66 protein-coding genes, 1 tRNA gene and 1 CRISPR repeat array (1 of these 68 only partly in view) are annotated in these 84,757 nt (G+C 56.9%); of the genes, 14 read left to right on the top strand and 53 right to left on the bottom strand.

The window, feature by feature from the left end:
* Positions 1-119: 119 nt before the first annotated feature.
* Positions 120-10,481 (bottom strand): S-layer homology domain-containing protein, encoded by a 10,362-nt coding sequence (locus ACTQY5_RS09985; RefSeq protein ID WP_441369155.1) that lies wholly within the window; start codon positions 10,479-10,481, stop codon positions 120-122.
* A gap of 781 nt (positions 10,482-11,262) precedes the next feature.
* Between ACTQY5_RS09985 and ACTQY5_RS09980 the strand changes: the two genes are divergently transcribed.
* Positions 11,263-11,454 (top strand): ferredoxin, encoded by a 192-nt coding sequence (locus ACTQY5_RS09980; RefSeq protein WP_154487323.1) that lies wholly within the window; start codon positions 11,263-11,265, stop codon positions 11,452-11,454.
* A gap of 279 nt (positions 11,455-11,733) precedes the next feature.
* On the opposite strand, the gene ACTQY5_RS09975 is transcribed toward ACTQY5_RS09980, so the two are convergent.
* The 5 genes from ACTQY5_RS09975 to hydE all read right to left on the bottom strand — a co-directional run bounded on the left by ACTQY5_RS09975 (position 11,734) and on the right by hydE (position 15,912).
* On the bottom strand, positions 11,734-13,167 hold the full coding sequence (locus ACTQY5_RS09975) for an amidohydrolase (protein ID WP_154487324.1): 1,434 nt from the start codon (positions 13,165-13,167) through the stop codon (positions 11,734-11,736).
* A gap of 78 nt (positions 13,168-13,245) precedes the next feature.
* Entirely contained in the window at positions 13,246-13,806 is a 561-nt protein-coding gene (locus ACTQY5_RS09970) for a hemerythrin domain-containing protein (protein ID WP_022488167.1), read from the bottom strand.
* Positions 13,807-13,819: 13 nt separating this feature from the next.
* Positions 13,820-14,428: a hypothetical protein gene (locus ACTQY5_RS09965; RefSeq protein WP_022488168.1), complete on the bottom strand. Its 609-nt coding sequence runs from the start codon at positions 14,426-14,428 to the stop codon at positions 13,820-13,822.
* A gap of 14 nt (positions 14,429-14,442) precedes the next feature.
* Complete coding sequence (locus ACTQY5_RS09960) at positions 14,443-14,655, bottom strand: DUF1858 domain-containing protein (RefSeq protein ID WP_022488169.1); 213 nt, start codon at positions 14,653-14,655, stop codon at positions 14,443-14,445.
* 147 nt (positions 14,656-14,802) lie between these two features.
* A complete protein-coding gene (hydE, locus tag ACTQY5_RS09955) occupies positions 14,803-15,912 on the bottom strand; it encodes a [FeFe] hydrogenase H-cluster radical SAM maturase HydE (protein WP_022488170.1) in 1,110 nt (369 codons plus the stop codon).
* A gap of 115 nt (positions 15,913-16,027) precedes the next feature.
* On the opposite strand from hydE, the gene ACTQY5_RS09950 reads away from it, so the two are divergent.
* Positions 16,028-16,116: transfer RNA gene (locus ACTQY5_RS09950), tRNA-Ser, on the top strand.
* Between the two features lie 1,037 nt (positions 16,117-17,153).
* Here the strand turns inward: ACTQY5_RS09950 and ACTQY5_RS09945 are convergent.
* The 11 genes from ACTQY5_RS09945 to ACTQY5_RS09895 form a co-directional block, all read right to left on the bottom strand.
* On the bottom strand, positions 17,154-17,546 hold the full coding sequence (locus ACTQY5_RS09945) for a multidrug transporter (RefSeq protein ID WP_441369154.1): 393 nt from the start codon (positions 17,544-17,546) through the stop codon (positions 17,154-17,156).
* Positions 17,547-17,954: 408 nt separating this feature from the next.
* Positions 17,955-18,215 carry a YkgJ family cysteine cluster protein gene (locus ACTQY5_RS09940; protein WP_154487325.1) on the bottom strand — a complete coding sequence of 87 codons (261 nt, stop codon included), beginning with the start codon at positions 18,213-18,215 and terminating at the stop codon, positions 17,955-17,957.
* Entirely contained in the window at positions 18,199-19,197 is a 999-nt protein-coding gene (locus ACTQY5_RS09935; RefSeq protein ID WP_154487326.1) for a hypothetical protein, read from the bottom strand. The genes ACTQY5_RS09940 and ACTQY5_RS09935 overlap by 17 nt, the downstream gene beginning before the upstream one ends.
* 13 nt (positions 19,198-19,210) lie before the next feature.
* The gene (locus tag ACTQY5_RS09930) at positions 19,211-20,626 is read right to left on the bottom strand and encodes a hypothetical protein (RefSeq protein WP_022488175.1); all 1,416 of its coding nucleotides are present in this window, start codon (positions 20,624-20,626) and stop codon (positions 19,211-19,213) included.
* 202 nt (positions 20,627-20,828) lie between these two features.
* On the bottom strand, positions 20,829-21,305 hold the full coding sequence (locus tag ACTQY5_RS09925) for an LURP-one-related/scramblase family protein (RefSeq protein ID WP_022488176.1): 477 nt from the start codon (positions 21,303-21,305) through the stop codon (positions 20,829-20,831).
* 89 nt (positions 21,306-21,394) lie between these two features.
* Positions 21,395-22,594 carry a bifunctional phosphopantothenoylcysteine decarboxylase/phosphopantothenate--cysteine ligase CoaBC gene (gene coaBC, locus ACTQY5_RS09920; protein ID WP_022488177.1) on the bottom strand — a complete coding sequence of 400 codons (1,200 nt, stop codon included), beginning with the start codon at positions 22,592-22,594 and terminating at the stop codon, positions 21,395-21,397.
* Positions 22,595-22,607: 13 nt separating this feature from the next.
* Positions 22,608-22,829: a DNA-directed RNA polymerase subunit omega gene (gene rpoZ / locus ACTQY5_RS09915; RefSeq protein WP_022488178.1), complete on the bottom strand. Its 222-nt coding sequence runs from the start codon at positions 22,827-22,829 to the stop codon at positions 22,608-22,610.
* A gap of 14 nt (positions 22,830-22,843) precedes the next feature.
* Positions 22,844-23,491, bottom strand: coding sequence for a guanylate kinase (gene gmk, locus ACTQY5_RS09910; RefSeq protein ID WP_022488179.1), 648 nt, complete (start codon positions 23,489-23,491; stop codon positions 22,844-22,846).
* Positions 23,484-23,774: an extracellular matrix/biofilm regulator RemA gene (gene remA / locus ACTQY5_RS09905; RefSeq protein ID WP_022488180.1), complete on the bottom strand. Its 291-nt coding sequence runs from the start codon at positions 23,772-23,774 to the stop codon at positions 23,484-23,486. The genes gmk and remA overlap by 8 nt, the downstream gene beginning before the upstream one ends.
* Positions 23,775-23,794: 20 nt before the next feature.
* Positions 23,795-24,691, bottom strand: a complete 897-nt coding sequence (locus ACTQY5_RS09900) for a YicC/YloC family endoribonuclease (protein WP_195839586.1) — start codon at positions 24,689-24,691, stop codon at positions 23,795-23,797.
* Between the two features lie 12 nt (positions 24,692-24,703).
* Complete coding sequence (locus ACTQY5_RS09895; RefSeq protein WP_022488182.1) at positions 24,704-25,327, bottom strand: hypothetical protein; 624 nt, start codon at positions 25,325-25,327, stop codon at positions 24,704-24,706.
* A 103-nt stretch (positions 25,328-25,430) separates the two neighbouring features.
* Between ACTQY5_RS09895 and ACTQY5_RS09890 the strand changes: the two genes are divergently transcribed.
* Both ACTQY5_RS09890 and ilvD read left to right on the top strand, forming a co-directional pair.
* On the top strand, positions 25,431-27,170 hold the full coding sequence (locus ACTQY5_RS09890) for an Rqc2 family fibronectin-binding protein (protein WP_022488183.1): 1,740 nt from the start codon (positions 25,431-25,433) through the stop codon (positions 27,168-27,170).
* A 93-nt stretch (positions 27,171-27,263) separates the two neighbouring features.
* Positions 27,264-28,931 (top strand): dihydroxy-acid dehydratase, encoded by a 1,668-nt coding sequence (gene ilvD, locus ACTQY5_RS09885; RefSeq protein ID WP_154487334.1) that lies wholly within the window; start codon positions 27,264-27,266, stop codon positions 28,929-28,931.
* A gap of 64 nt (positions 28,932-28,995) precedes the next feature.
* Here the strand turns inward: ilvD and ACTQY5_RS09880 are convergent, their stop codons facing one another.
* From ACTQY5_RS09880 to ispE, 25 genes are all read right to left on the bottom strand, one after another.
* Positions 28,996-30,342: an MATE family efflux transporter gene (locus ACTQY5_RS09880; protein WP_441369153.1), complete on the bottom strand. Its 1,347-nt coding sequence runs from the start codon at positions 30,340-30,342 to the stop codon at positions 28,996-28,998.
* Positions 30,343-30,397: 55 nt separating this feature from the next.
* Entirely contained in the window at positions 30,398-32,386 is a 1,989-nt protein-coding gene (gene lysS / locus ACTQY5_RS09875) for a lysine--tRNA ligase (protein WP_441369152.1), read from the bottom strand.
* A 26-nt stretch (positions 32,387-32,412) separates the two neighbouring features.
* The gene (gene greA / locus ACTQY5_RS09870) at positions 32,413-32,931 is read right to left on the bottom strand and encodes a transcription elongation factor GreA (RefSeq protein WP_022488187.1); all 519 of its coding nucleotides are present in this window, start codon (positions 32,929-32,931) and stop codon (positions 32,413-32,415) included.
* 203 nt (positions 32,932-33,134) lie between these two features.
* On the bottom strand, positions 33,135-34,259 hold the full coding sequence (locus ACTQY5_RS09865) for an SLC13 family permease (RefSeq protein ID WP_441369151.1): 1,125 nt from the start codon (positions 34,257-34,259) through the stop codon (positions 33,135-33,137).
* 733 nt (positions 34,260-34,992) lie between these two features.
* Positions 34,993-35,502: a thiol peroxidase gene (tpx, locus tag ACTQY5_RS09860; RefSeq protein WP_441369150.1), complete on the bottom strand. Its 510-nt coding sequence runs from the start codon at positions 35,500-35,502 to the stop codon at positions 34,993-34,995.
* A gap of 643 nt (positions 35,503-36,145) precedes the next feature.
* A complete protein-coding gene (groL, locus tag ACTQY5_RS09855) occupies positions 36,146-37,777 on the bottom strand; it encodes a chaperonin GroEL (protein WP_279127476.1) in 1,632 nt (543 codons plus the stop codon).
* Between the two features lie 73 nt (positions 37,778-37,850).
* The gene (gene groES, locus ACTQY5_RS09850; protein ID WP_441369149.1) at positions 37,851-38,141 is read right to left on the bottom strand and encodes a co-chaperone GroES; all 291 of its coding nucleotides are present in this window, start codon (positions 38,139-38,141) and stop codon (positions 37,851-37,853) included.
* Between the two features lie 125 nt (positions 38,142-38,266).
* Positions 38,267-38,527, bottom strand: coding sequence for a cysteine-rich small domain-containing protein (locus tag ACTQY5_RS09845; protein WP_022487045.1), 261 nt, complete (start codon positions 38,525-38,527; stop codon positions 38,267-38,269).
* Entirely contained in the window at positions 38,524-39,378 is an 855-nt protein-coding gene (gene rsmA / locus ACTQY5_RS09840) for a 16S rRNA (adenine(1518)-N(6)/adenine(1519)-N(6))-dimethyltransferase RsmA (RefSeq protein ID WP_022487046.1), read from the bottom strand. The genes ACTQY5_RS09845 and rsmA overlap by 4 nt, the downstream gene beginning before the upstream one ends.
* Position 39,379: 1 nt before the next feature.
* Positions 39,380-39,925 (bottom strand): ribonuclease M5, encoded by a 546-nt coding sequence (gene rnmV / locus ACTQY5_RS09835; RefSeq protein ID WP_022487047.1) that lies wholly within the window; start codon positions 39,923-39,925, stop codon positions 39,380-39,382.
* Between the two features lie 16 nt (positions 39,926-39,941).
* Positions 39,942-40,931: a G5 domain-containing protein gene (locus ACTQY5_RS09830; protein ID WP_022487048.1), complete on the bottom strand. Its 990-nt coding sequence runs from the start codon at positions 40,929-40,931 to the stop codon at positions 39,942-39,944.
* A gap of 135 nt (positions 40,932-41,066) precedes the next feature.
* Positions 41,067-41,852, bottom strand: coding sequence for a TatD family hydrolase (locus tag ACTQY5_RS09825; protein WP_022487049.1), 786 nt, complete (start codon positions 41,850-41,852; stop codon positions 41,067-41,069).
* 1 nt (position 41,853) lies between these two features.
* Entirely contained in the window at positions 41,854-43,806 is a 1,953-nt protein-coding gene (gene metG / locus ACTQY5_RS09820) for a methionine--tRNA ligase (protein WP_022487050.1), read from the bottom strand.
* A gap of 389 nt (positions 43,807-44,195) precedes the next feature.
* The gene (locus ACTQY5_RS09815) at positions 44,196-45,998 is read right to left on the bottom strand and encodes a DUF2357 domain-containing protein (RefSeq protein WP_441369148.1); all 1,803 of its coding nucleotides are present in this window, start codon (positions 45,996-45,998) and stop codon (positions 44,196-44,198) included.
* A gap of 7 nt (positions 45,999-46,005) precedes the next feature.
* Positions 46,006-49,284 carry a hypothetical protein gene (locus ACTQY5_RS09810; RefSeq protein WP_441369147.1) on the bottom strand — a complete coding sequence of 1,093 codons (3,279 nt, stop codon included), beginning with the start codon at positions 49,282-49,284 and terminating at the stop codon, positions 46,006-46,008.
* A gap of 208 nt (positions 49,285-49,492) precedes the next feature.
* Entirely contained in the window at positions 49,493-50,791 is a 1,299-nt protein-coding gene (locus ACTQY5_RS09805) for a diguanylate cyclase domain-containing protein (RefSeq protein ID WP_441369146.1), read from the bottom strand.
* A gap of 528 nt (positions 50,792-51,319) precedes the next feature.
* A complete protein-coding gene (locus tag ACTQY5_RS09800; protein ID WP_303225381.1) occupies positions 51,320-51,922 on the bottom strand; it encodes a nitroreductase family protein in 603 nt (200 codons plus the stop codon).
* A gap of 65 nt (positions 51,923-51,987) precedes the next feature.
* Positions 51,988-52,869, bottom strand: a complete 882-nt coding sequence (galU, locus tag ACTQY5_RS09795; RefSeq protein WP_302574898.1) for a UTP--glucose-1-phosphate uridylyltransferase GalU — start codon at positions 52,867-52,869, stop codon at positions 51,988-51,990.
* Positions 52,866-53,480: an aminoacyl-tRNA hydrolase gene (pth, locus tag ACTQY5_RS09790; RefSeq protein WP_441369145.1), complete on the bottom strand. Its 615-nt coding sequence runs from the start codon at positions 53,478-53,480 to the stop codon at positions 52,866-52,868. Before pth ends, galU begins: the two co-directional genes overlap by 4 nt.
* A gap of 54 nt (positions 53,481-53,534) precedes the next feature.
* Positions 53,535-54,500 carry a ribose-phosphate diphosphokinase gene (locus ACTQY5_RS09785; protein WP_022486598.1) on the bottom strand — a complete coding sequence of 322 codons (966 nt, stop codon included), beginning with the start codon at positions 54,498-54,500 and terminating at the stop codon, positions 53,535-53,537.
* Between the two features lie 142 nt (positions 54,501-54,642).
* Positions 54,643-56,016, bottom strand: a complete 1,374-nt coding sequence (gene glmU / locus ACTQY5_RS09780; protein WP_441369144.1) for a bifunctional UDP-N-acetylglucosamine diphosphorylase/glucosamine-1-phosphate N-acetyltransferase GlmU — start codon at positions 56,014-56,016, stop codon at positions 54,643-54,645.
* A gap of 20 nt (positions 56,017-56,036) precedes the next feature.
* Entirely contained in the window at positions 56,037-57,251 is a 1,215-nt protein-coding gene (ilvA, locus tag ACTQY5_RS09775) for a threonine ammonia-lyase (RefSeq protein ID WP_279127465.1), read from the bottom strand.
* Between the two features lie 51 nt (positions 57,252-57,302).
* Positions 57,303-58,115 (bottom strand): pur operon repressor, encoded by an 813-nt coding sequence (gene purR / locus ACTQY5_RS09770; RefSeq protein ID WP_022486601.1) that lies wholly within the window; start codon positions 58,113-58,115, stop codon positions 57,303-57,305.
* Entirely contained in the window at positions 58,115-58,840 is a 726-nt protein-coding gene (locus ACTQY5_RS09765; RefSeq protein ID WP_441369143.1) for a GntR family transcriptional regulator, read from the bottom strand. The genes purR and ACTQY5_RS09765 overlap by 1 nt, the downstream gene beginning before the upstream one ends.
* Before the next feature lie 6 nt (positions 58,841-58,846).
* Positions 58,847-59,704: a 4-(cytidine 5'-diphospho)-2-C-methyl-D-erythritol kinase gene (ispE, locus tag ACTQY5_RS09760; protein WP_370832816.1), complete on the bottom strand. Its 858-nt coding sequence runs from the start codon at positions 59,702-59,704 to the stop codon at positions 58,847-58,849.
* A 596-nt stretch (positions 59,705-60,300) separates the two neighbouring features.
* On the opposite strand from ispE, the gene ACTQY5_RS09755 reads away from it, so the two are divergent.
* The gene (locus ACTQY5_RS09755; protein WP_154487364.1) at positions 60,301-61,173 is read left to right on the top strand and encodes a YitT family protein; all 873 of its coding nucleotides are present in this window, start codon (positions 60,301-60,303) and stop codon (positions 61,171-61,173) included.
* Positions 61,174-61,531: 358 nt separating this feature from the next.
* On the opposite strand, the gene ACTQY5_RS09750 is transcribed toward ACTQY5_RS09755, so the two are convergent.
* The gene (locus tag ACTQY5_RS09750; RefSeq protein ID WP_022487232.1) at positions 61,532-62,470 is read right to left on the bottom strand and encodes a LysR family transcriptional regulator; all 939 of its coding nucleotides are present in this window, start codon (positions 62,468-62,470) and stop codon (positions 61,532-61,534) included.
* A gap of 122 nt (positions 62,471-62,592) precedes the next feature.
* Between ACTQY5_RS09750 and ACTQY5_RS09745 the strand changes: the two genes are divergently transcribed.
* Complete coding sequence (locus tag ACTQY5_RS09745; RefSeq protein WP_441369142.1) at positions 62,593-63,879, top strand: Na+/H+ antiporter NhaC family protein; 1,287 nt, start codon at positions 62,593-62,595, stop codon at positions 63,877-63,879.
* 408 nt (positions 63,880-64,287) lie between these two features.
* Here the strand turns inward: ACTQY5_RS09745 and gltS are convergent, their stop codons facing one another.
* The 3 genes from gltS to ACTQY5_RS09730 are packed head-to-tail and all read right to left on the bottom strand — an operon-like array spanning position 64,288 to position 67,213.
* Positions 64,288-65,487, bottom strand: coding sequence for a sodium/glutamate symporter (gene gltS / locus ACTQY5_RS09740; protein WP_154487368.1), 1,200 nt, complete (start codon positions 65,485-65,487; stop codon positions 64,288-64,290).
* Positions 65,488-65,503: 16 nt separating this feature from the next.
* On the bottom strand, positions 65,504-66,574 hold the full coding sequence (gene holA, locus ACTQY5_RS09735) for a DNA polymerase III subunit delta (protein WP_022487229.1): 1,071 nt from the start codon (positions 66,572-66,574) through the stop codon (positions 65,504-65,506).
* 12 nt (positions 66,575-66,586) lie between these two features.
* Positions 66,587-67,213 carry a ComEC/Rec2 family competence protein gene (locus ACTQY5_RS09730; protein WP_441369141.1) on the bottom strand — a complete coding sequence of 209 codons (627 nt, stop codon included), beginning with the start codon at positions 67,211-67,213 and terminating at the stop codon, positions 66,587-66,589.
* A 105-nt stretch (positions 67,214-67,318) separates the two neighbouring features.
* Positions 67,319-69,091: direct repeats of the CRISPR family, unit length 36 nt; unit sequence ATCTACAACAGTAGAAATTCATATGGTCCTTTAGAC.
* 128 nt (positions 69,092-69,219) lie between these two features.
* On the opposite strand from ACTQY5_RS09730, the gene ACTQY5_RS09725 reads away from it, so the two are divergent.
* The 8 genes from ACTQY5_RS09725 (at position 69,220) to ACTQY5_RS09690 (ending at position 76,641) form a co-directional block, all read left to right on the top strand.
* Positions 69,220-70,890, top strand: a complete 1,671-nt coding sequence (locus tag ACTQY5_RS09725; RefSeq protein ID WP_441369140.1) for a tyrosine-type recombinase/integrase — start codon at positions 69,220-69,222, stop codon at positions 70,888-70,890.
* 5 nt (positions 70,891-70,895) lie between these two features.
* Positions 70,896-72,719 (top strand): tyrosine-type recombinase/integrase, encoded by a 1,824-nt coding sequence (locus ACTQY5_RS09720; RefSeq protein WP_441369139.1) that lies wholly within the window; start codon positions 70,896-70,898, stop codon positions 72,717-72,719.
* On the top strand, positions 72,712-73,113 hold the full coding sequence (locus tag ACTQY5_RS09715; RefSeq protein ID WP_441369138.1) for a DUF6262 family protein: 402 nt from the start codon (positions 72,712-72,714) through the stop codon (positions 73,111-73,113). The genes ACTQY5_RS09720 and ACTQY5_RS09715 overlap by 8 nt, the downstream gene beginning before the upstream one ends.
* A 409-nt stretch (positions 73,114-73,522) precedes the next feature.
* A complete protein-coding gene (locus ACTQY5_RS09710; protein WP_441369137.1) occupies positions 73,523-74,074 on the top strand; it encodes a peptidoglycan recognition protein family protein in 552 nt (183 codons plus the stop codon).
* Positions 74,075-74,184: 110 nt separating this feature from the next.
* Positions 74,185-74,412: a DUF1659 domain-containing protein gene (locus tag ACTQY5_RS09705; RefSeq protein ID WP_154487877.1), complete on the top strand. Its 228-nt coding sequence runs from the start codon at positions 74,185-74,187 to the stop codon at positions 74,410-74,412.
* A gap of 15 nt (positions 74,413-74,427) precedes the next feature.
* On the top strand, positions 74,428-74,673 hold the full coding sequence (locus tag ACTQY5_RS09700; protein WP_022486651.1) for a DUF2922 domain-containing protein: 246 nt from the start codon (positions 74,428-74,430) through the stop codon (positions 74,671-74,673).
* Between the two features lie 3 nt (positions 74,674-74,676).
* The gene (locus ACTQY5_RS09695) at positions 74,677-74,826 is read left to right on the top strand and encodes a YvrJ family protein (RefSeq protein ID WP_022486652.1); all 150 of its coding nucleotides are present in this window, start codon (positions 74,677-74,679) and stop codon (positions 74,824-74,826) included.
* Between the two features lie 471 nt (positions 74,827-75,297).
* On the top strand, positions 75,298-76,641 hold the full coding sequence (locus ACTQY5_RS09690; protein WP_441369136.1) for an MATE family efflux transporter: 1,344 nt from the start codon (positions 75,298-75,300) through the stop codon (positions 76,639-76,641).
* Between the two features lie 389 nt (positions 76,642-77,030).
* Here the strand turns inward: ACTQY5_RS09690 and ACTQY5_RS09685 are convergent, their stop codons facing one another.
* The 7 genes from ACTQY5_RS09685 to ACTQY5_RS09655 all read right to left on the bottom strand — a co-directional run.
* Positions 77,031-77,486 carry a cupin domain-containing protein gene (locus tag ACTQY5_RS09685; RefSeq protein ID WP_347567389.1) on the bottom strand — a complete coding sequence of 152 codons (456 nt, stop codon included), beginning with the start codon at positions 77,484-77,486 and terminating at the stop codon, positions 77,031-77,033.
* Positions 77,487-77,945: 459 nt separating this feature from the next.
* Positions 77,946-79,319, bottom strand: a complete 1,374-nt coding sequence (locus tag ACTQY5_RS09680) for an aminopeptidase (RefSeq protein WP_441369135.1) — start codon at positions 79,317-79,319, stop codon at positions 77,946-77,948.
* A 57-nt stretch (positions 79,320-79,376) separates the two neighbouring features.
* Positions 79,377-80,486 carry a glycoside hydrolase family 3 protein gene (locus ACTQY5_RS09675; protein WP_441369134.1) on the bottom strand — a complete coding sequence of 370 codons (1,110 nt, stop codon included), beginning with the start codon at positions 80,484-80,486 and terminating at the stop codon, positions 79,377-79,379.
* Positions 80,487-80,586: 100 nt separating this feature from the next.
* Complete coding sequence (locus tag ACTQY5_RS09670; RefSeq protein WP_022487220.1) at positions 80,587-81,375, bottom strand: enoyl-CoA hydratase-related protein; 789 nt, start codon at positions 81,373-81,375, stop codon at positions 80,587-80,589.
* Positions 81,376-81,396: 21 nt separating this feature from the next.
* Positions 81,397-82,254, bottom strand: a complete 858-nt coding sequence (locus tag ACTQY5_RS09665) for a 3-hydroxybutyryl-CoA dehydrogenase (RefSeq protein ID WP_022487219.1) — start codon at positions 82,252-82,254, stop codon at positions 81,397-81,399.
* A 134-nt stretch (positions 82,255-82,388) separates the two neighbouring features.
* Complete coding sequence (locus ACTQY5_RS09660) at positions 82,389-83,540, bottom strand: acyl-CoA dehydrogenase (RefSeq protein WP_022487218.1); 1,152 nt, start codon at positions 83,538-83,540, stop codon at positions 82,389-82,391.
* Positions 83,541-83,618: 78 nt separating this feature from the next.
* Positions 83,619-84,757, bottom strand: the 3' portion of a protein-coding gene (locus ACTQY5_RS09655; protein ID WP_022487217.1) for an acetyl-CoA C-acetyltransferase. It continues 43 nt past the right edge of the window; the window shows 1,139 of its 1,182 coding nt (coding positions 44-1,182); its start codon lies beyond the right edge, outside the window; its stop codon occupies positions 83,619-83,621.

The following is an 84,757-nucleotide window of genomic DNA, read 5'->3' as shown; positions in this document are numbered from 1 at the left end:
AAAATTTGCATGCAAATTTAACATTCGGCTCCAGACTTCAGACTCCAGACTTGAGCCCCTACCCCGCTCTACAGCAACGGGGGGGGGGGGGGGGGGGGGCGGCACCCCCCCCCTCTTTTTTACTTCCCATGATGCTTTTCACTGTCTTCCACGGTCCGCACCCTTTCGATGGTGGGCTTTCCGTGTCTGTCTTTTTCGATCACGTCGATGCGGATGTATTTCAGTTCTCCGTCGAATTCCTTCACCAGTTTCCCCAGGGTCCCATCCTGGTCCAGGGCCGGGTTGGAACCAGCTCCGGCCATAATGGCCCGGTAGATCACCGCGGCGAATTCGTACCGGGTCATCATCCGGTTCCCTTTGAATTCTCCGTCTTCGTACCCTTCCACAATGCCTGCTTTGGCCAGTTTGGTCACGTAGTCATAGGCCCAGTGGTTTTCAGGGATATCCGGGAACAGGGCATCCTTGTCCACCTTCATCACGGTCCGGCCGGCCATCTGGTTCATCAGGGTCTTCAGCTGCTGCATCTCCCCTTCCTGCTTGGCCACCAGTTCCTTCAGGCCCCGGATTTCCTTGGCCATGGCCACCCGGCTGTTGGATACGTGGTTGTGCTGGCCCAGCTTGAAGGTGGCGCCAATGTTCACCATGTTTTCACCGCCGCCGGTGCTGCCCCCCAGGCTGAACATCACGTCCTCGTTGGGCCGGTAGAAGGCCCCCAGGGCCACCGCATTGGCGCCGCTGTAGCTGCCGGCCCCCACGGCAAAGTCCAGTTTGTCGTCAGGATCGAAGTCCAGGGGATGGAGGGCGGCCAGGGCTGCGGAGTTGGCCCCTACCCGGTCCACCCGGGCACCCAGTTTATTCACACTGTTGCCCAGCTGGTTGATGGCCCGGCCGGTCTGCTGGAGCTGGCTCACGTTCACCGCATCGGTCGGTGCCGTCCCCGGTGCCACATTGTGGATCTGGTTGCCGCCCATGTCCACCTTGCCGTCCTGGACAGTGATGGTCCGGTTGGCATCCCCGGTCTTCACGATCAGCCCGCTGTTGTTGATGGTGGTGCTGCCGGTGGTGACGCTGTTGAGGCCGGTCAGGTCTTTGGCCAGGCGTACATTGAGGGTATTATCGTCCCCTCTCACGATACCGATGTTTTTGGCATCGCTGACGTCTGCGGCACCGCCTTTGATGTTCAAAGTCTTGCCCAGGTCCACGGTCACATCTTTGCCGTCATCACCCTGGAACTTGCGGCCGCTGTTCACCTTGTCGCTGACCGTCTTCAGCTGATCTTCCGTAGCGGCCCGGCCGTTCTGGATGTGTTCTCCATCCCATTTCCGGTTGTCCAGACCGTTCAGGTAGTTCCCGTCTGCCGGATTGCTGTCTCCCGCTGTATTGGACTGCTTGCCCAGAGTCATGGTGCTGTCACCGGACCCGATGACTACCTGGCCGTTGGAGCCCTTGATGGCAACCTGCTTATTGGGATCATTGCCCAGGATGATATCATCATTCAGGTTCACCGTATGGTCATCCTTCACGGTGATATTCTTGCCGCTCTTGGCTTCCGAAGCCTTTGCTTCATTCTTGGCCAGCTGCTTCACATCCCCGATGCTGGCCGCATTGTTGTCGCCGGCATCGGCATACTGCTTGCCGTCAATGCCGCTGGCAATGTTGGTAATCTGCTTGGCCCCGCCGTTGATGCCGTCTTTGGTGATGGTGATGTCACCGACTTTGACTTCGTTAGTCTTCACCCCATCTTTATTGATGGTCGTTTCGCCAGCCTTGATGCTGCCGTCTTTAGTCAGGTCGACATCTTTATTCAGTTCAACTTTGATGGCTCCATTGTCTATGGAAGTCTTGATGTTGCCAGCTTTTTCCACAGTGCCATCAGCCTTGTAGGTCGTGTCACCTTTAATCTGGATAGCCTTGCCCAAATCCTGCTTGACAATCTTGTCAGCGCCTTTTTCATCAGACGTCAGGGCAAAACCACCGCCCTGGTTCTGATTGGTGATGGAGCCGACAATATCGCGGAGCTGCCCTTCCGTAGCGGCCCGGTTTTCCGTCACATGGTCCTTGTCCCACTTGGTGTTGTTCAGACCAGTGATGTAGTTACCGTTGGCCGGATTCTTGGTGTCGGAATTGGTCTGTCCGCCGATGGTGATTTTGTTGTCACCGCCCACCATGACCTTGGTGAAGTCCGGCGTATCGGTCATGACGATTTCCAGTCCGTCGCCACTCTTGCGGACGCCCAGGTTCTTGCTGGATGCCTTGGCTACAGCGTCTTTATCCAAGCCGCCTTTGATGGACAGGGTCTCATTCAGCTTCCGGGTGACTTCCTGGCCGTCGTTGCCCACGAATTTCAGCCCGTCGTCCAGGGTGGCCACGGTCTGGGCATTCTGGCCATCCTTATCGGTATAGACAATGCGGGTGATGTCCGTGCCGCTAAGATTTTCCTTGCCGGTCTTGCCATCTTTTCCTGCCTGTCCCTTTTCCGTCTTGATGATGGTAGTACTGTACCTCTGTTTACCGTCGGTCCCCGGGAGACCATCTTTGCCGGTGAGGCCAATGGAGCCTTCCTGACCGTCCGCACCGTCTTTGCCCAGGGCCAGATTGTCGTTGAGCTTGATGTTGTAGGTCATGAGGCCATCGCTGTCTCTTTCAGCAGCAATCATCAGGTTGCCGTTCTTTTTGTCATATTCCCCATAGGTATTGGTCCCCGGATCAGCGGTTGCCGGATCAGACTTGTCGTTGACCGTGACCACGGTACGCTTGCCGGCAGCTGTGGTGGCATTAGTGATGGCTTCACTGACTTTGGCCAGCTGATCTTCGGTGGCAGCCCGGCCACTGACATAATCCGGGGCCGTTACACTCCAGTCCTTATTGGACAGACCAATCGTATAACTGCCATCAACCGGATGGTTGCCCTTGTTGGTGGTCAGTTCCGTGTTGGTGAAGTGGCCAATCGTAGCATCACCGGCCTGCAGGGTGCCATCATCCAGATTTACATGTTTGGCCAGCCGGATGTAGAGCTTGCCATTATCATCTTTTGTCACACCGATATTGGCGTCCGTCAGGTCACCCTGGGCTTTGCCCACGATATCCAGCCGTTTATTGAGCTTCTTGTTGATGACTTTTGTATCATCATTCTGGCCGTCATCGCCGGCGAACTTCAGGCCGTCATCGAGCGTAGCTACGGTCTGGGGGTTCTGCCCATTTTTGTCCGTATAGACGATACGGGTGATGTCCGTGCCGTCCACGCCAGGTTTGCCATTCTTGCCGTCAGCACCGGGCTGTCCTTTTTCCGTACGGATTATGGTGGTGGTGATGCCATCAGCGCCGTCTTTCCCGTTGATGCCGATGTACCCATCCTTGCCGTCATTCCCGGCTTTGCCTTCCTGGCCTACCACCACGCTGTCCGCAGAGATGTTCTTGTCCATGAGTACATGGATGGTGGTGTTGCCATCCGCATCCTGTTCCACGGAAGTCAGCAGATTCTGACCGGAGTATTTGTCCAGTTCTTTCGTGCCGGCCCCCTTGATGTTGATGGTGCTGTTCAGTTTATTGCCCACCGGATTGGCTGTCTTGCCGGCCACCGGCATATTGGCCCCGAATTTCAGGCCGTCATCCAGGGTGGACACGGTATGGGTCGTAGTGCCGGCTTCACCGTCCTGATAGACAATGCGGGTGATGCCGTCGGTGCCGTTGACACCAGGCGTACCATTCTTGCCATCGGTGCCATTCTTGCCGATGGTCTTGATGATGGTGGTCACTGTGCCGTCAGCGCCGTCCTTGCCGGTGATGCCGATCTGGCCGTCTTTGCCATCCTTGCCGCTGACTGTCACCGTGTTAGCCGTCAGGTCCTTGTCCATCTTGATGGTGATATTGCCGTCGGCATCGACTTCGGTGGTCAGGTTATCTTCGCTGTAGTCATGGCCTGTCTTGAGATCACTGCCCTTAATGGTCACTTTGCCGCCCAGTTTGGCATTATAAGCCGTGCCGGAGTTGGCCGCGAAATTGAGTCCTTTATCCACTTCTTCCTTGGAAGCCAGGCCGGAGAGCGTGATGGTCTGCTTCGTTGCTTCTGTACCATTGGCATCCTGCACAGTGATCGTCAAATCACCATTATTATCAACGGTGTACTTGCCGTCCTTGCTGGCAGGGTTCTTCACCAGGCGCATATCCGACTGCATGACTTTATCAAGGCTTACATTGAAGGTAGTGCCGTCATTCTTGGTCATGATCAAAGTCTTGCCATCATTCGACACTTCGCCCCTGGTGACATAGTAATCGTGAAGATTGGAAATCGTGCCCTCGAGGCCATTGGTGCCGGTAAGAGCCGCCGAGCCTTTGCCGGATTCATCATAGGTAGCATTGCCGCCGGTGATGTATTTATCGCCGTCTACCGTGCCATGCTTGATATCTTCGGCAACCTGTTTGAGCTGATCTTCCGTAGCCGCCCGGCCGCTCTGGATCTGACTGCTGTTCCAACTCGTATTTTCTAATCCAGTGATATAGTAGCCCGGGCCGGGGTTGGCGCTATTGCCGCCGGACTGCTTGCCGATGGTGATGCCGCCGGTGTAGCTGCCTGAAGCATCCTTATCGCCTGTTACGTTAATCGTCGTAAAGCGCACCGTATCATCCGTTCTCACAGTAACATCGTCGCCGCTGCCGGAGATGATGATGTTCTGTCCCTGCTTGAAGTTGACCTTCCTGCTGGTAGGCGTCACATCTTTCTGCTTGCCGTCGTTGACATCCAGTTCCCAGCCGGCATTGACCGTGTCAGATACCGTCTTGAGCTGGTCTTCCGTAGCCGCCCGGCCGCTGACGATACCGTTGGCATCGGGGTTCCAGGTCGTGTTGGTCAGGCCCGTGACAAAGGTGCCGTCTTCCGTCTTGGCCTTGTCGCCATCCTTCTTAGTGGTGGCAACGCCGGTCTGACTGCCGATGGTCACGCCACCGATGCTGCCCTTGCCAGTACTGCCATCAAAGCTGACTTTATCACCAACCGTAATAGTGCCCTTCGTACCGTCGATGGTAACTTTCTTACCGTCATCGCTGCCCAGCGTGATGCTGTCGTTGAGCTTGACCGTGTTCTTGCCGCCGGCAGCCGCATCATTGTAGGTGACGGTGATATTCGAGTCGCCAGTGAGCTTGGCTGCATCCGTGGTGCTGCCCGCGATATTCTTGACATCGCCGATATTGGCGCCGTTGGTGTCCGTGTTGTAGGTCGGTTTTCCATCAGCCGTGCCGTCGGAGCCGCTTCCCATGTTGTTAACCTGGTTGCCGCCAAAGGAAATCTGGTCGCCGTTGATGATGACGTTCTTGGTCTCATCGCCTGCATTGTTGGTAATCTTGATGCCGCTGTCGTTCTGGACGGTCTTGCCGGTGGTGACGGAGTTCAGGTCCTTGAGGTCCTTGGCCAGTTTCACGGTCAGGGTGTCGGTGCCGTTGGAGACCACGCCGATGTTGTTATCGGTCAGTTTATCCTTTTCCGTCACGCCGCCGTTGATGGTGGTCTTCTGGTTCATGGTCCGGGCAAAGCCGGTGTTGTCCAGTGTGCCATCGGTCTTGATATCGCCGGCGTAGATCTGGCCGTCATCCATGGTGGCGACTTCATACGTATGGCCCTGGTCATCCTTATAGTGGAGGCGAGTGGCCTGGGTGTCATTACCGGCGGAGGTGATGTTCTGGCTGTCCGTCAAGGTCTTGGTACCGTAGGCGGCATTGGTATCCGCCTTGGCCGCCTTGCCGTCCTTGTCCGTCAGGTCCGGATTGCCGGCAAAAATCACATCGCTGGTGGTAACCGACGTAAAGGCCGGATTCTCGTCCATGAGGATGGAGATATCCCCGTTTTCCGCAATCCGGGTGGTCAGGTTGGCGGTACTGTAGCTGTGGTTAGCCGCTTCGTCGCTGGCCTTGATGGAAATCGTATCTCCCAGTTTCCGGCTGACCACCTTGTAGCCCTTGTAGTTGTCCGTGGTGTTGGAAGCATCTTTGGTGTTTGTGGTGAAGCTCAGGCCCGCCCCTTTCAGCTGGGCCACGTTCACCGCATCTGTATCCAGGGACCCGGCTGCCACACCGGTGATCTGGCGGGTCAGCAGGCTGCCTTCCGTGTCGTTGCCGATAGCAAGGGCGTTGGCATTGGAAACCCAAGCCGCGGAAGTATTTGTGCTGGCAGTTCCTGTCAGCACATCATAGCCCTTGGATCCGCTGGCACGGTTGGCCAGAGCCCCGCTGCCCAGAGCCACGCTGTCCGCCAGGGTTGCCTTGGCGCCGCTCCCGATGGCGGCCGCGTTAGTTGCAGCGTCTGTTGTGGTAGCGCCGAGGGCCGCCAAAGAATTCTTGCCGGCGGCGATGGAATTCTCACCAAAGGCGGTGGAGTTCTCACCGGAAGCAAGCGTCTTGTAGCCGAAAGCCGTGGCACCTGCCGCAGCGGCCTTGGTGTCGTTGCCGAAGGCCGTGGCGTAGTCGCCAGAAGCCTCGGTGGAATAGCCGAAGGCCGTGGCATCTTTATAGCCGTCGATGTTGTAGCCGTTCGTTCCTTCATGGGCTTTCGTCAGCACATTGTCCGGCGTAATGGCGACTTCTGTACCATTAATCGTAGTTTTGGCTGAAGAGGTCTTCTTCTGGCCATTGTAGACTTTACCGTTCGTACCTGCCGACGTATCAATGGTAACATTTCCATTGGCATCGACATTGACCTTCCAGAGACTGCCCTGATAATCACGGACGTAGGTGTTGCCATCCTTGCCGGCCAGAACCACATAATCGTGGAGTTCGCTGCCGCTGTCGATTGGCATCTGCTTGATGCCGGCAGTATGAACTTTATTATCAGCAGCAGATGTGTACGTGTAGGCAAGATTGCCATGGACATCCATCTGTTCTGTCTTATTCGTGTCATCTTCCGTGTATTTGTTGGTCACAGCACCATTCTCGTCGAGTTTGGCACCAGCGATGGTATCCGTGCCCCAGGCCGTTGATTCTTCATCGGCGGCGACAGTGGCGTTACCCCAGGCTGTGGAATACTGTGCCAGAGCACGGGTACGGTTGCCAAAGGCCGTGGCGCCCGTGGAAGAAGCGCGGGTATCGTTGCCGAAAGCGACGGAGTCATTGTACTTGGCAATGGTCTTCTCGCCAAAGGCCAGGGAACGGCCGCCGAGAGCCTGCGTGTCTTCGCCGAAAGCCACGGACTGCTGGCCACTGCCGTCATCTGCACCTGCCACCGTATTATGGCCAAAAGCCAGAGAAGCAGCACCTTTAGCCTGAGCACCCTGGCCAAAGGCCGTGGAAGATGCACCGCTGGCCGTATTGATAATATTGACAATATTTCCTTTTTTATCAGTGGTTTCCAGCCCGCCAAAGGCCGTGGCATACTGGCCCGTAGCCTTGGCATTCTTGCCGATGACCGTGGCACCCTTTCCCTCTGCCTGAGCGCCATTGCCGATGGCTACAGCAGAGTCGCCCGTCGCCTTGGCGCTGACACCGGCTGCCATGGAATTTTTAGCCACAGCACCTTCGTTGGTATAGTTGGTATCTGTTTCCGTATCGGGAGACCAGACGCTGTAGTCATGGACATTGACCTTCTGGGTGGCCGCTTTCAGCTGGGCCACGTTGACGGCATCCGTATCCAGAGTACCAGCAGCCAGATTGTTCAGCTGGCGGGTAATGGCAGTGGCAGTGATTTTGCCATCCCCATCCCGTTCTTCTGCCCGGCCGATGGAAACAGCTTCGTCCGTGGACTGCCAGGTTGAGGTATCATCCACAGAAGCCATGCCGGTCCGCGGGTCATAGCCTTCGATATTTTTATCCGCCCCGGATTTGGAATTTTTCCCCAGGACAATGGAGTTGGCCCGCCAGGCATTGGTCCCTTCGCCGATGGCAATGGCGTTTTCACCCCAGGCCCCACTGTTCTGTCCCAAGGCAATGCCATGAGCCGTGGTCCCGGCTCCGGATCCCAGGGCAATGCTGTAATTCCCCCAGGCTCCTCCGCCACCCAAAGAAACAGCATTTTGTCCCGTAGCATTGGAACCAGCCCCTACGGCAGCGGACTGGTATCCGGAAGACTGAGCATTATAGCCTACAGCCGTACCTGTATTGGAGGCTTTGGTTCCAGAGCCTATACCTGTACTTGCATAGGATACATTGGAATTGTAGCCCAAAGCCACGCCATAATTCTGATTTGTCGTAGCATTGGAACCGATGGCCGTAGAATAATTTGCATCTCCGCCAACATGGGCACCGCCAATGGCTGTTGCGTCCGTAACCGAATCATCATAATAGCCATTACCTTCCACGGTGGAACTCTTGCCGATAGCCGTCACATTCTTTCCTCTGGCACTGGCTCCGCCAACGGCCGTAGAATTTTCCCCTCTTGCTGAACTCATGTTCCCCAGGGCCGTAGAATAATTACCTTGTGCATTTGTTCCATACCCTGCCGCTGTAGCCGAAGAGCCGGAAGCCGCAGCACTCAAGCCCACTGCTGTAGAATTGCTTCCACCAGCAGCCGACTGAAAACCGACGGCCGTACTCTGGCCGCCGGAAGCGGTTGAACCACGTCCTACGGCAGTTGCATTATCGGAAGCCACACCGCCTACAGAAACGGCATTATCGCCCGAGGCTGTACCACCCACGGTAACGGCATGACTGCCACTGACTGCAGAATAAGCCCCAATGGCTGTACTCTGTTGACCCGTTGCTGAAGAGCCGCTGCCTACGGCCGTTGCCTGTGAATTTCCAGCTACACCGCCGATAGAAACTGCATGATCCGATGTGGCAGAACCGCCAACAGTGATGGCATACGGGCCGCTGGTGGATGACCCGGAACCAATGGCAACATTGTAATCACTGTTGGTATACCCGCCAATAGCAATAGAACTGCTACCGGCAGCACTAACCCGATTGCTGCGATAATCTGAACCGATGGCAATAGAATTACTTCCAATCGCATGTCCACCGATAGCCACAGCTCCTTCCTGCTGGGCACTGGTCCCGGAACCGATGGATACGCTGTCTTTCCCCATGGCTGCAGCCCGGTATCCGTAAGCAGAGGCATCTTCTCCCGACGCATAGGTCTGGGTACCCACAGCCGTGGCATTGTTCCCCTTGGCCACAGCGCTGACCCCGGCGGCCAGGGCATTGTCGCCGGTGGCGCCATCGTTGAGGTAGTTGTTGTTCCCGGCTGCATCCGTATCTGCTGTGGTCTTCACGCTGTAGTAATGGGTCATGGCGTTTTTCAGCTGAGCCAGGTTGACGGCATCACTGTCTTCACTGCCGGCGGCTACGCCGGTGATTTGGCGGCTGACGCTGCCGCTGCCTACGGAAAGGGCGCCTTCTGTGGATTTCCAGGCCAGGCCGCTCTGGGTGGACGTGGTGCCGGTCTTGGGGTCCCAGCCGGTAATGCCGCCGGAGCGGTCTGCTTTCGAATCTTTACCCAGAGCAATGGAGCCTTCCACGCTGGCATTAGTATTTTTGCCGATGGATACGGCATTTTCACTGGCCACAGCCGTATCCCCCACTGCTACGGCGGAATTGTCCGCAGTGGAATTGTACCCTACTGCCACGGCGTTGTTCCCGTTGGCGGTCACACTGGACCCGGCGGCGATGGAATTGCTGGCGGCCTGGTAGAGGGTGACGGAATAGAGTTTATCCAGGTTGTCGGATTTCTGGTAGTTGTATACCGGCTTGCCGTCTTTCTGGTCGGCCTTTGCGGCATCACTGGTGATTTCGGTTTTGGTGGTTTCTACCCCGGTATCCGGATCTTTGACCGTATAAGTATGGACGTACTGGGGCACAGTAGTGGTGTTGCCGTCGGCGTCCCGGAACACCTGGGGCACCTGGGTGGGATTGCCGCTGCTGTCCTTGTACCAGGCGGCATTGTCGGTAGATGTAGTCTTGTTGCCGTCTTTGTCGGCGTAATAGGTTATGGGTTTGTTGGTGATTTTTGCCGTGTTGCCGATGGCGGTGGAATTGTCCCCTTCAGCCTTGTTATTGTAACCTACAGCTGTGGAGCCGCCGGATTCAGTGGAGGTGTCCAGTTTATGGGCTGCCCCTTCCCCGTCTACCAACTTGGTATTGGCTGCATCCATGGGCTGGCCGTTTTTGGTGGTATCCCCTTCCGTTACGTTGCGGAGGGTATCGCTTTGGGTACCAATGGCAGTGTTATTTTCACCTTTTTTGTCAGTGCTTTGGCCTTGAACTACTTTCCCTACAGTCAGATTGCCCTTGTTATCGTAAGCCGCGGCGCCCCCATTGCCCAGATCAACCGTTTTATCCGCCGCCCATGCTCCTGAGGGCCAGGTGAGGCCCAGAGCCAGGGCCAGAGTCAGGGCATATACCCCCCCGGTATATTTTTCCGCTGGGAATGTTCCTTCCCGTGGTTCCGGGCGATTTCCGATACCACTACCCAGCTGTTCCGCACTTTGCTCCAGATGACCTTGTAGATCCTGTTCATAGGTCTCCCCCTTGCTCAATTTCACCGGAATCACCGTTTCTGCCATATTTCTATACTGTCTGTATTTTGGCATTCCAGTAACGATTTATTCTTATCAGCTGTAGATTTTCATTCCTGTCTGCAATCCATTCTGCTGAAATTACATTTCTCATTGTAATATGTTGTATTTCAGTCTTCAATAAGGAATTTACGCCAAATGAATAAAATTGTGATAATGAATAAAAGATGAAAATAAAGTGAGGAATTTGTGGATATTTGTATTTTTATCATTTTTGCAGTTGTTACAGGTAGATTGTGGGGAGCGAGTCTGTCGTTGGTCGTTCATCGTTGTGGAGACCAGATGCTGACGCATCTGGTTCTGAACGTATGGCCCGACCGACGGCCGGGAAGGACGACGGCGCCGGGTACTGCGGCGCCTAACCCACCACCAGCCTTGCGGCTGGTCCCCCGCCCTTGCAAAGGGCGGATATACGCTCGGGCCTTCGGCCCATTGTTTATTTCAGTACAAGGGCGAAGCCCACGTACTTGTTATCCGCCCTTTGCAAGGGCGGGGGACCGTTGCGCCTGCGCAATGGTGGTGGGTTAGCAGCCCCCTGGGCTGCGTTTCCATTCGGGAGCATTTGCCTCCGGCAAAAGGTCTCCTTTGGCGTGAGGCGGTCCGGCCCCACCGTCCCTGCTCTTCACTCTTCACTCTACACTCTTCACTATTTTTTTCATTCGTTGTTCCACCAACTGTTTTTTTCAGGTTCCCGGGCTATACTGGAACCATAAAGAGGCCCGGTCACCGAATACCGGTGCCGGGCCCAAAGTAAAGGGGAGTGACTGTTATGAAATTCAAGGTTAACGAAAATTGTATCGGCTGCGGGCTGTGCGAAGGGACCTGCCCTGCTGTGTTCCATATGACGGACGCCGGTGTGGCGGAAGCCATTCCCGATGTTGTTCCGGCTGAAGAAGAAGCCAATGCCCTGGCTGCCATGGAAGGCTGCCCGGCAAGTGCCATTGAAAAAGTAGAAGACTGAGAGTAAGGAAAAAAGACCGGCGGCTGCCGGTCTTTTTTTTGTCAGCGGTCAGCGGCCGATAGAGACCAGATGCTACCGCATCTGGTTTTGAACGTTTTTGCCCCCTGGGCGGCCGGGATGGGCTTGCCTGCGGCAAGCCCCTACAGCGTTGGGGTCAAAGATCCATCAGGAAAACCATAGGGACGGAATTGTCGGGGCATCTGTGTTTTTCTGACCAGCAGCCCGAATGTCCGACGGAGACGCCGCAGGGGCGGGCCGAAGGCCCGCCCTTCCCGGCCCTTACAGCTTCGGCAGCTTCTCCACTCCTGCCACCGGGCAGTCGTACTGGCCGTTGTTCTTGGCCTGGAATTCTTCTTTGGCGGCTGTCAGCAGGGCCGGGTCTTCCAGGACTTTCACCGCAGTCAGGGCGATGACTTTGCCGGCGGTGAGCATGCCTTTCTGGCCGATGCTGGAATTCACCTGGCCGGTTTTGTACCAGGAATGGCCCGGAGTGCCCAGGGCTTCGGTGGCCACGTTGAAGTAGTAGGTGGGAGCGATGAAGCCCACGTCCCCCACATCGGTGGAGCCGAAATCCAGTTCTTCCCGGTCGGGATCAAAGTCCTTGATCTCCGTATCCAGGGGCCGGGCCAGTTTTTCTTCCAGCCGGTCCCGGCCGTACCGTTTCAGGATCATGTCCTTTTCTTTGGTCTTCATGCTGTCGCTGAAGGAATCGGTAAAGGCTTTGGCCAGGGCGAAGTCCCGGTCATCCCATTGGGGCGCACCGATGGCGTGGAAGGCTTCGGTGGCTGCCTGGGCCAGGACTTTGTTGTTGATGTATTCGGAATAGCCGGATTCCCGTTCCACAGTGACCTGGGTGCCGCAGATGAGAGCCGCCCCCCGGGCCACGTCGTCCAGCCGGGGAACGATTTCCTTCACCTGCCGGTAATAGGGGGCCCGGACCACATAGCGGACCGCCGCATGGTCCTGGACCACGTTCGGGGCCCGGCCGCCCACGTCCAGATAGGCGTAGTGGATCCGGGCTTCCATGATCACGTGTTCCCGGAGGTAATTGGCCCCCACCCCCATGATCTCACAGGAATCCAGGGCGCTGCGGCCCAGTTCGGGAGCGCCTCCGGCGTGGGAGGTGATGCCTTTGAACTTGTAGGTCCGGCACACGTTGGCGTTCAGGTGGGGGGTGGCGGTGCGGTTTTCCGGAGCCGGATGCCAGGTAAGGAAGAAGTCCACCCCGTCAAAGGCCCCGTCCCGGGCCATGAAGGCTTTGCCGCTGAGGTTTTCTTCTGCCGGAGTACCGAAATACACCACGGTGCCCGGTTTGCCGGTTTCTTCCAGATAGTCCTTCAGGGCCAGGGCGCCGGCCAGTGCCCCGGTGCCCAGCAGGTTGTGGCCGCAGCCATGGCCGGGGCAGCCTTCGTGTTCCGGCTTTTTCACCGGGCAGCCCGCTTCCTGGCTGAGTCCCGGCAAAGCGTCGTATTCTCCCAGGATCCCCACCACCGGGCGTCCCTTGCCCCAGACGCCTTTGAAAGCAGTGGGAATGTTCACCAGATGACGGGTAACGGCGAACCCGTGGTGTTCCAGGGCCTCACAAAGGGTTTCGGCGGACCGGGTTTCTTCGTAGCCCACTTCCGCCAGTTCCCAGATTTTCCGGCTCAGGCCGATCAGTTCCTCCCGGTACCGGTCATCCACCGCCCGTTCAATGATTTTCTGTGCATCCATACCATCACGCTCCCTAGAATAGAAGATGGTTTCATTATAGCACAAAGAAGGGGCTGCTTTTCCAAGCAGCCCCTTTACTCACAGATACTTCTTCTCCAACCGTTCCAAAATTCCCAGGTAATGGTCCTGGACCCCTTTGGCCCCTTCTTCTTCCTCGAATTTCCTGCTTTTGGCGTCGATGTCCGCCAGGTCTTCCGGGGTCAGCTGGTTTTCGGCGAAGGTGTACACCACGTTGTTTTCCTTTTCCACGTGGCGCTTCAGCAGCCGTGCGTAGCCCATGGCTTCCGTCAGGATGTCCAGCTTGTATTCGGTCTTGGGATTCTTTTCGTATTCATCCAGGGCGGTGGCCAGGCTCATGGCGTGGTCCCGGCCCAGGTCGTGTTCCACCAGCATCCCGTGGGTCACCAGGTTGTCCGCCACCCGGCCCAGCTTCTGCACCATCACCGGGAACAGGAACTTTTCTTCCTTCCCGTGATGATGTTTGTCCGCATAGTTCCGGATGAAATCCACCATGTCCCGAAAATCCCCCACGTCCACCGGAGACAGTTCCAGGATCCCGATGCAGGCCTGGCGGATCACTTCCAGCATCCGGCTGATGTTCTCATGTTCTTTTTTCATGCACTCAATGCTGTAGGTCATGGTTCTTCCTCCTTCAGGCCGCTTTGGGACGGAGCACGTAATGGGTGTGGTCTTCCTGTTCCAGGGTGTAGCCGGTGTTTTCCAGCATCCCTTCCATCATGGCATCCCGCAGGATGTAGTACACCCGGGGGTTCACGTCCGCTTCCTGCCAGTAGCCCCCGTGGAGATCATCGGTCTGGTCCCAGGCGAAGGCATCCGGATTCTGGTCGGTGACCTGGTTCACCCGGTCGCAGGGCATGCCGTTCAGGAAGGCGTCTTCAAAGGCCCGGTAGATGGCGGAAGCATCGGCGTCCGAACCCAGAGCCCGGTCCTGGCCCACTTCCCGGGCCAGTTTTTCCAGTTCCGGCAGCAGGTTGTCGTTGTGGTGGAGCAGGGCGGACACCAGCTGGGCATAACGGCCTTCCGCATCGTGGATCCGGCCCTGGAGCCAGCCGTGGATGTTGGTGGTGTCGATCAGTTCGTCCAGAGGACGGGTTTCTTCCTTTACATAGTCAGCTGCCGGTTTGTCCCCGGTGCCCCAGCCCTGTTTTTCCGCTTCTCCGGCGATCCGGGCGATGATGGCTTCCTGGAGCTGGATCTTGCCGTACAGCCAGTGATGGATGGGTCCCAGAAATGCGCTCATGGTCTCCCCTCCCCTCAGTTTTCCGCCAGAGCGGCGTTCACAGCGTCAACCACCTTCTGAGGGTCCAGCCCGTGGACGAAGGCAGCGTCATTCAAAGATTCCATCTGGGAAGAAGGGCAGCCCAGGCAGTGCATCCCTACAGCCTGGAGAGCCGGGATGGCTTCCGGATGTTCAGCACAGATCTTGCCAACCAGCATTTCGCCCGTGATTTTCTTTGCGTTTTCCATTTTCATTTCCTCCATTGTATGATGATTTTTGTTTTTCCTTATCAGCAGAACCTGGCCTAGCGGCAGGTTCTTTGTTTCCTTACATGTCATAGTATACGGGAGGAACAAAAAAAGATATGTTGTTTTAACAACATATCTTGGTTTTCTTTATTCAGTTTCGGGATTTTCCGTCTCTTCCGTCTTGGCCTCTTCCAGGGCTGCGGGCTCAGGGTCTTCCACCCGGTGGGGATACAGCAGGGAATCTCCCCGGCCCGGGGTCAGATAGTACCCGTAATTTTTCAGATACCGGTACATGACTTCCACCGTGTGGAGCATCTTTTTCTGAGCGTCCTGGCTCAGGTCTTCCGGGCCGGCAGGAGGCGCCATGGGCATCCGCAGCACATTGGCCCCGCTCTGGACGCTGAGGATCTGGCCGTGGGCATGGATCCGCCGGATGGACCAGGGAGCCACAATGTTGGCCCGGGGGAACAGGATCCGCAGCACCGCCGTAAGCCGCAGGTATTCTTCCAGGGCCATCCGGTCCTGCTGGTAGAAAGGTGTCCCCTCTTCCGGCAGGAAGGGGGTCAGGGTGATGGAATGGGGAGCCAGCTCCTGGAGCAGGGTCAGATCCCGGACCAGGTATTCCGCCTGTTCATAAGGGGCTCCCACCAGGAACCCGGTATCCGTTTCAAAACCCAGGTCTTTCAGATCGTTGATGCAGGCGATTTTGGTGGACAGGGAATGGGTGGGAGGATGGAGCCGGGAAAAATGGAGAGGATCCGCGGTCTGGAAGCTGAGGAAATACCGCTGGGCCCCGGCCTGGTGGAGCCGGTGGTAGGACTGGCGGCTCCGTTCCCCGATGGACAGCCCCAGGGCACAGTCCGGGAACTGCTTTTGCAGGTTCCGGAGCAGGTTGCACATGATCATGTCCGTATAGTAGTGGTCTTCCCCGCCCTGGAGCAGGAAGGACCGGATCCCCATCTGGTACCCCAGTTCGCAGGCGCCCCGGATCTGTTCCCAGTTCAGCCGGAAACGGGGCAGGTCGTTGTTCTCTTCCCGGCGGCGGCAGAACAGGCAGTTCTGGGGACAGTGGTTGGTGAATTCCAGCACCCCCTGGAAATGCACCTTCCGGTGGAACACAAAATTCATGGCCTCCTGGGCCCCCCGGAACAGCTTGGCCCGGAGCAGAGGATCCTCCGTCAGCAGGAGTTCTTTATACTCCTCCTCCGTAAGCACGGAATATTCCTTCAGCTTGTCCACCAGATCCACAATGTCCACCCGCCCTTTCCTTTTGATTGCAGTACTTTTATTATACACTAGGTTGGATAAAAAGAGTAGGCAGAGTTCCTTGACAAGGGAAAATCACTACGATATACTAACTCTGTTAGCTTATGGAGGGGTGGCCGAGTGGTTTAAGGCACCAGTCTTGAAAACTGGCGATTCCGCAAGGGACCGTGGGTTCGAATCCCACCTCCTCCGCCAAATATTGAAAAAAGAGCTGTTGCCCGGGCAACGGCTCTTTTTTTGTGCGGAATGGGCCCCTCTGGGCGGCCGGGATGGGCTCGCCTGCGGCTAGCCCCTACAACCTTGGGGTCAGGGATTCACCACGGAAAATTCTGAGGACGGGGTTGTTGGAGGATCCGTTTCTCTGACCGTTGTTGTCAGTCCCCGATTCCAACTTTGTACGGCAGCCCGGCCCATGGTTCTATATCCGCCCTTTGCAAGGGCGGGGGTATCCATGCCCAGCATGGGTGGTGGGTTAGCAGCCCACAGGGCTGCGTTTTCATTCAAAAGCATTTGCCCATGGCAAATGGTCTCCTTTAGCGGGAGGCGGTTGATGCATGGAGCGGGCGGCCCTGCCGTCCCGCTCTTCCCTCTGCACTCTTCACTCTGCCCTTTCAAACATGCATGAATAACGGTACTGTGATGGAGGCTTCTCCAAGAACTTGTTGACACATACAATACCGTTCCCGTAATTGACTTTCCTGTCTTTCTGGCCTATAATGGAATCAGCCAGAAGGACAAAAGGTGCATACTTGCACGAATACCCCTGGGGGGCTAGCCCGGGGGTATTTTTTGGCTAGTTGCCGTCTTTATCGTGCTCGTCTAACCATTTGCGAATAAGGGTATTCCCACCTTCGCTGCAATTGAAAAAAGAGCTGTTGCCCAGGCAACGGCTCTTTTTTTGTGCGGAATGGGCCCCTCTGGGCGGCCGGGAGGGGCTTGCCTGCGGCTAGCCCCTACGGCGTTGGGGTCAGGGATTCACCACGGAAAATTCTGAGGACGGGGTTATCGGAGGATCCGTTTCTCTGACCGTTGTTGTCGGCCCCCGATTCCAACGTTGTAGGGGCGCAGGGCCGGCGGTCTTATATCCGCCCTTTGCAAGGGCGGGGGTATCCATGCCCAGCATGGGTGGTGGGTTAGCAGCCCACAGGGCTGCGTTTTCCTTCAAAAACATTTGCCCATGGCAAATGGTCTCCTTTGGCGGGAGGCGGTTGATGCATGCCCTCTGGGGGGACTTACGGTTTGATTTTTTTAACCGGATTCCTTACCCAGTTGCTCTCTCGATGCCTTACCTCTTTTTTACTATCTTCCTTCTCTTCCATCTTCAACCAGCCAGCCACTCGTTTTCTCAGTTCTTCGCTGAAGCCTTCCAGATCGTCCTGGGTGATGGCTCCTTCGTGGATCAGGCAGAGGATGTTGCTGAACATCCGGGACCTGCGCATTTCGCAGAGTACGCCTGCATCTTTTCTGTGTTCCAGGAGTTCATCCTCCAGTTTATGGAACCTTTCGGCTGCCTGGGTGTCTTCTTCCAGGATGGCTTTATACTGTTCCAGCAGGGTGGCCATGTAATTTCCCTGCCAACCTGGAAGGCGTTTTCTGAACAGTTTCCAATCGGATTCAATGCACATGGTTGAAATTTCTCCTTTGGTTTCATTCATCGTGGGTCGTTCGTCGTTGTAGAGGCCCCTTGGGCGGCCGGGAAGGGCTTGCCTGCGGCTAGCCCCTACGGCGTTGGGGTCAGGGATTCACCACGGAAAATTCTGAGGACGGGATTGTTGGAGGATCCGTTTCTCTGACCGTTGTTGTCGGCCCCCGATTCCAACGTTGTAGGGGCGCAGGGCCGGCGGTCTTATATCCGCCCTTTGCAAGGGCGGGGGTATCCATGCCCAGCATGGGTGGTGGGTTAGCAGCCCACAGGGCTGCGTTTTCCTTCAAAAGCATTTGCCCGTGGAAAATGGTCTCCTTTGGGCGGGAGGCGGTGGTGCATGGAGCGGGCGGCCCTGCCGTCCCGCTCTTCCCTCTTCCCTCTGCACTCTTCACTCTGCACTTTTATCCTGCAGCTTCCTGCACTGTTCCTGGTTCAGCCGATACCATTCTTCCCGGGGCATTTTGTCCTTCAGGAACCGGTCGTAGTACTCGTCCACCCGGCACAGGAGGGGACGTTCCTGGTAGATGCGGCACAGGCGGGTGGCTCCGTCGTAATGGCGGCACACCCCGTCTCCCCGGTCCAGGTTTTTGGCCAGGGGGGTGCGGCCCACTTTTTTACAGCACTGGCCGCATTTACTGCAGGGAAACATGGTCCAGGCCCTGTGCCAGCATTTTTTCCGATTCCGGGGTCAGGGTCCCGTCTTCCCGGAGGAGAGGGGTATCCAAGACAATTTTCAGGGTCTTGGCCAAAAGGGCCGCCTTCCCCACCTGCTGTTTTTCTTCCGGGGTGTACTTTCTCCAGTCGGTTCCGCTGTGCCGGAGCACGGCCTGGAGCTGTTCCAAGCTGGCGGCGAAATGGCCTTCCAGAGTGTCCAAAAGGCTGCGGATCTGGTCCCCCCGGGTCCGGATGGCGTCCATGAGGGCGATATTGCTGTCGCACCGTTCTTCGAATTCCCTGACTTCTTCCCGGTAGGCCCGGGCCTGGTCCATGGCTTCGTCGGCCTTGTTTTCCAGGAAAATGCCGGCCACCATCAGGGCCGGTGCCGCCACGATGCCGCCCAGCACTGCCGTGCCTCCGGCGATGCCCAGGCCGCCGGCAGCCAGGGAACCTCCTCCCAGCCAGGCCAGGGTGGCGTTGGTGGCGGCGGCCCCGGAAAGGCCGGCAATGGCAGTACCAGTAGAGGCGGTGGCCAGGGCTCCTACGGCTCCGTAGGCTCCCAGGGCCATGGCGCCTCCGGCCAGGCCCCCTTCCACGGCGCCGGTGGAAAATTCCAGGGCCTTCTGGGAAGCAGCGGCGATTTCCTTCAGGGCCGGGCTGTCCGGCCGGAAGTCCCTCAGTTCTTCCAGGCCCACGCTGTTCCGGAAATCCACGTTCTTGATCCGCCGGAATTCCTTCACAAAGGTCTGCAGGGAACCGGTAAGGATATTCATTTTGGTCTCCCCCAGCTGCCCGATGGCGGTTCCGGCCTGTTCCCGGGCTTTTTCCCGTTTTTCTTCCGCCCGCTTGGACCGCCGTTCGTACCGATGGGCCATGTCCTTGGCATCATTCATTTTGCTGACGGCGGAAACGGTCTTCTTCACTCCCTTGCCCCCGATCACCAGGGCAGCAGCTCCTAAAAGCAATGGAATCATGGTTTTCTCCTTTCTACAGAACAAAATCCTTGGTATCGTCTTCCATCAGGTTTTCGAACTCTTCCTGGGAATGGATTCCCAGATCCTGGCCAAAGGCCCCGGCGATCCGGTTCAGGCCGGCGGCCATCTGGTCGAAATCCCCCTCCAGGTCGGCCAGCACAAACTGGTCGTACCCTTCCTGGATGGCCCGGCCCCGTTCCTGGAACAGCCGGGTACAGGCGGCCTGGAAGGATGCCCGTTCTTCCCGGAGCCGGGCGATGTTTTCGGCGGTGATCCGGGCGATGGTTTCGTACCGTTTCCGGGCCGCACGGGCTTCGGCGGCGGCTGCCATGAACTGACCAGCAAAGGTGCCGTACAGGGCGCCGCCCACCAGGCTGCCCACCAGGGCTCCCACAAAGGGAATAGGGATCAGGGCCTGACCGGCAGCTGTGGCATAGCCGGTCCATACGGCAGCACAGCCGGTGTTCCCCAGCTGGGTGATGCATTCCGCGGTGGTGATTTTCCCCTGGCCGTACTGGAGCAGGGTACCTCCCACGGCCATGACCCCGGCCACCACCTTGCCGGGGAGGCCGGCCTTCACCAGGTTCTGGACCAGGGGCGAACTGGCACTGGACAGGGAACGGGCTATCACCGTCACGCTGCCTCCCAGGGCAAAAGCGGTGCCCCCGGAAGCGGCGGTATCCCGGACCAGATCCCGGAGGGCTTCTTCCGTGGTCTTTTCCCCTTTAATCACCGCAACTACATTGCCGGCCCCGGACAGGCAGGCGGTCATCAAGGCGGCTCCCTCAGCCGCCTGGGCCCCGGACTGGAGAAAGGCGTCTCCCATGTGCCCCAATGCTTTTTTCTTCAGGGTCCAGTCAATGGCCTTTTGGGCTTTTGCTTCGTCCTCCAGTGCCTGCTTTTTTCCCCCCTTGGTGAAACGGACCCCTTTGTCCCGGCGGTAGTCCTGGTTGTTGCCCATCTGGGTGTTGCTCCGGTCCCGCTTTGCGTTGTTGAAGCTCCGGTTGGTAATCTGCAGGTTGGCCTTCTGGTTCACCGCTTCCTTGATGTCATCGTTGGTAATCCAGGGATTGTCTTTGTATTTCTGAAATACCTTATGGACGGACTGGGTATGGTCCACTTCCGCCAGATGTTTCTGCCAGTCAGCACCGTACTGGGCTTTGGCCTCCTGTTTCCGCATTTTCAGCAGGTTGCCGGTGTAGGGATCCTTCGGGTCCCCCTGTTGGAAGGCCTGGTTTTTGGCAGCCCGGAGAGCCTGGGGATCTTCGTAGAGTTTCCGGTTGTAGGTGGGCGGTTTCCGGAATTTCTCCTCCAGGGCCGCCAGGGTCCGGTCCAGGGACTGGCCGGCCCAAAGACCCGCCCCGGCCCGGAAGGAAGCGGACCGGGCCTCCTCGGCCTGTTGTTTTTCGGTTTTGGGTTCGTTTGTCATAGGTGGCTCCTTTGCAAGGATTGATTCATTGTGGGTCGTTGTGGAGGCCCTCTGGGCGGCCGGGATGGGCTTGCCTGCGGCTAGCCCCTACGGCGTTGGAGTCAGGGATCCGTGGTTCTGGCGGGCCGCCGGTTGTGCGGCCTCTACGGATCCGTGCCGTCCCGCTCTTCCCTCTTCACTCTGCACTCTTCACTGCTTTTTCCTACTTTTTCTCCCGGCTGCATTTTTCCGCGTCCATGGCCAGGGCGAACATAAGGACGTGGAGGGCGTCAGCGGGGTCGTTGATGTCCATTACATAGGTGTCGGACAGGTGGAACAGTTCTTTGCCGATGGTGGCCACCCGGTTTCCCCGGGCATCCCGGATGGTGTAATCCCACTCCAGGAAGTTCCCTTCCACGGTCCAGCCGTTGAAATCGATGGAAAATTTAGGCGAAAACAGGGACAGTTTCTTGCTGATCCTGCCGATGTACCGGCCGCCTTCATACAGTTCGAATTTGGGCAGCAGGGTGATGATTTTTTCTTTCACCAGGCCCAGTTCGTGGCCCTGGGGGTCGCAGATCTTCAGACAGTGGCCCCAGGCCAGCTGGCCTTTCACCACATAGACGGTATTGCCGTTTTCGTCGTAGATGTCATAGCTGTCGAACCAGGAAAAGATCCGTTGACGGAACAAGAGTTTCATGGCCGCACCTCCCTTTTTGGTTCTATGGTACCACAAAAAGGGGCTGCTGCAAATGCAACAGCCCCTTTTCAGTTGTGAATTGTGAATTGTCAATGGCCGACTGAGTCTCGTACAATATCCAAAATATGGTTTCCCACGTCTTCCTTGCTCATAAGCTCCAGGCTGCGGATCTCTCCGCTGGGGAACAGGAGCTTCACCACGTTGGTGTCGGTGCTGAAGCCGGCGCCTTTCATGGTCACGTCGTTGGCCACGATCATGTCCAGGTTCTTCTTCCTGACCTTGGCGGCGGCGTTTTCCAGCAGATGCTGGGTTTCGGCGGCAAAGCCCACCAGGAACTGATGGGTCTTCTGCTGACCCAGCTGCTTTAAGATATCCGGGTTCTTGTCCAGGTCCAGGGTAAGGGTATCGTCGTTTTTCTTGATTTTCTGCTCTTCCGCATGATGGGGCCGGTAATCAGCCACGGCAGCGGCCATGATCACCACATCCACCTGGGGATAGGCTCCCAGCACCGCATCCATCATTTCCCGGGTGGTTTCCACGTTCTGGAACTTCACGTTCCGGGGAGCCGGGAGAGCCGTGGGACCGGATACCAGGAACACTTCCGCCCCTCTCCGGGCGGCGTCCCGGGCAATGGCGTAGCCCATCTTTCCGCTGGACCGGTTGCCGATGAACCGGACCGGGTCGATGGCTTCCCGGGTGCCTCCGGCGGTGACCAGAACCTTGAGGCCCCGCAGATCCCCTTCCCGGCTGGCCAGGAACCCGTCGATGAAGGATTTGATGTCTTCCGGTTCCGGCAGCCGTCCGGACCCGTTCACCCCGCAGGCCAGATGGCCGGCAGCGCTGGGCATGATGGTGATCCCGTCCTGGCGCAGGGTGGCCAGGTTCCGGACCACCGCCGGGTTGTTCAGCATATTGGTGTTCATGGCCGGGCAGATGATCTTGGGTTTGTCACAGGCCATCAGAGTGGTGGACAGCAGGTCGTCGGCAATACCGTTGGCCATTTTCCCGATCATGTCGGCAGTGGCCGGAGCCACCACCATCACATCGCACCAGCGGCCCACGGCCACGTGTTCCACATTGAATTCCGCGTTCCCGGCCCACAGATCCGTGGCCACCGGATTCCCGCTGATTTCCTTGAACAAAAGGGGCGAAACCAGATGGGTGGCGGCGTCCGTCATGATCACCCGCACCTGGGCTCCCGCCTGGACCAGCCGGCTCACCAGGGTCACAGCCTTGTAGGCGGCAATCCCCCCGGTGACCCCCAATGCAATCTTTTTGCCTTCCAGCACCTGGGGCCTCCTTTTATTTCTTCATTTCCTTCAGGTCTTCTTTGGTGGCAATGGTCACCAGGCCTTCGCCGATTTCGTGGAGGGCGATGGAAACAGGCTTGTTGGAATCGCACTTCACCAGGGCCGGTGCATGGTCCACCAGCTGCCGGGCCCGTTTGGAAGCCATAATCACCAGGGCATATTTGCTGCCCACTTTGTCAGCCAGATAGTCAATGGAAGGATCAATCATGGACATAGTTACATTCTCCTTTACTTCTCCTGCGCGTTTTCTGCGCAGTCACAGGTGCCGTTATGGCAGATTTCGTCAACAATGTAATAGGTGCGGCCCACCCGCAGGTGTTCCACATCGATGATCTTGCTCACCTTGTCGGTGGCCTTTTCCACTTCGTCGTTGACCACGATGTAGTCATACTTGGAAGCGTAGGCCAGTTCGCTGGTGGCGGCGCTGAGCCGGCGTTTGATCACGTCCACCGCGTCGGTGCCCCGTTTGTAGATCCGCTTGGACAGTTCATCCAGGGAAGGCGGCACAATGAACACGAACACTCCGTCGGGATAGCTTTTCTTCACCTGGAGGGCCCCCTGAGGGTCGATTTCCAGGATTACATCCAGCCCTTCCGCCAGTTTGTCCAGCACATACTGCCGGGGGGTGCCGTAGTAGTTGCCGTACACGGAAGCATGTTCCAGCAGGCCCCCGTTTTTGATCATTTCTTCGAACTCATCCCGGGTCTTGAAGAAGTAGTTCACCCCGTCCACTTCCCCGTTCCGGGGCTGGCGGGTGGTGCAGGACACCGAGTAGGCCATTTGGTCCCGTTTTTCCCGGAGCCGGGCGCAGATGGTGCCTTTGCCGGCGCCGCTGGGGCCGCTGAGTACCAGCAGAATTCCCTGAGGTTTATTCATTGGGTTCCTCCTTTTCTTCCGCAGCCGTATCATCGTCCTCTTCCGGAGTGGCGAACCGGTTGGCGATGGTTTCCGGCTGGAGGGCAGACAGTACAATATGGCCGCTGTCCATAATCAATACGGCTCTGGTCCGCCGGCCATAGGTGGCGTCGATGACCACACCCTTGTCACGGCCGTCCTGGACAATCCGCTTGATGGGAGCGCTGTCCGGTCCGATGATGGTGATGACCCGCTGGCCGGATACCATGTTGCCAAAGCCGATGTTGATCATTTTGATGTCCATAGATGATTTCTCTCCTACTCTTATTGTATATTCTGGATCTGTTCTCTTACCTTCTCGATTTCGCTTTTCATATCCACAATGGTCTGGATGATCCGGGCATCCCCTGCCTTGGAGGCTATGGTGTTGGCTTCCCGGTTCATTTCCTGGACCAGGAAATCCATCCGCCGTCCCACCGGTTCCTCCTTTTGGAGCAGCTGCCGGAACTGCCGGAGATGGCTGCGGAGCCGGACGGTTTCTTCCGTCACATTCACCCGGTCCGCGTAAAGGGCCGCCTCCTGGATCACCCGTCCCTCGTCCAGAGGCCCTGCCCCGGCTTCCTGGAGCAGGTCCCGGAGCTGACCGGTGATTCTTTCCCGGTATTCCGCCACCGTTTCCGGGGCCCGGGTTTCGATGGTCCCCAGCTGGGTCTCGATGGTGCCAATCCGTTTTTCCAGGTCGGCGGCCAGTTGTTCCCCTTCCGCCTTCCGCATGGCCAGCAGCCGGTCCAGGGCTTCTCTGATGGCCTGTTCCATCCCGGGCCACAGCCGGTCCAGATCCACCGTTCCTTCTTCCGGCACCAGCACATCCTCACAGCCGGCTATGAAAAACAGGTCCTGCCGGGAAGCTTCTTCAGTGGATCCCAGCAGGTGCGCAAGTTCTTTCAAACTATCATGATAAGCCTTTGCCAGCCCTTTGTCAACTTTTACCTGACGGCCTTCCGTCCCGGTATACACCGCTGTCACGAACACATCGGCATGGCCCCGGCTGATTTTCCCCAGCAACTGCTTCCGGATCCGGTTTTCCACCGGGTTCAGGAACCGGGGCAGCCGGAGGGCCAGCTCCGCATACCGGTGGTTCACGGTCTTGATCTCGATCTGGAAGGAAAAGTCCTTTTCTTCCCAGGCGCCCCGGCCGTAGCCGGTCATGCTCTGTACCATGTCCCTTCCCCCTTAGTTCATATTGGGCAGCTTCAGCACAAATTCCCGGGTACCGGCGTATTCATCGGTGGCCGCCAGCACCATGGTCCGGTTGGGGTCCACCTTGGACAGGTCGAAATAGACGAAGTACTGGAGATCCCACACATTGTTGTCCTCCAGTTCCCCGGACTGCTTGTTGAGGATCTGCATGTCCCGCTGGGAGGCATTGTTCAGGTTGCAGGCATAGGGTTCCAGCACATTCTGGCCCTGGTACATCCGCAGTTTCAGGTTCCTGGGCTCCAGTTTCACACTGGTGCTCAGGTTGAGACCCAGGGCCAGCACTCCGTCATACTGTTTGGCCACCTTCATGCCCTGGGGCACACTGGGGGTGCCCCCGTCCGCTGCGGTCTGCCGGGCATCCACCGCCGCCGTCAGGAAGGGGGTATAGACCACCACCCGTTCCCGGAGGCCGTAGGGATTCATCTGCTTCCGGTCGTAGACAGTCCAGGGAGCCAGCAGCTCTCCCAGGGACGCCCCCTTCCGTTCCACGCCGTAGACCTGGGCGGCCTGGATGGTGGTGGGCGTCAGGGGAAGCATGGCGAAGGCGGGCTGGGTGAGCAGCAGCAGGGCCGCTGTCAGAGTTCCGATTTTTTTCATGGTATCCTCTCCTCTATGGTTTGACCGAAAAGTCCAATACGGTTTATACTAATCAATATATTATAACGAATTTAACGAAACACTGCAAATATTGGAGGAAACCATGAATCTGGAAGGTATTGCCCTGCAGCTCCTGACCCGGGAACTGACAGGAGCTTTAAGCGGCGGAAAAATTTTCAAGATCTTCATGCCCAGCCGTGAATCCCTGCTGCTGCAGGTGAACCGGCTGAACCGTACGGTGAATCTTTTGATCGACATGAACGGGGCCTCCCCTCTCATCACCCTGCCGGAGACCCTGCCGGAGCGGCCGGACCTGCCCCCCAGCTTCTGCATGCTGCTGCGGAAGCACCTGGAGGAAGGCCGGATCGCCCGGGTGACCCAAAAGGGCCTGGACCGGATCCTCACATTGGATGTGGATCTCATCGGGGCGGAACGGAAGATCATCACCAAACACCTGATCCTGGAACTTACCGGGAAGAACAGCAACATCATCTTCACCGACGAAAAGGGAATCATCCTGGACGCTCTCCGGCATGTAACAAAAGCCCAGAGCCGGGTCCGGCAGATCCTTCCCAACCTGCCCTACACCCTGCCCCCTGCCCAGGAAGGCCTGGATTTTCTCCAGGCGGACCCTCACGCCATCCGGGAGGCTGCTGTGGCCCAGGGGGATGTGAGTCTGGTCCAGGGGCTCATTGCCGCCACCCAGGGGATCGGGAAATACACCGCCCAGGAAGTGGAACTGCGCAGCGGCTTTACGGGACCGGTGAATCTTATGGACCTGGAAGGGGCCCAAAAGGTGGAACAGGCCATCGGAGCCATCCAGCAGGAGATCCGTCAGCGTCTGGAAGGCACGGACCCGACCGTGGTGGCCCAGATCGACAGCCGGAACCGGATGAAGAACCTGGTGCCCTATGAGCCCCAGACCCATCCGGAATGGACCCGGAAGGTGTTCCCCTCCCTGCTGGCGGCCCAGGCCTACAGCGCTTCCCTGGTGCCGGTCCAGATTCCGGAAAAGGACCTGCTCACCAAGGTGGTGGCCAGCCAGGAAGCCAAGACGGAAAAGAAGCTGAAATACCTGGCCCAGGACCTGGCCAAAGCGGAAAACGCCGAAACCCAGAAGATCATGGCGGACACCCTGATGGCCTACGGCTGGTCCCTGAAAAAGGGCCAGACTTCCTGTGAACTGGACAGTCTCTACGACGGAAAGAAGCTGAAGATCGCCCTGGCTCCGGAACTGACCCCCATGGAAAACGCCCAGGCCTACTACAAACGGTACAACAAGTTCAAACGGGCGGTGGGAGAGATCCGGCAGCAGCAGAAAGAGGCCAACGATCTGCTGGAATACCTCCAGAGCCTGGAAGTGTCCCTGGAAACCGCCTCCACCAAAGGGGAGATCGGGGAGATCAAACAGGAGATCATCTCCCTGGGCCTTTTGCCCCAGCCCCGGAAGAAACAGCCTTCCCAGAGCCGGTCCACCCCCCTGAAGGTCCAGCTCACCCCGGACACCTTCCTTTATATTGGAAAGAACAACCGGCAGAACGATTATGTGACCTTCAAGCTGGGCCGGGGCAGCGACCTGTGGTTCCATGCCAAGAACATCCCCGGGTCCCATGTGATCTTAAAGACCACCCTGCCCCAGCCCCGGGAAGAGGACATCCTGGCCGCCGCCCAGCTGGCTGCCGGGTACAGCAAGGGACGGAACGCCGACCGGGTGCCGGTGGATTATGCGGAGAAACGGCTGGTGAAAAAGCCCTCCGGAGCCAAGCCCGGATTCGTGATCTACACGGGCCAGACCACCCTATATGTAAAACCTTGTACAACTGTCCACGTCAAAAAGGACTGATTCTGCTTTTTGTTGACACTCTTTTCCCATCGTGTTACAGTATTGGTTATATTACGGCGGAAACGCCAGTACATGAGGGAAAAGAGGAATACTATGAGAAGTACAACAGTGAAAAAAGGTTCCACCCGGGCGGCCCACCGCTCTCTGTTCTATGCCATGGGATATACGGAAGATGAATTGAAAAAGCCGCTCATCGGCATCTGCAATGCCCAGAATGAAATCATTCCCGGCCATATGGATCTGGACCGGATCGCCAAGGCCGTTAAATATGGTGTGCTGGAAAACGGCGGCACCCCCATTGAATTCCCTGCCATCGGTATCTGCGACGGGATCGCCATGGGCCATGACGGGATGAAATACCCGCTGGCCAGCCGGGAGCTGGTGGCGGACAGCATCGAAGCGGTGGCCAACGGCCATGCCTTTGACGCCCTGGTGCTGATCCCCAACTGCGACAAGATCGTTCCCGGGATGCTCATGGCCGCTGCCCGGCTGAACATCCCTACGGTGGTGGTCAGCGGGGGCCCCATGCTCCCGGGCCGGTACCAGGGGAAGGACATCAGCGTCAGCACCGTGTTCGAAGCCGCCGGCCGGTTTGAAGCCGGGAAAATCAGCAAACAGGAACTGTCTGCCATCGAACACTGCGCCTGCCCGGGCTGCGGCTCCTGTGCCGGGCTCTTTACCGCCAACACCATGAACTCCCTGACGGAAGTGCTGGGCATGGGCCTGCCGGGCAACGGCACCATCCCTGCCGCCTACCAGGGTGCCCGGATCGCCTTGGCCAAACAGGCCGGGAAACAGGTAATGGAAATGCTGGCCAAGAACATCCGGCCCCGGGACATCATGACCGCCAAGGCCTTCAAGAACGCCATTACCGTAGACATGGCCATGGGGGGCTCCACCAATACCTGCCTCCACCTGCCGGCCATTGCCCATGAAGCCGGGGTGGACCTGACCCTGGAAGAATTCGACGAAATCAGCAAGAAGACCCCCTACCTGACCAAGCTAAGCCCAGGTGGCACCTTCCACATGGTGGATGTGGAAGAAGCCGGGGGCATCCGGGCAGTGATGAACGAACTGGCCAAGCACGGACTCATTGAAAAGGACTGCCTCACCGTCACCGGCAAGACCGTAGGCCAGAACATCAAGGGCGCCAAGATTCTCCGTCCGGAAGTGATCCACACGGTGAAGGACCCCATCCGGAAAACCGGGGGCATCGCCGTGCTGAAAGGGAACATCGCCCAGGACTGCTCTGTGGTGAAGGAAAGCGCCGTGGCTCCGGAAATGCTGAAACATTCCGGTCCCGCCCGGGTGTTCAACTCCGAAGACGAAGCCATCGAAGCCATTGTGGGCAAGAAGATCAACCCGGGTGATGTGGTGGTGATCCGCTACGAAGGGCCCAAGGGCGGCCCGGGGATGCGGGAAATGCTGAACCCCACCGCCGTGATCACCGGCATGGGCCTGGGGAAATCCGTGGCGCTCCTCACTGACGGCCGGTTCTCCGGAGCCACCCAGGGGGCCTGCATCGGCCACATCTCCCCGGAAGCCCGGGAAGGGGGCAATATCGCCCTGATCGAAGAAGGGGACATCATCGACATCGATATCCCCAACCGGACCCTGAACGTGCGGGTCAGCGACGAAGAGCTGGCCAAGCGGAAGGAAAACTGGGTGTGCCCGGAACCCAAGGTGAAGAAGGGCTACCTGGCCCGGTACGCTTCCCTGGTGTCCTCCGCAGCACAGGGAGCGGTGCTGAAGTTTAATTAAGGATAAAAAAAGACTGGCGCCTGCGGCGCCAGTCTTTTTTTCCACGATTGGGGTGTGAATCTTTTCACACCCCCTTTTTTCTCTCCATATCCTTCATCACCCACTGCCAGGCACACCAGGCGAACAGGCCGGCGGTCAGCCAAGCCATGGGGTCGCAGGCGGCGGAGATGGCGTAGCTGTGGGTGTGCATGCCCAGAAGGGCCGTGCCGCCCCGGGCGGCCAGTTCCACCACCCCGCACAGGGTGGGCGCCAGGGCGTACCCCACCCCCTGCATGGCGTTCCGGTAAATGAAGATGCTGCTCAGGGGCAGGTAGAACCACATGGCAATGTCTCCATAGGTTTGGGCCCAGGGCATAAGGGCCGCCGGGTCCGTATCCCCGGAAAAGAAGAAGCCCATGAGCCAGGGCAGCAGATAGTGGAGCACCACCGCCGCCAGCACCGAATACAGGGCCATCACCCGGAGGGATTTCTTCACCCCCAGGCGGATCCGTTCCAGGTCTCCCCGGCCGAAATTCTGGCCTGCATAGGTGGCCATGGTCTGGCCCATGGACAGACACCCCTGGGTCAGCAGCATGGATACCTTGGAAGCCGCCGTATAAGCCGCGGCAGCGGTGGAACCGAACAGGTTGATGGCAGACTGGGCAATCATGATCCCGGAGGCGGTGATGGAAAACTGGAGAGCCATGGGCACCCCCATCCGGAGCTGTTCCCGGGTCTCATACCGGTACAGTCCCCAGTCCTGTTTCTCCGGCACCAGTACCGGGACTTTTTTCAGGATGTACACCAGGCACAGGAGCACGGAGAGCCCCTGGCTCACCACCGTGGCTAGGGCCGCCCCGGCTACTCCCATGCCAAACTGGATGATCAGCAGCAGATCCAGCCCCACATTGAGGCAGGCGGAAAACACCAGGAAGAACAACGGGGCTTTGCTGTTCCCCACGGACCGGAGGAACACGGAAGCCATGTTGTAGAATACGTTGGTGAAAAGCCCCTGGAAAATGATGGTGATGTAAGTCCGGGCATCGTTCCAGATATCCGCCGGAGTGTTCAACAGTTCCAGGAGCCAGGGCACGGCGGCGGTGCTCAAAAGGGTCATGGCCAGGGAAAGGAGCAGCGCCAGAAGGGTGCCGTTGGCTACGCTCCGGCGGACCCCGGCCTCATCCCTGGCCCCGAACCGCTGGGAGGTGAGGATGCCGAAGCCGGCGGTGATCCCCAGGGCAAAGCCCAGGACCAGGAACATCAGGGTGCCGGCGGAGCCTACGGCCGCCAGAGCCCCGGCCCCCACATACCGGCCCACGATGATCATATCCGCCATGTTATACAGCTGCTGGAACACGTTGCCCACGAACATGGGGAAAAGGAATTCCAGGATCAGGGGAAGGATGGGTCCCCGGGTCATGTCTTTTTGCATGGTTGTCACACCTCATAGAAAAAAGGGGCTGTTGCTCACGCAACAGCCCTTTTTATCAGCACAATTTCGCGCCGGCGGGGATATGGGGATCCAACATCAGGAGATGGAGTTTCCGTTCTTCCCCTTCCATATGTTCCGCGCTGAGCAGCATCCCGCAGGATTCGATGCCCATCATCTTCCGGGGCGGCAGGTTCACAATGGCCACACAGGTCTTGCCGATCAGGTCTTCCGGATCGTAGTAGGCCTTGATGCCGCTGAGGATGGTCCGGTCGGTGCCGGTGCCGTCGTCCAGGGTGAACTGGAGCAGCTTCTTGCTCTTGGGCACGGCGAAGCAGTCCTTCACCTTCACCACCCGGAAGTCGCAGTCTGCAAACTTGTCGAAATCCACATAGTCGGTGAAGAGCGGTTCGATGGTCACGTTGGAGAAGTCGATCTTTTCCGGTGCCACCGTTTCGAAAGCCGGAGCTGCAGCAGTTTCGGCTGCCACAGGAGCAGCAGCAGGAGCCTTGGGGGCTTCGTTCTTCCCACCGTCCAGAGGTTTCATGGTGGGGAACAGCAGCACGTCACGGATGGACACAGCCCCCGTCAGGAACATTACCAGACGGTCGATGCCGATGCCCAGGCCCCCTGTGGGAGGCAGACCGTGCATCAGGGCGTTGATGAAGTCTTCGTCCATCATGCCGGCTTCGTCATCCCCGGCATTCCGTTCTTCCACCTGTTTTTCGAACCGTTCCTTCTGGTCCAGAGGATCGTTCAGTTCAGTGAAGCCGTTGCACAGTTCCCGGCCGAAGATGTACCCTTCGAAACGGTCGGTGATGTCCGGATCCGCCACACTGCTCTTGGCCAGAGGAGAGATTTCCTTGGGATGGCCGGTGATGAAAATGGGCTGGATCAGGTTCTTTTCCACGAATTCGTCGAAGAAGGCGTTGATGATCTTGCCCACGCCCCAGGCGGGTTCCACCGCCACACCGGCTTCTTTGGCCAGCTGCCGGGCCACTTCCACGTCCTTGACGCCGGTGAAGTCCTTGCCGCTGTATTTCTTCACAGCGTCGATCATGGACATCCGGGGCCAAGGCCCGGTCAGGTCGATTTCCGTGCCTTCATACTGGATCTTCAGGGTCCCCAGGACCTTTTCCGCACAGGTGGTGACGATTTTTTCCGTCAGGTCCATCATGGTGTTGAAATCCCCGAAGGCTTCATAACATTCCAGGGTGGTGAATTCCGGGTTGTGTTTGATGTCCATCCCTTCGTTCCGGAACACCCGGCCCAGTTCGTACACCCGTTCCAGGCCACCTACCACCAGACGCTTCAGGTTCAGTTCCGTGGCGATCCGCAGGTACAGGTCAATGTCCAGGGCATTGTGATGAGTAATGAAGGGCCGTGCGGTGGCGCCCCCGGAGATGGTGTTCAGCACAGGGGTTTCCACTTCCAGGTAGCCCTGGTCGTCCAGCACCTGCCGGATGCACTTGATGATCTGGGTCCGTTTCACGAACACATCCCGGACTTCCGGGTTCACGATCAGATCCACATACCGCTGACGGTAGCGGATTTCCTTATCCTTCAGCCCATGCCATTTTTCCGGCAGGGGTTTCAGGGCCTTGGAGAGGAATTCCAGTTTCTGGACCCGGATGGAGGGTTCCCCCATATGGGTCTTGAACACGGTGCCTTCCACCCCTACAATATCCCCGATATCCAGCAGTTTCACCACGCTGTAGGCTTCTTCGCCCAGTTCGTCCTTCCGGACATACAGCTGGATCTTGCCGGTCTTGTCCTGGAGATCCATGAAACAGGTCTTGCCGTGGCCCCGGATGGCCAGGAGACGGCCGGCCACTTTCACTACAGTGCCGGCAGCTTCCATGGCATCCACCTGGTCATGGACTTCTTTGGTGTGATGGGTCCACTGATAGGCATGGCCAAAGGGCAGGATGCCCTTTTCTTCCAGTTTGTGCATTTTATCCAGACGGACCTGCATCTGTTCATTGACGTCTTCGTCCGCCAGTGCTTCCTTCTCTACGTCCGGTTGGTTCTTCTTTTCGTCGGACATGAAAACCCTCCTGATTCTTTGCGAAATTATTTTGCGTCCTTGGCGGCAGCCTTTTTGGCAGCGCCGGGACGGCTTACGGCTACAATCTTGTAGTCCAGTTCACCGATGGGGGTGGTGACCTTCACCACGGAACCCACCTTCTGGCCCAGGATGGCTTTGCCCACCGGGGATTCATTGGAGATCCGGGGCGGTTCGGCCATAGGGTCGGCTTCGGTGGTCCCTACCACGGTGTATTCTTCCTGATCATGGGTTTCCATGTCTTCGATCTTCACCTTGCAGCCCAGGGAAACCACGTTTTTGGTAATGTCGGAATCCTTGATGATCTTGGCATTCCGGATCATGTTTTCCAGGGTCAGGATCCGGCCTTCCACAAAGGCCTGTTCGTTTTTGGCATCGTCATATTCGGAGTTTTCGCTGATGTCCCCGTAAGAAATGGCAACCTTCAGCCGTTCGGCCACCTGCTGCCGTTTCTCGGAACGGAGATAATCCAGTTCGTCTTCTAATTTTTTGAGACCTTCTTCGGTCAAAATTGTTTGTTCAGCCATGTTTCACGACTCCTTTATAGGCTTTTTGGCTATTACCATATCTTGTAAATTATAGAGTTTTTCCGGGGGGTTGTCAATGGGAAAGGCCCCGCCGGGGCGGGGCCGTCAATGGTCAATGGTCAATTGTCAATTGTCAATGGCCGGAGGAGGCCAAATGCGGACCCATTTGGCGTTGAAGGGATGGGCCCTCTCCGGGCGGGCCCCTACAGAACCGCTGCCATCCCCGCCAGGGGCACCAGGAAGGCCAGGTTGGCCAGGGTGAATGCCTTCAGATAATATCCCTGGAGCCAGGGGTAGCGGCGTACATAATACCCGTAGGAAATCAGGCTGGCCATGGAGGCGATCAGGGTCCCCAGGCCCCCGATGTCCGTACCCAGCACCAGGGCCCGGCCGTTGTCCGTGAACCCGGACAGCAGCACCGCCGCCGGCACGTTGCTGATCACCTGGCTGGCCAGAAGGGCCGTAAAAAATTCCCGCCCCTCCAGAAAGGAAATCAGCAGCTGCCGGAAGGCCGGGATCTGGCCCAGGTTCCCGATCAGCACAAAAAAGGCCACAAAAGTCCCCAGCAGCCGGTAATCCACCCACCGGAACCACCGGGGCCGGACGGCCAGGATCCCCAGGGTCACCGCCCCCAGGGTCACCCGCCAGTCCAGCACATGGGCCACGGTCAAAAGGCACAGACAGAACAGGAACCCCAGGAGCTTTCCGTATTTCCCGGGGCTCCCTTTCCCGGGTTCCCCCCTCCCCCGTTTTTCCAGAGGCCGGCAGGGCACCCACAGGACCACCCCCAGGGCCAGCATCCCCAGGGACACCAGGGTGTAGGGCAGCAGCAGGGCCAGGAATCCCCCCAGTTCCATCTGATAATGGAAGTACAGGTACAGGTTCTGGGGATTCCCCACCGGGGTGACCATACTCCCCAGGTTGGCGGCCAGGGTCTGGAGGATGATGATCCGGGCTGTCTGTTTTTCCGTTGTCTGCCCGGCCAGGCTGAGGAGGGCAAAGGGGACGAAGGTGATCAGGGCCACGTCGTTGGTGACCCACATGCTGCCGAAGAAGCAGGCAAACACCAACACCGCCCCCAATTGCCGGGTGGTGGACAGCCTTTCCAGGAGATGGTCCAGGAGCCTGTCAAAGAAGCCCGTTTCCCGCAGACCCCCGATCACCCCCATAAGGCAGAACAGAAGGGCCAGTACCGGCAGGTTGAGGGCCCCCACCAGAGCCCGGGAAGGAGACACCGCCCCAAAGGAAAGCAGGGCCCCCAGGGAGGCCAGGAAAAGGATGGTGTTGGCGCGGATCCAGGGGAAAAGAGTATGGAAGAAGAAGTTCATGGAGGTCGTCCTTTCGGTTGGGAAGGGCCCCGCCGGGGCGGGGCCGTCAATGTGGTCAATGGTCAATGGCCGGGGGAAGCCAAATGCGGACCCATTTGGCGTTGAAGGGATGGGCCCCCTGGGCGGCCGGGTTGGGCTTGCCTTCGGCGAGCCCCTACGGCGTTGGAGTCGGGGAGTCTTCTCCGGTCGATGGGACCAGGTCCCCCAAGTTTTGGTGCAGGAAGGAGGACGGCGCCGAGTACTGCGGCGCCTAACCCACCACCAGCCTTGCGGCTGGTCCCCATCTACGGCATAAGCGACCTCGCTATCCGCTGAAGCGGATGCTCCCTGCTTACGCCCTTGCAAAGGGCGGATAAAAACTCGGGAACTTGGTCCCTCGTTTTCTGGTACTGCAATATGCTGCGTATACTGAAAGCAACGGGCGGTCAGCCCGATCCTTTTTCCGCCCCTGCATAGGATGAATATAGATCATGCGGGATCTCCCCTGGTACTCCCAAAAGCTATGGGCGCAAGCCCGAGCGCTTATCCGCCCTTTCCAAGGGCGGGGGACCGTTGCGCCTGCGCAATGGTGGTGGGTTAGCAGCCCAACGGGCTGCGTTTCCCTTCAGGAGCATTTGCCCCCGGCAAATGGTCTCCTTTGGCGTGAGACGTTTTCCCATAAAAAGAACCCGCCCCCAAAAGGCGGGTTCTTTCCTTTGGCTGCCGACTAGTGGCTAGTGACTGTTGGCTGTTCTTACAGCATCCCCTTCACTGCAGCCAGCACTCCGTCGAAATTGATGGCATGGGTCACTTCGGGGACGTATTCCACGTAGGTCACTTTGTCGTTTTTGTCGATGACCACGACCCCCCGGGCTTCCAGCCGCAGGCCGTCCATGAGGAAGCCGTAGTTCTTCCCGAAGGAAGCGTCCCGGTGATCGGACAGGGTCACCACGTTTTCCACCCCGGCGGCGCCGCACCAGCGGGCCTGGGCAAAGGGCAGGTCCATGGAAACCGTGAGCACCACCACATCTTTGGACAGGCCGGTGACATCCTGATTGAACCAGCGGGTCTGGGCGTCGCAGACTCCGGTATCCAGGGAAGGCACCACGGAGATCACTTTGATCTTCCCTTCATAATCTTTCAGGGTCTTTTCCCCCAGTTTGTTGTCAATGAGTTTGAAATCAGGAGCCTGCTGGCCAATTTTCACTTCCGGCCCCGCCAGGGCCACAGGGTTGCCGGCAAAGTTCACAGTACGTTTTTCCATATTGAAATTCCTCCTCTATATGATCAGAATGGATAGTTTGTTGGTATAGATATAGTATAGCATTTTAAGAATGATTCGTAAATAGAATTTTGTAAAAGATTGAGGAAAAGGACCCCCTACCCGCTGCCCCGGGTCCTTTCCCCCCTTGCCAGAGGGACACAGCCCCCTGGGCGGCCGGGTCGGGCTTGCCTTCGGCGAGCCCCTACGCCGTTGGGGTCGGGGAGTCTTCTCCGGTCGTTTGGACCAGGTCCCCCAAGGGCCGGTGCAGGAAGGAGGACGGCGCCGGGTATTGCGGCGCCTAACCCACCACCAGCCTTACGGCTGGTCCCCAGCTACGGCATAAGCGACCTCGCTATCCGCTGAAGCGGATGCTCCCTGCTTACGCCCTTGCAAAGGGCGGATATAGGCTGGGTCCATGGACCCATTGCTTATTTGAGTACAAGGGCGAAGCCCGTGTACTTGTTATCCGCCCTTTGCAAGGGCGGGGGACCGTTGCGCCTGCGCAATGGTGGTGGGTTAGCAGCCCAACGGGCTGCGTTTCCCTTCAAAACCATTTGCCCCCGGCAAAGGGTCTCCTTTGGCGTGAGACGCAAAAAATCCCCCTGGTTTCCCAGGGGGATTTTTTAACCCTTACGGTCTGATCTTACATCATCCCGGGCATGCCGCCGCCCATGGCAGGGGCTGCTGCGGCGCCTTTTTCAGCCGGTTTGTCGGCTACTACGGCTTCCGTGGTCAGGATCATGGAAGCGATGGAAGCGGCGTTCTGGAGAGCACTGCGGGTTACTTTGCAGGGATCCACGATACCAGCTTTGATCATATCCACATATTCTTCGGTGGCAGCGTTGAAGCCGGTGCCTTTGGCAGCCTTCTTCACAGCTTCCACGATGACGGCGCCTTCCAGGCCGGCGTTGTTGGCGATTTGCCGTACCGGTGCTTCAATGGCCCGTCTTACAATATCGATACCGGTCTTTTCATCACCGTCAGCCTTGGCTTCCAGTTCGTCCAGAACCGGCTGTACCTGCAGCAGAGCGGTGCCGCCGCCGGCCACAATGCCTTCAGCCACAGCAGCACGGGTGGCGTTCAGGGCATCTTCGATACGGAGTTTCTTGTCTTTCAGTTCGGTTTCGGTAGCAGCACCAACCTTGATCACGGCTACGCCGCCGGACAGTTTGGCCAGGCGTTCCTGGAGTTTTTCTTTGTCGAACTGGGAGGTGGTGGCAGGGATCTGAGCCTTGATGGAGGCGATCCGGTCAGCCACAGCCTGTTTGTCACCGCCGCCGTCAACGATGGTGGTCATGTCCTTGGTTACCCGTACCTGACCGGCAGTACCCAGGTCAGCCAGGGTAGCGCTGTCCAGTTTCCGGCCCACTTCTTCACTGATCACCGTAGCACCGGTGAGGGTGGCGATATCCTGGAGCATGGCCTTCCGGCGGTCACCGAAGCCAGGAGCCTTTACAGCCACAGCCTTGAAGGTGCCACGCAGACGGTTCACAACCAGGGTAGCCAGGGCTTCCCCTTCCACGTCTTCAGCAATGATCAGCAGTTCACGGCCCTGTTGTACAACCTTTTCCAGGACAGGCATAATGTCGTTGATCAGGGTGATCTTCCGGTCCGTAATGAATACGTACGGGTTGCTCATAACGGCTTCCATCTTGTCAGGATCCGTTACCATGTAGGGGGAGATGTACCCACGGTCGAACTGCATGCCTTTTACGGTTTCCAGGGAGGTGTCCATGGTCTTGGATTCTTCCACGGTGATTACGCCGTCGTTGCCCACTTTTTCCATGGCATCGGCAATCAGCCCGCCGATTTCTTCATCACCGGCGGAAATGGAGGCAACCTGTGCCTTTTCTTCCTTGGTGCTGACAGCCTTGGCGCTCTTCTTCAGTTCGTCAACCAGAGCATCGGTGGCTTTCTTGATCCCTTTCTTCAGGACCATGGGGTTGGCACCGGCCACCACGTTCTTCATCCCTTCATGGACGATGGACTGGGCCAGCACCGTAGCGGTGGTGGTACCGTCGCCGGCGATGTCGTTGGTCTTGGTGGCCACTTCACGGACCAGGGCGGCGCCCATGTTTTCAAACGGATCTTCCAGTTCAATATCCTTGGCAATGGTTACCCCATCGTTGGTGATGGTGGGAGAACCGAATTTCTTTTCCAGTACAACGTTCCGGCCTTTGGGCCCCAGGGTTACCTTTACGGCATCAGCCAGGGCATTGACACCCCGTTCCAGGCCACGGCGGGCATCTTCATCAAATTTAATCAGTTTAGCCATATTGATCGACTCCTTAATTCCAGATAATGTACGGTTTGGTATTTTCTACCAGATACGGGACGGAGGAAAGCTTTCAGTCTTCCACAACCGCCAGGATATCGCTGTCTCTCAGGATGATGTAGTCTCTCCCGTCCAGGGTTACATCACTGCCGGAGTATTTGGCGAATACCACCACATCCCCTGCCTTCACTTCGGAAGGGACCCGGGTGCCGTTTTCCAGGAGACGGCCGGTGCCTACGGCAACCACTTTGCCGGTCTGGGGTTTGTCTTTGTGAGCAGTATCCGGCAGGTAAATGCCGCTGCTGGTTTTTTCTTCTTGTACAATGGGTTCAACTACAACATGATCATCCAAAGGTTTTAACATCTTACGTATCCCCTTTCATTCTATGAGCAATGGGTTGTTTGCATTTTTTATTAGCACTCATTTCACTGGAGTGCTAACTACAGTATCTATAATAGCATGTTTCCAAAAAAAATCAAGCCCTTTGACTATTTTTTGTCAAAAGGCTTGAAAACTTTTTTCTCCAGGGTCCGGACCACCTGGTCGTACCGGTCCGGGTCGTGGGGCAAAAGGCAGCGGCTGCAGTCTTTGTTCCCATCTCCCAGCCGGGTGAAGTCCCCGCCGCAGTCCGGCACCAGGTACAGGGGGCAGTAGCAGAACAGGCAGTTGAACCGGTCCGGGTCCGCCCCTTTGTGGCAGGGAAAGAATTCGCACTGCCGGTGGGCAAAGAACTTGTACCGGCAGCTCATGGTTCCAACAGCTTCCCGTAGGACCGGGCCAGGCTGCCGAATTCGTCCATGGAAAGGGATTCCCCTCTCCGCTTCCCGTCGATGCCGGCCCCATCCAGCAGTTCCTTCACCTGGTCCGGGGTGATCCCCAGGGTCTTCAGGCAGTTGCTGAGCATTTTCCGCCGCTGGGAAAAGGCCGCCTTCACCACCCGGAAGAACAGCTTCGCCGGAACATCCACCGCCGGGTGCTCCCGTTTGTCGCAGACCACCACCATAGAATCCACCTTGGGGGCGGGCATAAAGTCCCGGGCGGGCACCGGTATGGCCAGCCGGGGCTGGGAATAATACTGGAGAGCCAGGGACAGAGGGCCGTAATCTTTCCCTCCCGGGGCAGCGATCATCCGCTCCGCCACTTCCTTCTGGACCATCACCACCAGCCTCTGGAGGGGCAGATCCTCTTCCAAAAGGGCGAAGATGATGGGGGTGGTGATGTAATAGGGCAGGTTGGCGGCCACAGTAAAGGGCCGGTGCTCCGTCACTTCCCCCAGGTCCACCTTCAGCACGTCCCCGGGGACGATTTCCACATTGTCATACCCTTCCAGGGTTTTGGCCAGGACGGGCAGCAGGGTCCGGTCGATCTCCACGCTTTTCACCTGGGCCCCGGTCTCCGCCAGGGCCTGGGTCAGGGTGCCGATTCCCGGGCCGATTTCCAGCACCAGGTCTCCGGGGCCCACCTGGGCTTCCCGGGCGATCCCCCGGACCACCTGTTCATTGATCAAAAAGTTCTGTCCGAACTTCTTCTTGGCCCGGAGGCCAAAAGTATCGAGGATGTACCGGGTCACGTCCCGGCTGGCGATCACTGGATGCAGCATGTCATTTTCCTTCCCCGTCGATTTCTGCCAGAGCGGCCTGGAATTCCTCCCGGGTCACTCCGTAATTGTTCAGCCGATGGACCATCTGCTTGGCGTTCCCGTAGCCGATGCCCAGGATGGCTCCCAGTCTGTCCCGCCGGGCCACCGCCTCCGGAGACCCTGACAGCCCGGAAACAAACAAGTCCCGAGAGGAAAATTCCTTTCGGGGCTCCATTTCCTGGAAACGGACCTTGGACAGGGCTTTCCGGATGGCCTCCGGTTGGGCCTGTTCAATGCCCACATCATGATGGGCCAGGGCCTCCGCCTTGGGCACAAAAGCCTGTCCGGCTTTGGGGAAGCGCTCCGTCAAGAATTTCCGGATCCGCTCTCCCGCGCCGTCGGGATCGGTCATGATGATGATCCCCCGTTTCCTGTAGGCTGCTTCGATCAGGGCCAGGGTATGGGGCGCCAGGGTGAATCCCCCGGTCTCGATGGTCTCAGCATCCACTGCCTTCTTCACCGCCACGGTGTCCATCTTGCCTTCTACTACCAGCACTTCTTTCAGCACGATTTTCTCCTGTCTTTTACTCCAAGAAATACACAGTCACATCCCGCCGGCCCCAGGAAATGGCATCGCCATAATCTTCCATGAACAGGTCGATGGTATTGCCGTTGATGGCGCCGCCGCAGTCCGCTGCCACAGCAAAGCCGTAGCCAGGGATGTACATCCGGGTGCCGTAGGGGATCACGTCCGGATCCACGGCCACCACCCCATGATAGGGGACCACGCCGGTGGAGGTGAGCCCTGTGCCGCTGCCTTCTGCCATGGTGTAGGCGGATGCTTCCACCGTCCGGGCAGAGCGGTAACGGACGAAACCACGGGAGGTTTCGATCATATTCAGGTTGTTCCCCGTACCCACTTCCACGATTTCAGGAACCGGTTCCGAGAGCACTTCCCGGTTCAGCTCCTGTCTTACGGTTTCGCTGCCCACCTTGATTTCCCGGTAGGTGACCTTTTCCTGCCCGTTTTGGCCGGGGGAGATCACATTCTGCCGGCCCCGGGGCAGGTTGTCATTGTTCCGCATCTCCACTTCATAGGGGATGTCCCGGGTTTCGGTGGTCAGTTTATTGGTGGGAGAAATAATGTGGATGGTCATGTCCGGGGTCACTTCCGTGTCCAGTCCCGGATAGACCTGGAATCCTTTGTAATCCACTCCCACGGCATTCAATACGTCTCGCACGGTTTTGCGTCCGATGGTGTATTCGGTGGTTCTTCCTGCTTTCCAAACTTTCACGGGCATGGCCCGGGTCACTTCGATGGTAGCTCCATCATTGAGTTTTTCCTCTTCGCCGACCAGTTCATATCCGTCGGCTTTCTGAAGAACAACACCGGCTTCTTCCAGGGCTCCCTGAACGGTCAGGGCTCTGGTCTGCAGGGTTATGGTCTGTCCGTCCACTTTGATGCTCACGGTTTTGGGCTGGGCCGCAAAGCCCACCAGGTTCACGCTGGCAGCCAGCAGCAGGCAGACAACAATCCACTTGTAGGGACGCTTAAAAGGTTGTGATTTTCGCAAAGTTTCGCCTCCTTAAAGTGCTTGCATCATACCATAAGGAGGCGATTCCTGTCAAAATTAAATTAGTACCAGGTACTAAAATTATACACTCTGGCAGGTGTAATTTGTGACGTTTTTGTAGACTGTACAGCTGTTTTACTGGTTTGTGAGACGGAAAAACAGCTTTTTCGCATTATTTGTTGAACTTTCCATGATTTTTTCCGGTGTGGTCCCCCGGAGTTCCGCCGCCCGCTCTGCCACAATGGCGGTGTACAGAGGGTTGTTCCGCTTTCCCCGGTAGGGCACAGGGGCCATGTAGGGGGAATCGGTCTCGAACAGGATCCGGTCTTCCGGCACCCGGGCCAGGATGGATCTTACCCCCCGGTCGTTCTTGAAGGTGCTGGTGCCCCCGAACCCCAGGTACCAGCCCAGGGCCAGGGCCTCTTCCGCCATGGCCCAGTCCCCGGAAAAGCAGTGGAGCACCCCCCGGACGCCTTTGCCTTCTTCCCGGATGATCCGGAGCACGTCCTCATGGGAATCCCGGTCGTGGATGATCACCGGCAGGCCGGTTTTTCGGGCCAGGTCCAGCTGGCGGATCAGAAATTCCTGCTGCAGGCCGTGGGGGGAATGTTCATCGTTGTAGTAATCCAGACCGATCTCCCCGATGGCCACCACCCGGGGATCGGCGCACCAGGCTTCGATCTGTTTCAGGTCCTCCAGGCTGCTGTGGCTGATCTCTTCCGGATGGATCCCCACTGCCGCCCACACAAAGGGGTACTGGTGGGCCAGGGCAAGGGCCGTTTGGGAGCTGGGAATGTCACAGCCGGGATCAATGATCCCGGCCATGGTCTCTCCGATGGAACGGAGCAGCTCTTCCCTGTCTTCGTCAAAATCCTCCACGTCCACATGGGCGTGGGTATCGAACAAAGGAAGCTTATGCATGTTATTTCACCTTGCTGCCGGAGGCGATCCCCGGCACTTCCGCCAGTTTCAGGTTCCCCTGGCCGTCAGACGCGGCCAGCAGCATCCCCCGGGATTCCACGCCACGGAGTTTGGCCGGCTTCAGGTTGGCGATGACGATCACGTTCTTGCCCGTCAGTTCTTCTTCCTTGTAATAGGGAGCGATGCCGGAAACGATGGTCCGGACTTCGTCCCCCACCTTCACTTCGATCTTCAGCAGCTTGTCCGCGTTGGGCATTTTTTCCGCTTTCTGGATGGTGCCCACCCGCAGGTCCAGTTTGCCGAAGTCTTCGATGGTGCACTGGTCCGGGGTCACGACCCCTTCAGCCTTTTTCTCCGCCTTCTTGTCCTTTTTGGCCGGTTTGGCTTCCTTTTTGGGTTCCGGAGCCTTGTCTTCTTCCTCTTCTTCGATCCGGGGGAAGATGGGCTGGCCCTTGGCCACCTTGGTGCCGTCAGGGAAGTTGCCCCAGGCCACGTCGTTCAGGTCGAACTGTTCCGGAGTCTCCAGGCCCAGCTGGGCGAAGATCTTGGGTGCGGTGAAGGGCATCATGGAGGAGATCAGGATGGCGATGTTCCGGACCGCGTCTGCCAGGTTGTACATCACCGCTTCCAGCCGTTTGGCCTGGGCGGGATCCTTGGCCAGGATCCAGGGGGTGGTTTCGTCGATGTACTTGTTGGCGGCCCCCACATAGGCCCAGATGGCCTTGATCCCGTCGTTGAGGGCGTATCTGTCCATGGCGGCCCGGTAGTTCTTCAGGGTTTCGGCGGCCAGGCTGCGGAACTTCTCATCGGTTTCGCTGTCCACCACGGTCTTGTGGACGATGCCCCCGTGGTATTTGTCAATCATGGAAACGGTCCGGTACTGGAGGTTCCCCAGGTCGTTGGCCAGGTCGGAGTTGAACCGTTTGATCAGGCCCTTCCGGGAATAGTTCCCGTCGCTGCCCAGGTTGATTTCCCGGAGCAGGAAATACCGGACGGCGTCAGCGCCGAATTCTTTGATGGGCTGCACCGGATCCACCACATTGCCCTTGGACTTGGACATTTTGTCCCCGTCTACCACCAGCCAGCCGTGGCCGTACACTTCCTTGGGCAGGTCGAAGCCCATGGCCATCAGCATGGCCGGCCAGATAATGGTATGGAACCGGACGATTTCCTTCCCCACCAGGTGGAGGTCCGCCGGCCAGAACCGGTTGAATTTGTCCATGTCCTGACCGAAGCCGATGCCGGTGAAGTAGGCCAGCAGTGCATCGAACCACACGTACACCACATGTTTGGGGTCAAAGGGCACCTGGATGCCCCAGTCGAAGCTGCTCCGGCTGATGCACAGGTCTTCCAGTCCCTGTTTGATGAAGTTGATCATTTCGTTCCGACGGGAAACAGGCTGGATGAAATCCGGATGGGTCTCGATGTATTCCAGGATCCGGTCCGCATATTTGGACATCCGGAAGAAATAGCTGGATTCCTTCATCTTTTCCACAGGACGGCCGCAGTCCGGGCACACGCCCCCGGCTTCCTCCACCTGGTGTTCGGTCCAGAAAGATTCGCAGGGCACGCAGTACAGGCCTTCGTAGTCTTTTTTGTAGATGTCCCCCTGTTCCCACACCTTCTGGAGCAGGGTCTGGACGGTCTTTTCGTGTTCCGGGCTGGAAGTGCGGACGAAGGAGGTGTAGCTGACCCCCAGCATCTCCCACAGCTTCTTGAAGTCCGCCACGATCTTGTCGGTGTATTCAATGGGCTTTACCCCGAAGGATTCCGCCTTCCGCTGGATCTTCAGTCCGTGTTCGTCACTGCCGGTGATGAACTGGACATCAAAGCCGTTGGCCCGTTTGTACCGGGCGATGGTATCGGCAATGGTGGTGCAGTAGGCATGTCCAATGTGCAGGTCGGCGCTGGGATAGTAAATGGGCGTCGTAATATAAAAAGCAGGTTTTGTCATGGTCATTCCCCTTTGTCAAATAAAAATAATGCTCTAGTATATTATCATATCACAAATGGGCGGGAGATGCACGGAAAAGGGGCTGTTGCAAGAGCAACAGCCCCTTTTTGTCAGCGGTCAATGGTCAGCGGCCGGTGGAAGCCAAACGCGGCCGGGACGGGCTCGCCTCCGGCAAGCCCCTACGCCGTTGGGGTCAAGGGATCTCCACAGAGACAAGGAAACGGGGTTGTCGGGGAATTCCGTTTCCCTGACCGTTGTTGTCGACTCCCGATTCCAACGCTGTAGGGGCGTGCCGAAGGCCCGCCCTTCCGTGGCCTCCAGTTTTATACGTTCAAAACCATTTGCCCCCGTCAAATGGTCTCCTTCAGCTGCTGACCGTTGACCGGCCCTTACCCCCTCACTTCCCGGAGCAGCTCCCGGATGTTCTCCTGCTGGTTTTCTTCGGTCACTTCTTCGGAGAAGGGGATCACGTTGGCGGCGGGGCGGATCTCTTTGACCGGCAGCTGGCAGTTGTAGAAGCTTTCCAGCTGCTGTTCTCCGTGGGTAAGGCCGTAGAGGATCTCCAGGCCCCGTACCGCCACTTCCACCGGCTGTCCCTTTTCTTCATAGGGCACCGGGCTGAGAGACAGCAGGTATTTGTAGCTCATTTCCGGCATCAGTTCCTGGAGGACTTTTTTCCGGTAGCTGTACTTGGCGTCCAGGATCAGGTAGTTCTCCCGGTTCCCCTGCTTCCACCGGAGCAGGTAATCCGGGGTGTAATAATGGCCCTCTTCCAGGGGCTTGAAGGCGTAGGTGGTGTTCCGGTACAGGTGGATGGCCCCCGGGCCCTGTTCCGGCTGGTCCGTGAGCACCGGCTGGAAGAACAGGGTCAGTTCCTCGTCCCCCCGCTCCAGCCGGTACACGTTCTGGTACCCGGAATGGTCGTACAGGTTCCGGCTGCCCAGGGTGTACACCTTCCGGCGGCATTCCTCCAGTACAAACCCTTCCTGCCGGAGCCCCTGGAGCAGCCGGGCCAGGCAGTAGATCTCGAACACGAAGGTGTTTTCGTACAAATTGAGGAGCATCCGCTCCCGGGGAAAGTGGCGGCAGGTGTTCTGGTACCACTGGTGGATGCACAGATAGATCCGGTAATACTGGGGCACCCGGAAAAAGGGCTCCGTAGGTTCCGGCATCTGGCTGGCGTCCAGCAGGGTCACCGGCAAAATCTGCCGGTAGGACACGAACATTTCCTGGAGCCGCTCCTCCACCTCATCGCACCGTTCCAGGAAGCCCTTCACCATGTGGGCGGCGTTGGCGTAGAGCACCTGGGAGGACAGCTGGTACCCCTCCCGGTCGGCTTCCGGCAGGTCCAGCCCCTGGACCAGGGCCCGGATTTCCTTTCCCTCCTCCCCGATGTCGTAGAGCATCCGCTGGAGGAAGCTGAGGACCACCTGGTTCTCGTACACGTCCCGGCTCATTTTGTCCTGGGTCATCAGGAGTTTTTCCGGCAGGTAGTGCTTGTCCCCCACCTGGATCCCGAAAGGGGCCTCCCGGAGGTATTCCGGGTGCCGGACCAGGTACTGGAGGGTGTGGGGGCTGACAGTCTGGACCTTTTCCGTCCAGTCCACCACTTCGGCGGTTTCCAGAGTATGCCGGCAGTTGGCCTTGAAATACCCGTAGTTTTCCTCATACACCTGGAGGATCTCCTCTGCCAGGGTCAGCTGGGACAGGAAATCCTGGAACCCGTTCCGGCTGTCCGGGCCGGTGCCCTCCGGGGCTTTATCCCGCAAAAGCGGCGCCTGGTGGGCGTAGATGTATTCCACCATGGCCTTCAGGTTTTCCTGCTGCTGGGAAGGCTGGATCAGTACCGGCAGCAGGTCCGTGTACCAAGTCTCTCCCGGTTCCTCCCCTTTCTGGAGGGTGATTTCCAGTTCCACCAGCCCCATATGGTAGGCAAAGATATTGTAGGGAAACAGGATCATGTGCCGGCGGCTGTCCCAGAGACTGTTGAGAGGCTTCCCGTTAAGGGAGACCCCGGCCCCTGTGCAGTCCCAGTCTCCCGGCAGTTCCAGGTCGTAGTGGAGGTTTTCCCGCACCCCCTGGTGACCGGCGGCGGCCAGCACCCGTTCCGCCGAATGGGGACGGGGCTCCCGGGTCACCGGCAGGGTCAGGACTTCTCCGTTCTGTTCCCGGAGACGGATGAATTGTTCCATGGCCATCTTAGTGGAAGAACTGGAAGAACTTCATCCGCCGGTTCCCCCACTGGAGAATCTGGTCCAGCAGGGCCGCACTCTGGACCATCCGGTTGCCTTCACAGTCGTCCCGGAACTGGATCAGCCATTTTTCGTATTCCGCCCCGTTGCCGCTGAGTTTGGGCAGGATCTTCTGGGCCACCGCATAGTCCAGGGCGATGATCCCGGGCCGGATGTGGTCTTCCGGTTCCATGAGCCGGGCAGCCACCTTCCAGTACCGGCGGAGGGCCAGCTCGATCCGCATGCTCAGGTAGATGTTCTGTTCCGCCAGCCGTGCCTTGATCCGGTCGTACACGTTCTGTTCCACGCTGGTCAGCTGGCAGCTTTCCCGGGGCGCCACGTCGAACAGGCTCTTCAGCTGGCTCCAGGACAGCAGCTGGATATCCCCCTGGCTGATCCCCTGGGTCATTTCCGGCACCGCGTCAGTCCGGGGCAGGGTGATGATCCAGGCCCGGTCGATGAGCCGGGGAGACAGGGTCTCGGTGGTGTGGTCGTTGTTGATGGTGGCCAGGAAATGGAGGGTCTCCGGCAGCTGGAGCCGGTGGTTGTACCCCAGGCTCAGGGTGTGTTCCCCGTTCCAGTCGTCGCACACGTTCATAAAGTCCGCCCAGTAGTATTCCATGGGGGACAGGTTGGCCTCATCCAGCAGGATGTAATAGGGGAACTGGCGGATCCCCCGGGTCTTTTCCCAGTCCAGCAGCTTCAGCCCGTCGTACACGTCCCGGTTGCTTTCCTCAAAGGTCCGGGTCAGCGGGTTGTAGTACCCGATCAGGTCCCGTTTGGAGGTCCAGCCCCGTTCCACGGACACCGGGATGTACCGGTTGGCGGTGCTCATGAATTCCTGTTCCCCGATTTTCCGGTCGAACTGGGTGAGCCCCAGCACCTTCCCCAACAGGTTGCAGAAGGAGGTCTTGCCGCTGCCGGGAGCCCCGGAGAATACGGTAAGGAACCCCTGGTGGGTGCAAATCAGCAGGTTCAGGATCAGGTTCCGGCTGTACTGGGGCCGTTCCTTCTGGATGGCGGTGATCAGATAGTCCAGGGCCTTCCGGTTGTTGGTGCCGGAGGCAGGCAGGCTGTTGATGGCTTCCGCCAGTGCTTCCGGGCTCTGGGGCCGGGGCTTCTGGTTCTTCCGCTGTTCCGCCTGGGCCAGGGCCTTCCGGGTACGGGCGGGCAGCCCTTTGGCACTGCCCAGGTCCTGCCAGATGTCCGGATACCGTTCCAAAAGGGCGGTGATGAAGTCCTGGCTCCACCGCTTGTTCAGGTTTTCCAGCAGATGCCGGTAGAGGAAGTCCCCCACCTGTTCATACCCTTCCCGGGCAGCGTCGTCCCCTTCCAGGATGGCTTCCAGCCGGGCGATCCGTCCCTGGCGGATGTGGGCCGGGAGACCGCTGAACAGCTGGGTCTTTTCCCGTTCCAGGAAGCTTTTCAGCACCCCGGGCTTCACCAGGTCCCCTTCGTCCACCTGGACGGATTTCACCAGGCTCCGGAGGAGCACTTCGTCCGGCACCCGGTCCACCAGCTGGGAGGGAGACCCGGGCACCCGGTGCCAGAACACCCATTCCGTCTTTTCCTGCCGGCTGGCCCAGGTGCCTTCTGCCGGGTAGAAGGTGACGGGCTGCCAGGCTTCCGGCGGGCAGGCGGTCAACAGGTACTGGTTTTCCGGCACATCGCTCTGGAGGAAGAAGCCGAACCGGATGTTCTTCTGGACCTCATAGGGCCCGGCGATCCACCCGTCCCGGAGCTGGAGCAGGATCTGCTTGCCGGCGAAAAGGCCCGGTTCCTGGAGCCGGAGCACCGTATCCATGGAAAGGGGATCCAGGAGATGGGTCTCCGGCACCTGTTCATAGAGCCCTTCCCCAAAGGGGAACCGGAGACGGCCGTCCTTCAGGGCGTCGATGCAGAACACCCGGTAGGCGGTGGACCGGAGATTCCCCTGGCTGTCCTTGTTTTCCACCAGGGAATGGGGTCCCAGGTCCAGGAAGACGATATCGTTTTCGTGGAAGTGTTCTTCCATGTATTTCTGGTCGCTGTGGAGGCTGTACCACAGGTTGATGTTCTTGTACTGTTCCGCCCGGGGGATCAGGGCATCGATTTCTTCCGGGGTCAGGGCCCGGTAGGTTCCCTGTTCCCATACCCCCATGGGGGTGAAGTTGTAGAAGCTGTCCACAATGTTGATCCGGCCCACATAGGTGGTGAAGGGTTCTTCTTCCGGGGCTTCCGGTTCCGCCGGAGCGGCCGGTTCGTCAGGCGCCGGGGCCGGTTCTGCCGGTGCCGGGGCGGCTTCCGGCTGGGGAGCCGGGGCGTTCCGGGGCTCCGGAGCAGGGGTTTCCGGGGCTTCCGGCCGGGCCGGGGCGGCTGTTTCTTCCGGTGCTGCCTCTTCTGCCGGAGCCGGGGTTTCTTCCGGGGCCGGTTCCGGAGCGGCGTTCTTCTTCCCCCGGCGGTTCCGGGCGGCCTTGTCCCGGTTCCGGCTGTTCCGGGGCTTCCGGGAGGCCGGTTCCTCCGGGGCTTCTTCCGGGGAAGCTTCCGGTTCCCGGTTTTCTTTGTTATCTTTGTTATCTTTGTTATCTTTGTTATCTTTGTTATCTTTGTTATCTTTGTTATCTTTGTTGTCTTTACTATCTTTATTTTCTTTGCTGTTCCTGGCTTCCTTGTTCTCTTTGGCCCCTTTCTTCTCTTTGGAGTCCTGGGTTTCCCGGGCCTCCTTTTCCTTCTTCTTCATCAGGGATTCCGCCTGGTGCTGTTTCCCTTCCGGATAGGGCATTCCGGCCATTTCCAGCACCATCCACAGGGCATTGGGACGGAAGGGCTGCTTTTTGTTCTGGCAGATCCGTCCATATTTCAGCAGCAGTTCCGCCATGGCATCCGGGCTGTATTTGCAGATTTTCCTGATATTCTCCGGATCCTTCCCTACAATCTGCTGCAGGTTCCGGCATACCTGGCCCAGGAAGGCCTGGAAGGTATAGGCGGCAATGTCCCGGTAGATCCGGTCCCCTTCCTTGTACAGTTCCACCGCAAAGGGGACGATTTTTTCCCGGACCCGGGGGGACCGTTTGTCCAGTTTCCCCAGCTGGATAATGTATTTCCGGTATTTCCGGCTGTTCCCCTTCATGGGCTTCAGCAGCACTTCCACCGGGGTAGTTTCATAGATCAGCTGCAGATACCGGTCGTTGATATTCTCCAGTTCCTCCTCAGAAACGGTCAGGGAGGAGGGTATAACAGGAGATTTTGGCTTTTTCGGCGATTTCATGGTGTGACCTCCAAAAATAAAATATAAGAGTAATTTGACAAATAAAAAGAAAGCCCACGCCTCAAAAAGCGCGGCTTTCTTTATTATACCCGTGGATGTGGGGCCGGGTCAAGGAAGAGGTCTACCCCTTCCCCTCTTCCAAGCCTTTGTGCCTTCTTTCGTGAAGAGCATAATAGGAGGCCTTGTCCTGGTACATTTCCCGGTCAGCCTAGCGGATGGCCTGCCGGATGTGGGCGGAATCCTCCAGCCACAGGGACCCTACAGCCAGGATGGGTTCCGGGTCTTCAGCCAGTTCCCGGCGGATCTGCTCTACCCGGCGGGAAAATTCCCGTTTCCCCAGGTTCCGGGCCAGCACGACGAATTCGTCTCCCCCTTCCCGGAACACCTGCTCCCGGGAAAAGTTCCGGACCAAAACCCCGACAGCCCGGCGGATCAGTTCATCCCCGGCCCGGTGGCCCTTTTGGTCGTTGGTGGCTTTCAGACCGTTCACATCGGCGTAGATCACCCCCAGGGGACGATTCCGCCGGGCCAGGCTGTGGAGAGTCTCCTGGAGGGCGTTCCGGTTGTGGACCCCGGTAAGGACGTCGTACCGGCTCATATGCTCCAGCTGTCTCACCAGCTTGTGGTTCCGGATCTTGAAACTGAGGAAATAGGAAATGGTTTCCAGCACTTCCCGGGTGTTGATCAGGTCATTTACCTCGTAATTGTCCGCTTCCAAAAAGCCCACGATCTGTCCCTGCAGGTAAAAGGGCGCAGCGATCAGCCGCTGGATGTTCTGCCGCTTCAGGTTCTCGTAGTCCACCGGATCATCTTCCCGCAGCAGTTCGATGTCTTCAATCAGCACACAGGTGGAACTTTCCAGGAACTGGCTCCAGCCTCCCATGTACAGCTGATAATCCTTGTTCTGCAGGGTCTGGATTTCCGGTTCAATTCCCGGGGCGCACCATTCAAAGGTGTTGGAGACGGTTTTCCCGTCGGTTTCCAGCACATACAGCCGGTCCGGGTGGATCATTTCTCCCAGGGCTTCCAGGGCGTGGTCCATGGAAGCCTCATACCCTTCCTCTCCGTTGAGGATCCGGGAAATCTGGAGGATCACGTCATCGGTCATCTTTCCCCGGCGCATGGCGTGGCCCTCTTCCCGTTCCCGGTCGGCAACCATGAACACAAAGGCCACCCATCCTGGATGGTTCTCCAGGGGCTTTACGGCAAAATCCAGCCAGTGGCCGATGGCCTCTTCATAGAGGCTGCTGTGGATTTCCACCCGTTCCGACACTGCCTTGTAGCAGCATTCCATCCACAGCGGATTCCCCTGGGGATACACCTCAAAGAACCGGTGTCCCAAAAGATCCTTGGGGGCGCGGCCCGCAATGGTGCAGTACAGCTGGTTCACATAGACATACCGGGCATCCATGGCTCCAGATCCCCCCTCATTGGGGATCACCTGGAACACCGCATAGGCAACCGGTACGTCCCGGAACAGATCCAACCCCATCCTGTCTTCGTCCATAGCATACACTCCCTTACAGGCATTGTCATCATCCGCTGTTGGGTAGAATGGTGAGCCAAATTGTCAGTTTACAATTCCATTATACCATGAAAAGATACATGTGACTATACAGGAAAGGGGCTGCTGAATGGGCAGCCCCTTTGGTCGCGGTCAGCGGCAGGTGGAGGCCAGATGCCCTGGTGCCCCAATAGCTATGGGCGGCCGGGACGGGCTCGCCTGCGGCAAGCCCCTACCACGTTGGGGTCAAAGGTTCATCACGATGATCTTGGGAACGGCATTGTCGGGGGAATCCGTTTCCCTGACCGTGGTGATCAATTCGCCGGTCCCCGCCAGACGACCCTTCGATGAACCCCGTTGTTCTCCCACCCTCCGACCCTGACGCCGTAGGGGCGCGCCAAAGGCACGCCCTTCCGTGGCCGCCGGTTTTCCTGTATTTCCAGGAACCCGCCCTGGGGGTTCCTTCCATAAAAAAGAACCCGCCCCCAAAAGGCGGGTTCTTTCCTTTGACCGTTGACCGAGTTGCTGTTCTTATTTCTTCACCCACACCCGTTCCTTCACATCCAGTTTCTCGATGGGTTTGGGATCGGCGGTGGGTTCCCCGAAGGGCATCTGGGCCACCAGGGTCCAGCTGTCCGGCACTTCGAAGGCCGCCTTGATGGCATCGTCGATGATCGGGTTGTAGTGCTGGATGTTCACCCCCAGCCCCAGGTCCGTAAGAGCCGTCCACAGGGCGAACTGGAGCATCCCGTTCCCCTGGCTGGCCCATACCGGGAAGTTGGCCGCGTATCCCGGAAACTGTTCCTGGAGCTTTTTCACCGTGTCCGTTTCCTCAAAATACAGCAGGGTACCGTAGGCAGCGGCAAACCCCTTCACCTTGGCTTCCGTAGGGGCGAATTTCTCCGCCGGCACGATTTTCCGCAGGGTTTCCATCACAATGTCCCACACCTTGTCATGGTACTTCCCCAGGGCCACGATCACCCGGCCGCTCTGCATGTTGAAGGCCGAAGGCACCTCCCGGGTCACCTTTTCCACCGTGTCAATGATGGTGTCCTCCGCTACCGGGATGTTCCGTCCCAGGGCATAATTGGTCCGCCGATGAGCCACCGCCTGATAAAAATTCCGTTCCGTCATGATATTCATCCCCTTAACTGTTATTTTACAAAGTACATTTGATGGGTATAGTATACCATCCAGCCTTATTCCATTTTCTCCGTCAGTTCCTTCAAATACGCCTTGAACGCCGGGCCCAGGTCCTGTCTCCGCAGGGCGAATTCCACGGTGGCTTTCAGGTAGCCCAGCTTGTCACCGGTGTCGTACCGTTTCCCTTCGAAATTGTAGGCATAGACGCTTTCGTTGTGAGCCATCACCCGGAGGGCGTCGGTGAGCTGGATTTCCCCACCCTTCCCGGGCCGGGTCTGTTCCAGTACATCGAACACATCCGGGGTGATCACGTACCGTCCCAGGGCGGCAAACCGGCTGGGAGCCTCTTCCACGCTGGGTTTTTCCACCATGTCCTTCACCTTCAGCAGGTTGTGGTCGTCGGTTTCTTCCCCGTCGATGATCCCGTAGGCGGACACCTGTTCCGGCTTCACCACCTGGCAGCCGATCACCGTACCCCCGGTTTTGTCATACTGGTCCATGAGCTGCTTCAGGGCCGGTTCCCCGCTGCCGTTGTACACCACATCATCCCCCAGGATCACACCGAAGGGTTCCCCGTCGATGAAATCCTTGGCACAGAGGATGGCATCCCCCAGGCCCCGCTGGTATTTCTGCCGCACATAGTGGATCTTGATGCTGGAAATGGCCCGGACCTGCTTCAGCAGTTCCATCTTCCCGCTTTCGTACAGGTGCTCTTCCAGTTCCGGAGAGCTGTCGAAATGGTCCTCGATGGCCCGTTTGGCGTGGCCGGAGATGATCAGGATCTGTTCGATGCCGCTGTGGAGGATTTCTTCCACAATGTACTGGATGGTGGGTTTGTCCACAATGGGCAGCATTTCCTTAGGCATGGCTTTAGTTTCCGGCAGGAACCGGGTACCGAACCCGGCAGCCGGGATCACGGCTTTACGGACTTTCATCATTGGGCATTCTCCTTTGTTTCTTCATGGGCGGCCTTTTTGGGTGCTTTTTTGTTGAACCGCTGCATCAGTTCTCCCACGTCGGCTCCCTGCATCCAGGCTTCCACCGCATCGGCGGCCTGTTCCAGAGCTTCCTGGATCTTTTCCTTGTCCTCTCCCTGGAAGGGATGGAGCACGTGGCTGATCACCGCCTGTTCCTGGTGGACCGGGTGGCCGATGCCCACCTTGATCCGGGGATAGGCCTGGCTCCCCAGGGCCCGTTCAATGGATTTCAGGCCGTTGTGGCCTCCGGAAGACCCTTTCCGGCGGATCCGCAGGGTCCCCACCGGCAGGTCCATGTCGTCCTGGATCACCAGCACGTCTTCCGGGGGGATGTGGTAAAAGTTGGCAAAATCCGCCACTGCCGCCCCGCTGTTGTTCATGTAGGTGGTGGGTTTGATCACCCAGCATTTTTCCGGCATCCGTTTTTCCAGGTAAGCGGCATTGTCCGCCTTCCGCCAGGCGTCCGCGTCCCCCCACCTGCTGGCCAGGATGTCCGCGGTCATGAACCCGATATTGTGCCGGGTCCCGGCATATTCCCGCCCGATGTTCCCCAGGGCAACAACTAATTTCATAAGATTCTCCTATAAACGCAAAAAGGGTGCTGCACCGCAGCACCCTTTTACCCTTTAAATTTCAAACAGCTGGCTGATGGACAGCTGGTTGTAAATCCGCAGGATGGTCTCTGCCAGGATCGGAGCCACAGAAAGCTGGGTAATCTTCGGATGCTTTTTGTTGGGCGGCAGAGGAATCGTGTTGGTCACGATCAGTTCCTTGATTTCGGACTGGGCAATACGGCTCAGTGCCGGATCCGTCAGGATGGGATGGGTTACGCAGGCGTAGATGTCCTTGGCGCCGAATTTCTTCAGAGCCTTGGCCCCTTCGCACAGGGAGCCGGCGGTATCCACAATGTCATCCACCATGATGCAGATCTTGCCTTCCACATTGCCGATCAGGTTCATGACTTCCGCCACACCAGGTTCCGGCCGTCTCTTGTCGATGATGGCCAGGCCGCATTCCAGACGGTTGGCAATGTTCCGGGCACGGCTTACCCCGCCCAGGTCCGGAGAAATCACCACCATGTCTTCCGGTGCAAAGCCTTTTTCCTTCACATAGTCTGCCAGGATCGGGCCCCCGGGCATATGGTCCACGGGAATGTCAAAGAAGCCCTGGATCTGGGCTGCATGGAGATCCACCGTCACCAGACGGGTGATCCCGGAAACGGTCATCAGGTCCGCCATCAGTTTGGCAGTGATGGGTTCCCGGCCCCGGGCCTTTCTGTCCTGACGGGCATAGCCGTAGAAGGGAACCACTGCGGTAATGTGCCGTGCGCTGGCTCTCTTGAAGGCGTCGCACATGATCAGCAGTTCCATCACGTTGTCGTTGACAGCCGGTCCGCAGGTGGGCTGGATCACAAATACATCCTTGCCCCGGACACTTTCATTGATCATGACCTGGACTTCTCCGTTGTTGAACCGGTTGATCACCGCGTCCCCAACCGTAGTTCCCAGATAGGCAGCGATTTCACGTGCCAGATCAGGGTTGGCGTTCCCGGAGAAAATCGCCATGTCTTCGCCTGTTTTATCACCCAACATACAATCAATACCCCCACTGCTTTATAATGTAATTCTATTAAAAAGTATACAACTCATTGAGGTTTGTGGCAAGGGAAAAAAATGAGAGGCAACAGCCTCTCATTTTTGGCCGCGGCCAAAAAAGGGGCCCAAGGCCCCTTTTTTATTTCCTGTTCCGGTACTTCTCCGCCCAGCCGGGAATGTTCACCTGTTTCCCCCGGGCTACCCCCAGGGCGTTTTCCGGCACATCCTTGGTAATGGTGGAGCCGGCGGCGATGTAGCTGCCTTTGCCGATGGTCACAGGAGCCACCAGGTTGCTGTTGCAGCCTACGAAGGCGTCGTCCTCGATCACCGTCCGGTGCTTCACCTTCCCGTCGTAGTTCACGGTAATAGTGCCGCAGCCCATGTTCACCCCGCTGCCGATGTCGCTGTCCCCGATATACTGGAGATGGGGCAGCTTGGTGCCCACTCCCACATTGGAGTTCTTCACTTCCACGAAGTTCCCCATCTTCACCTTGTCCCCGATCACCGTATTGGGCCGCAGGTGGTCGTAGGGTCCCATGTGGACCCCATTGCCCACCTGGCAGTCGTGGGCGTAGGCGAACTGGATATGGGTGTCATTCCCCACTTTCACATTGGTGAACCGGACCTGGGGTCCCACTTCGCAGTCTTCCCCGATCTCCGTTTCCCCTTCCAGCCAAGTGAAGGGATAGAGCACCGTATCCCGGCCCACCTTCACGGATTTTTCCACAAAGGTGCTGGCAGGGTCCATCACCGTGACCCCGCTGTCCATCAGTTTCCCCAGGATCCGTTCATTCATCACCTTCTGGGCCACCGCCAGCTGCCGCCGGGAGTTGATCCCCATGACCATGTCGAAATCCCCGGTTTTGATCCCGGCCACCGAGCGGCCCCGTTTCAGGCATTCCGCCAGGATGTCCGTCAGGTAGTATTCCCCCTGGGCATTGTCGTTCTTCAGGTTCACCAGCAGGTCGAACAGCAGGGGCAGTTCCACACAGTAGATCCCTGTGTTGATTTCCCGGATCTTCCGCTGTTCCGGGGTGGCGTCCTTTTCTTCCACGATCCCGGTCACCTGGCCGGCATCGTCCCGGAGGATCCGTCCGTAGCCGAAAGGATCCGGAGCTTCCGCCGTAAGCACGCTGACCCCGGCGCCGCTTTTCAGGTGGGTTTCATAGAACTTCTTCAGTTCCGCCCCTTCCAGAAGAGGCGTATCCCCGCAGAGGATCAGCGCCGTCCCTTTTGCATCTCCCAGCAGGTCCCGGGCCTGGAGCACCGCATGGCCGGTGCCCAGCTGTTCTTCCTGGACTGCCACCCGGGCCCGGGTTCCCAAAAATTCCGTCACCTGTTCGGAACCGAAGCCCACGATCACGATCTTGTCGTCCGCCCCTGCTTCGTCCGCTGCGTCCAGCACATGTTCCAGCATGGGCTTGCCGCTCAGTTTATGCAGGACCTTGGGGAGCTTGGATTTCATCCGGGTCCCCTTCCCTGCCGCCAGGATAATTGCCGCCAAATCTGCCATTCTTCCTTGCCTCCTAAAAATTACCGCAGTTCAATTTTGTAGCCCGCCTTGCGCAGGGTATCCGCCACTTCTTTGGAATGCTGCGCGTTCCGGGTCTCCACATCCAGTTCCACCCGGGTCACACCCAGGGGCACGGACCGGTCTGCCCGGTCGTGGTTGATGTAGAGGATGTTGATTTTCATTTCTTCCAGATAGCTGACGAACTTCAGCAGTTCCCCCGGCCGGTCCACCATCCAGGTGACCATCCGGACCCGCCGGCCGGTGCGCACCAGCCCCCGTTCGATGATCTGGGAAATGGTGTTCACGTCGATGTTCCCGCCGCTGATCACCGCAGCCGCCCGGTCGCTGCCCGGAACGATGTGGTGCAGCAGGGCTGCCAGAGGCGCTGCCCCGGCTCCTTCCACCACCATCTTGCCCCGTTCCAGCATCAGCAGCATGGCGGCACAGATGTCCTCTTCATTCACCAGCAGCATGTCGTCCACATATTTGTGGATCAGGTCCCAGGTGAGCTTCCCGGGGATCCCTACGGCGATCCCGTCGGCGATGGTCTTGCCCACCCCGTGGGTCACCCATTTGTTTTCCTTTTTGCACAGGTACATGGCCGGAGCCTGTTCCGTCTGGACCCCGTACACTTTCACCTTGGGGTTCACCTGCTTCACTGCCGCGGCGATCCCGGCCAGAAGGCCCCCGCCCCCTACCGGCACCACGATGCTTTCGATGTAGGGATTCTGTTCCAGGATCTCCAGGCCGATGGTCCCCTGGCCGGCGATCACCGCCGGGTCGTCATAGGGATGGACAAAATAGGCGCCGGTTTCCTTCTGGATCTCCTGGGCCTTGGCCAGGGATTCGTCGAAGGTCTTTCCGTAAAGCACCACGTCCGCCCCGTAGCCTTTGGTGGCTTCCGCCTTGGCCAGAGGCGCCCCTTCCGGCATCACCACCGTGGATTTGCAGTGGGCCATCCGGCTCCCCAGGGCCACCCCCTGGGCATGGTTCCCGGCAGAAGCAGCGATGATCCCCTTGGCCTTCTGTTCCTCGCTGAGGGTCATGATGCAGTTGGATGCCCCCCGGACCTTGAAGGACCCGGTGCGCTGGAGGTTTTCCAGCTTCAGGAACACGTCCCGCTCACTGATGGTGCTGAAAGTATGGTTGTGTTCCAGCGGGGTTTTGTGGACCAGCTTTTCCAGCCGCTCCTGGGCAGCCCGGATGGTTTCCAGGGTGATGGTTGTGTCTGTCATGGGAATCTCTCCTTTTTTGGGTATTGGGTACGGCAAAATATGATGGATCTGTTACAGCATTTCCGGGACGATGTCGATGGCTTTCGTCTCGTCATCCACCCCTTTCAGGGTCATCAGGGATGCATATTCGCTGACGATCTTCTTTTCCGGCTCCCGGCTGGCAATGAACAGGTAGGTGCCCACCACTTCGGCCCCCACTTCTTCCGCCAGTTCCTGCATGCCCCGGGCGGTGCCCCCCGCCCGCATGAAGTCGTCTACCACCAGTACCCGGCTCTTGGGGGCCAGGGCCTTCCGGGGCAGGCTCATGGTCTGGATCTTCTTGCTGGAGCCGCTCACATAGCTGATGGAAACCGCCGGGCCTTCAGTGATCCGGGCTTCCTTCCGGGCCATCACCATGGGGATGTTGAAGGCACGGGCAGTGGCCAGGGCCAGGGAAATCCCCTTGGCTTCCACGGTCATAATGTAGTCCGGCTGGAGTTCCAGGGTCCGCTGCATGATGATTTCCCCCAGCCGGAAGGAAATCTGGGGATCGAACAGCAGGTCGTTCATGTAGATCATTCCCCCTGGAAGCAGCCGGGCAGGGTCGTTGAGCCGTTTGGCCAGGGTCCAGAGGAATTCATTGTCTGCTTCAGGAGAATGATAGGGAATGAACCGGACCCCCCCGCTGGCTCCCGCCACGGTTTCGATGATTCCCAGATCGTAGGTGGACAGCCCGTTCCGGACAGTCTGGACATCTTCGCTGAGGGTGCTTTTGGCCACGGCGAATTTTTCACAGAAATAGCTGAAAGGAAACAGCTGAAAAGGATGATCGTTCAGTTCTTTGGTCAGTGCCACAATACGTTCCAGTCGTTTGATCCGTGCCATTATGCATTCCCCTCCTTATTGTTCCCTGCCTTCTGGTCAGCGTGTTCCTTTTCCTTGGCTTCGATGACCTTCAGCAGGGTCCGTTCCGCGTTTTCCATATGGGTCCGCACCGCCTTCTGGGCCTTGTCCACACTGCGCTGGGCAATGGCGTCATAAATGGCCTGGTGTTCCTTGATCATATCGTCCAGACGGCCGGGGTAAGGCATGGACCGGCCCCGGATGGCGGTGATCTGTTCCCGCAGGTTGCTGATGATGTTCATGCACCGGCGGTTCCGGCTGGCCTTGTAGATCACATCATGGAACGCCGTATCGTTTTCGATGATCCGGGGATAATCTTTGGCCGCCACCAGAGGCTTGTCCGCATCCAGCAGTGTCTTCATCTCCTTAATCTCGTCATCCCCGATCCGTTCCGCCGCCAGTCCCGCTGCCAGAACGTCCAGGGCCGTACGGATCTCGTACACTTCGTTGATGTCCTTGATGGAAATGTCCGCCACATAGGCGCCCCGCCGGGGGATCATCACCACCAGGCCCTCCAGTTCCATTTTCCGGATGGCTTCCCGTACCGGGGTCCGGCTGACCCCCATCTCTTCCGCCAGCTGAAGTTCCATCAGCCGCATCCCCGCCGGGAACTGTCCGCTGATGATGGCCTGGCGGATGTTGTCCACCACCACATCCCGCAGGGGTCTGTAATTGTCCAAAGGAATCTGTTTCAATTGCCGCACCATAATAAACTATGCCTCCTCAACCGTATGTGCCACTTCAAGTTGTATATCCTGCTGTCTCCCTGCCAGGCATTCTGCCGCCCGGGCCGCCGCCTGCCGGTCCGGGAAGATCCCGAACACCGTAGGGCCGCTGCCGCTCATCAGGGCCTTTTCCGCCCCCAGGGCCGTCAGTTCCTGTTTCAGCTCCTGGAGCACCGGATACCGGTTCACCGTCACCCGTTCCAGATCGTTGCCCATCCTGTCCAGGATCCCCTGCCGGTTCCCCTGGCGGATGGCATTTTCCAGTCCCCGGATGTCCAGGGGCACCCGGCCGGGGGTCCGGTCCATTTCCCCGTAGACCCAGGCGGTGGATACCCCCAGGTTCCGGGGTTTGGCCAGGACCAGATCCAGCCGGGGCACCGGGGGCAGGACGGTCATCTTTTCCCCCCGTCCCCGGGCCCTCTGGGTGCCTCCGTACAGACAGAAAGGAACGTCGCTGCCGATGCTGGCCGCCAGTTCCTCCAGGGCCTGCCGGTCCAGAGGCTGCCCGCAAAGGTCATTGAGCCCCCGGAGCACCGCCGCTGCATCCGTACTGCCCCCGGCCAGCCCTGCCGCCAGGAAGATCCTTTTGGTGCAGGCCAGGTGCCAGTTGACGGCCAGACCGGTTTTTGCGCTGAACGCCCGGGCCGCTTTCACCATCAGGTTGCTGCCGTCACAGGGCAGGTCCGGGTTGTCGCAGACAAGAGACAGTCCCTCCCCCGGGGCAAAGGAAACAGTGTCCGCCAGGGAAATGGACTGCATGATCATGTCCACCTGATGATAGCCGTCAGGACGGCGGCCCAGCACGCTGAGCCCCAGATTGATTTTACCATATGCCTTCCGCTCCATGGTTTGCTCCTTTGTCCATCAGGGGAAGTCCCCCCGCAAAAATGATTGTGTATTCTGTATTCATTTATTGTACCGTGAAAACCCATTTGCCGCAAGAGTTGACAGGGGTTTTTATGAACATTTTTTCAAAAATTTTTCACGAACGTTCTTTAATTATAATTTTCAGTCACCGTCTGTCGGAAATGTGGGGAACATGGTACAATGGGGGAAACGGCCTGGGGGCGCCTCTGTCAGCGGTCAGAGGACGGTGGTCAGCGGCCGGTGGAGGCCGGATGCCCTGGCATCCGGCTTCGAACCTATGCCCCTCTGGGCGGCCGGGTTGGGCTCGCCTGCGGCAAGCCCCTACGCCGTTGGGTCAGGGGATCACTGCGGCGATCCGGGGATCCCAGCCAGGCAACCCTTCGATGAACCCCGTTGTCCCCCACCCTCCGACCCTGACGCCGTAGGGGCGCGCCGCAGGCACGCCCTTCCCGGCCTCCGGTTTTCCTATATTTCCAGGAACCCGCCTTGTGGGTTCCTTCCAACTGCAAAACGGCCCTGCCGCTTTTCCCCATACACCGGGGCTGCCCTGCCAGCCCCCAAAGGAGGTCCTGCCATTGAAAAAAAACATCATCCGCTACTGCATCACCGCCCTGGGATGCCTGCTGATGGCCCTTTCCATCAACGCCTTCTTCGTCCAGCACCATTTCCTGTCCGGCGGCATCTCCGGGGTATCCATCATCCTGTACTACCTGACCGGCTGGCCCCCGGGGATCACCAGCCTGATCTTCAACATCCCCCTGTTCTACATAGCCTGGAAATTCATGAGCCGCCAGTTCTTCATCGACAGTGTCATCGGCACCGTGCTGTTCTCCCTGGCCCTGGACGGCACCGCCTTTGTCCAGGCCTACGTGAACATCCCGGACAAGCTCCTGTGCTGCATGGCCGGGGGCGCCCTGGGCGGCCTGGGCGGAGCCCTGGTGTACCGGTCCGAAGCCTCCACCGGCGGGGTGGACATCCTGGGCTTCCTTACCAAAAAATACTACAACATTTCCGTAAGCACCACCAACTTTCTCTTCGACTGCTGCGTCATGCTGGCCGCCGTGGTGTTCCTGGGGCTCACCCCGGTGCTCTACAGCCTGGTGCTGTTCTTCATCACCTTCAAGGCCACCAACCTGTTCATGGTGGGCTTCGACTACAAGAAACAGGTGATCATCGTGTCCACCCACGCGGAAGAGATCAGCCGGCGGATCATGGACGAAGTGAACCGGGGGGTCACCATCCTCCACGGAGAAGGGGGCTACACCCGCCGGCCCCTCCAGGTGATCCTGGTGGTGGTGAAGCTCACCCAGCTGGCCCACCTGGAAACCATCATCAAAGAAGTGGACCCTATGGCCTTCGTAACCATCCAGGACGCCAACAACGTGTTCGGCAGAGGCTTCACCCAGCCCAACCTGGATCTGGAAGAGGAGCGGAGGCTGAGGAAGTAGGGGCTGCTGCGCTGCAGCAGCCCTGTCAGCGGTCAGCGGCCGATGGTGGCCGGATGCCGGGCATCCGGCTTTGAACCTATGGCCCTCTGGGCGGCCGGGATGGGCTCGCCTTCGGCAAGCCCCTACAGCGTTGGGGTCAGGGGATCACTGCGGCGATCCTGGGAACGGGGTTGTCAAAGGATCCGTTTCCCTGACCGTTGAGATCCACCCCGATCCCAGCCAGGCGACCCTTCGATGAAACCCGTTGTTTTCCCCCCTCCGATCCTGACGCCGTAGGGGCGCGCCCCAGGCACGCCCTTCCCTGGCCTCCGATTTTCCTGTATTTCCAGGAACCCGCCTTGCGGGTTCCTTCCATCGACTAGAGCCTGGAGACTGGCTCCCGGACTTTTTCCGCACATTCCATGAACTTTTCCACCATGCTCCAGGTGCGGCCCTCTTCTTTCCATCCGAAACAGATGGGATAACTCATTTCCTTCCCCAGGGGCACCTCCACCAGATCCTTCCGCTGGTCCGGCTTCAGGAACCCTTCCACCAGGTAATCCGGAGAAAAACACACCCCTGCCCCGGCCACGCACATTTCCAGCAGCAGCTCCAGGTTGTGGGACTTCACCTTCTGCCGGGGCTGGAACTTCAGGCCCTTCAGGTACCGGGCCACCAGATACCCTGCCAGGTCCGCCTCGTCGGTCCGGAGGAAAGGACAGGCCTGGAGCACCCGGGCATCCCGGGTTTCCTGCAGCTTCCGGATCACCTGGTCCGTCCCTGCCCCATACTGCCGCTCCAGCAGCTTCCGGTCTGCCAGCAGCCGGATTTCCTCCTGCTGGATCACCCGGGTCCGGATCCCGGGGATAGCTTCAGGGAAATAGGCCACCACCAGGTCCGTCCCCCCTTCCTCCAGCTGCCGGAGCAGTTCCGCGTTGCTGTCCTCCCGGATCTCCACTTCCATCAGAGGATACCGGGCCTGGAATTCCCCCAGCACCCTGGGCAGCAGGATATGGCCTCGGGTATAGGCGATTCCCACTTTCAGCCGGCCCCGGTCCCGGTGATTGATGTCCTGGAAAGCCTGGCCCAGGGACCGGTATTCCCCCTGGAACCGCCGGGCATACTCCAGGAACACCTCCCCTCCGTAGGTCAGCTGCAGGGGCACCTTCCGGACAAACAGCCGGCACCCCAGCTCCTTTTCCAGCGCCGCGATCTGGCCGCTGAGAGTCTGCTGGGTAATGTACAGCCGGTCCGCCGCCCGGGAAAAACTGGCCTCCTGGGCCGTCATCAGGAAATACCGGATGGTGTTGAAATTCATGGAACTCTCTCCTTTCGTATTATCGTCTTTTACCTGTATTATATACTTTTATTAACAGTTTGTATACGATGATGAAAACTGGTACACTGCAGGTATCCAAGGTTGCGAAAGGAGCCCTTCTTATGGAAAACCGCGTCCTGCTGCTGTTCTGTCTCATCCTTCTGGCATTCGTCCTGTTCCAGGGTCCCCTGCTGGGTGCCCTGGTCCTGGGCTTCCTGCTGTTTGCCGGCTACGGCCTCCATCAGGGCCACAGCCTCCCTCATGTGCTCACCATGGCCTGGGAGGGGGTCCTGAGGGTCCGGACCATTTTCCTGGTGTTCCTGCTCATCGGCCTCCTCACCGGGGTGTGGCGGTCCGCCGGCACCATTGCCTACCTGGTCACCGCCGCCGGCCAGCTGATCCATCCGGCGCTTTTCCTGCTCCTGGCCTTCTGGCTCAACTGCAGCATTTCCTTTTTGCTGGGCACCAGCTTCGGCACCGCCGCCACCATGGGGGTGATCACCATGAAAATCGGCATCAGCCTGGGGATCCCGCCCCTGTTTACCGGGGGAGCCATCCTGTCCGGGGTGTATTTCGGGGACCGGATGAGTCCCGTTTCCACCAGTGCCCTGCTGGTGGCCGTCCTTACCGGCACCGACCTGTACCGGAACCTGCGGAACATGGCCCGTTCCACCCTGGTTCCCTTTGTCCTCTCCAGCCTGTTCTACCTGTCCCTGGGGTTCCTGTCCCGGCACCAGGGACAGACTGCGGCCCCTGCCGCCGCCCTGGCCAGCCTGTACACCTTCACCCCCCTGCTGCTGCTCCCTGCCCTGAGCATCCTGGTGCTGAGCCTGCTGCAGGTGCCGGTCAAGACCAACCTGGCCGTAAGTATCCTGCTGGCTTCCCTGCTCAGCCTGCTGGTCCAGCACATGTCTCCGGCCGCCCTGCTCCAGGTGCTGGTCTGGGGCTACCATGCTCCCGATCCCTCCCTGGCCTCCCTGACCGATGGAGGCGGCATCCTGTCCATGGTCCGGGTGGGGGCCATTGTGTGCCTTTCCTCCTCCTATGCCGGGATCTTCAAAGGCACCGGCCTCCTGGACGGGCTCCAGGAACGCTGCCTGGGCTGGGCCCGGAAATGGGGCTGCCAGACCGCCGCCACCCTCACCGCCCTGTTCACCTCCCTGATTGCCTGCAACCAGTCCTTCACCATCCTCCTGACCCACCAGCTGTGCCGGAAACTGCCCTGGACCCCGGAAAAGGCCGCCCTGACCCTGGAAGACACCGCCGTCCTCCTGGCCCCCCTGGTGCCCTGGTCCATTGCCTGCGCGGTGGTGCTGGAATCCGCCGGAGCTCCCGCCGCCTCCATTCCCCTGGCCTGCTACCTGTATCTGGTGCCCCTGTGGAATCTGTGGACGGAAAGACCCGGCTGACAGGAGAAAGGCCCTGTCAGCGGCCGATGGCGGCCGGATGCCGGGCATCCAGATTTGAACGTTTTTGCCCTCTGGGCGGCCGGGATGGGCTCGCCTTCGGCAAGCCCCTACAGCGTTGGGGTCAGGGGATTCTATCCGGTCGACAGGACCAGATCCCCGAAGGACCGATGCAGGCGGGCCGCCCGTATGGCCGGCCCACGTTCGCCGATCTGACGGAAGACCTCGTTGTCCATCCCACCCTCCGACCCTGACGCCGTAGGGGCGCGCCGCAGGCACGCCCTTCCCTGGCCTCCGGTTTTATACAATCAAAAGGACCTGGCTCATCCGGCCAGGTCCTATCCTGAAGCTTCCGACTTCCGACTAAAAAAGGGACTGTTGCACATGCAACAGTCCCTTTTTTTCCGTATCTTATTTAAACATATTGATGAACACCATCAGGATACCGGAGTTGCAGAAGTCCACGAACATGGCCCCTACCAGCGGTACCGCGAAGAATGCCCGGGGAGCCGGACCATAGTTGGCGGTGATGGCGCTCATGTTGGCCATGGCGTTGGGGGTTGCGCCCATACCAAAGCCGCACACGGCGGAAACTTCAACAGCCGCATCGTAGTCCTTGCCCATGGCGTTGAATACCACGAAGGTGGTGTAGAGAGCCATGAACACAACCTGTACAGCAGCGATGATGGCCAGAGGGCCGGCGATGTCGAACAGTTCCCAAATCCGCAGGCTCATCATGGCCAGGGACAGGAAAATGTTCAGACCCACATCCCCGACGGTGCCGATTTCCTGCATGGGAACAGGCAGCCCCTTGCAGTTATCGGAGATGTTCCGGATGATGGCAGCCACGATCATGGATCCGATGTATCCAGGGAACGTCAGGCCAACGCTGGTGAAGAACTTGCTGACGATGGTCCCGATACCCATGGCAACCAGGATTTCGCCGGTAGCCAGCATGAAGTTTTCCGGAGTCATGGCCAGGGTGGCATTTTCTTCCATGCTCTGGGCCTTTTCATTGGCCCCTTCCTGGTCTTCCTTGGTGCTGTGCAGATGGAATTTTTCCAACAGACGGTGAGCCACAGGGCCGCCCATCAGGGACCCGGAGATCAGACCGAAAGTAGCCATGGCGATGGCCACGGTGGTGGCACGGTCAACGCCAATCCCTTCCAGCATGGGACCGAAAGCCCCGGAAGTACCATGGCCGCCTACCAGAGGAATGGAGCCGGCGCACAGGCCCAGCAGGGGATGCAGGCCGGTAGCCTTGGCCAGGGATACCCCGATGATATCCTGGAAGGTGATCAGTACGGCGCAGATGATGGTCAGGATCAGTACATCACGGCCGCCTTTTTTCAGCAGGGCATAGCTGGCGCTGAACCCTACGCTGGTGAAGAACATGTTCATGAAGAAGCTCTGCTGCACCGTATCCAGTTTGATGGCACCGGTGCCCGCTTCGAACAGAGCCAGGTTGATCAGAGCGAACAGCACACCGCCGATAACCGGGTTGGGGATACAATAGGTTTGGAGAAATTTGATTTTCTGTTTGAGAAATTTACCCAAATAATAAAGTAAGATACCTACAGCCAAAGTTTGGTAAGAATTCAAGGCAAACATTTATTACGTTCCTCCTTTAAGTTCTGTTTTTTCCTACAAGGGTAACCAACACTTCCTCAAGCCGCGACCAGCTGCGTCCCCCCTGCCGGGACTCCCCCATCAGCTGTGCCAGTCCGACCATGCAAGTCTGTAAGGATTCATTCGTAAAATAATTGCTGTGCTGCATGGCCAGCTTCACCGCATAAGGGTGTATCTTCAGAGTGGATGCAATCGCGTCCTGTCGAGCACCTTTTGCCATCAGTTCCTTCACCTGGAGAAGCCGCCGCAAAGAAGCAAAGAGCCGGGATACGATCCCCGTGATCCCTTCGCTGCCGCTGGTGGTCCGTTCCTCTTTCAAGAGAGTCAGCACCTTATCCAGCTTCCTTTCTTCCACCGCATTCCCCAGAGCAAAGCCGGAGATTTCCGGCAATTGCGAGAACATCCGGGCCACATCCTCCTTCTGCCAGATCTTCCGGTCCCCTGCGTACAGGGCGATCTTGGCGATTTCCTGCTGCAAAAACAGCAGGGGCACCGTTTCCGCCGCCGATACGTATTCCTGGATCAGATTCATGGCATCCGGAGCGAACCGGGCTCCATAGGCCTCCGCCTGGCTCCGCAGCCAGGGCTGGAGCTGGTAGGCACGGACAGGGGCACATTCCACCACCGCCGCCTCCCGGCTCATGGTCTTGTAAAAAGACTGCCTTTTGTCCAGCTTGGTGCACAGGCAATAGACGTAAGAATACTCCGGCACATCCTTCAGCAGTTCCGTGAACTGCTCCAAAGGCGTGGCCGTTTTCTTCCTGCCCTTCCCTGCCGGCTTCCGTTCCTTCTTTTCCTTTTCGCCCAGCATCCGGGGGTCCTCAATGACCACCCAGTTGCCGCCCCCGAAAAAAGGGACGCTGTTAATGGCTTCCCGCAGTGCTTCCAGTTCAAAGTCCTTTTGGAAATTCCAGACCGCCGGTTCCGCATCCGGGGCAAAAGCCCGCTGGCGGAACGCCTGGCCCACGGCTTTCTTAAAGAACTCCTCCTCTCCCCAGGCGATGACAACATGGGGACACGCTGGATTTTTCCGCAGACTTTCCAGAAATACATCAGCCGTTGTATTCACATCGATCCACTCCTAGAAAAAATCTTGTTGCCAGCGATAACTATACCATACAGGACCCCTGCCGTCAAAAACCACCTTGATGGCGCCTCCCGTGTCCGTCCGGGCCACCGGGATGCCAAGCCCGTCCAGCCGCTCCAGCACCTCCCGGTGCGGGTGGCCGAACCGGTTCCCCCGGCCCGCCGAGATCACCCCCAGCCGGGGCGAAACCCCGGCCAGGAACTCCGGACAGGAAGAAGACCGGGAACCATGGTGAGAGACCTTCAGCACATCACTGCGGACAGCCCGGGCCGCCGCCCTCAGCTCCTCTTCCCCGGTAGCATCGCCGGTAAAAAGGACACTGTAAGGACCGGAAACCAGCCGGACAATCCCAGAGTTCTCATTCTCCCCTCCTTCCTTATATTCTGTGGGTGCTTCTACAATTTGTATTATACTCTTTTTTTTGCATATTTTCTGGTTTGTTTGCATTTTGTATACAATTTTTCTGTTTTGTCTAAATTGTTCCAATCGAAGCACTTTTGTTACTGTTTTAGTAGGAAATCCATCAGTTCCAGTCAGATCGGGGGCGGGCATCTCCCCTGTGGTTGCCAGCTGCGCTGGCTCGAAAAAAAAAACGCCCCTTTCGGGGCGCCAGTAATTCATAATCCAAAGTTCTGACAAAAGACTGCAATGCACGCGTACATTTTACAAATTGCAGAAATTAATAGGATTCTTTAAACGAAGAAGCCTAAAAAGTATCTATCTATGATCTACACTAGTAGAAATTCATTTAGTCCTTTAGACTATGAGAAAAGAAACCAATCTGTAAAATTTACAACAGCAGAAATTCATATGGTCCTTTAGACCTGCCGAGATGCGGAAAGACCCCGAGATCTACAACAGTAGAAATTCATATGGTCCTTTAGACTTTCCCAGATTCTGCTTGCATTCAATATCTACAACAGTAGAAATTCATATGGTCCTTTAGACATCCAAAGAGCCGCTCCCAGCAACTGAATCTACAACAGTAGAAATTCATATGGTCCTTTAGACATCAACAGCATGGGGATTGCTTTGGTATCTACAACAGTAGAAATTCATATGGTCCTTTAGACATCGAGGTTCTACTTTTGCCTTCCTGATCTACAACAGTAGAAATTCATATGGTCCTTTAGACGGGCAGGCAGCAGCAGACAGCAGCCAATCTACAACAGTAGAAATTCATATGGTCCTTTAGACCTAGGGAAGAATTGTCAACACGTTTTCATCTACAACAGTAGAAATTCATATGGTCCTTTAGACCAGGGACGCCTTCCCCGATCCCCGTATCTACAACAGTAGAAATTCATATGGTCCTTTAGACAAGAGTATATATATAGGCGACCAGACATCTACAACAGTAGAAATTCATATGGTCCTTTAGACCTGTCATTTTTTGACTGCCTCCTTGGATCTACAACAGTAGAAATTCATATGGTCCTTTAGACCCTTTATCAGTAATATAGTTATTAAAATCTACAACAGTAGAAATTCATATGGTCCTTTAGACGTTTTTGACACCCTGGATGCCCAAAGATCTACAACAGTAGAAATTCATATGGTCCTTTAGACAAATACACGGTCAAGGAACTGCGGGAAATCTACAACAGTAGAAATTCATATGGTCCTTTAGACCTGGGCAACCGTATTGCCGTTTTCATATCTACAACAGTAGAAATTCATATGGTCCTTTAGACTGCTCCGGCAGCGGGCTTTTCTTATATCTACAACAGTAGAAATTCATATGGTCCTTTAGACCCGTCAATCTGCACACCTTCTTTGCTATCTACAACAGTAGAAATTCATATGGTCCTTTAGACCTACTCCCGCAAATGCAAATATTTCGTATCTACAACAGTAGAAATTCATATGGTCCTTTAGACTAAGGAATTCATGGTGCTTCCCAATATCTACAACAGTAGAAATTCATATGGTCCTTTAGACGGAGAGCCGGGCATCGATAGCATCCAATCTACAACAGTAGAAATTCATATGGTCCTTTAGACCGAAATGCTTTCGACCCTTTTCCGTAATCTACAACAGTAGAAATTCATATGGTCCTTTAGACTCTCTGATAGATGAACTGATGAATTTATCTACAACAGTAGAAATTCATATGGTCCTTTAGACTACAATGTTAGGGCTGTAACCATCCTATCTACAACAGTAGAAATTCATATGGTCCTTTAGACGCGTTTTGCTGTCGTTCCTGCTTTTTATCTACAACAGTAGAAATTCATATGGTCCTTTAGACTTTTATAAAATCGCTTGACTTTATATAATCTACAACAGTAGAAATTCATATGGTCCTTTAGACGGTTGGGCTGTCTGGATTGCTCGATATCTACAACAGTAGAAATTCATATGGTCCTTTAGACACGTGCACGTTTACCCAATAATTCATATCTACAACAGTAGAAATTCATATGGTCCTTTAGACACTGGTACTATTACCGTGACTCCTAAATCTACAACAGTAGAAATTCATATGGTCCTTTAGACGGCAGCCCCTACGCCGCCGATCTGGGGTCCAGATTAATCCGAACATCCTGCTCTGCAAAGATACGAGAAAATCAGTCCATCATTACTATTCTCTTTATGGAAAGCTGGACCAATGGACTCTGGACACCATGCAGGAGCTGGGAGAATCAAAAGCACAATACGGACACAGGACGATTGATTTTTCCCGATTACACCATTTTCGATTCAAGACAGAACTTAAAGCAGTTATGCTGTACTGGCTGTTTGAAAAAAAACTGAAACCTGTTTCCTTTATCTCAAATTATTTTAAATCGTACATAAATCTACTGCAGTTTTTTAATTCATACCCGGATGAAGAACCTTTTTCTTTGCGAGAAAGCCTCCCAGTCAAGGCAGGAGCATTTAAAAGATACATGCAAACTCGGATGAGAGGAGCTTTTCCCCTAAAGGATTTTTTGGCCATAGCATATCGAGATTTTCATGACCATATCTATTGCGTCAATTACTATAACCGCTCCTATTGGAACTATCGGGATTTTAAAACCGTTCAGCCATTTTTTTCTTCAGCTTTTACATACAGTTCCATGGATTTTTCTCCTGTCCCAGATCACAACAGAAAACTGTTCAAGGAGTATATCCTGGATTTACTGACCAGCCATCCCCTTAGTTATTCTACAATTCACGGGCGCTATGGTATCATCCGAAGATATCTTCTATTTCTGAACAAGGAACCCGCCGAATCTGTATCAGTCTCTACTCTGCAAAATTTTATTGCACACATGAAAAAGCCAGAAGGCAAGCTGACATCGTTCAATGCCCGGATCAATAAGATTCGTCTTTTTTACGTTTTTCTTTTTCAGAGAGGCTATATCCAACATATTCCTTATATTTTTCAGGCTTCCATCAGAGGCACAGAACGTCCCCATTCTTTTCATCCTCTTTCAAAAGTTGTCATTCAACAATTGTTCCAGGCGTTGCCTCAATTTCCAGAACAATTACGTCTGATGCTGATGATTCTGTATTTTACTGGAATGCGCTGCAGTGAGTGTCTTACCTTGAAGCCCCACTGTTTTACAGAAGACCATGGCAAATACTATATTCACTATTATCAGCCCAAAATGCTGAAAGAAGTTGTCAATCCCATTCCTCAGGAACTTTATGGGTATCTGTACAATTACGAACAAAAACTCTTGAAAACAGATCCTCAGACACCTCTGCTCTTTCCTCGTTTGCCTGGCATCGGATGGAGATCACAGCACTTCGGGTACACCGTAAATAAATTATGCAGACAATTTAAAATTACAGAGGCGGATGGCTCGCCCTATTATTTCAATGCCCATGCTTTTCGACATAACTATGCTTTACGCCTGGTCAACCAGGATGTCCCCTTTCTGACCATCCAACAGTTACTGCATCACAAATCACCTGAAATGACTCTAATCTATGCTCAGATTAACGAAGAAAAGAAGAAAAAACGATATCTGGAATTCTGCAACCGGATTGGACAAAAGACTGCCTTTTTAAACGAAGAAGAGAAAAATATTGATGACAACCTGCATTGGATGCGCTATATGATTACCCAAACTCTCCCAAATGGATACTGCAGCCTTCCTGTCCGGCTGGGAAGCTGTCCTCACGCCAATGCCTGCCTTTTCTGTGATAAATTCCGCACTACGAAGGAATTTCTTCCGATGCTGGAATATCAGCTGATTAAAACAAAATCCCTGATCAGAATGCTTCCACAAAAAAAAGAAGTCCAAAATCGACTTTCTGAAACAGTTAAGATTCTCCAGTCGATAATCAGTCATCTGCAGGAGTAAAAGCCATGAACACCGGTAATCTGTCAAAAAAAATTTCATCAGAAAAAAGCCTTACAGAATATCTCGAAGGAGATATCTGGTATCTTTCCCAGATTCCTCTTTTTCGCCAATTGACTGAGAAGAATAATATAAAACGGAACTATGGATTTTCTTTAATCGATTTTACGTTGATCGATAATCCCGTATTCCGCAAAGAAATACGGAATTATGTCATAGAAGAATTGTCCAGCGGACACAAAAGTTTGCTGAGTTTCTCCCATGACTGGTACCGATTTAAAATCATCATCCGATTTTTGAATACTTTATCCATAGGTGGATCTCTTCTCCAGTATTCCTACCAGGAACTGATTCAGGGATTTAGGCACTATTTAACAGAACACAATTACAGTACGGTAGGCCAGATCAAGGTTGTTGTGGAAAACCAGACCAAAAAGACCTACCATGTACCTGCGGATAAAATCTACGAAATCAGACGAATTTATCATTATGTACAGGAAAAGCATAAAAAGGCCGTACCTGAATGGGAAAAAGATATCTGGGACGTAGAAGCCCTGCCTTTTCATATTGAAAAATCCAAGAGCCGGAACAGACGAATCCTGAATTTTACCAATATTTTTCCACTTTCTTTTCGAATCTCGGCCAAGCAGTATATCCTGGCCCGGCTCAAGCTGCGCAAATACAGCACCGTATGCGATGACATGAAAGCATTGAAGGAATTTTCTTTGTTTCTCCAACGTGATTACAAAGATTTGACATCACTGGAACAGGTCGACCGACCTGTCATCGAATCATATATTTTGTATCTGAAAGGCAAATGTCTGGCCCCCATTACGTTTAAACAACGGATTGGATTCTTGCGCACGTTCTTTGAAATGGGTGCATATATGGAAATCGCTCATATGCCCCATGAAAATTTGATTTTCCGAAATGATTACCGAAAAAATATTCGTTTGCTTCCAGAAGTAATCCCTGAAATTGTACTGGACCAACTCCATCAGTATTTGTATCAGCTTCCCAGACCGGTACAGATCTGCACGACACTGTTGGAAAATATAGGAATGCGGCCCAACGAAATTTGTCAGTTGAAATGGGACTGTCTGAAAATAGACAGCAGCGGTTATGCGTATCTGGAATATTTCCAGTCCAAAACCCAATGTTTCAATCGTATCCCTCTTTCAGACCAATTGACGGACATAATTAAAGAGCAGCAGCAAAGGACTTTGGAACAGTTCGCTGCTCCCCAATACCTGTTCCAAATCAAGGAGGATAAACCAATAGGCCAGGAAACCATCGCCCGTTGGCTGAATTTGCTGTCTTACAATAATCAGATTACGGATCAAACTGGTAAAATTTACCGATTTAAACTGCACCATTTCCGACATACCGTTGCTACCCGTTATGCCCGGGAAGGTATGTCCCCAGGAATGCTCAGGGAAATGTTGGGACATAAATCCATTCGGGCCATGATGCATTATATTGAATTGCACAAGACCCTGAACAGTCAAAAAGTATTGGAATTTGAAAAACATGAGAATCAATTTCTAAAAGACGCCCTGGGGCAAAATAGAATCCAAGATACCACCAAAGAAATTCCTTTGCCTTTTGGATTCTGCAACAGTACAGAGCTGTGTGAAACTGCTATGATATGTTATTCTTGTGGAATGTTCCATGCAGACGCCTTTGACAGTAAGAATCTGGAAAGATACTGCAACTGCCTGTCTGACTCTGAAAAACAGGCTGGATTGGAAGGTCACAAGAGAGAACAGGAAAATTACCATGCAATTCGAATGGCCCTGGAAAAACTTTTAAGGAGAAGAGTGAATGGATAAAACACGAGAAATCATCAAACTGGCCAAACAAAAAACAGAAGATAAAGTCGTTTTTGTTACTTCTGTAATCCATGACATGCAGACCCATCATAAGAAAATATCTTTCTACAGTGTGGCAAAAGAAACTGGTGTCTCCAAATCGTTTCTCTATTCCAATGAGCGACTTAAAAATATAATTGTCAGGCTGCGCAATGATCAGAAGAATGCCATTCTGGATGCCCCCGATTCAGAAACACTGATGGCCGCTCTCCGAAAAGAAAACAAGAGACTTCAGGCGGAAATCAAAGTACTGCAAAAGGATAAGCTGTGGAAAGAAAAATATGAAGACGCTGTAAGAGAAAATTCTCTGCTGAAAAAACGGATAGAGATTTTAGCCGGAAAACTCTATGAATGAAAAAGGCTCTGTCAGACATATGCTGGCAGAGCCTTTCTGTTCTGTTTATATTCTAGTTCCGGTCAGCCGCATAAAATGAATATTAAACAGATTCTGTTTAATATATGGAGTCCATCCAGGATAAGTCCTTTACGTAGTCCGATGGTTTCCCGTTGCCCCTTACCTGGATTCCAACAAATATGCTCCCAGATGTCAACAGCCTGGTCTGATGGACCTGTTGATAGCTGGGAGCATATTTGTTATAGATTTCCCGAAGGGGCAACGGACTTAAAATACCCGTACGCAACGTATCATGTCTGATCTGGGCTGCCTCTTTCAAAGATACACTCCAGATAAAGGCCAACCCTCCTTAAAAAAATCCGAAAAAATCCTCCCTGCCGTCTCTTATACAGTGTAAGGAGGCGGTGACATGGAAGCAATCAAACGGCAGGAGGTTCTGGAACTGGCCCGCAGGGCCCATGGGCACATCCGGAAAATCTACCTGCACTGGACGGCTGGAACCTATGACCAGCTGTTTCCGGACTATCACCTTCTGGTCCGGGGGGACGGGAGCCTGGTAACCAGTACCCGGGACTGGACCCGGATTCTCCCCCACACCTGGAACCGGAATACCGGTGCCCTTGGCATTGCCCTGTGCTGTGCCAAAGATGCCATGCTCTACGCAGACGGCACCTTCGACCTGGGGGATTATCCCCCCACTCCCCTGCAGGTGGAAAGCACTTCCATCCTGCTGGCCACCCTGTCAGATGTCTGGAAACTCCCTCTGGAGCCTGCCCAGATCATGACCCATGCAGAGGCTGCCGACCTGGACGGTTACGGGCCAAGCATGGCCGGGACGCCCGCTTTTGAACGGTGGGATCTGTGGAAGCTGAAAGACTATGACGGAATATGGCGCAGCGGCGGGGCGGTGCTCCGGGGCAAAGGACTGTATTATCAGTGGCTGAACAGAAGGAAGTCCTGATTCTTTCTTTCGCCGTCTCCCTGCAAGCCTTAAAAACGCGTTCTGGCGTTTTCTACCCATAGGCCATGTCCTATGTCACATAACGATTCTTTTCAAAGGAGGAAGGAAATATGGCAGTACAGAAGAACCTCACCGCAGTGACCCTGCAGCTGGAAATCAGCAACGGGGTGGACAAAAATGACCAGCCCAAATTCAAGAACATCAGCTACGAAAAGCTGTCCACCGATGCCACCCCTGAAAAACTGGCGGAAGTGGGCAAGGAATTCGGCGGGCTGATGGCAGAAGCTCCCAAGGGGATGTACATCGTGGAACGGCATACCCTGGAAGAAGTGGCGTAAAGGAGGTAGTGCACAATGGCAGATTCCAGAAAACTGGACCTGATTTTCAAGGACAGCGAAAAAGCGACCAAAAACATCCGCATCGTGAACCCCCGCTCTGACGTGGACCGGGAAATGGTGCTGCCGGTAATGAACAAAGTGGTGGAAAGCAAAGTCTTCCTCACCAAGAACGGCATTCCTGTGGAAACCATCCAGGGGGCCAAAGTGACCGATGTCAAGGATCTGTTGGCAGACGGAACTGACGAAGTCACCGAGGGCTAACCCATGGAGGACCTGTCCCTGCTGGCCGGCCAGGCTGCCCAGTACGGGTTCCCCATGGTCATTTCCTGGTACCTGCTGGTACGCATGGAAGAGAAACTGGAGAACCTGACCCAGAGCATCGAACGGCTGCGCATGGCAGTGAAAATGGAATAAAGACAAAGAGTGTTGTGAGCGATCACAGCACTCTTTTTTTGCGTGAAAAAACAACGTTTCTTTTAACAGCAAAACGTCCAGAGCCAGGCGGGGTACCGCTGAACGACCCTTGAGCGGAGCGTGAAGAAATTTTCGGTTTCGCTCATCCGCTGGGAGCCTCGTTCAAGCGCCAGCGCGTTGGCGGGAAGCGGATTCGAATGGCGAGGCCGAAAATTTTAGCGACGGGAAGCGGCGTCGGGCAGGGGTGCCCCGCCTGGCGGTGATTCCATGCCGTCCCCTGCACGTTCAAAGGCAATAGCGAAGCGTTTGGCATCCTTTTGCTGCCGCCCCGGAACTGGCCATGCGGCAGCTTTTTATTGGGTAGAAACCGCAGCTGCGGTTTCTGTCCTTTTGCCGGTTGACCGAGGCTGGACATTTCTCGTCTTGCATTCCTCCTCCATCTCCGTTACACTGGTACCATAAACAATCGAGGTGACAATTTTGGAACGGGATTATTTGGTTACGGACCGGCCCATGAAGGCCCTTTTTGTTTTTTCCCTCCCCATGATTCTGGGGAACTTCTTCCAACAGCTGTACAACACCGTGGATTCCGCCATTGTGGGGCGGTATGTGGGCGAACAGGCCCTGGCGGCAGTGGGGGCATCCTATGCCCTGACCACCGTGTTCATCAGCATCGCCATCGGCGGGGGCCTGGGAGCCTCAGTGCTGGTGAGCCGGTTTTTCGGAGCCCATGCCTATGACCGGATGAAAGAATCCATTTATACGGCATTTGTGGCCTTTCTGGTGCTCAGCACCGTGCTGGGGGCTTTCGGGTATGTTTCCAGCCGGCAGATCATGGCCTGGCTGAAGACCCCGGCAGAATCCCTTGCCATGGCGGATGTGTACCTGCAGATCTATTTCCTGGGGCTGCCCTTCCTCTTTATGTACAATATCATCTCCGCCACCTTCAACGCACTGGGGAAATCCCGGTACCCCCTGGTGTTCCTGATCTTTTCCTCCCTGCTCAACGTGGGCCTGGACATCTACATGGTCCGGAACCTGGGCTGGGGGGTAGCCGGGGCTGCCTGGGCCACCCTGATTTCCCAGGGGATCTCGGCGGTGCTGTCCTATGGCGTGTTCCTCCGGCTGATCCGGCCCCTGGGACAGGCCCCCCGGTATTTCAGCCTGGATCTGTTCCGGAAAATGGGCTCCATTGCCCTCCCCTCCATCCTCCAGCAGTCCATCGTATCCATCGGCATGATGCTGGTCCAGAGCGTGGTGAACAGTTTCGGGGCAGCAGCCCTGGCGGGATTTTCCGCGGCCATGCGGATCCAGTACTGCTGCACCGTGCCCATGAACGCCATCGGCAACGCCATGAGCCCCTACACCGGCCAGAACCTGGGAGCAGGACGGAAAGATCGGGTGATCGAAGGGTACCACAGCGCCAACAAGCTGGTGGTCCTCTATGCCCTGGTGATCCTGGTGGTGCTGGAAGGGTGGAACGAGCCCATTATCCGGTTCTTCCTGGGAGACAAGGCCTCCCCCACCGCCCTGGCCACCGGCACCTCTTTTTTGCAGTTCGTGGGGTTCTTCATCAGTATCATCGGGTTCAAGATGGCAGTGGACGGAGTGCTCCGGGGGGCCGGAGACATGAAGCTGTTCACCCTGGCCAACCTGACCAACCTGGCCCTGCGGGTGGTGATTTCCGTAACCCTGGCCCCCCTGTTCGGCATCCAGATGGTATGGATGGCAGAACCGGCAGGCTGGGCCGCCAACTGGGCCATTTCCTATTACGAGTACCGGACGGGAAAGTGGGAAGGGAAGGTGAAGGTGTGAAAAAAGCCGCCCCTGAGGGTGGCTTTTTTGTCAACGGTCAGCGGCCGGTGGAAGCCGGATGCCTGGCATCCGGCTTTGAACGTTTTTGCCCTCTGGGCGGCCGGGACGGGCTCGCCTGCGGCAAGCCCCTACAGCGTTTGGGGTCAGCGGATCATCACGACGATCCTGGGAACGGGATTGTCGGGGAATCCGTTTCCGGGACCGTTGTTATCCACTCCGATTCCAACCAGGTGACCCTTCGATGAAAACCGTTGTTCCCCCATCCTCCGACCCTGACGCCCATCCCGGCCGCCGGTTTTCTCCATTCAAAAAGGACCTGGACAAAAATCCAGGTCCTTTCCTTTGGCCATTGACCCTTGGCCCGCGACCAGCCTGCCTCCGGCAGGTCTTTATTTCTTCGGTGCGGCTTCGGGATGATTCTTTAAATAGGTGTCGTTCTGGGCGATTACGTCCAGGAACACCAGGGGTTCTTTCTTTTCGTTCCGCAGGCCGTGGGACTGACCGGGACGGGCGATGGTCACATCCCCTGCCTTCACCACCGTTTCCTTGCCGGTGCCGTCGGTGAAGATCCCTTCCCCGGATACGATGATATAGGCGTCTTCATTGAAACCGTGTTTGTGGCAGCCGATGGAAGCACCCTTTTTCAGGGTCAGATAGCAGATTTCCTTGATGGCAGAATCCGGGGCGGCCTTGTCCCGGGCAAAGGCGAATTTCCCGTAGGCAGTGCCCTTCCCTTTGGCTACATCCTGTTTGTCAAAGGTAAACAGATCGCCTTTGTGGTACACCTGTTCATCAGGTTTGAAAGGAGAATCCGGGGATCCGGCGGCAAACACCGTACCACCCATAAGGGTGGCACCCAGAGTCAGCAGCAAAGCCAGTTTTTTCAGTTTCATGAAAACCCCTCCTCATAAAATTCAAAATAATTGCATATTTATTGTAGCACTTTGTCCGGTCAGCGGCAATGGGTAACGGTAAAGGGGCAGCGGCCGGCGGAAGCCGGATGCCCGGCATCCGGCTTTGAACGTTTTTGCCCTCTGGGCGGCCGGGACGGGCTCGCCTGCGGCAAGCCCCTACAGCGTTTGGGGTCAGGGGATCATCACGGCGATCCGGGGATCCCAGCCAGGTGACCCTTCGATGAAAACCGTTGTTCCCCCACCCTCCGACCCTGACGCCGTAGGGGCGGGCCCCAGGCACGCCCATCCCGGCCGCCGGTTTTCTCCATGCAAAAAGGACCTGGACAAAAATCCAGGTCCTTTCCTTCGTCTGCTGACCGCTGACGGTGCTGCTGCCAGAGCAGCCGCACCTCACTTGCTCTCAAAAAACGCCTTGTACGCTCGGTAGGTTTCGTAGGCATCGGCTTTGCTCAGCAGGTCGTAGGGGGAATGCATGCTGAGCATGGCGGTGCCGCAGTCCACCACTTCGCAGCCCCAGTCCGCCAGCATGTAGGCAATGGTGCCGCCCCCGCCCTGGTCCACTTTCCCCAGTTCCCCGATCTGCCAGGCCACCCCGGCTTCGTTGAAAATGGTCCGGATTTTCTGGATGAACTCGCTGTTGGCGTCGTTGCTGCCGCCCTTGCCCCGGGCCCCGGTGTATTTGGTAAGGGCCACCCCGTAGCCCAACAGGGCCGAGTTGTCCTTTTCCGTCACTTCCGGGAACATGGGATCCAGGCAGCTGTTCACGTCCCCGGAGAGCATTTCGCTGTTTTCCATGGTCTCGTAGAAGTCCAGCAGGGTGCCCCGGTTCTGCAGGGCCAGCAGCTTCATGACGAACTTGGCGAAATAGGAGGACTGCATGCCGGTGTTCCCGTAGGACCCGATCTCTTCCTTGTCCGCAAACAGGGCCGCCTGGGTCTTTTTCCCGGCCCGGGCGTCCAGGATGGCTTCCAGGTTGGCGTAGGAGCACACCCGGTCGTCCTGGCCGTACCCGGCAATGAGGGACCGGTCAAAGCCCACATCCCGGCTTTTCAGGGCGGGCACCAGTTCCAGTTCCGCTGTGGTGAAGTCCTCTTCCTCCACCCCATAGGTTTCCTTCAACAGGTCCATCAGGGCGTCCTTCACCTTTTTGTCCTTGTCCGTATGGGTGCCGATCACCGCCTGGAGCTGTTCCCCGGTGACCCCTTCCGCCAGGGTCTTCTTCATCTGGTCCTGGGCCATGTGGATCAAAAGGTCCGTAATGTAGAACACCGGATCCTTTTCGTCCATGCCGATGTTCACTTCGATTTTCTTCCCTTCTTTGGTGTGGATCACCCCCACCAGGGCCAGAGGGATACAGGGCCACTGATACTTTTTGATGCCCCCATAGTAATGGGTCCGGAAGTACACCACCCCGTCCTGTTCGTGGACCGGGTTCCCTTTCAGGTCCAGCCGGGGAGAATCGATGTGGGAGCCTACGATTTTCAGCCCCTCATGGACCGGTTCCTTCCCGATCACCGCCAGGATGCAGGCCTTGCCCTTCTGATTCCAGTACACCTTGTCCCCGGGTTTCAGGGCTGCGGCCTCATACAGAGGCTTGAACCCGGCGGCTTCCGCCTGTGCCAGGATCTCCTTTACGGCCAGCCGTTCGGACCGGGCCTTGTCCAGGAAGGCTTTGTACCGTTCCCCGTAGGCCAGGGTCTCTTTCCGTTCTTTTTCGTCCATCCGCGCCCAGGCGGATTCTTTTCTGCTGTAGGGTTCCTTCATATTGAAAAACCTCCATTCATTCACTGTACTGTGCCCAGTATACCATATTTTCCCCGGTTACAGGCTTTCCTTTGTTTTCAGGATCCGGTACAAAGACCGGTCCACCTGGTCCTTTGGCAGCTTTCCTTCCCGGATGGCCGCGGCAATGGCCTGGTGGACCTTCCGGATGGCTTCCGGGTCGTGGCACACCATCACCTGATCCGCCCCGGCCAGCAGGGCCCGCACCGCCGCTTCTTCCAGGGGCCAGGACCCGGCTATGGCCCCCATGGTCAAATCATCGGTCATAATGATCCCGTCGAAATGGAGCCGGTTCCGGAGCAGATCCCCCATGACCTTCCGGGACAGGGAGGCGGGCCAGTCCGGATCCAGGGCCGGATAGTCCACATGGGTCACCATCATGGCGAACCGGGATTCCGGGAACTTTTCCAGGGCCTCCCGGAAAGGCAGCAGGTCTTCCCGCTCCAGGGTTTCCCGGCTGGCGGAGACGGTGACCCGGCCTTTGTGGGTGTCTTCCTGTCCTTTCCCCAGTCCGGGGAAGTGCTTCACACAGGCCATGAGATGGACCTGTTGGTATCCGGCCAGGGCCCTTTCCACGAATTTGGCGGCGGTGGCAGGATGACTGCTGTAACTGCGGCCGGCCCCGCTGCCCACGTCCGCCACCGGGGCCAGGTTCAGGTTGATTCCCAGCTGCTTCAGCTGACGGCCGGTTTCCGCCGCCCACTTCTGTGCCATATCCGGGTTCCCGGTGGCCCCGATGGCAGCCTGGGAAGGAGGTGCCGGCAGGGTATCCTTCATCCGGGCCACCTGTCCCCCCTCTTCGTCCAGGCCGATGAACAGGGGTATATCCCCGGACAGGTCCTGGAGCCGGCCGGTCAGGGCCTTTACCTGGGCCGGGTTTTCCATGTTCCGGTCAAACAGGATCACCCCACCGTAGGGATGGTCCTTCATTTCCTGCTGGAAGGCCTGGGAAGGGGTCCGGCCCTCCAGACCCACCAGCATCAATTGCCCGGCCTTTTCTTCCGGAGTCATGGCGGCGATTTTTTCGGTGATGGGGTCCGGCTTCGCCGGTTGGCCGCTCCCCGGCCCTTCAGGAAGACGGGGCCGCCGCATCATCCCCCCAAAAGCCACCAGGAAAATACAGAGTATACAAAACCAGAGTTTTTTCATTTTCTTCCCTCACAACAAAAAGAACCCGTCTGCAAAGGCGGGTTCTTTCCTTCGGCCGCTGACTGTGGACAGCTGACCGTTGACAGGCTGCGCAGCAGCCTTATTTGTTCATAAACACCGGTTTCCGTTTTTCCAGGAACGCCTTCATGCCTTCCTTCTGGTCCAAGGTGGCGAAGCAGGTCCCGAAGACCTGGGCTTCGTAGCTGAGACCGGAATCCAGGTCCATGGAAAGGCCCCGGTTGATGGCATCCTTGGCACTGGCAATGGCAATGGGAGCCTTTTTCATGATCTTCCGGCACACTTCTTCGCAGGTGGGGATCAACTGATCCGGTTCCACCACCCGGTTCACCAGGCCGATCCGATGGGCTTCTTCCGCATCCACCATAGCCCCGGTGTAGATCATTTCCTTGGCATAGCCTTTGCCGATGAGCCGGGCCAGGCGCTGGGAACCCCCGAACCCGGGGATAATCCCGTAGTTCACTTCCGGCTGGCCGAACTTGGCGGTAGTGGAAGCGAAACGGAAATCGCAGGCCAGGGCCAGTTCGCAGCCCCCGCCCAGGGCATAGCCGTTGACGGCGGCCACAGCCACCACCGGCAGTTTTTCAATGGCATCGAACACATCATGGCCCAGGTTGGAGAAATCTCTCCCTTCCACGGCAGTCATGGTGCTCATGGCCTTCAGGTCAGCCCCGGCCACAAAGGCCTTTTCTCCGGCGCCCCGGATGATGACAGCCTTCACCGCCGGATCCGTGGCCAGTTTCCCGAAGCAGTCCTTCATTTCCACCAGGGTGGGGGTATCCAGGGCGTTCAGGTATTTGGGACGGTTCACGGTAACCGTGGTCACCCCGTCGTCCGCAATTTCCACCAGCAGATTTTTGTAGTCATACATGGTTTGACACCACCATTCAGCTTATTTGTTGTAGTCGTAGAAGCCCTTGCCGGTCTTCCGGCCCAGATAGCCGGCTTCCACCATCTTTCTCAGGAGAGGAGCCGGACGGTATTTGGGATCCCCAAAGCCCTTGTACAGCACTTCCATAATGGCCAGGACCGTATCGTTGCCGATCAGGTCGGACAGAGCCAGAGGCCCCATGGGATGGTTGAAGCCCAGTTTGGCCACAGCATCGATATCTTCAGCGCTGGCAACCCCTTCGCTGAGGGTGAAGATGGCTTCGTTGATCATGGGGATCATGATCCGGTTGCCCACGAACCCGGGAGCATCGTTGACCTTTACAGGGGTCTTGTCCAGGGCTTTGGCCAGTTCGTACACCTTCTGGAAGGTTTCTTCAGAGGTGCCCAGGCCCTTGGTCACTTCCACCAGCTTCATCACAGGAGCCGGGTTGAAGAAGTGCATGCCGATGAATTTGTCCGGACGGGAAGTGCCGGCAGCCAGCATGGTAATGGAAACGGAAGAGGTGTTGCTGGCGATGATGGCGTCTTTGGGCATCTTTTCGTCCAGTTCCTTGAAGATGCTTTGTTTGATCTTGATGTTTTCCGTAGCGGCTTCGATGGCCAGATGCACATCGCAGGCTTCGGGAGTCAGATCCACAACCCCGTGGATCCGGGCCATGGTGGCTTTTTTGTCATCTTCGGTGATCCGGCCTTTGGCCACGCTGTGGTCCAGGCTCTTTTCGATCTTGGCAATGCCCCGGTCAACGAATTCCTGTTTGATGTCCCGGAGGGTCACTTCCACACCATGTGCAGCCATGACCTGTGCAATGCCGCTGCCCATCTGGCCAGCGCCGATAACCATAACTTTCTGCAGTTCCATAACAAAAAATCTCCTTTACGTTGGTATAGTGAGAAATCCTGCATCCACAGAAGGACTTCTCGGAAATTCCTTCTGTGCAAAGGAAGGGCTGGCAAAAAACCAGCCCTCCTCATGGTCCTTCTTTTCAGAAGGGATTATTTTTTCTTGTCTTTCAGCAGGGCACGGGAGGTTACGATCCGCATAACCTGGTTGGTGCCTTCGTAGATCTGGGTGATCTTGGCGTTCCGCATGTACCGTTCTGCAGGGTAGTCCACGGTGTAGCCGTAGCCGCCGAAGATCTGTACAGCGTCGGTGGTCACTTCCATGGCCACGTCGGAGGCGAAGCACTTGGCCATGGCGGCAGCTTCGGAATAAGGTTTGCCTTCGTTCTTCAGCATGGCGGCATGGTATACCAGATACCGGGCAGCTTCGATCTTGGTGGCCATGTCAGCCATCATGAACTGGAGAGCCTGGAATTTGGAAATGGGCCGACCGAACTGTTCCCGTTCCTTGGAATATTTCACGGCAGCAGCCAGGGCGCCTTCAGCAATACCCAGGGCCTGAGCAGCTACGCCGATACGGCCGCCGTCCAGGGTTTCCATGGCGATCTTGAAGCCTTCCCCTTCTTTGCCCAGCAGGTTTTCTTTGGGGACTTCGCAGTCTTCAAAGATCAGTTCTGCAGTGATGGAGGTGTGGCCGCCCATTTTGTCTTCGATCTTGCCGAAGCGGAAGCCGGGCATGCCCTTTTCCAGGATGAAGGCGGAAATGCCGTGTACACCCTGGCTCTTGTCGGTCATGGCGAATACCACATAGGTATCAGCTTCTTTGCCGTTGGTGATGAAGATCTTGGAGCCGTTCAGGATGTATTTGTCGCCTTTCAGCACAGCCGTGGTCTGCTGAGCGGAAGCATCGGTCCCGGCGGAAGGTTCGGTCAGGCCGAAAGCCCCTACATGGGTGCCTTCTGCAATGGGAGCCAGGTATTTTTGTTTCTGTTCTTCGGTACCGAACATGTAGATCGGGGTAGCGCACAGGGAAACGTTGGCACTCAGGGTGATGCCGGTGCCGTCATCCACCTTGGACAGTTCTTCCACAGCCAGGATGTAGCTCAGTACGTCCAGGCCCATGCCGCCGTATTCTTCCGGGAAGCAGATGCCGCAGAAACCGGCTTCGCCCATCTTGTCGATAAGCTTCCGATCCCAGATATGGTTCTTGTCTCTTTCTTCAACGGTAGGAGCCAGGAATTTTTGAGCAAATTCCGCAGCCATGTCCTTAATCATCTGTTGGTCTTCAGTCAGGTTGAAATCCATAGTATTTGTACCTCTTTCCTTTTGAATGATAGATGATGAAAGGGAACCCCGCTCAGAAAGCAGCGCTCCCTGAACTTCTTAGAGCATTTCCACAACCGTGGCAGTGCCCATGCCGCCGCCGATGCACAGGGTGGCCAGGCCCAGTTTCTTGTTTCTGTGTTTCAGGGCATACAGCAGGGTGACCAGGATACGGGCACCGGATGCACCGATGGGGTGACCCAGGGCGATGGCGCCGCCGTTGACGTTGGTCTTGTCCCAATCCAGCTGGAGTTCACGGCCTACTTCCACAGTCTGGGCTGCGAAAGCTTCGTTGGCTTCCACCAGATCCATGTCTTTCACTTCCAGACCGGCTTTGGCCAGTGCCTTCCGGCTGGCAGGGATGGGCCCGATGCCCATGATGGCAGGATCCACACCGGCAGAAGCGTAGGAAACGATCTTGGCCATGGGCTTCAGACCCAGTTCCTTGGCTTTGTCAGCGGTCATCAGTACCAGAGCGGCAGCCCCGTCGTTCAGGCCGGAAGCGTTGCCGGCGGTAACAGTGCCGCCCTTCTTGAAGGCCGGGCGCAGTTTGGCCAGGACTTCCATGGTGGTTCCTTCTCTGGGGAATTCATCGGTATCGAAGACTTTTTCGCCTTTTTTGGTTTTAATGGTCACAGGGACGATTTCTTCCTTGAAAGCGCCGCTCTTGATGGCTTCGATAGCTCTTGCCTGGCTGCGGGCGGCCACTTCATCCTGGTCTTCCCGGGTAACGCCGAATTTTTCAGCCACGTTTTCAGAGGTGATGCCCATGTGGTAGTCGTTGAACGCATCCCACAGGCCGTCCCGGATCATCACGTCGATCATTTTCTGGTCGCCCATTTTCAGGCCCCAGCGGGATTTCCCGGGAATGGTAAAGGGAGCGTTGGACATGCTTTCCATACCGCCGGCCACTACAATGTCGTTGTCCCCGGCCAGGATGGACTGGGCACCCAGTTCCACGCATTTCAGACCGGAACCGCAGACCTTGTTCACGGTGAAGGCAGGGACTTCCACCGGCATGCCGGCGAAGATGGCGGCCTGACGGGCAGGGTTCTGGCCCAGGCCGGCCTGGAGCACGTTCCCCATAATCACTTCATCCACCATTTCCGGTTTCACGCCGGCTCTCTGCAGGGCTTCCTTGATAACAATGGCGCCCATCTGAGGAGCGGACAGCGGGGTCAGGCTTCCGCCGAACTTAC

Origin of the sequence: Acidaminococcus sp. HCP3S3_H5 (assembly GCF_052122235.1) — a bacterium.
Taxonomy (GTDB): domain Bacteria; phylum Bacillota; class Negativicutes; order Acidaminococcales; family Acidaminococcaceae; genus Acidaminococcus.
The sequence above is the reverse complement of the archived record's forward strand: the minus strand, read 5'-3'. Positions and strand labels throughout refer to the sequence as shown.

What these genes read in the sequence shown, in the direction of transcription:
- ACTQY5_RS09985 (WP_441369155.1), bottom strand. Translation starts at nt 10,481, where the DNA reads ATGGCAGAAACGGTGATTCCGGTGAAATTGAGCAAGGGGGAGACCTAT.
- ACTQY5_RS09980 (WP_154487323.1), top strand. Translation starts at nt 11,263, where the DNA reads ATGAAATTCAAGGTTAACGAAAATTGTATCGGCTGCGGGCTGTGCGAA.
- ACTQY5_RS09975 (WP_154487324.1), bottom strand. Translation starts at nt 13,167, where the DNA reads ATGGATGCACAGAAAATCATTGAACGGGCGGTGGATGACCGGTACCGG.
- ACTQY5_RS09970 (WP_022488167.1), bottom strand. Translation starts at nt 13,806, where the DNA reads ATGACCTACAGCATTGAGTGCATGAAAAAAGAACATGAGAACATCAGC.
- ACTQY5_RS09965 (WP_022488168.1), bottom strand. Translation starts at nt 14,428, where the DNA reads ATGAGCGCATTTCTGGGACCCATCCATCACTGGCTGTACGGCAAGATC.
- ACTQY5_RS09960 (WP_022488169.1), bottom strand. Translation starts at nt 14,655, where the DNA reads ATGGAAAACGCAAAGAAAATCACGGGCGAAATGCTGGTTGGCAAGATC.
- ACTQY5_RS09945 (WP_441369154.1), bottom strand. Translation starts at nt 17,546, where the DNA reads ATGTGCATTGAATCCGATTGGAAACTGTTCAGAAAACGCCTTCCAGGT.
- ACTQY5_RS09940 (WP_154487325.1), bottom strand. Translation starts at nt 18,215, where the DNA reads ATGTTTCCCTGCAGTAAATGCGGCCAGTGCTGTAAAAAAGTGGGCCGC.
- ACTQY5_RS09935 (WP_154487326.1), bottom strand. Translation starts at nt 19,197, where the DNA reads ATGATTCCATTGCTTTTAGGAGCTGCTGCCCTGGTGATCGGGGGCAAG.
- ACTQY5_RS09930 (WP_022488175.1), bottom strand. Translation starts at nt 20,626, where the DNA reads ATGACAAACGAACCCAAAACCGAAAAACAACAGGCCGAGGAGGCCCGG.
- ACTQY5_RS09925 (WP_022488176.1), bottom strand. Translation starts at nt 21,305, where the DNA reads ATGAAACTCTTGTTCCGTCAACGGATCTTTTCCTGGTTCGACAGCTAT.
- rpoZ (WP_022488178.1), bottom strand. Translation starts at nt 22,829, where the DNA reads ATGTCCATGATTGATCCTTCCATTGACTATCTGGCTGACAAAGTGGGC.
- gmk (WP_022488179.1), bottom strand. Translation starts at nt 23,491, where the DNA reads ATGAATAAACCTCAGGGAATTCTGCTGGTACTCAGCGGCCCCAGCGGC.
- remA (WP_022488180.1), bottom strand. Translation starts at nt 23,774, where the DNA reads ATGGACATCAAAATGATCAACATCGGCTTTGGCAACATGGTATCCGGC.
- ACTQY5_RS09900 (WP_195839586.1), bottom strand. Translation starts at nt 24,691, where the DNA reads ATGGTACAGAGCATGACCGGCTACGGCCGGGGCGCCTGGGAAGAAAAG.
- ACTQY5_RS09895 (WP_022488182.1), bottom strand. Translation starts at nt 25,327, where the DNA reads ATGAAAAAAATCGGAACTCTGACAGCGGCCCTGCTGCTGCTCACCCAG.
- ACTQY5_RS09890 (WP_022488183.1), top strand. Translation starts at nt 25,431, where the DNA reads ATGAATCTGGAAGGTATTGCCCTGCAGCTCCTGACCCGGGAACTGACA.
- ilvD (WP_154487334.1), top strand. Translation starts at nt 27,264, where the DNA reads ATGAGAAGTACAACAGTGAAAAAAGGTTCCACCCGGGCGGCCCACCGC.
- ACTQY5_RS09880 (WP_441369153.1), bottom strand. Translation starts at nt 30,342, where the DNA reads ATGCAAAAAGACATGACCCGGGGACCCATCCTTCCCCTGATCCTGGAA.
- lysS (WP_441369152.1), bottom strand. Translation starts at nt 32,386, where the DNA reads ATGTCCGACGAAAAGAAGAACCAACCGGACGTAGAGAAGGAAGCACTG.
- greA (WP_022488187.1), bottom strand. Translation starts at nt 32,931, where the DNA reads ATGGCTGAACAAACAATTTTGACCGAAGAAGGTCTCAAAAAATTAGAA.
- ACTQY5_RS09865 (WP_441369151.1), bottom strand. Translation starts at nt 34,259, where the DNA reads ATGAACTTCTTCTTCCATACTCTTTTCCCCTGGATCCGCGCCAACACC.
- tpx (WP_441369150.1), bottom strand. Translation starts at nt 35,502, where the DNA reads ATGGAAAAACGTACTGTGAACTTTGCCGGCAACCCTGTGGCCCTGGCG.
- groL (WP_279127476.1), bottom strand. Translation starts at nt 37,777, where the DNA reads ATGGCTAAACTGATTAAATTTGATGAAGATGCCCGCCGTGGCCTGGAA.
- groES (WP_441369149.1), bottom strand. Translation starts at nt 38,141, where the DNA reads ATGTTAAAACCTTTGGATGATCATGTTGTAGTTGAACCCATTGTACAA.
- ACTQY5_RS09845 (WP_022487045.1), bottom strand. Translation starts at nt 38,527, where the DNA reads ATGAGCTGCCGGTACAAGTTCTTTGCCCACCGGCAGTGCGAATTCTTT.
- rsmA (WP_022487046.1), bottom strand. Translation starts at nt 39,378, where the DNA reads ATGCTGCATCCAGTGATCGCCAGCCGGGACGTGACCCGGTACATCCTC.
- ACTQY5_RS09825 (WP_022487049.1), bottom strand. Translation starts at nt 41,852, where the DNA reads ATGCATAAGCTTCCTTTGTTCGATACCCACGCCCATGTGGACGTGGAG.
- metG (WP_022487050.1), bottom strand. Translation starts at nt 43,806, where the DNA reads ATGACAAAACCTGCTTTTTATATTACGACGCCCATTTACTATCCCAGC.
- ACTQY5_RS09815 (WP_441369148.1), bottom strand. Translation starts at nt 45,998, where the DNA reads ATGGAACAATTCATCCGTCTCCGGGAACAGAACGGAGAAGTCCTGACC.
- ACTQY5_RS09810 (WP_441369147.1), bottom strand. Translation starts at nt 49,284, where the DNA reads ATGAAATCGCCGAAAAAGCCAAAATCTCCTGTTATACCCTCCTCCCTG.
- ACTQY5_RS09805 (WP_441369146.1), bottom strand. Translation starts at nt 50,791, where the DNA reads ATGGACGAAGACAGGATGGGGTTGGATCTGTTCCGGGACGTACCGGTT.
- ACTQY5_RS09800 (WP_303225381.1), bottom strand. Translation starts at nt 51,922, where the DNA reads ATGACGGAACGGAATTTTTATCAGGCGGTGGCTCATCGGCGGACCAAT.
- galU (WP_302574898.1), bottom strand. Translation starts at nt 52,869, where the DNA reads ATGATGAAAGTCCGTAAAGCCGTGATCCCGGCTGCCGGGTTCGGTACC.
- pth (WP_441369145.1), bottom strand. Translation starts at nt 53,480, where the DNA reads ATGAAATTAGTTGTTGCCCTGGGGAACATCGGGCGGGAATATGCCGGG.
- ACTQY5_RS09785 (WP_022486598.1), bottom strand. Translation starts at nt 54,500, where the DNA reads ATGTTGGGTGATAAAACAGGCGAAGACATGGCGATTTTCTCCGGGAAC.
- glmU (WP_441369144.1), bottom strand. Translation starts at nt 56,016, where the DNA reads ATGGCAGATTTGGCGGCAATTATCCTGGCGGCAGGGAAGGGGACCCGG.
- ilvA (WP_279127465.1), bottom strand. Translation starts at nt 57,251, where the DNA reads ATGACAGACACAACCATCACCCTGGAAACCATCCGGGCTGCCCAGGAG.
- purR (WP_022486601.1), bottom strand. Translation starts at nt 58,115, where the DNA reads ATGGCACGGATCAAACGACTGGAACGTATTGTGGCACTGACCAAAGAA.
- ACTQY5_RS09765 (WP_441369143.1), bottom strand. Translation starts at nt 58,840, where the DNA reads ATGGTGCGGCAATTGAAACAGATTCCTTTGGACAATTACAGACCCCTG.
- ispE (WP_370832816.1), bottom strand. Translation starts at nt 59,704, where the DNA reads ATGGAGCGGAAGGCATATGGTAAAATCAATCTGGGGCTCAGCGTGCTG.
- ACTQY5_RS09750 (WP_022487232.1), bottom strand. Translation starts at nt 62,470, where the DNA reads ATGAATTTCAACACCATCCGGTATTTCCTGATGACGGCCCAGGAGGCC.
- ACTQY5_RS09745 (WP_441369142.1), top strand. Translation starts at nt 62,593, where the DNA reads ATGGAAAACCGCGTCCTGCTGCTGTTCTGTCTCATCCTTCTGGCATTC.
- gltS (WP_154487368.1), bottom strand. Translation starts at nt 65,487, where the DNA reads ATGTTTGCCTTGAATTCTTACCAAACTTTGGCTGTAGGTATCTTACTT.
- ACTQY5_RS09730 (WP_441369141.1), bottom strand. Translation starts at nt 67,213, where the DNA reads ATGAATTACTGGCGCCCCGAAAGGGGCGTTTTTTTTTTCGAGCCAGCG.
- ACTQY5_RS09725 (WP_441369140.1), top strand. Translation starts at nt 69,220, where the DNA reads ATGCAGGAGCTGGGAGAATCAAAAGCACAATACGGACACAGGACGATT.
- ACTQY5_RS09720 (WP_441369139.1), top strand. Translation starts at nt 70,896, where the DNA reads ATGAACACCGGTAATCTGTCAAAAAAAATTTCATCAGAAAAAAGCCTT.
- ACTQY5_RS09715 (WP_441369138.1), top strand. Translation starts at nt 72,712, where the DNA reads ATGGATAAAACACGAGAAATCATCAAACTGGCCAAACAAAAAACAGAA.
- ACTQY5_RS09710 (WP_441369137.1), top strand. Translation starts at nt 73,523, where the DNA reads ATGGAAGCAATCAAACGGCAGGAGGTTCTGGAACTGGCCCGCAGGGCC.
- ACTQY5_RS09705 (WP_154487877.1), top strand. Translation starts at nt 74,185, where the DNA reads ATGGCAGTACAGAAGAACCTCACCGCAGTGACCCTGCAGCTGGAAATC.
- ACTQY5_RS09700 (WP_022486651.1), top strand. Translation starts at nt 74,428, where the DNA reads ATGGCAGATTCCAGAAAACTGGACCTGATTTTCAAGGACAGCGAAAAA.
- ACTQY5_RS09695 (WP_022486652.1), top strand. Translation starts at nt 74,677, where the DNA reads ATGGAGGACCTGTCCCTGCTGGCCGGCCAGGCTGCCCAGTACGGGTTC.
- ACTQY5_RS09685 (WP_347567389.1), bottom strand. Translation starts at nt 77,486, where the DNA reads ATGGGTGGTACGGTGTTTGCCGCCGGATCCCCGGATTCTCCTTTCAAA.
- ACTQY5_RS09680 (WP_441369135.1), bottom strand. Translation starts at nt 79,319, where the DNA reads ATGAAGGAACCCTACAGCAGAAAAGAATCCGCCTGGGCGCGGATGGAC.
- ACTQY5_RS09675 (WP_441369134.1), bottom strand. Translation starts at nt 80,486, where the DNA reads ATGAAAAAACTCTGGTTTTGTATACTCTGTATTTTCCTGGTGGCTTTT.
- ACTQY5_RS09670 (WP_022487220.1), bottom strand. Translation starts at nt 81,375, where the DNA reads ATGTATGACTACAAAAATCTGCTGGTGGAAATTGCGGACGACGGGGTG.
- ACTQY5_RS09665 (WP_022487219.1), bottom strand. Translation starts at nt 82,254, where the DNA reads ATGGAACTGCAGAAAGTTATGGTTATCGGCGCTGGCCAGATGGGCAGC.
- ACTQY5_RS09660 (WP_022487218.1), bottom strand. Translation starts at nt 83,540, where the DNA reads ATGGATTTCAACCTGACTGAAGACCAACAGATGATTAAGGACATGGCT.